This window comes from Rhodopirellula europaea 6C (genome assembly GCF_000338295.1).
Lineage (GTDB): Bacteria > Planctomycetota > Planctomycetia > Pirellulales > Pirellulaceae > Rhodopirellula > Rhodopirellula europaea.
In genome coordinates this window covers 57,672-173,014 of sequence record NZ_ANMO01000011.1, presented here as the reverse complement: position 1 = coordinate 173,014, position 115,343 = coordinate 57,672, and the positions used below count along the sequence as shown (strand labels likewise).

General features: G+C 56.3%; 64 protein-coding genes and 4 pseudogenes (2 of these 68 cut by a window edge). 43 read left to right on the top strand and 25 right to left on the bottom strand.

Annotation, left to right across the window (positions count from 1 at the left end; genetic code table 11):
- The 3 genes from RE6C_RS01145 to RE6C_RS01135 form a co-directional block, all read left to right on the top strand.
- Positions 1 to 12, top strand: partial view of a hypothetical protein gene (locus tag RE6C_RS01145; RefSeq protein ID WP_007329453.1) — the end only. Its footprint begins 579 nt before the window's first position; only the last 12 of its 591 coding nucleotides appear in the window; the start codon falls outside the window, past its left edge; it ends in the stop codon at positions 10 to 12.
- Between the two features lie 278 nt (positions 13 to 290).
- On the top strand, positions 291 to 1,412 hold the full coding sequence (locus RE6C_RS01140) for a hypothetical protein (RefSeq protein ID WP_008653054.1): 1,122 nt from the start codon (positions 291 to 293) through the stop codon (positions 1,410 to 1,412).
- Positions 1,413 to 1,447: 35 nt separating this feature from the next.
- Entirely contained in the window at positions 1,448 to 2,197 is a 750-nt protein-coding gene (locus RE6C_RS01135; RefSeq protein WP_008653052.1) for a polyprenol monophosphomannose synthase, read from the top strand.
- 105 nt (positions 2,198 to 2,302) lie between these two features.
- Here RE6C_RS01135 and RE6C_RS01130 read toward each other — a convergent pair whose 3' ends face one another.
- From RE6C_RS01130 to RE6C_RS01110, 5 genes are all read right to left on the bottom strand, one after another.
- The gene (locus RE6C_RS01130) at positions 2,303 to 3,991 is read right to left on the bottom strand and encodes an FAD-dependent oxidoreductase (RefSeq protein ID WP_008653050.1); all 1,689 of its coding nucleotides are present in this window, start codon (positions 3,989 to 3,991) and stop codon (positions 2,303 to 2,305) included.
- Positions 3,988 to 4,989, bottom strand: coding sequence for a calcium/sodium antiporter (locus tag RE6C_RS01125; RefSeq protein ID WP_008653048.1), 1,002 nt, complete (start codon positions 4,987 to 4,989; stop codon positions 3,988 to 3,990). Before RE6C_RS01125 ends, RE6C_RS01130 begins: the two co-directional genes overlap by 4 nt.
- A 141-nt stretch (positions 4,990 to 5,130) precedes the next feature.
- Entirely contained in the window at positions 5,131 to 5,511 is a 381-nt protein-coding gene (locus RE6C_RS01120; protein ID WP_039960863.1) for a hypothetical protein, read from the bottom strand.
- 293 nt (positions 5,512 to 5,804) lie between these two features.
- Entirely contained in the window at positions 5,805 to 6,080 is a 276-nt protein-coding gene (locus tag RE6C_RS01115) for a membrane or secreted protein (protein ID WP_231846166.1), read from the bottom strand.
- Between the two features lie 267 nt (positions 6,081 to 6,347).
- Positions 6,348 to 7,397 (bottom strand): hypothetical protein, encoded by a 1,050-nt coding sequence (locus RE6C_RS01110; RefSeq protein WP_008653037.1) that lies wholly within the window; start codon positions 7,395 to 7,397, stop codon positions 6,348 to 6,350.
- A gap of 72 nt (positions 7,398 to 7,469) precedes the next feature.
- On the opposite strand from RE6C_RS01110, the gene RE6C_RS01105 reads away from it, so the two are divergent.
- Entirely contained in the window at positions 7,470 to 8,453 is a 984-nt protein-coding gene (locus RE6C_RS01105) for a Fe-S oxidoreductase (protein WP_236617850.1), read from the top strand.
- A complete protein-coding gene (locus RE6C_RS01100; protein WP_008653035.1) occupies positions 8,446 to 9,963 on the top strand; it encodes an NAD(P)/FAD-dependent oxidoreductase in 1,518 nt (505 codons plus the stop codon). The genes RE6C_RS01105 and RE6C_RS01100 overlap by 8 nt, the downstream gene beginning before the upstream one ends.
- Before the next feature lie 34 nt (positions 9,964 to 9,997).
- Here RE6C_RS01100 and RE6C_RS01095 read toward each other — a convergent pair whose 3' ends face one another.
- The 5 genes and pseudogenes from RE6C_RS01095 to RE6C_RS33380 form a co-directional block, all read right to left on the bottom strand.
- Entirely contained in the window at positions 9,998 to 12,622 is a 2,625-nt protein-coding gene (locus tag RE6C_RS01095) for a diguanylate cyclase (protein WP_039960861.1), read from the bottom strand.
- Between the two features lie 253 nt (positions 12,623 to 12,875).
- Positions 12,876 to 20,267 (bottom strand): annotated as a pseudogene (locus RE6C_RS33395) (VCBS domain-containing protein); the annotation flags it as partial.
- A gap of 2,151 nt (positions 20,268 to 22,418) precedes the next feature.
- Positions 22,419 to 22,589: pseudogene (locus tag RE6C_RS33390) on the bottom strand (cadherin repeat domain-containing protein); the annotation flags it as partial.
- Positions 22,586 to 22,933: pseudogene (locus RE6C_RS33705) on the bottom strand (cadherin-like domain-containing protein); the annotation flags it as partial. The pseudogenes RE6C_RS33705 and RE6C_RS33390, both read right to left, overlap by 4 nt.
- Before the next feature lie 959 nt (positions 22,934 to 23,892).
- A pseudogene (locus RE6C_RS33380) lies at positions 23,893 to 39,487 on the bottom strand (LamG-like jellyroll fold domain-containing protein); the annotation flags it as partial.
- 506 nt (positions 39,488 to 39,993) lie between these two features.
- On the opposite strand from RE6C_RS33380, the gene RE6C_RS01080 reads away from it, so the two are divergent.
- The 4 genes from RE6C_RS01080 to RE6C_RS01065 are packed head-to-tail and all read left to right on the top strand — an operon-like array spanning position 39,994 to position 46,598.
- Positions 39,994 to 41,883, top strand: a complete 1,890-nt coding sequence (locus RE6C_RS01080; protein ID WP_008653024.1) for a TolC family protein — start codon at positions 39,994 to 39,996, stop codon at positions 41,881 to 41,883.
- 4 nt (positions 41,884 to 41,887) lie between these two features.
- On the top strand, positions 41,888 to 42,817 hold the full coding sequence (locus RE6C_RS01075; RefSeq protein WP_008653023.1) for an efflux RND transporter periplasmic adaptor subunit: 930 nt from the start codon (positions 41,888 to 41,890) through the stop codon (positions 42,815 to 42,817).
- A complete protein-coding gene (locus tag RE6C_RS01070) occupies positions 42,811 to 44,259 on the top strand; it encodes an efflux RND transporter periplasmic adaptor subunit (protein WP_039960857.1) in 1,449 nt (482 codons plus the stop codon). The genes RE6C_RS01075 and RE6C_RS01070 overlap by 7 nt, the downstream gene beginning before the upstream one ends.
- On the top strand, positions 44,253 to 46,598 hold the full coding sequence (locus RE6C_RS01065) for a site-2 protease family protein (RefSeq protein WP_008653021.1): 2,346 nt from the start codon (positions 44,253 to 44,255) through the stop codon (positions 46,596 to 46,598). Before RE6C_RS01070 ends, RE6C_RS01065 begins: the two co-directional genes overlap by 7 nt.
- A 78-nt stretch (positions 46,599 to 46,676) precedes the next feature.
- Here RE6C_RS01065 and RE6C_RS01060 read toward each other — a convergent pair whose 3' ends face one another.
- From RE6C_RS01060 to RE6C_RS01045, 4 genes are all read right to left on the bottom strand, one after another.
- Positions 46,677 to 49,397, bottom strand: coding sequence for an O-antigen ligase family protein (locus RE6C_RS01060; protein ID WP_008653020.1), 2,721 nt, complete (start codon positions 49,395 to 49,397; stop codon positions 46,677 to 46,679).
- 273 nt (positions 49,398 to 49,670) lie between these two features.
- Positions 49,671 to 51,152 carry a DUF4346 domain-containing protein gene (locus tag RE6C_RS01055; RefSeq protein WP_008653019.1) on the bottom strand — a complete coding sequence of 494 codons (1,482 nt, stop codon included), beginning with the start codon at positions 51,150 to 51,152 and terminating at the stop codon, positions 49,671 to 49,673.
- Positions 51,153 to 51,217: 65 nt separating this feature from the next.
- Entirely contained in the window at positions 51,218 to 52,129 is a 912-nt protein-coding gene (locus RE6C_RS01050; protein WP_039960886.1) for a DUF1573 domain-containing protein, read from the bottom strand.
- 242 nt (positions 52,130 to 52,371) lie between these two features.
- Positions 52,372 to 53,055, bottom strand: a complete 684-nt coding sequence (locus RE6C_RS01045) for a nucleoside triphosphate pyrophosphatase (RefSeq protein ID WP_008653017.1) — start codon at positions 53,053 to 53,055, stop codon at positions 52,372 to 52,374.
- A gap of 496 nt (positions 53,056 to 53,551) precedes the next feature.
- Between RE6C_RS01045 and RE6C_RS01040 the strand changes: the two genes are divergently transcribed.
- Entirely contained in the window at positions 53,552 to 55,288 is a 1,737-nt protein-coding gene (locus RE6C_RS01040) for a DnaA/Hda family protein (protein WP_008653016.1), read from the top strand.
- 103 nt (positions 55,289 to 55,391) lie between these two features.
- On the top strand, positions 55,392 to 56,840 hold the full coding sequence (dnaB, locus tag RE6C_RS01035; RefSeq protein ID WP_008653015.1) for a replicative DNA helicase: 1,449 nt from the start codon (positions 55,392 to 55,394) through the stop codon (positions 56,838 to 56,840).
- Between the two features lie 56 nt (positions 56,841 to 56,896).
- On the opposite strand, the gene RE6C_RS33375 is transcribed toward dnaB, so the two are convergent.
- Positions 56,897 to 57,073 carry a hypothetical protein gene (locus tag RE6C_RS33375; RefSeq protein WP_390175909.1) on the bottom strand — a complete coding sequence of 59 codons (177 nt, stop codon included), beginning with the start codon at positions 57,071 to 57,073 and terminating at the stop codon, positions 56,897 to 56,899.
- A gap of 135 nt (positions 57,074 to 57,208) precedes the next feature.
- Between RE6C_RS33375 and RE6C_RS01030 the strand changes: the two genes are divergently transcribed.
- On the top strand, positions 57,209 to 57,769 hold the full coding sequence (locus RE6C_RS01030) for an REP-associated tyrosine transposase (protein WP_236617847.1): 561 nt from the start codon (positions 57,209 to 57,211) through the stop codon (positions 57,767 to 57,769).
- 274 nt (positions 57,770 to 58,043) lie between these two features.
- On the opposite strand, the gene RE6C_RS01025 is transcribed toward RE6C_RS01030, so the two are convergent.
- Positions 58,044 to 59,687, bottom strand: coding sequence for a DUF4153 domain-containing protein (locus RE6C_RS01025; RefSeq protein WP_236617846.1), 1,644 nt, complete (start codon positions 59,685 to 59,687; stop codon positions 58,044 to 58,046).
- 368 nt (positions 59,688 to 60,055) lie between these two features.
- On the opposite strand from RE6C_RS01025, the gene RE6C_RS01020 reads away from it, so the two are divergent.
- The 5 genes from RE6C_RS01020 to RE6C_RS00990 all read left to right on the top strand — a co-directional run bounded on the left by RE6C_RS01020 (position 60,056) and on the right by RE6C_RS00990 (position 65,603).
- The gene (locus RE6C_RS01020) at positions 60,056 to 61,786 is read left to right on the top strand and encodes a COG1361 family protein (RefSeq protein ID WP_008653010.1); all 1,731 of its coding nucleotides are present in this window, start codon (positions 60,056 to 60,058) and stop codon (positions 61,784 to 61,786) included.
- A 359-nt stretch (positions 61,787 to 62,145) separates the two neighbouring features.
- Positions 62,146 to 63,003, top strand: coding sequence for a DUF1206 domain-containing protein (locus RE6C_RS01010; RefSeq protein WP_008653008.1), 858 nt, complete (start codon positions 62,146 to 62,148; stop codon positions 63,001 to 63,003).
- Between the two features lie 351 nt (positions 63,004 to 63,354).
- The gene (locus tag RE6C_RS01000; protein WP_236617844.1) at positions 63,355 to 64,218 is read left to right on the top strand and encodes a DUF2314 domain-containing protein; all 864 of its coding nucleotides are present in this window, start codon (positions 63,355 to 63,357) and stop codon (positions 64,216 to 64,218) included.
- 180 nt (positions 64,219 to 64,398) lie between these two features.
- Entirely contained in the window at positions 64,399 to 65,187 is a 789-nt protein-coding gene (locus RE6C_RS00995; RefSeq protein WP_008652999.1) for a carbon-nitrogen hydrolase family protein, read from the top strand.
- 86 nt (positions 65,188 to 65,273) lie between these two features.
- Positions 65,274 to 65,603: a hypothetical protein gene (locus RE6C_RS00990; protein WP_008652998.1), complete on the top strand. Its 330-nt coding sequence runs from the start codon at positions 65,274 to 65,276 to the stop codon at positions 65,601 to 65,603.
- A gap of 2 nt (positions 65,604 to 65,605) precedes the next feature.
- Here the strand turns inward: RE6C_RS00990 and RE6C_RS00985 are convergent, their stop codons facing one another.
- Positions 65,606 to 67,486, bottom strand: coding sequence for an arylsulfatase (locus RE6C_RS00985; protein WP_008652997.1), 1,881 nt, complete (start codon positions 67,484 to 67,486; stop codon positions 65,606 to 65,608).
- A gap of 612 nt (positions 67,487 to 68,098) precedes the next feature.
- Between RE6C_RS00985 and ltrA the strand changes: the two genes are divergently transcribed.
- From ltrA to RE6C_RS00965, 3 genes are all read left to right on the top strand, one after another.
- Complete coding sequence (ltrA, locus tag RE6C_RS00975) at positions 68,099 to 69,592, top strand: group II intron reverse transcriptase/maturase (protein WP_039960849.1); 1,494 nt, start codon at positions 68,099 to 68,101, stop codon at positions 69,590 to 69,592.
- Between the two features lie 279 nt (positions 69,593 to 69,871).
- Entirely contained in the window at positions 69,872 to 70,939 is a 1,068-nt protein-coding gene (locus tag RE6C_RS00970; protein ID WP_008652987.1) for a transglutaminase-like domain-containing protein, read from the top strand.
- 81 nt (positions 70,940 to 71,020) lie between these two features.
- The gene (locus tag RE6C_RS00965; protein WP_008652985.1) at positions 71,021 to 71,878 is read left to right on the top strand and encodes a dihydroorotate dehydrogenase electron transfer subunit; all 858 of its coding nucleotides are present in this window, start codon (positions 71,021 to 71,023) and stop codon (positions 71,876 to 71,878) included.
- Positions 71,879 to 71,968: 90 nt separating this feature from the next.
- Here the strand turns inward: RE6C_RS00965 and RE6C_RS00960 are convergent, their stop codons facing one another.
- Both RE6C_RS00960 and RE6C_RS00955 read right to left on the bottom strand, forming a co-directional pair.
- Entirely contained in the window at positions 71,969 to 72,994 is a 1,026-nt protein-coding gene (locus RE6C_RS00960) for a helix-turn-helix transcriptional regulator (protein WP_008652983.1), read from the bottom strand.
- Positions 72,995 to 73,096: 102 nt separating this feature from the next.
- The gene (locus RE6C_RS00955) at positions 73,097 to 73,852 is read right to left on the bottom strand and encodes a hypothetical protein (protein WP_008652982.1); all 756 of its coding nucleotides are present in this window, start codon (positions 73,850 to 73,852) and stop codon (positions 73,097 to 73,099) included.
- A 493-nt stretch (positions 73,853 to 74,345) separates the two neighbouring features.
- Here RE6C_RS00955 and RE6C_RS00950 point away from each other — a divergent pair, with 493 nt between their 5' ends.
- Positions 74,346 to 74,807 carry a ferritin-like domain-containing protein gene (locus RE6C_RS00950; protein WP_008652974.1) on the top strand — a complete coding sequence of 154 codons (462 nt, stop codon included), beginning with the start codon at positions 74,346 to 74,348 and terminating at the stop codon, positions 74,805 to 74,807.
- Positions 74,808 to 74,950: 143 nt separating this feature from the next.
- Here RE6C_RS00950 and RE6C_RS00945 read toward each other — a convergent pair whose 3' ends face one another.
- The 6 genes from RE6C_RS00945 to RE6C_RS00915 form a co-directional block, all read right to left on the bottom strand.
- A complete protein-coding gene (locus RE6C_RS00945) occupies positions 74,951 to 75,961 on the bottom strand; it encodes a HEAT repeat domain-containing protein (protein ID WP_008652968.1) in 1,011 nt (336 codons plus the stop codon).
- The gene (locus RE6C_RS00940) at positions 75,952 to 76,974 is read right to left on the bottom strand and encodes a ribonuclease H family protein (protein WP_008652966.1); all 1,023 of its coding nucleotides are present in this window, start codon (positions 76,972 to 76,974) and stop codon (positions 75,952 to 75,954) included. Before RE6C_RS00940 ends, RE6C_RS00945 begins: the two co-directional genes overlap by 10 nt.
- Before the next feature lie 2 nt (positions 76,975 to 76,976).
- Complete coding sequence (locus RE6C_RS00935; RefSeq protein WP_008652965.1) at positions 76,977 to 78,263, bottom strand: HD-GYP domain-containing protein; 1,287 nt, start codon at positions 78,261 to 78,263, stop codon at positions 76,977 to 76,979.
- Positions 78,264 to 78,362: 99 nt separating this feature from the next.
- Positions 78,363 to 79,550: an AAA family ATPase gene (locus tag RE6C_RS00930; protein WP_008652964.1), complete on the bottom strand. Its 1,188-nt coding sequence runs from the start codon at positions 79,548 to 79,550 to the stop codon at positions 78,363 to 78,365.
- A 40-nt stretch (positions 79,551 to 79,590) separates the two neighbouring features.
- Positions 79,591 to 80,547: an ATP-binding response regulator gene (locus tag RE6C_RS00925; protein ID WP_008652963.1), complete on the bottom strand. Its 957-nt coding sequence runs from the start codon at positions 80,545 to 80,547 to the stop codon at positions 79,591 to 79,593.
- Between the two features lie 128 nt (positions 80,548 to 80,675).
- A complete protein-coding gene (locus tag RE6C_RS00915) occupies positions 80,676 to 83,435 on the bottom strand; it encodes a COG1361 family protein (protein ID WP_008652962.1) in 2,760 nt (919 codons plus the stop codon).
- Between the two features lie 681 nt (positions 83,436 to 84,116).
- On the opposite strand from RE6C_RS00915, the gene RE6C_RS32360 reads away from it, so the two are divergent.
- The 22 genes from RE6C_RS32360 to nqrF form a co-directional block, all read left to right on the top strand.
- On the top strand, positions 84,117 to 84,290 hold the full coding sequence (locus RE6C_RS32360; RefSeq protein ID WP_173401756.1) for a hypothetical protein: 174 nt from the start codon (positions 84,117 to 84,119) through the stop codon (positions 84,288 to 84,290).
- A 121-nt stretch (positions 84,291 to 84,411) separates the two neighbouring features.
- Positions 84,412 to 85,566 carry a DUF1559 domain-containing protein gene (locus RE6C_RS00910; RefSeq protein WP_008652960.1) on the top strand — a complete coding sequence of 385 codons (1,155 nt, stop codon included), beginning with the start codon at positions 84,412 to 84,414 and terminating at the stop codon, positions 85,564 to 85,566.
- A gap of 303 nt (positions 85,567 to 85,869) precedes the next feature.
- The gene (locus tag RE6C_RS00905) at positions 85,870 to 87,972 is read left to right on the top strand and encodes an esterase/lipase family protein (protein ID WP_039960879.1); all 2,103 of its coding nucleotides are present in this window, start codon (positions 85,870 to 85,872) and stop codon (positions 87,970 to 87,972) included.
- Between the two features lie 278 nt (positions 87,973 to 88,250).
- Positions 88,251 to 89,684 (top strand): UDP-glucose 6-dehydrogenase, encoded by a 1,434-nt coding sequence (locus RE6C_RS00895; RefSeq protein WP_008652958.1) that lies wholly within the window; start codon positions 88,251 to 88,253, stop codon positions 89,682 to 89,684.
- Positions 89,685 to 90,042: 358 nt separating this feature from the next.
- Entirely contained in the window at positions 90,043 to 90,774 is a 732-nt protein-coding gene (locus RE6C_RS00890) for an FHA domain-containing protein (RefSeq protein ID WP_008652956.1), read from the top strand.
- A 3-nt stretch (positions 90,775 to 90,777) separates the two neighbouring features.
- Positions 90,778 to 91,350, top strand: a complete 573-nt coding sequence (locus RE6C_RS00885) for an RNA polymerase sigma factor (RefSeq protein ID WP_008652955.1) — start codon at positions 90,778 to 90,780, stop codon at positions 91,348 to 91,350.
- Positions 91,347 to 92,009, top strand: a complete 663-nt coding sequence (locus RE6C_RS00880) for an anti-sigma factor (RefSeq protein ID WP_008652953.1) — start codon at positions 91,347 to 91,349, stop codon at positions 92,007 to 92,009. Before RE6C_RS00885 ends, RE6C_RS00880 begins: the two co-directional genes overlap by 4 nt.
- Positions 92,010 to 92,030: 21 nt before the next feature.
- Positions 92,031 to 94,595 carry a peptidase gene (locus tag RE6C_RS00875; protein ID WP_008652952.1) on the top strand — a complete coding sequence of 855 codons (2,565 nt, stop codon included), beginning with the start codon at positions 92,031 to 92,033 and terminating at the stop codon, positions 94,593 to 94,595.
- 260 nt (positions 94,596 to 94,855) lie between these two features.
- Positions 94,856 to 95,950, top strand: a complete 1,095-nt coding sequence (locus RE6C_RS00870; protein ID WP_008652951.1) for an AAA family ATPase — start codon at positions 94,856 to 94,858, stop codon at positions 95,948 to 95,950.
- Positions 95,940 to 96,821 (top strand): DUF58 domain-containing protein, encoded by an 882-nt coding sequence (locus tag RE6C_RS00865; protein WP_008652949.1) that lies wholly within the window; start codon positions 95,940 to 95,942, stop codon positions 96,819 to 96,821. The genes RE6C_RS00870 and RE6C_RS00865 overlap by 11 nt, the downstream gene beginning before the upstream one ends.
- 134 nt (positions 96,822 to 96,955) lie before the next feature.
- On the top strand, positions 96,956 to 99,544 hold the full coding sequence (locus RE6C_RS00860) for a BatA domain-containing protein (RefSeq protein WP_008652948.1): 2,589 nt from the start codon (positions 96,956 to 96,958) through the stop codon (positions 99,542 to 99,544).
- The gene (locus RE6C_RS00855) at positions 99,541 to 102,396 is read left to right on the top strand and encodes a membrane protein (RefSeq protein WP_008652946.1); all 2,856 of its coding nucleotides are present in this window, start codon (positions 99,541 to 99,543) and stop codon (positions 102,394 to 102,396) included. The genes RE6C_RS00860 and RE6C_RS00855 overlap by 4 nt, the downstream gene beginning before the upstream one ends.
- A gap of 425 nt (positions 102,397 to 102,821) precedes the next feature.
- Positions 102,822 to 103,826, top strand: coding sequence for an NAD-dependent epimerase/dehydratase family protein (locus RE6C_RS00850; RefSeq protein ID WP_008652943.1), 1,005 nt, complete (start codon positions 102,822 to 102,824; stop codon positions 103,824 to 103,826).
- Positions 103,823 to 106,231 (top strand): serine/threonine-protein kinase, encoded by a 2,409-nt coding sequence (locus tag RE6C_RS00845; protein WP_008652940.1) that lies wholly within the window; start codon positions 103,823 to 103,825, stop codon positions 106,229 to 106,231. Before RE6C_RS00850 ends, RE6C_RS00845 begins: the two co-directional genes overlap by 4 nt.
- 146 nt (positions 106,232 to 106,377) lie before the next feature.
- On the top strand, positions 106,378 to 107,385 hold the full coding sequence (locus tag RE6C_RS00840; RefSeq protein WP_039960847.1) for a hypothetical protein: 1,008 nt from the start codon (positions 106,378 to 106,380) through the stop codon (positions 107,383 to 107,385).
- A 31-nt stretch (positions 107,386 to 107,416) separates the two neighbouring features.
- On the top strand, positions 107,417 to 109,252 hold the full coding sequence (locus RE6C_RS00835; protein WP_008652935.1) for a metallophosphoesterase family protein: 1,836 nt from the start codon (positions 107,417 to 107,419) through the stop codon (positions 109,250 to 109,252).
- Between the two features lie 255 nt (positions 109,253 to 109,507).
- Positions 109,508 to 110,878, top strand: coding sequence for a Na(+)-translocating NADH-quinone reductase subunit A (locus tag RE6C_RS00830; protein WP_008664116.1), 1,371 nt, complete (start codon positions 109,508 to 109,510; stop codon positions 110,876 to 110,878).
- 5 nt (positions 110,879 to 110,883) lie between these two features.
- Positions 110,884 to 112,143: an NADH:ubiquinone reductase (Na(+)-transporting) subunit B gene (locus RE6C_RS00825; RefSeq protein WP_008652922.1), complete on the top strand. Its 1,260-nt coding sequence runs from the start codon at positions 110,884 to 110,886 to the stop codon at positions 112,141 to 112,143.
- Complete coding sequence (locus tag RE6C_RS00820; RefSeq protein ID WP_039960845.1) at positions 112,130 to 113,032, top strand: Na(+)-translocating NADH-quinone reductase subunit C; 903 nt, start codon at positions 112,130 to 112,132, stop codon at positions 113,030 to 113,032. The genes RE6C_RS00825 and RE6C_RS00820 overlap by 14 nt, the downstream gene beginning before the upstream one ends.
- Before the next feature lie 3 nt (positions 113,033 to 113,035).
- Positions 113,036 to 113,662, top strand: a complete 627-nt coding sequence (locus tag RE6C_RS00815; protein ID WP_008652920.1) for an NADH:ubiquinone reductase (Na(+)-transporting) subunit D — start codon at positions 113,036 to 113,038, stop codon at positions 113,660 to 113,662.
- A 3-nt stretch (positions 113,663 to 113,665) separates the two neighbouring features.
- Entirely contained in the window at positions 113,666 to 114,307 is a 642-nt protein-coding gene (nqrE, locus tag RE6C_RS00810) for an NADH:ubiquinone reductase (Na(+)-transporting) subunit E (RefSeq protein WP_008652919.1), read from the top strand.
- Positions 114,308 to 114,442: 135 nt separating this feature from the next.
- Positions 114,443 to 115,343, top strand: the 5' portion of a protein-coding gene (nqrF, locus tag RE6C_RS00805) for an NADH:ubiquinone reductase (Na(+)-transporting) subunit F (protein ID WP_008652918.1). The gene runs 359 nt beyond the window's last position; the window shows 901 of its 1,260 coding nt (coding positions 1-901); it begins with the start codon at positions 114,443 to 114,445; the stop codon falls past the right edge of the window.

Here is a 115,343-nt window from a genome sequence, read left to right as displayed (position 1 = left end):
CCGAACTTGTAGGTCCTAGCCTGCTGGGATCGACGTTCCGGATGCAACACTCCGGTTGGCAATCGCACTGAACAAAAGCAACGGTCCGATGAGCATTTGAGCTCACCGGGCCGTTTGTTCGTTCAAGCCCGACATCTTTCCCACACCGCACGGTTTCCCCACGCGATGCGTCTGACTCGTGATGGCGTTGAGAAACCAGAAAAGGACGTCGGGATTCTTCCCGGAAGCATGGTCGGCGGGTTAGCGTATGCGGACTGAAATCACGTCCCGCTCCTCGCGAATCCCTGCACATGAATTCTGACGAAAACCCTTCTTTGACCAGCGACTCGCCACGATTCGACGCCGATGATTTGGGCACGCCCGATTCAGTGGAGTCGAACCCCACCGCCAATTCGGATGTTTACGAAGACGTGCCGGATGACGAGCCCGTCGGCGAAACTTCCGCCGCAACCGAGGCCGCTCCTGAGACGTTGACGGCCGAAATGCTGAACGAAGACGTTTCGGATTTGGCTGACGACGTCGAAGAGCTTTCGGACGAAGTCAACCAATTCGCGGTTTCAGCCGTCGCGGCAACGGACGCTGCCGAAGAATCCGTCGACACGGAGCTGTCGCCCGAGTTGTTGGCGTTGCAGCAACCGTTCGTCGGTCAATGGAACGGGTTGGTCAGCACGACGAACTGGGAAAAAGGCCGCATCATCAGTCAGTGGCGAGCCGCGTTGATCGAAGCCGGTGCTCCGTCGACCGAATATTCCGATGAGGCTTGGGCCTCTCGCGTCGGAGGTGTCACGGCACCCCACGTGGGGCGTTTGCGTCGCGTCTTTGACCGATTCGCGGAAGACCAGCCGAAGTACGAAGGTTTATATTGGTCGCACTTCTTGGCCGCGTTGGATTGGGATGACGCGGCACTTTGGTTGCAAGGAGCCGTCGAAGAGAAGTGGTCGGTTTCGAACATGCGAGACAAGCGTTGGAAAGCCAACGGCGAAGTCGAATCGCAGCGTCCGTCGGCCAGCCAAGTCATGGAGGTTGATTTGGATGAGGACCAGCCTGAAATGAGCGATGCCAATTTGGGCACCGCTCCCGCGCAGGGCGACGACACGACAAAGGATTACGACGGCGATACCGATGGCGTCCAAGGTCCTACCTACGAGGGACCGGACTTTGGCGATGAAGAGGAACTGAACAAGCTCGGTGAGTCGGGCCGCGAAGAAGGGGAAGCGGGATTGGCGACGGAAACGCCGCCGTCACCTTTGCAACCGTTCGCTGGTTTGCCAGAATTGCCAGATGACCTCAGCGACGTCGTGGAACAACTGAAATTGTCGATCTTGCGACACAAGTCCGCTGGTTTCAATGACGTGTCGCCCGACGTGATTCGCCGCTACCTCGAAGCGGTTGCACTTCTGATTGAATCGTAGCCATCGAAACGACTTCCCAAGCCGCCAACGAAACCGTGCCCCATTCCGTTGCCCCTGACTTCGCGTCAGGGCAACGGATTTTAGTTGGAATCTGCACCTACAACGAAGCCGCCAACGTCAAAACGATGTTGACGAAGATTCGTGAGGCTTTGCCAAACGCGGTGTGTTTGGTCGTCGATGACGATTCGCCCGATGGAACCGCGGAAATCGCACGACGGTACGCGGAGGAATCTGGGGCCGGTGATTCGGTTCTGGTGAAAGTCCGCAAGGACGAACGTGGGTTGGGTGGCGCCATTCGTGCCGCGATGCAAACCGCGATCGACGGGAAGTACGATTTGTTCTGCAACATGGACGCGGATCTCAGTCATGACCCAGCGGACTTGCCGCGGCTGGTTTCGACGTGTCTGAATGAGAACGCCGACGTGGTCGTCGGGTCTCGTTACATCGAAGGCGGCGCCATCGTCGGTTGGCCTTGGCGTCGCAAGGTGATGAGCGGTTTGATCAACGCGTTCACGAGAAAGATGTTGCGGTTGCCGGTTCATGACGCCAGCGGTTCGTATCGTTGCTATCGCGTGCGATGTCTGGCTGGATTGGATCCGCCTCGCAATCCGAGTGACGGTTATGCGTTCATCCAAGAAGTCTTGCTGCGGCTCCATCGCGATGGAGCGAAGTGCGTCGAGGTTCCGATCACGTTTACCGAACGAGTTCACGGGACCAGCAAGTTGAATTTTCGCGAAGCAATGCGGAGCAGTTTGACGGTGTTCCGATTGTTGGCGGTTCGGTAGGCCATGTTTCACATGGCGACTGCGAATTGGGGCGTTGTTTGCGGTTTGGGCTGGTTTGAAGTGGTACGTGAATTGGAACGCGGCGATCGCCAGGTGGAACCTGGCCTACGTGGATTTTCGTCCCACTTTGCTTTGTGCAACCGCTTGGGCGGCTCGGCGGCCGTGGTCGAAGGCTTCTTCGAAGAGGGCGACGCCGCTGAGATCTGATGCGGCGAAGTGCAGGTTGCCGATGGGGTCGCTGGCCTTTGCTCGGAGTGGATTGGAGCGACTGCCGATGGTGGGCTGGATCATGGCGTGTCCCCACATCATGACATCCAACGTCTCGATTTGATTTCGAATGTCAGGGTGCATGACCTCGAGATCACTGCAAACGACTTCGGCGGCTTCTTCCCATGTCAGGTTCAATAGCTCAGTGCGGGTGATCGCGACGTTGTCGGTGTTGAGAGCTTGGTACCAGGTCAGCACCGTTCCGCCGTGGTCGCGTCCGGTTTGATGTCCCGCGTTGACATAACCCAGGGAGGCGGACTGATAGCGAACGTTGTCCCAGCACATCGCTGGCTGAGCTTCTTTTGGCCGATCCTTAAGCACAATATTCGCGACCAACCAACTGCCGTACTGAAACGATCGAGCCGTCTCGATTCGCTCTTGTTTGATTTCGCCGAGAGAAGCGGGCAACAGCTGAGACGCAATGAATTGCGGGACGGCGAGAATGACCGAGTCCGCGGTGAAGTTCGTTTGCTTTTGCGTTTGTGTGTCGAAGGAATGCAGCTTGTAGTTGGCTGCTTCGGTTTGGCTGATCGACAGAACCGCCTGGTTTTTTTCGATGCGATCACCGACTCGTTGAGTCAATTGGTCGACCAAGAATCCGTTGCCTTCGGGCCAGGTCAGCACGGGAGCGGACTCGGTCGAGTTGGACGGATCGAGCATCCGCGAAGCGAAGTAGAAGATGCCCGCCCATGCACTGGTTTGGTCGGCGCGCAGTCCATAGTCATCTCGGCAGGAGTGGTCGACCAACCAAAGCAATCGCGGCGAATCAAATTCGCGGGATTGCATCCACTGTGTCATCGAAAGCTGATCGAGTGCGAGACACTCGGGATCATCACTCGCTTGCGAGGTTGGAAGCACGAACCATCGTTTGCCGCTCGCATCGGTTTGCTGTGCGAATTCGGACATCTCTTTTTGGAAGCGTTCGATTTGCGAGACGTCTTGGTCGGTCGCATCGCGCATCGGGAGCAAACCGTATTGCCATTGGCCGTTTGCCCACACTCGTTCTTCCGGATCGCGACAAAGCATCTGCTCGGCGGCTTCACCGTCATCATTTAGAACGCCGCAATCACGCAAGAAGGCTCGCAGTGGTTTGTTGTGAGTGCCGGGAAGCGGCAAGTAGTGGGCTCCCCACGGCGCACGCAATGATCCGAATGAGTCGGAAGTGTACTGAGTGCTTTTTGAGGTTCCGCCGGGAGACGATTCCAGTTCGAGGATGAGGAAGTCATCGACGCCCGATTTTAGAAGTTCGTAACCGGCGGCCAGCCCGGCGACACCGCCGCCGACGATGATGCAACTGGCGTGGCGGCTGATGTCGTCTGTTTGCGAAGCGAATCGTTCTGCAACGGGAACTCGCAAACGATGGCCGATTTCGCGATTCGGCGAGAGCATCGAGCCAGAGAAAGGCAGGGCACCCGACCATTTGGATGTCAGGGAATCGCAGCCGACGCAGGCGAGGGCACCGGCACCGAGCACCGAAGACAGCAAATCTCGCCGGGTGTAGCGAAGTCTTCGGGGCTGAGAATTCATCCGAATGCTCCGTTGGTTTTCAATAAGTACCCGATGTAGCCGCAGTAGATCAAAATCATCGACACGCCTTCCCAGCGTTCGATCGTTCGACCGGTCCGGTACAGAACCCAACTGAGAATCGCGGCGATCACCATCAGTGGCATGTCCAGTTGTAGGATCTCGTCGGCAACGTTCAGCCCGCTCGGTGCGATGACGGAGGTGATCCCGAGGACCGCGACGATGTTCAGCGTCGTGCTACCCACCGCGTTGCCAATCGCGATTCCTCGTTCGCCTTTGATGGTTGCGGCGACGGAGGTGACCAGTTCAGGAAGCGAGGTTCCCGCGGACACGATTGTGAGGCCGATGACCAATTCCGATACGCCAAGAATGCGTGCCATCGAAACGGCACCGTCAACGAACAAGTCGCATCCGAAGACCAAGGCGGCAACACCGGCGGTCAGCATGATCAGTTGCCAAACGATGACGGCAACGCGGCGCCCCAAGGTTTCGGCGGCTTCTTCGACAATTTCTGGCGTCAGCAGGTCGTCGCTGATCGGCTGATTGCCCGACTTTTTTCCCAGTCGGTACGAAATCGCGAAGTAGCCAATCATGATCAGGATCAAGACGATTCCGTCGAAACGCCCGATGATTCCGTTCAAGGATGCGACCAGCATCGCGATGGTCGCGGCAATCATGACCGGAACGTCAAAGCGTGTGATCTGACGATCGACCGGCAGCGGTGCGAACAGAGCGCTGAATCCAACGATCATCAACATGTTGAACAGATTGCTGCCGACGACGTTTCCGATCGTGATGTCCGCTTGACCGCGGAGGGCGGTTGCGAATGAAACTGCCATTTCGGGGGCGCTGGTACCGAGCGATACGACGGTCAGTCCCACGAACAGCGGACTGAGCTTCGCCGCGATCGCCAAACGGGAGGCGCCGCGAACAACCCACTCGCCTCCGACCAAAAGAAGGAGGACGCCGCCGAGAATCTGGAGTGCAAGGATGCCATTCATAGGCCCGAAAATAGACAAGCGTGCCGTCTCGCAACAGGAGACGACACGCTTGAAAGTTGTTTCGGTGATCCAGAACGAGAATCACACATCAGAATGAATTGGCTCGTGCGTCAGTTAATGACACCTCAGGCCAAACGCGAATCAATGGTGACCGCGGTGACCACGACCATGTCGACCGTAGTGCAGGTCGTAGTGACCTGGTTGATAGTGGTAGTGGTTTCCGTGAGGAACCAAGGTTGGCCCGTGGTAATCGTAGTGTGGTCGAGCGTAACCGCGGTAGCCGGACGAATAGCGGCTTGGGTACACAACCGGTCCGAAGGCTCGGTGCCCGTTGTTGTAGTAGCTGCCATAGCGGCTTCCGTAGCGACTGCTGTATCGGCTTGGCCCATAGTTGCCATAGCTGAAACCGCCGGTTCCGATGCTGAGCGAAAAGCCTTGCGCGTTTGCCTCAGGGGCGTCGCCCATGAAGGTTGCGGCGACGGCGAGAACCGGGACGGCGATCCATTTGGTCAATCGAGACATTGTTTTTTTCTCCGTAGAAAACTTGTTCCGCCGCGTGATGCCGCCTTGGCATCGGTTCACAAAGTCGCGTGAAACTCATTTCGAAGGAGAATGAAAGCAAGCCCGGGGCCAAACGGTGCCAATTCGTCACGAAATGCGATTGAAAGCGTAAAACGTTGGGTTTTTGGAGATGATACCCTGGTTTCAATCGCTAAATGACTCGCGAGGCTTCTCCGGAGTGTGTTCGATGTGATGTCACTTCCGGTTGCATGTTGAGACGCCGAACACCCGATTGGGGGTGAGGCGAGCTGGCTTTATCGGCCCAACCAAGGCATCGCGTCGGCGCTTAGGCGATTGCGAACTGGCCCGGGCAGCGGTTGCTGATAGCTGGGCGGACGACTGCCTTGATCGTTCGGTCCGATATCAGTCAGCGGATAGGGATCGTGCACGATCGCGCGGGCTTGTTGTTGGTTCATTGTTCCCGGTGCAGGCAACACACCGCGACCGCGGCAACCAGCGGACAAGCCAGCGAGGAGAACCAGCGAAGACACGCCGGCGAGCGAACATACGCGCAGGGAGGAGTTGCGCATGAGATCGGTCCTGAAAAGTAGGAGAGACACGGATTGGGAGGGCGGCGTTGCCGGGGAGGGTTGGGAAGAGCAAGCTGCCGGCGGGTCACGTCATCAAATGAAATGACCCTACAGGAATTCATCGAACGATCGCGATGCCGCCTGAAAGGCTTCCCGTCCCGCGAAGCGAAAAGGACGGGCGGTAGGTTGGGTTGGTCCGGTCGATTCCGGTTGAAACGTTTATTCGAATGGCGTGTCGATATGGCACTGGTTCCGTCTTGCGGTCGTCTAAAACGAGAAGTAACGCAACCAGTTTCTGAATCCTTGACCGGGAACGTATGCGACCGGTTGGCCCCAGAGTCCTGGTCCGACTTGGACGGCGTTGGTGCCTTGGCCGAAATCAATCAACGCACCAGCGGGACCGGCGGGTAGCGTCGTTGATGCAACCGGTGGAACCGTTGCAACGCCGGGATAAGTGCTGGCGGGAATCGCGGCGGGAGCGGCGATCTGCGCCGGTGGTGCGATGTAGTTGACCGGTGAGACTCCGGCAGGCGCCGCACAACCTTGCCCGTATCCGTAACCGGAATAGGGACTCATCGCGGAGTACTCGCTTGGTGCTGTGATGAGTGCGCAGTTGCTCATTGTTGCAAAGCCACCGTTGCTCAGTTGTGGTGGCGGAACGGGCGCGTAATCCGATGGTGGAGGACCGATGGTGTTGGGTGCAAACGTTGGATTGCCACCTAAGACGTCGTTCGGAACGGGACTGGGCTGCGGTAACGATCGGCCTTGCGAAAAGTCGTCGTTTCGCAGCGAATTGCCGGGAGCAGCGTTTCTCGGGACAGCATTTCTTGGAACGACATTTTGAGGGGCTACCGCATTCCCACCGGGTTGCGTCACACCTGGATTCGGTGACACCGCCGAAGGTGGAGGGTTGTTCAAAGGCGGGGCAGCGAACGAAGGCTGCGTCGGCACCGGTGCGGAATCCGCAGGTGGCGTGAATGTTTGTGGTCCGCCCACATCGCCGGGCAATGAGAATCCGTTTGATTGCATCGCAACCTGTCGCACGTTGGGATCATAACCGCGGGACTGGTTGTTTGCTCCAGTAGTGGACCGGTAGGAGGTCGGCGTGATGTTGGTGCTTTGGTTCGCTCGTTGGCGACGGGCGGTTTCGGTTTGGTCGACCGCGCTGGGTGAACCGATGGGCCGGAACGGCAGTGATTGCTGGGCCCACAACGTTTCGGGCGAAGCAAGTGTTGCTCCACCGGCCAACACAACGATGGCTGCGATGAGCTTGCGAGCGCGTTTGGGTTGCGAATCGTTGGTCAGATTGCGGTTCATGGTATCCCGTTCGTAAAAGCGTGATCTTGTTGGGGGTATCAATCTGTGGCGGACTGCATCAAGATCAATTCCATGACACGCAGGGAATCGAACTCGTTTACCAAACCCTCACCACAAGAAGTGCTGGCATCGCGCGGTGACGCGGTGGTTGTTGATTTGGAACGTCGCAACCGGGATGCCAATCGACCCAATTCCGTCTTCGTGGAACTGGAAGCTGCCAATCGCCATCGAGGCCAGCAACCGGAGATGACTCAGGTGTTGACCTTGTTGCTTGCGTCGTCGGAATGTTCGCTGCGATGCACGATGTGCGATTTATGGCGAAACACGCTAAACGAACCAACGCCGCCAGGGGCTCTGCCCGAACAAATTCGATTGGGTTTGCGGCACTGGCGAGAGCAAACCGGTCGCGAATCGGGCGGAACGATCAAGCTTTACAACAGCGGGAATTTCTTCGACCCGCGAACGACACCGTCGGTGGATGACGAAGAGATTCTCCGTTTGTGTGAACCGTTTGATCGCGTGGTGGTCGAGAACCATCCGCTGATCGGGACACGACGTTTGTTTGAGTTCGGGAAACGTTTGCGCGGGAAACTGGAAATAGCAGTCGGTTTGGAATGCATCGCGCCGCGAATGTTGGAACGATTGAACAAACGACTTCGTCCGGGGCAATTTTTTCAATTCGCAAAACACCTGAAAGAAGCGTCGATTGATCTGCGTGTGTTCTTGATTCATGGTCTGCCGTGGTTGGCTCCGGCGGAATCCTACGCATGGACGATCGCATCGGCACGGTTTGCCGCCGCGGCGGGGGCTCGTCATATCAGTTTGTTGCCGTGTCGAACGGGCAACGGTTTCATGGATCGTTTGGCTCGCGAAGGCATGTTTTGTCCGCCAACGCGAAAACAGATGCGGGTGGTCATGGCTGCTCTCGAAAACGATCCGCGATTTGATCACGGACCGGTGCTGACTTTGGACACTTGGGGATTGGAACCGGAGCCAGTTGAATTGAGTGAGAGCGTTACCGCTGAACCGAAGAACGATGCGACACATGATGTCTGATTCATCGACCCACTATGACGTTGCCATCTTGGGCGGCGGGTTTTCCGGAGGGCTGCTTGCCTGGGTGTTGGCTGCTCGTGGCATGCGAGTGTTGTTGGTTGAGCGAGATCGATTTGGTCGCTTTGTCATCGGGGAATCAAGTACGCCAATAGCTGATTTAGTGATGCGGCAGCTTGCGGAGAAGTATGAGTTGCCGAAGCTGCACGCCTTGTCGACCTATCCGAGTTGGAAACAAACGTTTCCCAATTTGCGATGCGGAAAGAAACGCGGGTTCAGCTACTATCATCACGGCGAAGTGCGAAGTGACGAGATCGCCAGTGATGGGTTTCAGGATCACATGGATGGAACGTCCGGTGCGAAGCGAAACAGTTTGATGGTAACGGCGAGTCCCAATGACACTTGGGCGGACACGCATTGGTTGCGAAGCGATGTCGATGCGTTTTTTGTCGAGCAAGCAACTCTCGCGGGGGCGGATTGCCGGGAGTGCACTCAGGTTGTTTCGGCGGAGATGGGTGAGCCCGTTCGGCTGATACTTCGCGAACGCACGCAGAGAGAAGACAAGCGAACAAGTCAGTCTGTATCGGCGGGGTGGTTGATCAATGCGTCGGGGCGGTTTGGTGTGTTGCCGGAGGACTTGGCCGCGTTCATTGGGCTGCGTCGAGTCGACCAACGATTGCAAACGAACACCCGAAGCGTGTTCGCTCACTTTCGCAACGTGCGATCATGGACGGATGAATTGCGACGAACGAACCAGTTGGGCGAGGACGAACCCTTTGATCCCGATGACGCGGCTCAACATCATTTGACCGCGGACGGTTGGATGTGGATGCTGCGTTTGGATCACGGCGTCACCAGTGTCGGATGGACTGAGCCGAACGGTCGCGATTCCGTGGATTGGCAGCGGTACGCGAGTTTGCAACGACTGATGCGAGATGCGACTTTCGACGAGGCGACTCCTGATTGGATCAGCGTTGACCGAGTTCAGCGAATGCAAACGCCGATCAGATTGCGAAACTACATCGCGATGCCGACCGCGGTGGCAACGATTGATCCATTGCACAGTACCGGGATCGCTCATGGATTGATCGGTGTTGCACGATTGGCGGATGCGCTGCTGAGTGAGCCGGCACGCCAAGCGGATCTGTTGGCGAGCTACGCCGAGACCGTCGAAAGCGAATTGCTTCGGATTGATTCGTTGGTGGCGATGTGTTACCGATGCTTGCGCAGCATGTTGCGGTTTGAGGCTGTTTCCATGTTGTACTTTGCAGCCGCAATCAACTCAGAAGAGTTTTTGGCATCGGGCGGTGAAGTGCACTCGCCGTTGTGGTTCTTGGACAACCCCGAATTCGGGCGTCTGATCGATGCGACCAGACGGCAATTGGATCAGGATGTAACCGACACCGAGTTGTGGGATTGGTTGCGACCTCGATTGCAAGCCTTCCAAACCGCGGGTTTGCTCGATCCAGCCGTTGGTGGACGTTATCGCTACACCGGGGAGGCGAAGGCATGATCACGGTGACAGGGACGTCGTTTGCGCTATTCCTTTACGGTAGGAATAACTCTTCCTCGGTTTGGTCGACTTCAATGAGGTGGGCGTTCTGCGTGGCTCGACACAGGTCCAATAATTTCTGGGTCTGACGTAGCAGAGTGATCCATTCGACGTTTTCACCGTTGGATGCCGCTTCTTCGATTTGCCGTGCGGAGTCGACAATCGGAGTCAGGTAGCTCGCATCCGCGATTTCACATAGATTTCGAGAAAGGTCACGTAGTTCCGTGATGTTTTGCGCGTCCATGGCTTCGGCAATGCGTTCAATCTGCTGTCCGATCTTGAGCGCGGTTGGTTTTGGCACGGCGAACGAAATTCCGGTCGCGGTGGGGACACCCATGGCGCTTTCTTTGACATCGGCTTCAATCTTGGCGAGAAAGTGATTCACCAAATCAGCGTCGAATTGTTTGCCTGCGCATCGCTTCAGTTCCGTCACCGCGGTGGAGTGCGGCCGACCTTGCCGATAGGCATGGTCGGAGACGATGGAGTCATAAGTATCGGCGATCGTGAGGATGCGAGCTTCCATCGGAAGCTCATCCAGTTTGAGGTTCCGTTCTGTGGCTCCGCGTTCCGAAATTGCATGATGGGCTCGGATGATGCGTTCCAGTTCGGGGCAATGGAATGTGCCCGCAACCATATCCAACCCGATCGTGTTGTGACGCCGCATGACTTTCCATTCCTCGTCAGTCAGCGGACCGGGTTTATGCAGCACATCATCCGGCACGCCGATCTTTCCGATGTCGTGCAGCAGAGCGGCGATTTCCAAAACATAAATGTCACGCTGGCAAACCAATCCATCCGCGGCTTGAACGCAGAGGTTCGCAACGCGTCGGCTGTGTTCGGCAGTCGCGGGGTCACGGTAGGCCAATGCGGAAACCAGTGCCGTGACGGCATGGAACGGAAGGCTGACCAAGTTTGGATCGACGACTTCCTCCGGTTGTGATTCTTCTTCACCGAGCACATCGACTCGATCAGGATCGAATGCAACGGATTGGTTTCGTCCGCCGCGTTTGGCAACGTACAGGCAGCTGTCGGCTTGGTTGATCAGTGATTGGACATCCGTGGCGCCGAATTTCAACTCGCTGACACCGAGTGAAGCAGTCAGTCGCAGCGATTCGGGGTCTTCGAGGCGAATGTTCATCACCGCCAATCGAGTTCGCTCGGATTGTTCCATCGCTTCGTCCAGGTCATGACCTGGCAACATCACGCAGAACTCTTCTCCGCCGTAACGACAAACGACTTGGTTCTCTTCGTGTAGGTCTCGCAAAACTTTGCTGACCTTGCGAAGCACCTCGTCACCGGCATGGTGACCATAGGTATCGTTGACGCTTTTGAAGTGGTCGATGTCAACCATGAAGCATGACAGCGGACGTCCGGCGTTGCGGTAGTCCGTCAGCATTTCTTCCATGCGTTCAAAAAATGCACGTCGGTTCAAACAACCGGTCAAGGCATCTCGCGTCGCAAGGATTTCGAGTTCTTGGTTTTTCTTCTGAATCTCGTCTTTGCTCAATCGCAACATCGACAACATGTTCTCGAGTTCGAGACGATGTTTCTCAACGTGCGTGACGTCCTGGAAGGTGACCAGAGCACCTTTTTGTTTTTCGTCTTCGCCGATCGGTCCCGCATTGACGCTGAAGACTCGGTGAACACCGTCTCGCCCGGTCAATCGGAGTATTTCACCGACGACCGATTTGCGTTGGCTGATAGCTTGCGTCCATGGCAGTTCAGCGTCTTTGGACGATTTGTCGCCGTTGCCGAATACCCATGGCAGATCGGCGGCCAAGCGTTCTTGCAGTTCTTCGGGTTCGAATCCATTGGTGGCTAGAAAGTTATCATTGGCAAGAACGATCTTGCCGTCTTTATCAAGTACGAGCAGGCCTTCAGCGAGAGTGTCAAGAGCTTGACGGACGCGTTCCGGAACGACTTGAGTGCGTGAGAAGACGCCGAGGATTCGCATCATCAAGAATGAATACGAACCCATGCCGATCACGGTGAAGAAGATCAGCAGTCGAAGGATTCCTTCGTCGAGCAATCCACCGAATGGTCCGGCAAGAGTGCTTCGGAACGTGAACTCGAGATTCCCCCATGTGCGGTCCTGGACCGTGATTGGGATATCCAATCGAATGATGTCGCCGTCGAGTTCAACGGTGGATTGGTTGGAACTCAGTTCGGTGGGCTCAACCCAAGTTGGGACAGATTCGACGGGTGCGGGATCTTCTGAGAGGAACAAGTCACTATCGCGCGAAGGAACGTCCTGTAAATTCGCGTCGCTTGAGTTGACTGTCTTTGCTTCGTCGGACGATTTGTTTTTGTCCCAGCAAATTCGGTGGTGTTTTGTGCTGGCCTGCAGAATGCCGGAATCGGTTCGCAAGCCTGCGGACAGCAAGGATTCGTTTTGGCGAACCAAAGCTTCCAGGGTGGTGTTTAGCTTGGCCCACCGATGCTGGCGAATGTCGTCGATCGAAGCGATCGCAACGGTTTCGCAGAATTTGCGCCGCGCAGCTTCTTCGGCCAGCCGTGAATCGGGGATAAACCCGAGCCACTGAGCTCCGAGGATGAGACCCAATCCAATGCACACCAGTGCAAAGGCGAGTCGAAGCGATGCGAATACGGCTTGGAACAAGAAAGTCGATCGAAAAAATCGGGATGGTTGACGTCAAATTCCGGGCTGACTCGTCACACGCATGCGGTGACACGCGGCCCGTCGGCCGCGAGAAATCAGTCGAGGAATTCCCTTTGGATAAGTCTTCGCCATGAAACGTGACACACCCGCAATGGGCGGTGTACATCTGAGTTGACGCTAAAAAGTTTTGTCGTTGCTGACGGTTCAGCCGGCTGGTCCGGCTGTTCGTTTCGTAACGATGTGCCCGGTGGTGTTAGTCGAGCATTTCTTCCACTTTGTCCTGGGCTGCGCCGTCGACTCCGCGATAAGCAGAAAGCAAGGATGCCGGATCGAGCATTCGCCAACTTGGGATACCGGCGTACATCGTCGCGATGAACATTCCGCCTCGCAGTGCCCAGAGCACGTAACCGATTGAGGCCAAACCCAAGGTTGTGCCGACGGCACCCACGTGAATTTCTTCGTTGTCGTAGGTCTCGTTGATTTGGACCGAACCATTGTCGGAGAGGTGCCAACTGAGCAGCGTGCTCAGTTCTGAGTCACCCTCCAATCCATTGAGCAGCCCGTTCTCACCATTGAGGATGTCGTACATGAACATCGAATCGCCGAAGCCAAATCGTTGACCGACTCGCCCGGATTGGTTGGATGTGGCCCGAACTCCCTGCCCTCGAGCGTCACTCCCATCGCCGGCACTCTCTTCGCCCGATTCAGAACCATTGCCGTCACCGAGATTGGCGTCCGCCTTGTCTCGGCCGGTTTGAGTGGACTCGTTTTCTGACTGACCAGTGGAACCACCCGGGCCGACTGGGTTGGCGTTGCCATCGATGGTGGTGTCGCCACCTGAGTCGCCGGAGCTATCTCCACTATCGGATCCGCTGTCGCCGTCGGAACCGCCATCGCCGCTTCCCGTTGAACCACCGGAATCGCCGCCACCATCACCACCGGAACTCCCCCCGGTTCCACCGGATGATCCGGGGATCACGTCGATTGTGACCGTGGCTGTGTTGCTGGTTAGCGATCCGTCGTCTGCTTGATAGCTGAACGAATCTGATCCGAAATACCCCGCGTTCGGCGTGTAGGTGACGTCGCCGTTCAGATCGATCTGCAGCGTTCCGTTGGCCGGGTGAGCGATGATGACAACCCGAAGTGGATCGGAGTCGACATCGATGTCATTGGCCAGCAGATGTGGGGAGTCAAGTTCGATGCCTTGCCCGACGATGGCTGTGTAAACGCCGTCACCTAGCGCGACGGGAGCTTCGTTGACATCGAGAATTTGAATTGTGAACGTCTGGTCGATGAACGATCCATCGTCGGATGTGGATCGCACGATGATATCGTGCGAAGTGTGGTCTTCGAAGTTCAGCGAAGATCCGGAAGCGACGGTGACCACACCCGAGTGCAGGTCGACATCGAAACGACCGCCCGCATCGTCGGACATTGTGTACTGAATATTATTGTTGGTGGCATCCGAGTCCGTAGCAAAGACGGTGACCCCGACGACGGTTCCGGCTGCCGAGTTTTCGTTGACTTCGTTGATGCTGCCGTCGACATCTCCGCCTGCAACAACAGCAAATTCGTTGAGGTCGTTAATGAAAATCGTGAAGGTTTGTGATGCCGAAGATGTGTCACTGGATGTGGCGGTGACGGTGATGTCGTAGCGGTCAGACACTTCACGGTCGATCGATCCAGCAACGGTGACTTCGCCGGTGTTGGAATCGATCTGAAATCGTCCGCCTGGGTTGGAACTCAGGCTGTATGTGATCGTGTTGTTGGTGGCATCCAAATCGAATGCGTCAGCAGTGACGCCAACAGTGGTTCCAATCGCCACGTTCTCGTCGACTTCGTTTGTCCCAAGGTCGCTGTCGGTCGGAGTGGAAGCATTGAATTCGTTCAAGTCGTTGATCGTGATGTTGAACGTTTGCGTCGCTGTGGATCCATCGGAACTGGCGGCTTGAACCGTGATCGATCGGATTGCCCCATGCATTTCGCGATCGATTGCGACCGCTGATGTGGTCACCTCGCCAGTATTGGGATCAATCTGGAACAGCCCGTCTGGATTGCTGGTCAAACTGTAGGTGACGGTGCTGTTGGTGGAATCCAAATCAAAGGCATCGGCTGTAATTCCAACAGAAGTTCCGGCGCCGGAGTTTTCATCGACTTCGTTCACCGCCGCGTCGCTGTCAATCGGTGTGCTAACAGGATGCTCGTTGGCATCTGTGACCGTCACGACAAAGGTTTCGTCGTAGCTCGCGCCTGCGGTGTCCGTCACGCGAACAGTGATGCTATGAGTGGTGTCGGTTTCGTGGTCGAGTTGGGACGTGTTTGCAACGGTAACTTCACCCGTATTGAGATCGATCGCGAAGCGTCCGTTTGCGTCGTCTGTCAGTGTGAAGGTCGCCGTATCGCCGGAATCAACGTCGCTATGAGTGATCGTGCCGACTGAGGTGCCATTGTTGGCGGTCTCGATGACGGTCAGGCCGGTGGTCGCCAAGTCATGAGGGTTATCGTTGGCTCCTCGGATGGTGACTGTAATTTCGGCAGTGCTGTTCGCACCGTTTGAATCCTCGATCGTGTAGGTGAAGACGTCCTGAAGTGTGTCGCTCGTGGTTCGAAGTCCTTGGACGGTCGCGTTGTTTTCATCGACAACAAAGGTGTACGATCCGTTGCTAGAGATTTGGATCGTTCCGAAGGTACCAACAACGTCGCTGGCGACGGAACCAGAAGCGGAGCCTTGTGAACCCGCAGCGACCCCGACAACTGTCAGCGAGTCCGTCACGTCTGAATCGGTGTCGTTGGTCAAGACATTTCCGGTCGCATCGTTTCCAGTTGTCGCATTGGCGACCCCGCCCGACTCGTTCGCGGTGCCAGTATCGACCGAAGCAGCCGGTCCATCGTTCGTGCCGGTGATCGTGACGGTGACGGTTTCTGTATCTGAAAGCGATGTGCCGTCATCGTCGGTTGCGCTGACGCTATAAGTCAGAATCAGCGTTTCGCCGTTGGCAAGGAAATCGAACGCTTCGGTGCCGCTGTTGAAGCTCCATGTGAGTGTGTCGGTGGTCTCGGTTCCGTCCAAGATCGCGGTCGGCGAAACTGACAGGAAACTTTGTAAGGTCGCGGTATCGAGCGATCCAGGGACGCTACTAGCACCCGTGCCAGAAACCGCAACGCTATCGACGGCGGCGGTGACGTTGTCGCTTCGGTCCAAATCTTCAATCGTGAACGTACCGGTGTCGGTCAGCTCGCTATCGGTCTCCGTCAGACTGGACGTGTCAGGGCCGCCGGTGATGACCGGTGCGTCACCGGTTCCGTTGACGGTGATGGTGACGTTTTGCGTGTCGGTGGCACCTTGGCTGTCGGTGACTTCGATCGTGTAGGTCAGGGTTAATGTTTCACCGCTGGCCAGGTAATCGAATGACTCGCCGCCGCTGTTGAAGTTCCATGTCAATTGATCAGATGTTTCGGACGCGTCGAGCACACTCGCCGTCGATGACAACATCGCAAGGATTGCCGCGTTGTCGCTGCCCAATCCCGCCGTGGTTCCGCTGCTGGCGACTCCGGTGACAGTCGAGGTGACCGTGTCGCTGAGGTTGACGTCGGTGACCGTCAGTGTGCCGGTTGAAGTCAGTGTCGTGTCGGTTTCAGTAAGTGTCTCGGCTGCACTATCGCCCGTTTCCACGGTGATCACGGGGACATTGTTGTTACCCGTGATGGTGATGACGACGTTCTGCGTGTCCGTCGCCGACTGACTGTCCGCGACCGTGATGGTGTAGGTCAGTGTCAGCGATTCGCCCGCGGCCAGATAGTCAAACGTCTCGCTTCCCGAGTTGAAATCCCAGTTCAGTGTGTCGGTCAGCTTGTTGCTATCGATCACGTTGGCGGTCGACGTCAGCATTGCCAACAGTTCTGCATTGTTGGACGCCAGTCCCGTCGTATCACCGGATGCCGCGACGCCGTTGACAGTGGACGTGACCGAGTCGGTCAGATCCAAATCGTCAACCGTCAGAGTTCCCGAGGTCGTCAATGTCGCCCCAGTCTTGCCGAGCGTTTCAGCGGCACTGTCGCCGGTGTCGACATAGACGTCGGGTGAATCGTTGGTGCCGGTGATGGTGACCGTGACGGTTTCGGTGTCCGACAGTGGCGTGCCATCGTCGTCGGTGGCGCTGACGGCGTAGGTCAGGATCAGCGTTTCGCCGTCGGCCAAGAAGTCGAACGCTTCGGCGCCGCTGTTGAAATCCCATGTCAGCGTGTCGGTTGTCTCGGTGCCGTCCAGGATTGCGGTGGGCGATACGGACAGGAAGCTTTGCAGGGTCGCGTTGTCGAGCGATCCGGGAACGCTGGACGCTCCGGTGCCCGAAACCGCGACGCTGTCAACCGCGGCGGTGACGTTGTCGGTTCGGTCAAGGTCGCTGATCGTCAGTGTTCCGGTGTCGGTCAGTCCGCTATCGGTCTCAGTCAGGCTGGACGTGTCAGGACCGCCGGTGATGACCGGTGCGTCACCGGTTCCGTTGACGGTGATGGTGATATTTTGCGTGTCCGTGGCACCTTGGCTGTCGGTGACTTCGATCGTGTAAGTCAGCGTTAAAGATTCACCACTGGCCAAGTAGTCAAATGACTCGCCGCCACTGTTGAAATTCCAGGTCAACTGATCGGATAACTCGGTCGCATCCAGCACGCCCGCCGTCGAGGACATCATCGCCAGCAACGCCGCGTTGTCGGATCCAAGGCCTGTCGTGGTTCCGGAGGTAACGACTCCCGTCACGCTGCTGGTCACGCTATCCGTCAAATCCAAATCGCTCACCGTCAGCGTTCCGCTGCTGGTCAGCGTGGTGTCCGTCTCGGTCAGTGTCTCTGCGGCACTATCGCCCGTATCGACAAACACGTCGGGCGTGTCGTTGGTTCCGGTGATCGTGACGGTGACGGTTTCGGTATCCGACAGGGTGGAGGCGGAATCGTCGGTGGCGCTGATGGTGTAGGTTAGAATCAGTGTTTCGCCATTGGCTAGGAAGTCGAACGGTTCGGATCCGCTGTTGAAATTCCACGTCAGCGTGTCGGTCGTTTCGGTTCCGTCCAGAATCGCGGTCGGGGAAACGGACAGGAAGCTTTGCAGGGTCGCGTTGTCGAGCGATCCGGGAATGCTTGACGCGCCGGTGCCTGAAACGGCAACGCTATCGACGGCGGCGGTGACGTTGTCGGCGATGTCGGAATCGCTGACGGTGAACGTGCCGGCATCGGTCAGGCCGCTGTCGGTTTCGGTCAGAGACGATGTGGCGGGACCACCCGTGACGACCGGTGCGTCTTCGATCGAGTTGACGGTGACGTTGAAGGTCACATCGGTGAATTCGCCGCGTGCATCGGTGGCTCGGACGGTGATCGTGGTCGTGCCGTGTTGCTCGGCGGCGTAGTCCAGCGTTAACGTGCCGGCACCGTTGTCGATGTTCGCGGAGTCCAGGAACGCGGGATTGCTGTAGCCGATCAGGCTGTAGGTCAACTCGTTGTCGGCGTGTTCGAGATCGCTGAACGCGGCGTCGAGATCGATCACCGTGTCGGGGGCGTCTTCATTGACGCTGACGTCGCTGACGCTGCCGGTCGGATTGCTGTTCAAGAAAATGTCAACGGCACCGGTCGGCGAGTTGTATTCGTCGTAGACGGTGAAGCCGACGGAGTCATTGAGCAACGTGATGGCGTCGAACGTTCCCGCCAAAGTTGTGGATGTGAGGATGTCTTGCAGGTAACCGCCCGCCGTCATGCCGGTCAGGTCGAGTTCCAATTGCGCGCCGAGCCCCAGCGTCAGTGTGCCACCAATCGCGATCGATTCGTAAACACTGGTCGAAGATGCGGACAGGCGAACAATCGCGTCGTTGTCTAGCGTCAGACCGTTCGTGATCGCGCCCGTGCCGATCAACAGCGAATCGTCGATCACAACTTCGCCGGTCGCGTTGATCGTGTGACCGTTCAAATCCAACGTGCCCGAAATCACGTTCAGGTCTTGCGAGATTCCGTTGAGCACCAGGTCATCGGCCAGGACCGCAACGCCGGAGGTCTTGTCGATGTTCAGCCTGCCATCGGAAAGATCGTCGCCAGAGATCGTTTGCGTTCCGGTCCCGTTCAGCGTGATTTGCGAGTTGCCGCCGACGCTGGTGTCGGACGACGTGATGTTACCCGCGACACGAATTTCACCAACGTTCAATGCATTGACGCTGGTGATGGTCAAGTCGCCACCGACGTTCAGCACGCCGGAGATGTTCTTGCTGTAATTGGAATCAAAGATGACATCATCAAAGTTAATCGACGACGCGGTGATGGTTCCCGAGTTATTGCCGAACGTGATCGTGTGCGTCAGATCCGCTACGCTGCCGGCGACATGATTCAATGTGCCATTGATGGTCAGGTCGGTGCCGAACGTTAGCGTGCCGGACGCTTTGTTGATCGTCAGGTGTTCGGCTTTCGCGGTGCCGGACGTTGCCGAAACGATTTGATCGCCGGTGCCATCGGCAATGATCATCGTCGTCCCGCTGTAGCTGTCATCGCTGTAGGTGATGTCGCCTGCAACCGTGATTTGTCCATTGTTCAACGTGCCAGCGTTTGCGAACGTGAAGTCTCCGTCGACGTCCAGCGTTCCGACAATCACGCGTGACCCCGCAATGGTGCTGTTGAGGATCACATCTTCGAATGTCAACGAACCTGCATCGATCGTGGTGTTGTGGCCTTGGAATTCGACGGTTTGCCCGTTGGTGTCAAAGCCGCCGGAGGTGTGCGTGAAGTCGCCACCCAGTTCGATATCGTCGACTAGTTGAACCGTGCCGGAGGCTTTGTTGATGACCAGGTTGCCAAGTTCGCCGGCACCGCCACCGGTCGAAATCGTTTGGTCGGCGGTGCCATCAAGCGTCAAAACGCTGGTGCCTGACCAAACACTGTCGATCGTCGTGATATTACCCGCCGCGGTCACGTTGCCGCCGTTAATGGTGACGGCGTTGGTGTAATTCAGGTCACCATCGATATCGAGTCCGCCGACGATGGTGACGGTGTTGCTGTTGTTGAATTCGAAATCGTCAAACGTGAGTCCCGACGCGTCGACGGTTTGGCCGGTCGTTCCGGCGACGCTGACTTCGTGACCGCGAAAGTCGACAGTGCCTTGGCTGTGCGTGAAGTCACCGGCGAAAGACAGATCGCTGAGGAATGTCAATGCGCCGACGTGATCGATCTCAATGTTGTCGATCTCGGCAGACGTTTGCAAACTGCGATCGCCCGAGCCATCGAAGTACAGCGTTGAACCATTGGTGTTTAAAGTCCCACCGGAATGGATGAAGTCATCGGCCAGATTCAGCGTACTGCCGTCGATCGTCAGCGTTCCGCCGGTGACGTTGATGAAGCCTTCCATGTCGATGGCCTGTCCGTTGGTGTCGACGGTTCCGTCGGCGATGATGAAGTCGCCCGTGTTGGTCAGCCCGGTCGCAAAGGTCAGCGTGCCGGTATAGCCCGCGTTGACTTGGATTTCGCTAATCGATCCGGCGAACGCGGCGTCCAGCGTGGAGTCTTTCGAACTTGTCGCGTTGAAGACCACGACGTCGTCCGCTTCCGGAACGCGGTCGTGATTCCAGTTGTCCGCGTCGGTCCAATCGTTGCTTGAGCCGCCACCGTCCCAGACAAAGACCGTTTGACCGGGATTCACGGTGATGCTGACGATGTGCTGATCAGACAGTGAACCGTCTGAGGCGTCGATCGTCAGGGTTGCGACACCGTTGAAACCGGAGTCACTTTGGTAAACCAATCCGTCCAGTGCCGTGTCGATGTCGGCTTGCGAACCCGAGAACGAGAGAGTGCCATCACTTCCGTCGCCATCGACGATGGTCAGGCCGGTGGTTTGTGCCAGTGTGATCGAGGCATCGCTGGCGGTGACGGTAATGCTCAAACCATCACCGTCGTCATCGTAGGTGTCAATCAGTCCGCTGCCGACGGCGTCGAAGGTAATCGATTGTGACTCGCCCACCGTTGCCGATGCCGGACCAGTGATAATAGGGGCTTCGTTCAGATCGTTGACTGAAACAACGACGTCTTCTTCACGGAACATGCCACCGCCGTCCGTCGTTCGGATGCGAACCGTGTAGGAAGATTGCGTTTCATGGTCCAAGACACCATCGGTGAGAACAAGTTGGTCGCCGCTGATGCTGAACACACCCGCGTCTGCTCCACCGACGACGCTGTAGGTTGCCGAGTCCCCCGGATCAACATCGCTGGTCAATAAAGTCGCCACCACGAGTCCGCCACTGGTGTCGGTGTTTTCGTTGACCGTCGCAGAATTGGGATTTAGATCGTGCGGCGCGACGTTGACGTCGAACTCATTTCCGTATTCGGAGGTCACGGTGCCGCCCAGAGTCGCTGTTGCGATGATTTTGTCCGTGTCCACAACGCCACTGACAGTCAGGTCGCCAGAAAACAGACCATTGGCATCCGCGGTTAAAAAGCCGAGGAATTCGGACGATCCCGTTCCGTCGCTGAGGAAAAACTCAACCCGTGCATTGGCAAAGTCGGCGTCACCCAGAGCACTCACGCCGATGAAACCGTCCAGCGATAGTGTGGTCCCATCCAGGTTGGCCGTGGTTACCACTGGTGCATCCATTCCGTCGTTGGCGAGCGTCGGATTCAGAGCCCCATCATTCGTATCGGGGCCGTCGGTGTTCAAGTCGATCGGCAGGAGAGCGTTCCCATAAATAGCATTGCCGAGTATGGCGACCTCTCCATCGCCGTTGACGCTGATGCCCCGTCCACTGTGAGCGGTGATGACGTTGCCCGTGTCGGCCGCTGTGCCGCCAATCGTCGTGCCTACGGTTCCGGCACCGATCAGGACACCGGTCGTCTGCGTCATGCCACTTGAACCGATCGTATTTCCGGAAATGGTCGTGTTGTCACCGAGCAGACGAATGTTGTTGCTGCTGCCTGCGATCAAGTTACCTTCCAACGAATCGTCACTTCCGTCGCCGTCGGTTCCGATCAACGTTCCCGTGCCCGAAACATTGATACCGGCCGTTGTGAAGCCAAGATCCGTGTCGCCGGCTGCGTTGACACCGATGTAGTTATTCTGAATCACCGTGCCGTCGGAGGTGGCATCGATAAAGATCCCGTTTCCGCCGCCACCTGCGAACACGTTGCGATTGGTGACACCGGTGTCCCCGATCAAATTGTTGTCGCTGCCTGAGGCGGAAACGCCCATCGAACCGATGCCGGAAATCGTCTCTCCGTCAGTCTGCAGTCCGAAGTAGTTGCCGACGATGGTGTGTGAATCGCCTCCGGAAAGGAACACGCCACGCAGTGAATTGGTCAACGAGAGACCGGCGATCGTCGAACCGGAGTGGTTCTGCAGGCTAAAGGTATTGAACGAACCGTCACCGGTGATTTCGATGACGGGTGCGTTCGCGTAGCCGCCTTGAGTGCGCGCGTCGATCGTCACTGTGTCAGTGAACGTGTAACCTGTGTTGGCAGTGATCTTCCAGTACTCGTTCCCATTGCCAGGAATTGCATCGGGATCGACGTAGCCAGCATCGCTGGTGCTGATATTGAAGCTGATACTGTCCTCGCCCGCGGTCATGTTGGCGGCAATCATCGCCTCACGCAGCGAGATGTGGCCATCCGCACCACCGCCGACCGCATAAAGTTCTTCGATGGTGTAGGTCGCACCGAGACCACTGTCATCGACGTCGGACGTCGTCGTCACGACCAACGCTGTGCTTTCCATATCCTGAACGTTGATCGTCATGCTTTGTGTGTCGGTATACACACCATCGCTGACCTGAACGGTGACATTGTAAATATTGTCCAGGCCGCTGTCGGTCGGATTCTCAAAGTCCGGCGCGGTGCTGAATGTCAGATTTCCACTGCCGTCGATGCTGAATCGACTCTGGTCCGGCCCGCCAATGAGCGAGTAGGTGAGCGTATCGCCAGGCAAGTCGGCATCGGTCGCGGTAACTTGCGTCACAAAAGTGAGCGTTTCGTTGACATCAATACTGGCCGACGCCCCCCCCCGTCACTGGTGATCGTTGGCGTCTGATCATTGACCGGAGTGATGGTCAAGTTGAATGTGCCTGTTGACGCATTGCCCGCCCCGTCGTCAACACTGAAGCCGAAGCTATCGCTGAAGACTTCAGCACCATCGTGATCGTAGGTCACCAAGCCGGCGTCGATGTCGGCTTGGGTGAATGTGTCTCCGTTGCCGATGAGCGTTCCGTTGCGATACAAACTGCCGGTCGTCGCGTCGCTGGTCAGTGTGTAGATCAACTGTGCCGAAGTGTTGTCGACATCGCTGGTATGCAACATCGCAGTCGTGACCACATTGCCAGTCGAATTTTCCGTGAAAGTTGCCCCGGTGTTCGTCGATACAACTTCTTCGTCATTGGTTGCTGTGATGGTCAAATCTGCGGTTTCGCTCGCCGAGGAGAACGCCGTCGTGCCACCGTTCGTGCTAGCATCTTGCAACGAACCATTACTACCAAGGCTGCGATCCCAGGCTCGGAAGGTGATCGCGTTGCTGATCGTTCCGTTGAAGTCAGCATTGGCTTCGAAGTAGATTCGTGTGTTGCTGTTGGCATTCAAAACGCGAGCCGATGAATCACTGACGCTTCCCAAGGCGTTCCAGTTCGTGCCGCCATCGGTCGTGTACCACCAGGTTCCATTGGCGGTATCGGCAGCCGTGATGGCGACGCCCGTCTGTACGCTGGCATCGACATCGGTGACGTTCCCGCCTAGCGAGACCAAATCGGTGATGACCGTACCGACGGCTCCCGACGGAGCGCCTGCGTCTTCGGTTTGCGCGGTCAAGATCAGATTGGCGCTGTTGTCCAATACTGGTGCGTCATTGACATCGGTGACAGTGATCAACGCCGATTCCGTCGAATTGCTAAACGCTGAAGGTCCACCGGTGGAGCTGATATTGTGGTGGGTGCCGGCCGTGCCGTTGGTTTGGTCCCAACCGCGGAAGCCGAAGTTGGCCAGCGTGCCGTTTTCACCGTCGGGATTGAATCGAACGAGATCCGTGGAACGCAACAACAATGCGTTGGAGTTGCTGACACTGCCGATATCAGTCCAAATGGTGCCGCCGTCTAACGAGTATTCCCAAGTTCCGTTGCCTGGGTTGGAAACGATAATTGCGATGCCTTCGGGATCGCCATCGACATCGGTCAGGATGTCTTGGCCCGAAGAAGACAAGATTGACGCGACGGTTTGCCCTGCATTGTCGACAGCGTCTTCATTGATCGTGTTCAGCGACGTTGAGAAACTGAAATCCAACTGCGGCGCGTCGTTGACCGGTGTGATCGTCTGGTCTGCCCGTTCAACCGCACTCGAAAAGGCGGTGGTCCCACCAACGAGCGTCGCATCTTCCAGCGATCCGTTGGTGCCCACGGTACGATCCCAGGCACGAAAACGAATGGCATCGGTGATCGTGCCGTTGAAGTCAGCATCGGATTGGAAATAGATGCGCGTGCTGGTATTCGCCTCTAAAACCCGCGCCGATGAATCACTAACGGTTCCCAGTGCGTTCCAGTTGGTTCCCCCATCGGTTGTGAACCACCAAGTTCCGTTGGTTGTGTCGGCGCTGATCAGTGCGATCCCGGTTTGGGCGTTGTTGTCGACATCGCCCACATTGCCACCAAGAGAAACCAGGTCGGTGACGAGCGTCCCAACCGCTCCCACCGGTACGCCAGCGTCTTCCGTTTGAGTCGTCAGTGTCAACGCGGGTGAATTGTCCAGGGTGGGAGCGTCATTGACATGGGTGACCGTGATCGAAGCCGATTCGATCGCTGTGCTGAACGCGGTTGTTCCCCCGTTGGTGGTCGTGTCGACCTTCGTACCTTCGGTTCCGGATGTCTGATCCCAAGCACGGAATTCGAACGTTTGCGTGACTCCGTTGTCTCCATCGGGTTGGAATCGGACTAGGTCGGTACTGCGCAGGAGCAACGCCGAGTTTTCGGAGACCGTGCCAACGGCCGACCAGTTCGTTCCACCATCGGTCGAATATTGCCACTGTCCATTGCCGTTGATACGAGCCGTGATTGCGATGCCCTCCGGATCGCTATCAGCGTCGCTGATTGGGTCGCCGCCCGCACCCGTTGCCAAAAGGTCGGCGACGGTCATGCCGGCATTGTTGATTTGATCTTCGGTGATCGAAGTGACGGTCGGCGTGCCGCTGTTGTCCAGTTCCGGTGCGTCGTTCGTACCGGAGATGTTCACGACGGTGTATGCCGTGCCTGTCAGCTCGCCACTGGTGCCTTGTTGGGTGCCGAAGTTGTCGTCGTCAAACTCCCAGTTCAACTGCAAGCTTACCGGCGGTGCGTCGCTGGTGTTTTCGTAGGTGATCGACTGCAGGACTTCGTTCAGTTTGGCCGCGTCCAAATTCGTGTTGAAACGCAACGTCAATTGGCCGCCGGAGTTTTGGTCGACGGTACCGATCGTTTCGCCGTTCAGGACAAGACTGCCGGTTTCGGTCAGTGAGGCAAGGTTGCCACTGGCGCCGAACACGTCGTCCCCGCTGGCTCCACCGTTGCGTGAAATCCGCAGAATTGTGTTGTTGTAGTTGTCCAGTCCGGCGGCAATTTCGTCATCGAACAGCGTCAGGTCGCCGTCGAGCACCACGGCGGATCCGCCTTCGGTGAAGCTTGCCGATCCGACGTGACCATTGATTTGCTGGACCGATACGTTGTCAATGCGACCGTCGACGTTGTTGGTATCATCGGACAATCCGGCGGTGTCCGACGTGTCGTTGAAGGTGATCGTGGACGCAGACGAATCGGCGGTAAACGTGTACTCGTATCGTACGAAAGTGTTGCCATCAATGTCGGTGACGATGTGCGAAGTCGTCAGCAGATTGCTGTCGCCGTCCACGGTGACTTGCAGCGATTGATTTTTCAGATCCGATCCGTCGCGATAATCGAACGTCAATCGATAAGTTTGGCCAGCCTCGGTAGCGATCGTTTGCGAGGCCGTGTGTGGTCCCACTGCGTTGCCGCCGCCGAAGTTCATCTCGCCACTGGTGTAGGCAGTTGAACCGACGGTTGACCAACCGCTCAAGTCGGTATCGAAGGTGCCGTTGCTGATCAATTCCGGTCCGACGAACTCGGGGGCATCGTTCACACCGGCGATCGTGATGACCGATTGCGTGCCGACAACTGTCGTGTCGTTGACTCCGTCTTGCTCGAATTCGGTGACCGTTTCCAGCGTCACTGTGCGGGTGGTGCCCGTGGGGGCGTCACTGGTGTTTTGATAGGCGCTGTTGTTGATCAAGGCCGCGGCAGTGCCCGGCCCGATTCCAAAATCACGTGAGAGCGTCACGGTTGCGACACCGGCGTTGACGCTGACGCTGTAGCTGAACCCAGACGAATCGGTGAGACCTTCGTTGCCATCGACTAGCTCGATGTATTCGCTGTTGATGCGATACTGCTCGTGCGCTCCGTCAGCGACTCCGTCGATCGAGATCGAGAAAGATCCGATCGTGTCGCCCAGTTCCACGGCATCAATGGTGGTGCCCGAAAACACTGAAACGGCCGCGCCGCCTTCGGTAAACGTCGGATTGTCGGCGGTGGTTGAAACGACTGGGGCATCATCAACGGCGTGGACTTTGATGACCAAGTTCTCTGCTGCCGAATCAACGTCTCCATCGTTGACGACGAAGGTCATCGTGCGATCAGTTGTGTCAGGATCGTCGCTGTTGTTGTCGAACGTGATTTCGTTGAGCGCAGCCTGGTAGTCCGCAAACGTCACGGTGTCTGGGGTGTCGCTGGTCAGTGTCAACGTGATCGATCCATCGGCAGTCAGGTTGCCGCTTGGGATACCGATGACCGAGATCCCGAGTGCTTTGATCGCGCTTTCATCGACATTCAAAATGTCGCCCAACTTCCCGTTGGTCAAAGTGATCGTCATGGACTCGGCAAAGGTGTCGTCCGCATCGGTGATCGCAAAGTCGTTGTCGATGATTGCGATCGGGCCGGCGTCCTCGGTGAACACCGTGGTGCCTTGCTGAGTGGCGACGGTAAAATCGCTGATGTTCAACTCGTTGCTGGTTCCGGTGTAGTTGGCCAAAACCAAAGGCGCAATGTAGGCGGTGCCATGACGGAACTGCGTTTGGCTGGTGGCACCGGTATCGTTGGCACCTCCAATCACGATGGAATAATCGCCGCCGGTTTCGTCGATCGGTCCGTTGGACAACAACGGGTATTGGTACGTTCCGCCCGTCGGTGACATGTTGCGAACGGCTTCACCCGCCAAGATGGTCGGTCCGGACCAAGCTTCTCGCAGCGTGATGACACCGGTCACGTGATCGATCGCACCGGCATCCCATAAGTTCGTTTCAACGTTACGGGTGTAGGTGTAGTCGGCGTAGGTTTCCCCCAGGCTATTGGTGTAGCCGTACCAAGCGAACGAGCGATTGTTTTGGGTGCCGCCCTCGTACCAACCGGTTGCGTCGGTTAGCACGATTTCGGTCGCCCCCGCGACAAGGTCGATGGCAAGAGTCGTATCAGCTGCCCCCGCGTAGTGGCCGGTATGTTGAGAAGTGATTTGATTGCCGTCGATGTCGTAGCTGTAAAAACCGAGGTAGTGGGATTCGCCCGCGTCGTAGTTGCCGCCCACGCCATCGCCCGACCAAGCGGTCACGGACAGTTCGTACGTCTGGTCCGAATCGACCGCGATTCGGTTGGTCGATTCGAGAGTCGCTTTTCCGATGATCGACGTCGTTGTGTTACCGCCGAACTCCCCGACCATGGTGTCAAAACCAGTCGAGATCGTTGGTGCGTCGTTGACGGCGGTGATGTCGACCGAGACATTTCCAAAGACCTGATCCGTGCCGCCGCCTGTGCCGGTGTTGCCGTTGTCATTCGCGGCGACCTGAATCGAATCCGCAGCGACACCATTCACGTTTGGCGTGGCGTGCTGATAAGTGATCGATGTGGCGATGTCTAGAAACGCGTTCAAGTCTCCGCGAGCTCCGGTCAACGTCAGTGTCGACGTTCCACTGCCAACGACGGTCACGTCTGCTGTCGTTGTGGCGTACAGGTTGCCGCCGGTGGAGGTCGACAATTTGATGCTCAGGTCTTGTCCGCCACTACCATCCACATCGCGCAGATCGATGGATGACAGGTCCACGTTGGACGCAACGTCTTCGGTAACCGTGATGCTGGCTGGAAGTGATCCGTTGTTATAGGGATCATCATTGACCGACTCGACGGTGACATCGCGTGACAAAACGTTGGAATCGCCGTCCCCGTCGTTGACGACTACCTCGATGGTCCGTGTGGCAGTGCTCGGACTGTTATCGGTGTTTTCGTAGGTGACGGACGCTAGAACCGTTTCGTACTGTTCCACCGTTGCGGTACCGGTCAGTGTCAGTTCCCCAGTTCCAGAGTTCCAGGTGGAGACAATCCCGAATTGATCGACCGCCGCCAAGACATCTTCCGATAAAACAAAGTTGGCGCTGATGCGAACGACGGCGGACTCCAGCTGCGTGTCATCGACATCTGCCAGGTTCACATCTGGAAATACGACGGTCGCGGAATCGTTTTCGGTGTAGTCCAGATCAGCCCAGGCGGGGGCGGATGCTTCTCGCACTTCAACGTCATCGAGATAACCGCGGACACCAGAATGGTCGGCCGAGGTGTCGGTGAACGTCAGCGTTGTGCTGGTGGAATCAGCGACAAAGCTGTAGGTGTAGGGTTGCAGCAACATACTCGCCACATCGCTGGCGATCGCTTCGTCCAAAAGAAACGCACTGCCATTGACGTCGAGCTGAATCGACTGCGACTGAGTTGCGCTACCGTCGCCATACCGGAAGGTGAGAAAGTACTCTTTGCCGATTTCAGTCGTCAGAGTCTGCGATAGAACTCCGGGAGCACCTCCAATTTGGCCGAATCGCATTTGGCTGCCGTCATGATCCAGATTCCCGCTGACATTCCAACCACTGGCGTCGGAGGTAAATTGGCCGTTGGTGACGAGATCGCTACCGAGGATGTGCGGCGTATCGTTGACCGCGAACTGCTGTGAAAACTCCGACGTTTCCTTCGTCGTTAAATCAGTCGCGGTTGCGGTAACAAGTGTTCCTGATGGCAGGGCAGCAACAAAGTTGGTGTCGAAGGTTGCGTTTCCGGAACCGTCGGTGGTGACGTCGATTGATCCCAGATAGGTTTCGCCTTGCCCGTGACCGCTGGCGTATTCGTCGGTCAGAAAGAACTCAATCCGATACGTGCGAGCGGCCAAACTATTGAATGAGCCAGAAACCGCCAACTGAGTTCCGTCGGTGCTGGCAGAGTCGATGACCGGGAAGTTCTGCAGCGAATTTCCACCTGTATCGGCGTCGCCCGCATCATTGGGCGTGTAGTACGGAGCGGTTCCAAAAGCAGCGTCTTCGCCAGTTGTCTGCAAATCGATCGCGACGATGTCACTGGCTGCAGCACCCTGGCGAGACAGAATCGTGCCGTTGCCGTACATCGAGTTCTGCGTGATCTCGATGCCGTACGCACCGTCGTTGACCGTGATTCCAGCGCCGTAGTTGTCAGCGATTATGTTGTGGCGAAGCGTGATGTCATTCGTGCCGCTGCGGAACGCGATCGCATCAAACTGGACTTCTGATCCAGAACTCGGTCCGACCCCATTGCCGACGATCGTGTTGTCAGTGATCGTGACGCCGCTGGTTGAACCCGACAGCAGAATCGCTTGCGTTGAACTGCCGGCAATATAGTTTCCGTCGATGGTGCCGCCGGTGGAGCCGTTCATCGCGATGGCATCACCGTTGCTGTAGTTGAACCCGCTGTTGACAAATTGGTTGCCGGTGATGCTCCAGCCGTCGGAGGCGTTGCTGGCGTGGATTGCCGCTGCCTTGGAGTAGGCCAGGATGTTGTTCGATAGAATTCCGTTGTCTGCGCCAACCGATTGAACATGTATCTGGTTATTCAGGGCGGCACCTGGATCCGAAATTCCCGTGGCAGACACGCCGAAGACGTTGGAGTCGATCACGGTATTGATAACAGCATCACTAATGTAGATCGCGGCATCAGATGAGAAGCCAAACATCGCGAAGCCTTGCACCGTGACGTTGTCGGCGCCTACAACCAAGCCATCGAATCCTGACGCACCGATGATTGCGATTTCTGGTCGCTCAACGCTGCTGATCGCTTGGTCGTTGGTGCCGGCTTCGTTACTGACGCCCAAGCTTCCTGGATTGACGTCTCCGCCAAAGACGGTTTGGCTGGTTCCGTCCAAAATGACGGATTCGGTGATGGTCGGCAGCGCGGCGGTCAGCGAAATTTGCCAGTACGCATCAACACCAGGCGTTCCGGTGTAGCCAGCGTCGGTGTTCAGAATGGCAAAGTTGATCGTATCTTGGCCGAGCGTTCCATTGGCCGCGGTGATTGCTTCGCGAAGCGAAACCTCGCCGTCGGTGCCACCACCGACCGCGTACAGCTCTTCGATCGTGTAGGTTGCACCCAGCCCCGTGTCGTCGACATCCGAAGTTGTGGTGACGGTTAGCGACGAATTTTGCACGTCCTGGACGGTGACAGTAATTGATTGACTATCGGTGTGCACACCATCGCTGACCTGAACCGTTACGGTGTAGACATTGTCCAGGTCATCATCAGCTGGACTTTCGTAATCCGGCGGGTTGACGAAAGTCAGGTTTCCACCGCTGTCGATTGTAAAGTCGTTTTGGTCCGCTCCGCCGGTGATCGAATACGTCATCGTATCACCCGGCATGTCGGCATCGCTGACGGTGACCTGGGTCACGAAGGACACGGTTTCATTCACGTTGATGCTGGCCGTTGCTCCACCACCATCGCTGGTGATCGCGACAGCGTTGTCGTTGATCGGGTTCAGCGTGATACTGAACGAACCGGTCGACGCCGAGCCAGCGCCATCATCCACGCTGAACGAAAAACTGTCTGCCAGGTTTTCGCTGTCATCGTGATCGTAAGTGATGCGTCCGGCGTCGATTTCCGATTGCGTGAACGAGGTGGTGACGAGTCCGTCCAATTTCAATTGGCCGTGACCGGGGTTGGCCGTCACGGTGTAAGTCAATTCGCCAGCGGTGTTGTCAACATCGGTGGTCTCCAGCATCGAGGAAGTGATAGTGTTTCCCGCTGAGCCTTCGGTGAACGTTGCTCCGTTGTTGGTGCTGATGACTTGTTCGTCGTTGACATCCGCGACGGTCACCGTGACGGTGTTGTCTGCTGTACTGAATGCGGTCGAACCGCCGCGTGTCGTTACATCCGCTGTTCCACCGGCGGTACCGGACGTTTGGTCCCAGGCGTGGTAGTCCAACGTCAGGGTGCCGCCATTCTCTGTGTCCGGTGTGAAGCGAATCAGGTCATTCGCTCTCAAAAGCAACGCGGAAGTCGCATCGACCGATGGAATCAATGTCCAACTGGATCCACCGTTGATGCTGTATTCCAAAGTTCCACCAGAGCCCGCGGATCCATAGATCGCGGCACCTTCCACTGCACCGGCGTCGGCATCGGTGACGGTACTGCCCAAGAACGCTGAGACTGAAGCGGCGAAAGGAGCTCCATCTTCGGTGGCGGGATAGGTGGGCGATGAAGCCGTCATCACCGGCGCATCGTTAACAGCCGTCACGGTGATGGCGACGGTTTCGGAGGCGTATCCCTGATCGCCCATCATGGCGACGATTTCTGTTTCGCTCAGGGCTGCGTTGTAAACTCGGACGTCATCCAGGCTTCCTACCATCGGGGCGGTGGAATCCACTCGATCGCCTATGACGATGTCCTGGCTTGAGTAGCTGGCCCAGTCAGGAACTTGAGTCAGCCCGGTGAATGTGCGTTCCAAATTTCCATCGATGTACAGGCGTAGTTCGTCGTTTGCATCGCTGAACGTCGCGGCGACATGTCGCCAACCGGTTCCCGCGACGTCAATTTCACCGGCGCCTGCCGTGTAGGTCCCGGAGCCAAACGCGGCCGCGCCAACGCCCCATCCCGAACTGTTGTTATCGAGTTCGATGAAGAATCTGTCCCCCAGCGAAATTGCGACTGCGTCGCCCTGGCCAGCATCCAAGTTCACCCAGGCCGCGATGGTGACTTCTCCGCCAAGTCCCAGGGTCCCATTGGTGACGACAACTTTGTCATCGCCATCGAACGTCATCACATCGCCACGCTCGGCGTCAGTCGTCAAACTCGGATTGCCGCTCGCGGAGCCGTCGTATCCGTTACCGCTGTCATCCGTCGTCGATCCACCTGCGAACTCGTATCTCGCATACAAGTTCGCCTCCACGCCCGCGTTCGATCCGGTCGTGACCGTCAGCGTATCGCTGCCGTTGTAGTCCTGGTTGCCAAGGTACTGCAGCCCATCGAGGGCCGTATTGAGATCCGACTCCGCGCCGGAAATGACAATGCTAGCGTCGCCATCATTTGTACCATCTAGGAATGTGATGCCTGATGTCGTAGCGAGTGTCAGCGAACCGTTGGCGACCGAGAGACTGACCGAGAGGATTGGATCATCCAAACCACCGCCTGCAACAACGATCGCGTTCCCGCCGACGGTGGAAAATGTCAAGCTGGTGTCTTCGTTGATTGACTGAGCAATAGGCACCACTACCGAAGTCGATTCAGCCAAGTCGTCTAACGCAATCGCCATCACTTCGCTATATGAATTGCCCGACGCATCGGTTGCCTGCACGGTGATGTTGTGCGACACCGCTACTTCGTAATCCAGTTGCGATCCATCGGCGACGGTGATTTCGCCGGTGTTTGAATCGATCGCGAACCGCCCGCCCGCATCGTCGTTCAGGCTGAACGTGAAGTTAGATAAAACTTCGCTGGCGTTCCATTCAATGATGCAGCCGCGGTTGTCTGCACCGGAGAGGTCAAGCCACTCGCCGGTCGATCCGTAGATAGCTAGGTAGTCTTCGTTCCCTCCAAAGTCATTGGGCTCAATCGAATTAAAATTGGCGTAAACGCCGGCAGGTGCTGCACCCAATTCATCACCAACCCAGAAGTTGTCTGCCTCCACTCCGTCTTCGATCCAATTCCAGTTACCTTCGCTCGTCGCGTCGGTGCCTCCAATGTAGAACTCCGATCCCGCTCTGGAAACGATGTCCTGAACCAGTTCGTTCTCGTAGGACGAACGGATCGTTACCAATTGACCGCCGACTCCGTTAATCAAGTCGCTGGACGCGCTCGACATGGCGGTGGTCACGTCCACTGCGTTTGTGACAAGTTTGTAAAACTTGCCCGTCGCCGCGTCGTAGGACAACGTCGGGTCATCGTTCAAAATCGTCGTCACAGCAGCGGGAATTTCGATGACTTGAACGTCGGCGATGTATGGACCATAGGTGCTGGTCGGACCTTCGAGCGATCGGAACTGGAGCACCGAAGTCGTGTCGTCGGCTGTGAAGGTGAAGCTACGCTGCTCAAACGCCCCGATTTCACCCCATGACCAATTGCTCTCCTGAGTCGCTTGGTAATCGACACTCGTACCACTCGCACTCACGCGAAGGTTCTTGACGGCGTCTCCGCCGCTAAAGTCGCCTGTGAGCGCAAAGACGACTTGGTACTGCCGCCCCGCAACCGTCGTCAGATTTTGCTCAATCGCTCCCGGCGCAGAACCGTCCAGGTTGACAACGCGACCGCCCAACGGAGACTCCCAATCGGTGGTCGCAAACAGGTCGATGGAGGCTTCCGTGACCGTCCAGTCACCAAACGTCCCGGTCACACCATACTGGGTGGTGGACGGAGTCGCTTCGTTGAATAAACCATCGCCGGCAATGTCTTCAGCAACGTCCGGGGCGCTCGGTAAGACGAAGCCGACCGTCGATCCGTTGGTGGTGTTCTCAGCGACGTGAAGATCTTCAACCGGAGTGCTGGCTGTAAAACCAGTTCCAACTGCATGTCCAATGCTCAGGTTGTTTTCGGACCCAGTGCCCGCAGTGACGATGTCGACCACTTCGTTGGAACCATTGAAAACATCGAATTGCCAGTTCGCCATCAATCCTTCGGCTGTCGCTTCCGCTGGTGTAAAGTCCAGTTTCTGCTGATAGTTCAGTGCAATCTCTTCGGCGCCGCGGGCGTGGTCCCACACTCGGAAATCATGAAAGGTCCCTTTGAAGGCTTCATCGGAATCAAAGGATCCGGTCGAATAGTCCACGTGCTGTCCGAGCACAAACGTGTCACCGCCAGTACTGCCCGCTTGCGATGCGACCGAAGTGGATTCGACATACTCTCCGTCAACATAGAACGCGATATGGCCTGCCGACGCATCCCAGGTGATCGCTAGGGAGTGGACATCGCCGTCAAGTAGTTGAGTGTACTGCCCTGAGGACGTGAGTCCCGCCCAATCGAGCGTTCCATCGTCGTGAATCGCAAGATAGGACTGCGCCGAGCCAAAGTCTCTTTGCGTGTAAAACGTGGCCATACCACCTGGGGCGATATCGGTCAGACCTGAAAACCGAACTTCGTAAGTGTGCCCATCCGCCCCAAGCAGAAAGTCGGCATCCGCAGCAGCAAGATACGCATCGTTCCCGCCATCAGTGTTCAGCTCGATACCGCTGGACACGTCGCTTGGCGCGTTATTGGATTCGGCCAAGTCGTTGAGTGAAACCGTAAAGACTTCGTCGTAAGTGTTGCTGTCCTCGTCCGTCACGCGAACGGTCAACGAATGAGATGCCTGACTCTCGTAGTTCAACAATGATCCATCGGCGACCGTGATCGTGCCCGTGCTGGTATCGATCGCGAAGGCACCGGCGACGGTTTGTGATTGGATCGTGTAAGTCACCGCATCGGTGGCGTCGAGAACCGCATCGGCGTTCCATTCCACAATGGATCGCACCATCGCTCCACTGCCCTCGTCATCCCACGTCCCGTTGACATAAAGTTTTGCGAAGTCCTGGCCGCCGTCGTCATTGGGTTCTCCCGCTGCCCAATTGGAATAGGCGTCGTCGACACGGTAGCCGGATGCGGCCCCACGCCAGACAACTTTTCCTGCAGTCGTGCCGGTGTACTCTTGGAATTCGCCTTCGACGACTTGGTCCGAGTAGCCTAGCCAGACGTCTCCTCCAAGTTCGTTGGCAAACAACGTGGCAAGCTCATTCTCAGCCGCGGATCCAATCGTCAACAATTGGCCCGAGACGCCTCCAAGCATGTTTGAATTCGCCGATGACTGAGCGGTAGTCCAAACGGCCGACACATTGATGAGTTCATAAAACTTGCCCGTCTCTGCCGAATATCGCAAGTTTGCGTCAGCCGCCAATAACGATGCGATTCTTGCTGCACGTTCAGCGTCTTGACCAGAGACGCTGCCCACAACGCTCCCGCTGATCGTGTTCTCGTCGATTGCAAGCGTGAGTGCTGCTTTGCTGGCAGTGAATCCAGATTCGCTGGTGTGTTTGATCGTTAGGTTGTTGCCGCTGACTGATTCGGTGACGATTCCGTCAGGCGACAAACCGTCAAATTTCCAGTTTGCAAGTAAGTTGGCTTCATCGTAGGGCAATTCGCTGCGGTAGCTGGCCCCGATTTCCCCGGCAGTCCGGACGTCATCGAAAACACGCACATCGTGAAGCGTGCCACGAAAAATTTGGCTCGCGACATAGCCTCCATCGACAGAGTCTTGTTCTTGGCCAAATACCAGTGTTCCACCGACAGCAATCGAGTGTCCAACTGCAACGCTAGATATTGTGGACTTGACTACCCCGTCGACATGCAGTTCCGCCTCACCCGTCACGCTATCCCACGTCATTGCGATGCCATGAAGCTCGCCATCACCGAGCGACGTGAAGTCAAAACCGGAGAAGCTGTAACTCGCTCCATCGGTATACAGCAGAAGAGTTGTTCCGCTGACGATACTCAGTAAAGCATTCGAATCCGCGGCAGTCGCGTAAGAAAAAAGTGTTGTTTGATTGGTGATCGAAGTCGATGAAAACTGCATCTCGATCGTGAATTCGGTCAACCCACCGAGGACACTGTCGCCGTCATCGGCGATGAAATACGCATCGTTTCCGCCATCTTCATTGATGCTGATGCCTCCTTGTGTCGTGTCGGTGATGGCAAGATCGTTAGGAGATGCGGAGCGGTAAGCATAAAGATCGGACATGTCCGAATCAGTGACCGCGTAATTGTAGATCCGCACATCATCGACCAAACCGTCAAACTCACCGCCGACACCGCCCGAATTATAGGCGCCCAATGAGATGGTCGTCGCACCAGTGATATCGTCGAAGAACGCTGTTGTATCCGTCGAACTTGAATACGTGACCGCGCCCCCCGACAGTTCCAATCCATCAATGTAAACCGAGGTTCCTGTGCCATCGGTGGTGACGGCGATGTGGTGCCAATTGCCATCGTTGATCGTTGCGGTCGACGTAGCGCGAACAAGCGATGAACCGCCAACATTGACGCTCCAGATCAATTGCCCATTGTCGATCCACAGGGAAGCAAAGTTCGATGTCGTTCCATCGTTGATATCCAGGATCGTATTGAAACCGGTGTCGGTTGTGTTGACCCAAGCCGATATGGTTCCTTCGGAGAGGTCGTCAAACCTTGAGATTGACGACGTCAAGTCCACGTAGTCGCCTGTTCCATCTAGTGTCAGTTTTCCGTTGCCAACTTGGTTCGTTCCGCTTGTCGTGTCAATCGATGCATTACCGACAAACGTTCCGTCAAGACTGTTTTCGCTGCTGTCGGTGGCTCCGGTTTGCGGATCGAATTTGTAGTGTGCCAACAGTCCGATCGGAGCGACGAATTCGTAGGCACCAATATCAACAGAGCTATCGCGAGCGACTCCACGTTGGTCGGCAGGGGGTGCGTCTGTGTTGCTGCCCGCATCAATGGCGGTGCTGGCTCCCAAAAGGGCGTGTGTCCATGTTGCACCGCCATTGTCCGCTAAAGCTTCCAACATCGGATCGAGTGGGCTGCCGCTGGTGCCGACTTGATTCCCGTTGACGCCGTCGACTAGAACGGATTGACCGGTCCCGTCGCCGATTAGGTTGTAACCCAGATCGTTGATCGTGCCGACGGACGAAAGATCGTCGGCCCCACCACCGGTGTTTCCAGCGATGATGGTGTTGCGGATGTCCAGTGTGCCGGTGCTAGTCACTCGGACCGCGCCGCCGTCTCCATGGGTGTTGCCGGTAGCTGTGACGTTTTGCAGCGTTGTCGTTCCGTTGGTAACGAATATTGCTGAACCGTGGTGACTGGCCCCTGCGCTATTGCCACTGAAGGTTGTGTTGGTGATTGTCAAAACCCCCGCACCGTAGATTGCACCACCTGAATTTAGCGTGCTGGAATTGCCGACAAAAAGAGAATCGGTGATCGTGGCCGTTCCGGTTCCAGCTTGATAAAGAGCACCCCCGAGACTGTTGCTTGACCAGTTGTCGGTGAATGTGGTTCGCTCAATCGTCAAGTCACCTGAGTTGCGAATTGCCCCGCCCTCGGCACCCGTTGCGTTGTTAGATTCAAATTCGGAATCGAGGATCGTCAGCGTGCCGGCGTTCAATACCGCTCCGCCTCCGGCATTGTTGGACTCGTTGTTGAACATACGAACGGTGTCGAGCGTGACATCCGCTCCGACGTTGACATCGATGCCTGATCCAACGACGGTCCCTTGCCCACCCTGAATCGTCATGTCTTGGAAAACCACCGATCCGGAAAAGACTTCAAAGACTCGGTCGTTTTGATTGGCATCAATGATTGTGCTGCCGATGCCAGCACCGACAATTTGTACGCTGTTGCGAATGTCGAAATCGCCTGCGGTATCGCCGGCACCTGCTGCAAACGTGTAGGTGCCCGAGCCAACATCGATCCGCCAGTTCGTTACCGAATCGTTGTTGACCGCAATGATGGCTTCGCGGAGCGAGATAAATCCATCGGCGCCTCGGTCGGCTAATAGCGATGCCACGTCGGTGACAGTGCCGTCGATCACATCGCTGGTGGTGTCGACTACCAGAGGGCTGAGGCTGTTGGTTGAAAAACGCTGCGTGAACACACCTTGCGCATCTCCAGGTCCGTTTCCACTCCATGCAACCACGGCTTTGTCGCCACTCAGTGCGACAGTGGTATTCCCCTGTTCGTTGGAGGTGGTTGTGTTGACCAGCACTTCTTCACTGACTCGAACACCGTCGCTATTGAATTGCTGGGCGTACACACCGCCGCCGTTTCCATCTTGGGACGCGCTGTTCCAGGTGATCATGAAATCGCCAGTGGCATTCATGTCGACATGCGAGCGAGCCTGGTTCCCCTGCGTGTAGGTATTGACCTGGAATTCATCGTCCAAAGCCGACCCCGACGAATCGAAACGTCTCGCCCAGGTGCCGTCTTGGTTTCCGTCCGAACTCGTCCAGGTAACGACGAAGTTGCCCTCCGCATCGGAATCCACATTCGCGTATTGCTGATTCCCTGCGATCGTCTGGTTCACCAGAAAGTTGGAACCTTGCGCTACGCCTGATGCGTCGTAGCGTTGGGCATAGATGCCATAGGAGATGCCATCGTCTTGGTTTTCGCTTTCCCAGGTGACGACAAAACTGCCATCGTCAGCGACCGCGACAACCGCGTTTTGTTGAGTGCCGCTGGTCGTCGTGTTGATGAGCGTATTGGTTCCCTGAGCGACACCGCTGGCGTTGTATCGCTGAAGATACACATTTGGTTCTGTCAAACTTTCAAAGACGACGACGAAAGAACCATCGGCTGCAAAGTCCGCTGAAGTGTTGGCTTGTCCGCCTGAAAGCCCGCTGACCTGAGTCTCGGCCGTTAAGGCGTTCCCGTTGACATCAAACAACCGCATGTATGTCTCATAGGTACCCGAACGCGCATCGTCCCACGTCACGAGGAAGTTCCCATTCTCAGCCATTGTGACACTGCCCCAATCCTGGGCGCTGGTACTGGCAGAATGCACGCGAAAGTCAGCGGTAAGAACGGTACCGTCCGCATCGTAAACCTTGGCGTAAACATCGGAGTCGCCGTTCTGATAATCGTCCCAAACGACGACGTAACGCCCCGACTCATCCATGTCGACATTGCCACTCAACGGCCGCGTCTCTTGGTTTGCCGTCGCAGTTGCATTGACCAGCGTTTCACCTCCCGACGCAGTTAGGTCCAGTGTTTGGTGCCAACTCGCTTGGGCCACGAAACCAAACGCGACGTCCGTTTCAACATCGCCGACGCTGTATTCCAAAATCCAGTCACCACCCAAGTCCGCATGCCCGGTCGCGTCGTCACTCGCTGCAACGTCGCAATCGCAGACCAGGGCTAGGATGTCGATTAGGTCCTGACCCTCGGTGGTACTGGCCAAATCGCACCCGTAGATCAGCAAGTCAGCCTGCGCGTCGAGCGAGTGGCCCCATGATGCGATGTCACCAGCGAATGAGGGAGCGGAGTCGATGCTTAGACGATCGCTACCCAACTGGATCGCTTCCCCGTCGCCGTGTGAAACCAGATGGATCGCATCGACACCCTGCAACATCGATAACGCGAGACTAATTTGGTTGACGCCGCTTTCGTCACTCGATAGGCGTACGATGACCCACTGAGTGTCTTCATTTTGATCGCGAAGGTTCTGGACAAGGGTATCGCTGTCTTGCACCCCGTCATCGATGAAGATGACCTCGATCGGCCGAGCCGGATCCATCGTGAGCGGGCCATCGGCCGGATCGTAAAACTCGGGATCGTCTTTCGGTCGACGCGCTTCGCCGTCAGGTGTCACGTCGGACGCGTTGATATCGTTCAGCGCAGCATCGATCGAATCCAGTTCGGCGTTGAGCGATTCGAGCAATTCGGCATCGGGTGCGACGACATCAATCGCTTCCAAACCTTCACCGGAGAGAAGGACTCGATCTTCCAGTTGAAAGAAGTGAAAGTCGCGTTTGGACATCGCTGTATCTTCAGGAACGTGATTTTGCATGGTGGTTTGCCTCATCGTCCTAAACGACACAAATTCGCGCACGCATGAGACGTGCGGGGGTTCACGTAGGATCCGCTGACTTTGCGGGTTCCGCTGACTTGACGCGTTTTTCCGATTGATACCGGTCAGATCGTTGCGACGCTCAATTTGCTTGCGGTCGTTGCAATCCTCGCGACCGTCTCATCCGAAGAGTTATGTACACGTCGTGGATCAAGGCGCTAGATCTCACGATTCGTGATCACCAGCGGTTGAGAGGGCACGCTTGCAGACCTTCGGATGAAGGAGCGGGCGACAGCCGAAGGTGATTGTTTGCGTTTGCAAATCTGGTCTAGGTAGGAATGAAGCCCACGTATCAGCATCACCGCAGCATCCGATGGAGGAGGCCCCCGCAGGTCTCCTCGTCGACATGCGAAAAACGACGATCGTCGCCGAAGGCAATCTGGCCTTTCCGGCGGTCGACGGTCGCTGCTTGGATGCTAGCAACTGGTGGTTTGGTCTTACTCGGTATGCAATCACCAATCCTCAGAGCGGAAGAAACGTCGTTTCAACAGTTTCTCGAGAACGCTGCACGCAACATGGCGGAGGCCAATCGCCGGGATTCGTTGCAACCAGAGACACCGTTGGCAACCGAATCAAAGCCGCCTTCGTCTTCGACCACCGACACGTTGGCGTTGCCGCCGGAACCGACGGAAGTCACCACGGCGGTTGACACCGTCGCTCCCTGGTGGGAATCCATTGCCTTCTCGGGGCTGTTGCAGACGCCCGAGCAAGTGTCATTTGATTTGCCAACCGTCCTGACGGACACGCTCGAGACCAGTCCTCGGATCTCATCAGTTTCACGGCGGACTTCGATTGCGTACGAAAAGATTGTGCAGCAAAACGCTGTTTTCGACCCGACGTTGTTGTTGGAAGGTGGCTACGGCCGTGTCAATGATCCGGTCGGCAGCACATTGACAACGGGTGGCCCCGATCGATTGATCCAAAACTCGGTGATCGCCAGCGGTGGCTTTCGTAAACTGACGCGACGTGGTGCGGTCGTCGACTTGACGCAAGAATTGGGAACTCTGGATAGCAATAGTCTTTTCTTCGAACCAAATCCCCAAGGCAACTCAAGAGTCAGCCTTAGCATCACACAACCGTTGTTGGCAACCAGCGGCGAGGTCTACAACACGCGGCTCGTCACGCAGGCATCCATTGAAAGCCGGATTGCTTGGCAAGAGATGCGTTCGGAAATTGAATCTCATCTTGTCGACACCTTCCAAGCGTTTTGGCGATTGTACGAACGCCGTTGCCACTTGGTCCAACAGCGAAGCCTGATCGAACGAGGCGAACAAATCGCTCGCATCGTTGATGGACGTGCAGATCTGGACTCTGGACCGCTTCAACGCATCAAGGTCCAGCGTCGATTGGCAAACGACCGTGATCGCCAAATCGAAATCGAAGCGGAGTTGCAACGACTTCAGGTTCGACTAAGAACACTCGTTGGTAGTCCGGAAATTGCGGCGATGAAACAATCGGTTGAATTGATCCCTTTGGCCAATCCCGATATTCCCAAGGAAGACATCGAGCTGAAGGACGCCATCGTGCGCGGGTTGGAGTATCGACCCGACATCCAAGCCGCGACGCAAGAACTGGCGTCTGCGGGGTTGGGCATCAACGTGACTCGTAATGAACTGAAACCACAATTGGACGCGGTTTTTGATGCGTATTTGTCCGGGCTTCGCGGAGACAATCGATTCTTACAAGCGTTTGGTGACCAATTCACTGAAGGTCCCGGCCTGACGGCGACCTTGCAGTACAGCTTGCCGTATGGTCGCCGCGCCGCACGCAGTCGTGTTCGCGAAGCAAGGTATCGATACCAACAACGAAGTGAGGAGTTGCGTCAGAGTTTGTTGGTTGCGCGACGCGAAATTGAAACCGCGTTGATACAGGCGGACGCAAACTTTCGGTTGCGTGAAAGCAAGGCGATCACACTGCAAGCCGCAATTCGCGAAGAAGAAATCGCAATGCGGCGTTGGGAATTGCTCGCCGGTGATGGTGGACCGACAGCGCTTGTGTTGGAAGATTTACTGGAAACTCAGAAGCGTCGTACCGAAAGCGAACAGCTATTCGTCACCGCACAAGTCTCGTCGATCATCTCTTTGATCGAGTTGCAAAAGGCGATGGGGACGTTGTTGATGACCGAGGGCGTCCAGCCATATCGCCCCGGAAACACTAGCCAGATTGACCTGTCACGAATTGACCCAGTTGAGATCAATCACATGCACGCTCCGACGCAAGTCACCCAGTGGAGCCAGCAGGTGGTCGGTGAATCGTTGATTGGAGAGGTTGGGCTGATTGAATTCGAAGATTCATCTTCCGGCGACGCAGCGTCCACATTGGAACGGATGGAATAGGAAAATGACAAAGCAAACATCATGGACGATTGTCGGTTTGAGCGTCTTCATCGCGTTTCATCTAACGGCGGATTTCGCACTCGCGCAAGGTACGACTGCGACGCAGCGCGGCATCGCATTGTATGGTGATTCTGCCTACGAAGGTTTCTCGCAAGCCATCGAAGACGTCTGCCTTGGAAGTGAAGATCTCGGGCGAATCATCGAATTGCCAGTGAAAGTCGGCCAGCGGGTCAAGGCCAACGATGTCATTGCTCGATTGGACGACGAAATTGAAAAGGCGTCGATGGAGATCGCTCAAACGCAAGCCGCCATGTTGGGTGAAGTCAACGCGGCGCAAGCGTCGTTGGATATGCAAACGATTCGGGTCGAACACCTTCGCCGTTTGTTGCGAGACGAGATGGCGGGTTCCGATGAACTTCGTCGAGCTGAACTGGAATTGAAGATTGCCGCGGCGCGGTTGTTGACCGCGACCGAACAACGAACGCTTCGATCGGCGGAAGCCAACCGACTCGAATTGCAATGGAAGCGACGAACGATTCGAGCTCCGTTCGATGGAGTCATCGCGGAAAAACGAGCCAGTTTGGGAGCCACAATCACACCTTCTTCACCGGAGATCGTTCGCTTGGTGCGGACGGACATTCTTCACGCTGTTTTCAATGTGATGGCCGATCGGGCGTTACAGATGAAGCCGGGCATGGATACACAGGTCTATTTCCGCGCCGCTCGCAAGACTGTCGATGGAAAGATCGATACGGTCGGTCCATCAATCAATAGCGAAAGCGGCACAATTGAAATTCGGGTACGGATCGACAATCCAACGGGCGAACTTCGGCCAGGTGACCGCTGCACCATGCGAGTCGTTGCACCGAACCTGACTGACGAAGGATCCGAGTCGGTTTCCAAACTACAACAGTCAGGAATCAATCGATGGTAAGTGCTGCCACATCGACCACATTCCGAGACAAGAACAATCCCCAACAAGTGGCCGCGTCGAATGATGCGTCTGCGCGACCGATGCAATCTGCTGAGTTGTCGGATGTTCCCCAGTCAAAGCATTTTCAATCGATGTGGCACACTTGGTTGACCGAGATGGCGTCCACCAAGGACCGTGTGTCGGCCGCGGAATTGTTGGTCCAGCGGTTGTGCACCGTGCTGCCAGAACACACCATTCGATTGGGTTGGGGCGGTCGGACGATGCATCGGTTGCACGATGGACGGCTGGGTTGGTTGGGAGCAGACAACTCCATTCGTCAGCGCTATGACGCACAGTGGTTGGCATCGACCGCAGAAGACAGTCCGCCGCCGACCGAAAGCACGTCGCGATGGGACAACGGAACTCTGGTGATTGATCTAGTTCCGGATGTCGAGAACGCGTCCCAACCAAGCGAGAACGCATCCAGCGGTTCAACGACGCCGCGTTGTCAGCTGTGGATTCGGCCGCCCGAGTCAGATGACTTTGACGCCCGAACGTTTCAAAGAATGCTGACTCCCGACGTGATGGGATTGTTCGCTGCGATTTTCTTGAGTCGCCCGGCAAAGGATCATTGGGGACGTCTGGCGAACAAGCTGAGCAAGTGGTGGTCACGGCGAGGGCTGATCGGAATCGCTTTCTTGGTGACTTTGATTTTGACATGCATTCCCATGTCGTATCGCACTCATGCGATCGCGACGGTCGCCCCGATGAACGGACGCCTGATCGCATCGCCAATCGATGCGACGCTGCTGACGACGTTGGTTCGTCCCGGCGATCGTGTCACAGCCGGGCAAACGCTGTTGCAGTTGGACGGTCGGCCGTTGCGGATCGAGTTGGAATCTCTGCTGGCAGAAATCGATGAAGCCCAAAAGGACGAGGACATTGCACTGGCAAGCAATCAAATTGCTTCGGCTCAGTTGGCTGGGTTGCGCCGGAAGACGTTGCTTCGGAAAGCGGAATTGTTGCAAGACAAACTGAGCAAACTTGATGTCGTGTCGCCGATCGATGGGATCATCATCCAAGGTGACCTGACTCGATCCCTCGGGACACCGTTAGAAATCGGGCAAACGTTGATGGAAGTCGCTCCCGAAGGAAACGTTGAGATTGAATTGGAGTTGCCCGAGTCTGAAATTGGATTCGTGGAAATGAACGCTCCTGTCGAATTGTGGTTTCCCGCTTTGGACGGGGAAGCGTTTGAGAGCAGTGTGCAGTCGGTTTGGCCTGCCGCCACCATTCGTGATGATGCCAATGTCTTCGTCGCGATCGCGGAACTGCCCAACGAAAACGCGGCACTACGAGTGGGAATGCGTGGCGAGGCCATCGTGATGGGGCCCACTTACCCGTGGATTTGGAAGTGGATCCGAACTCCCGTGAGACGAATGGGGTGGATGATCGGATGGTGAATCCAAACGAAGCTGTCACAAACCAGAGCCCGATCGATGAGAGCGTTCTCACTGAACTGAATGGCCTGAGTGGGCCACCGTTGCAAGCACCCAAGGTGCGTCTGGATCCGGAGCTTGAATTCACCGTATGCGAAGTGGCCGGAGTCACTGTCATCCGTGCCGCGCATGGTGGAACGGGGCAACATTTCCAATTGGGAACATCGGAACACTATGTCGCTACGCTCCTGGACGGTCATCGCTCGACAACTGAGATTGTTCACCAAGCACAACGGGATGGCTTGGATTGGTCGCCAGAAGACGTCGCTGATTTTATCGCGGTGTTAGTGGCTCAGAAAATCGCAATCGCAGAAGCCGTTCCGACCGCGACGCCGCCTGCAATGCCAGCTGAAGTCGTAACTGATTCCGCGACCAAGGCCGACTTGCTGAATACTGATGAGGTGTCGACGGAGGACTCAGTTGAGGCTGCAGTTAAACAGCCAGCGCGGGCCAAGCGACCCGGTCTTTTCGCGGTTCTAAATCGGTTGTTTTCCGTTTGCATTGGTCCGTTGATCAAGGCGTGTTCGTGGTTGATCAGCTTGCGGTTTCCGCTGGTCAATGCCAATGGACCCGCGAACGCGCTGCTTCCACTCTCGCGACCACTGTTCACGGCTCACGGTGTTGTGGTTGCGGGATCGTTCATTGCAATCACGATGACTTTCGCTTTGTTCCAACGTAGCCAACTAACCGCGGAGTTGATGCGGATCTTTGATTCTGAGCTTTGGATCGGAATGCTGGCCATCTGGGCCGTGATGAAATTGATTCACGAGATGGGCCACGCCGTCGCGGCTCGTTGGCATGGAGTCCAGGTTGGTAAAGCCGGCGTGATGTTCTTTCTGATGGCACCACTTGCCTACGTGGACGTGACCAACGCTTGGCGTCTTCCCAACCGCCAATCTCGCGCTTCGATCGCGATGGCGGGTGTGTACTGGGAATTGTTGATCGCATCGGTTGCATATTGGATTTGGTGCTGGCACCCATCCGACTTCGCGGCACACTTGGCAGCACAAATCTTCTTCATCGCCGGTCCTGCGACGTTGCTGGTCAATGCCAACCCGTTGTTGCGTTTGGACGGCTACTACGTTCTCTCCGACTGGACGGACATTCCCAACTTGCGAGAACAAGGTCGCAAACTGTTCGGTGGTTGGTTGCAGTTCAAGTTGTTTGCGATGCGAGGTGACAGTTGCAAGCTATCGGGTTGGCGGCGTGGATTCGCTGCTTGTCACGCCGCCGCATCCATCGTCTTCCAAATTGTCTGGATGGGCGGATTGATTGTCGTCGTATCCATGTGGGCGGGGCCGGTTGGATTGCTGATGGCAGTGGCTGCGATCCTATTGTGGGTCATGCTTCCAACGATGAAATTCGCGGGCAAGGTTTGGAACTACGAGGGGGAGGCGGAATCGTTTTCAAAGTGGTCGCACCGTCGCCGTGCAATCTGGACCTGCGTGACGTTTTGCTTTCTTGCCCAGTTTTTGGTGACGTTGCCGTCACCTCTCAGCCGTCCGGTGCCCGTCGTTGTGCGGTTCGCGGACGATCAGATTCTCCGCTCGCCGGTCAATGGTTTTGTCGACCAGATCATCATGCGTTCCGGTGATCCAGTGATGGCTGGACAAGTGATCCTTCAGTTGAGTGATCATGAATTGGTCGCTGAACGCGATGCGACTCAGTTGGAATTGGAGGCGGAGGAGATCAAGTGGCAACGCCATGAAGGGTTGGGCGAACTTGGCTTGGCAGAAGCTGCCAAACAGAAGTCCGAGAGTTTACGCCGCAGTTTGGAAGAGTTGAACGCGCAAGTGGATTCGCTTCGGGTGGTTGCTCAACGCGACGGAGAGATTTTGACAACGGATTTAGAAGACCTTCGCGGGGCCTATGTGCGTGCTGGAGAAGAACTTGTCCATATCGGCGTTCGTCAGCGAATGGAACTCTTGGTCTCGGTCGGTGATTCCGACTTGGACGCCTATCGTTCGGCACTGCAAAAAGACGAACCCATGCAAGTGCTTTTCCGTGGCGGAGAATTGATCGAGGTCCATCCCAAGAAATTGCAACCTCGTGCTAGTCGCCAAATTCCGCATCCCGCTCTCGCGGCGATCGCGGATGGACCGCTGCCGGTATCTCCTGCAAAGGAACAGTCGCAGTCAGCGGATCCCTACGAATTGTTGACACCACGCTTTCAAGCGATTGTCCCTCTTTCGCCCGTTGTCAGCGATCGCGTGCGAGCTGGCGAGACCGGACAAATGGCTCTTCGCGATCAACGAAGCCTGGGAAGACGGTTTTGGGAATGGTTGGCCGAAGGCACATCTTGAGACGACCCGGAATTTGCGATGCAGGTTTTGCCGACTGCTTTTTCTGTAAACGGCCGCCCTCGATAACAAGGGCCGCTGCTAATTCAAAATTGACTCGACGCTGGGCAGCGTGTCGTCCTTGGGGAGGTTTGGTTCGAGCATTTCCTTTCGATCGGCTTCTGCAATGCGATCAACAAATTGTTGGAACCGTTTGTCTTTCGGAAATGCTTCGCGGCCCATTCGTGAATGTCGCAGGGCATCTTTCCGATTGCCGGTGATCAGCATTTGCTCAATCAATTGAACTCGGTATCGCGGCTCATCGGGCATCAAGCGGATGGCTTCTTCGCCCGACTTGGTCGCTTTCTCGGTGTCAGCCAGTGTGAAGTGAATCCGTGAAAGAAGGGCTTGGCATTTAGCACGACCAGCCAAATTGGATGCGCGACTGCAATCGATCGAACTTGCAGCGTACTGAAGGAACGGTTGATCGGGTTCATCCCACAACATCACATCGGCCGCCGCTAATTCGATCGCTTGCGATTGTTCCGGAATGACTCTGCTGAGCGGAAGCTTGTCTTGGTTGACTCGGAACAGAGGCATCAACTGAGACGCCAGGCCAGGACGCAAAGCCAGCGAATCTCGAAACGTCGATACGGCTGAATCGTAGTCGCCGATCATGAAAGCGCGTCGCCCCAATCGCATCAAACGAATGGGTTCGGTCGAGTAGAACTTCGCAAGATGTTTGACCGCGACGTTTGTTTCGGGTTGGGGTTCCAGAACAGATTGCAATTGCACCAACGATGCTCGCGAGGCTTGTCCGAGCGGGCAAGTCACCACGCCAGCCAAGGACGTGTTCCAAGCGTCTTCGTAATGCAGAATGCTCTTGAGTGGATCTCGCGTCATCGCAGCCAATGGCGGCGGGTAATTCAGTTCACGCTCATTCAGATTCGTTTTCGCGTAAATCTCACCTGCCTGTTCAATCGTGGTCGGCCGCCATTCCAACGTCTCCGCCAAGCGTCCGCGATCACGCTGAGTCGCAGCGAGCAAAGTGCGGGTCTCGGGGAACGGGTTATAGTCCAGGTTCTCGGCTAGCAACGATTCGACTTGTTCCAAAACCTCAGGTTGAAACTTCATTCCCGCGTATTCGCTTTGGATGCGGCGGACCAGCGATTCTGATTCGGCGTCGTTTTTCAAACCAGGAATTGCTAGCAAGGACAGCAAGATGATCCCAACCGCGATGGCACCGACACTGACGGATGATGTCAGGCGGCCCCACTTGGAAGTGGATTTCAATTTGATCTTCGCACCGCCCGAAGCGGACTTCGTGTTGTCGGTTGTGGATTCTGGTTCGAGGTCTGCGGCAGCGGCTTCTTCTTCCCGTTCCGCCGCAGCCATCGCCATGGCGTATTCGGGATCCGCCATCGCCATCGCGTGATAAGGATCGTCTTCTTCCTCGGGCATTGGAGCTTGCAGTCCACCGCCAGCAACCTGTCGCGAAACCACAGCGGTCGCCAGCACCACGGCAACGAATAGGTTGGCGGGCATGATCAAACCGAAGTCAAAGAATTGCGACGCGGCAACCGCGGCGATCGCATACCACGCCGCGACCCGAACGCCTTGATCAACGGGGTCAGCTGATGTCGACAACCGCCGCAGTGACCGAAGCAAGATCACAAACAGCAGCACCGTAATCACTACGCCAGGCAATCCGGTCTCGACCAGCATTTCCAACCACAAGTTGTCGGCGTGTTCAAACCATGGTCCCGGACTTTGCGATTGGTACGGCAAGTAGGAATATCCGTAGGTGCTGATGCCGGATCCCATCGGGAGGTAAGCCATCGCGGCATTCCATCCATCTTGCCAGTGCAGCAACCGGCCGTCTTTTTGCAAAGTGTCCGCGTTTGCGGAAATCATCTCGAGCCGAGTGATGGATTCGAGATTGAGCTGCATCGGAACTGTCAAAATCGCGACCGAGATTGCGATCACAACTGCCAACACAGGCAAACCGATCAACCCGCGTCTTGGGCGAACGTATCCGAAAGCGAAAACCAATCCAAACAACGCCGCGACCACACCGCCTCGCGAACCATTCAGAAGCAAACCGGCAACACAGGTAATTGATGAAAGCAAACCGATCAGTGACTCTCGGTCCGAGATCAGTGCCAAAAGATCGTTGAATTCGAAATCGGGATCATCCAATTCGATGTTGTGCAAAGCCATCATCCGCCAAGACAACAACCCGAGGCTGGCGGCCAAACCGAAATTCAACATCAACGCAGCGTTGTTGCGATTGACGAATCCGGCGAACCCGCTGGACCTCGTTTGAAAGAACCAGATGTCCGCCGTCGGGTCCAGTTTGCGGTAGAAGCCGATGATCGCAACGGACGCACCCGTGATTGCGATCGCGCTGAGCAACATCGTCAATCGGTTGCGAGCGTGGAAGACGATCGATGCCGCGAAGGAAAGTGGCAGCAACAACGTCAATAACATTGCGACGTGATGGGTATCAAACGGCGACACCGACATCGCGTGGATCGAAGGTTGTTCCTCCGCGGGCACCAAACCGTCCAGCCAAGTCGAATAGGCATCTTGGGACCCAGGGCTGAGCAATCCAACGAGGCTGGACGGCAGCGGCATGGTCTGGATCCATGCGAGCAGCACCAACAATCCCAGCGGGATCAGCAACTTGTGTTGGCGCAGACCGCTGGACGCGGTCGTGTCCGTCAAACCGACCAGCGATAACAGCATCGCGACCAAGATACCGGTGGCCGCAACGTATTGACTCCAGTGCAAGATCCCGCCGAAATCCGCTGCCAAACACAACGGTATTAGGACCAGAATCGAGGCGGAGATCCATAGCAACGTGGTGCGTAGAACTGACACGTGGGCAACCGAACCAAAAGAACCAAGAAGGACATCTCTGGTTAGGTTTTACCCGATTGCTACGAAGGACAAGACCGTCTTGACGAAATGTTAAAACGTTTGGAGTGTCCGGTCGCCGTTCAACCGTGCGTGCTGCAGCGATTGAATCCTTTACGACGACGTCAAACCGAACACAGGTGCGGCGGCCGGCGGAATCGATTGACCGAGGCCAGGTCAGGAATTGGACGGATCGTCTGGTTTTTGCGGACTGCGTGCATGCCGACTGGTTCGCTCGATCCGGTGCGAATCTTCCTCCACCGTGAGGTGCCCCCAGTGCAACGCTTGGTCTTGTTCGTATTGTTTGCTCAGCGTCAGTGCGATGTTGGCTTTCGCCATTTCATAACCCAAATAAAACGCGTGCGATGCGTCGACGTTGTCCGATTGCGGTTGCCGCATCAATTCAGCGAACAACTCAAACGGGTCTTTGCCGACCAGGTGCAAACCGGCACTGATCAAATGGATTGTGTCATTCTGAGCGATCAAACGGTAATTGTTGTCTTTAACGCCGTCGGCGAGCGCCGCGAGTGCCGCGTCCGAATGTGGTCGCAGTTTCGGATCGCGAAGAGTGACGAGTTGATCGGACAGCCGTTTGGGCGGCACGCCTCGCGAAACCGCGTGGTAGACCAATCGTCGAGCGATTTCGCATTCCGCGACCGACGATTTCGCCCAGTTGATGACTTGCGTGGTCAAGACACTTCGGACGGACAGCTCTTGGCAGATTCCGAGCAGCAAAAAATTAACGCCCGCCGAATCGACATCGGTCAATTCAGTCAGGTTGCCGATTCCCATCATCATTTCAATGTCGGGATACCGCCGCCGAACCTCAGCGTAGCGGAGCAGGCTGTTGGTGAAGCCCGATCCGATGGGCTCAAGAATCGGATCGACTCGAAAGGGAACATTGTGTTGTGAGAGAAAGTCGATCGTTTCATCGAGGCTGGACAAATCGTCTGGCACATCGGGAATCGCGACCACTTCGCATCCCCAGTGACGCGCCGCCTCGCGGTTGGATGAGTTGACGGACAGCACCAACGTGGCACCCGCGCGAATTGCATCGCCAGCTTCTTCGCCATCAAACGTGTCGATGCTGACGGTGTGGCCGGAGTCGACGAGAGCCGAAACGTAGTTTCCGATCGTTTGGCAACGACGCGAAGGATCACATCCCACGTCGATTCGATCTGCTCCCTGTTCACGCAATTGATTCGCGATTCGCACGACCTCTTCGATCGACAATCGCGGGGCGTGATTGATCTCAGCAATGATCTCGATCGAGTGAGCCGACAAGTCGACGGCTTCTTGACGACCGGTCGTCCACGCATGCAGGTCTCGGCAATCTTTCGGACCACACAACACTTCAGCAGAAGTCTGCTGGATCAGCCTGAGCAATGGAGCTGCCAAATCGCCGGCCGCTTCCAGGTTGTCCTCCAGAAATCCAGGCAGGATCACGTGGGTGGCGCAATCGGGGATTTCCCAGTGACGCGACAGCCACTTGGGCGTGATCAATGCTGCCACGGTGATCGGAACCACGCCGACGCTGTGCTCGCAACCAAACGTCTTTGCGATGCGATTTGCCTCTTCGCTCACGGCAGCTTCCGCCAATCGCCCGGTCAAGAAATGAACGTGCGAGTCGGCGGTCAGCTTGGGAGGCGAAGAAGGCATGCGGTAGCGATGTGGGCGAAGGGCGTTCGCCCCAAATCAACAGAATCGATCCCGTCGGTGCGAGATCAGCGAGCGGGCTGCTTTACCGTACCCGTCGCGACGCATTCAGCGGTCTTGTTGCCCGGCAGATCCGTCACGATTTCGATTCGTTGAGCGACGCGGGCAGGTTCATCGCCACCGGTGAATTTCATTTCCACGAAGTGCAGCTTTTTTTTGCCTTCGGGAATTTCAAACTGGAAGCGATCGTCCGGGCATCGTACTTCTTTGATTTCAAATGCCTCTTCACCACGCACCAACAACCGTTTGCTGACCGTTTTGCCCGACTCGGTTGTGCCCAGGCTGACGGCGGCGGGAGAAACGCTGATCGTTGGACGGATCATTCCCGCGATCGACATTTCAATGGTTGGGAATTTGGCGTCGTTGCTGACCAACGTCAATCGTTCGCGAATTTCGCCTTCTTCCATGGTGTCTTTCATGCGAACACGCATTTTGTACTGAACCATGTTCGGCTGAATGATTGGTTGTTCCAACTTGACCGCAAAGTCGTCGCAGTGGCTGCGGACGTCGGTCAAACGCCAGCTCGAATTGCCGCGGTGCGTGATCGTGATGTCTTTCTCTTTGACTTCGCCATTCTTGCACTGACCAAAATCGACTTCGGGTGGATCAAACGTGACGTCGGTGCGAATGAAGCCGCTGACTTTCAGTTGAACTTCGGCGTAGTACGGTTGGTCAAACACGACCGTCACCGTCGCGGCCTTTTGACCGATGAAGGTACTCGTGTTCAGTGTCGCAACGATGGAACTGGTTTCGTGCGTTTCCAGGGTGTCGTCGGAAACGGTCGGCGTGGTGCAACCACAACTGCTTCGGACGCCTTGGACGTGGACAGTCTCTTCGTAAAGATTGCGAAACTCGAATTTGTATTCCGCCTTGGTTCCGCGACCGACGACTCGAAAATCGTGGTTGGTCTCAGTGAACATTTTCTCCGCCCAGTTTTGAGCGTTGGCTGAAGAAGCCAGCGACATCAAAGAGAGCAGAGCGATGCAACCGGTCAGGCTGGAACGGACGAGTGATCCAATCATCAAACAAATCCATCAGGCTAGGGCGAATTCTGGCACAGCAGCAACGCTGGGGCGTTCGCACGAGGATATCGGGTGGGCAATGGGACATTCAATTCGTCGACGCCGTCCTTCGCCGCCTCTGCTCGCTGAGGTCGTCCGACCTAGGAACAGCTTGAATCGGATGATTCAATCGAATCGATCGTCGGGGTGGTTATCTTTTCGGCATTTTGCTCAAAGTTTTCCAACAATTCCGCCAGTCGTTCCATCGACAATCCGACAACGTTGCTTTCACTATCGTTCCCAATGACGTTTAACCAGTCGTTTCCGTCTTGATATCCGAAAGCACCGGCCTTGCCCTCCCAACGCAAACTGTCCAGGTGTTCGTTCAGTTGCTCCTCCGTCAGTTCCGACATCTGCAATCGGGTTCGAACGACATCCACAACAAACTTCTCGTGCCGACGTGACCAAAGACAGATACCGGTAAAGACATCGTGATTGCGTCCGCTGAGCAAACGCAGCATTTCTTCGGCGTGATCTCGGTTGTGGGGTTTGCCCAGGATGTTTCCCACGCAAGAAGCAACTGTGTCGGCGGCCAGCACCAAACCATCGTCGATACGTGCGACCACATCGGCGGCTTTTCGGTACGCCAGACGTGCCACCATTTCGGGGGCGGTCTCTCGGCTACAGATTCCACACTCGGCGGAGTCGGCGGCCGGTTGAACCGAGAATTCGTATCCGGCCGCGGAGAGCAGTTGTGCCCGTCGCGGGGAGCCGCTAGCCAGGATCAAAGATTCCGGATTTGGCGATGCCGAGCCAGGCAATTCCGCTCGCGGAAGGTCGGTCATTAAGGGAAGGTCTTTCGTCATGACAACCAGTTTATCGGATGCTGGCGAGGCGTCTTCCCGGGGAGTGCCGAAACGGCGATTTCGGCACCAAAATTCTTATCAACACGGTTTGTGGTTCGTAAGTGACTGACACGCAGTCGTTTACGCGGATGACATTTTGAAGAAGGTTTTGTGTGGAAAAGGTTACCGACAGATTTTCCACGAGTCACCAAACTCGCCTTGCCGACACTGAAGAGACTCCGTCATGATCTCGGACCGCGAACGAGTCGGGATTTCCCGACCCCGCCGGATGACCTCTCGCCATGTCGGCCTCCACGCTCCAAAACTTCACTCAATCTATTTGACTTGTTTGCTAGCAAACCTAGAATCTGCCCCAACGTCGTGAGGGAGCACATCACTCGGCGACACTCATCGCTTCGAAGAATCGCAGCCACGCTGGCCGCCCGATTCGTCGCCCGTGTTAACAAAATCCATGAGGGAGGTCTGCGCAACCGGTATGTCGTCGACGCAAGGTAGCATCGAGACGCAGGAAGCCATTGAGCGGTTCGCCGAGGCTTTGCATCAACGCATCGGCGCTGACCGATACCGGTTGTGGTTCACCCATGGGGTTGGCTTCGACTTGGAGGTCGGCGATTCACCCGATGATGGCAAGCCAACCGTGGTGGTGGTCATCCGCACCAGCGGTCCATTCGCGGCACAGCGGATGGGCAACAGCTTTGCGACCGAACTGCGCGCCGCGGCAATGATCGCTTGCGGTGAACGAGCTCGCTATCGCATCGACGTGGAAGAAGCGGAACAACCCGCACCAAAGAAACGAACTCGCGCCGCAAAGGTTGCTGCTGAAAAGAAAGCGACAACGAAGAGCGGTGGCCGTCGATCAACGGCACGTCAAACCAGCGCTCGTGCGACAGCAGGCCGGCAATCCGGTGGACGCTCATCGACTGGCCGTCGCGGATCAGCAAACAGTCTCGCCAGTCTTCTGGCTCAATCGACCGCAACGGGCAGCGAAAAACCCGGTGGCTCTAGCGGTGGGAAAGGTCGCTCGCGCGGTCGCGTTGAACACGACCCAATCGCGGCGTCGGAATTGCCAGCCGAGGAACGCTTCGATGACGAAGAGTTGGAAGACGAAGAAGTCGCCGTCTCAACGCCTCGGTCGTCGAAGTCCAAACTTCCACCGCTTCCCGAATCACAACCGACCGGCGGCCGAACGCTCGACAGTTTCATCACCGGTCCCTGCAACGAGTTCGCGTTCTCCGCGGCGATGATGGCGGTCGCGACACCCTCCGTTGCCACACCGCTTTTCTTGCACGGTCCAACTGGAACGGGCAAGTCTCACTTGCTGGCCGCGCTTGCGAACGAATTTCGCACTCGCCGCCGAATGCGTCGCGTTGTTTTGCTGACCGCGGAACAATTCACCAATGACTTTGTCGTGTCGGTGGGCTCGACCGGATTGCCCGCCTTCCGGCGTCGATATCGTGACGTGGATGCGTTGTTGATTGATGACGTCCATTTCTTGGCCGCCAAAACGGCGACCTTGCGAGAAGCTTTGTACACCGTCGAAACCTTGGCATCGGCGGGCAAGCCCCTGGTTTTCTCCGCCAACCTGCCGCCCAGCGACATTCGCGGATTGACCGGCGAAGTGGCCGGGCGAATGGCATCGGGGCTGGTTTGCCCCCTGGCGGCGCTCGACCAAGAAACACGTTTCAAGTTGTTGCAGCGGATGGTGGCGACCCGCTGTGTGCTGGGATGTGACAACACATTGCTGGAAGAAGTCAGCGAATTGATTGGCGGCGACGCTCGCGCGGCCGGCGGAATCGCGAACCTGATCGGCATGCTCCAGCGAATGTTCCGCCGCGAACCCACGATCGACGAAATTCGTCGCTACGGGGGCGATTTGCTGCGAAGTACCCAGGTGGCACCGACGCTGCGGAGCATTGAAAAAGCTGTCTGCGAAACATTCGGACTTGAAGGCGACGGTCTTCGCGGCAAAGCTCAAACAAGACGGGTCAGCGAACCTCGCACCCTCGCGATGTACTTGGCTCGACAACACACCGGCAGTGCGTTCACGGAAATTGCCAAGCATTTTGGTCGACGCAGCCACTCCAACGCGATCTCCGCAATCAGTAAAGTGGAGACTTGGTTGTCCAGCGGCAAACCCATCGGCGCCGGCGACGGTGCCATGTCGGCGCAAGACGCCATCGCTCGCGTGGAATCACGTTTGCGAGTTGGCTGAGTCGCCGGATGACTCAACGCCTTGCATTCTCATCGCCATCCATTCTGATTGAATGGAATCGTTTCTTTGAACCATCCATCCGACCCCAACGGCAGCTTCACGGATGATCGCAGACAACAAATTCGACGGACCTCATCGCGGCAAGAAGAAGAAAGAAGCTTCGACCAGCGAGATCCTTGCTCGGCAGCAACCGTTCGATCGCGAAGCTGAGATGGGCGTGATCGGTTCCGTTTTGCTGATGCCCGATATCTGCGACGAGATCGCGTCGTTGAAAGCGGATGACTTCTACGACGAAGCCAACCAGATCATCTATCGCCACCTTCGAGACATGTTTGACTCGGGGGAAAAGATCGACATTACGTTGCTGGTGTCTCGGATGCGTACCGCGGGCGACTTTGAAAAAGTCGGCGGGGCTGCATATCTGGCTCAGCTTGGTGGCAGCGTTGCCAATGCGGCGCACGCGGCTTTCTATGGCGAGATCGTTCGTGAAAAGGCGATGTTCCGTCGCTTGATCGAATCCGGCACCGAGATCCTGCGTGACGCCTACGAGCAAACCGGTACCGCGAAGGAACTGTGTGCCCAAGCGGAACAAAAAGTTTTCGCGATCATGGAAGGCCGGTCGGGTAACTCGGTTTGGGCGATCAGCGACGTGCTGCACCAAGCGATGGATCGCATGGAAGCACGGATGCGTGATGATTACGTCGAAGGCGGTGCGGAAACCGGTCTGACGGACTTTGACCAAATGACTGGCGGTTTGCACCACGGTGAGCTGATCATTTTGGCCGCTCGTCCTTCGATGGGCAAAACGGCACTGGCCATGAACATCGCCGAACATTGTGCGATCGTTCAACGTGAACCGGTCTTGTTCGTCAGTTTGGAAATGTCGGCGATCGAATTGGCTGACCGGATGCTTTGTAGTTTGGCTCGCGTGAACGGTCACCGTTTGCGAAACGGGACGATCAGTTCCGACGACCGCGACCGCTTGGTTTCCAAAGCCAACGACATCAGCCAAGCTCCGCTTTTCGTGGATGATTCGCCCAGTCGAACGGTCAGCGAAATCGCCGCAGCGGCTCGTCGGATCAAGCGGAAAGAAGACGGTCTTGGGCTGATTGTGATTGACTATTTGCAGCTCATTGAACCGGACAACTCACGTGACCCTCGGCAGGAGCAGGTTGCAAAGATCGCTCGTCGTTTGAAAGGGATGGCACGGGAATTGGAAGTCCCACTGCTGTGTTTGTCTCAGCTCAACCGGCAAGCGGAAGATGGCAAGGATCACCGTCCGAAGCTGTCTCACCTTCGTGAGTCGGGTGCTATCGAGCAGGATGCCGACGTTGTGATGTTTGTTCACCGTGAGGAGTATTATCACCGCGGCGAAGACAAGGCTCAGTTCGCTGGACAAGCCGAAATCATCATCGCCAAACAACGGAACGGTCCGGTCGGCGATGTCGAGCTGACCTGGGAAGGCGACTTCACTCGATTCAGCAATCGCGCCGCGGAACATCACAGCGAATTCGACGACTACCGCGAATTCACCAGCCCCGGCGGCTTCTAAATCCTGCTTCTCCCGTAGGCCAGGTTCCACCTGGCGATGGTGGTATGCCGGACTGTTCACCACACCGATGGGATGTTCGGTCGCGAGCACTCCTCGCTTTGTTCCAAAGCATCGGCATGGATGCCATGTGGAACATGGCCTACGGCGTTGCTCAAGCGTAGGCCAGGTTGTACCTGGCGATGGTCGCTGGCCGGGGTTTTTACCATGCCGTTGGCATGTTCCGTCGCGATCACGCCTCGCTTTGTTCCAAAGCATCGGCGTGGATGCCATGTGGAACATGGCCTACGGCGTGAACGACCACTGGTGTCGGGCGGGGTGGTTCAAATTTGCAAATGGAATCGCCTCTGCAAACCTGCTATGAATTTGGGATGTCAAACTTTCGTCGCAAGCATCTTCCGGGCGGAACCTTTTTCTTCACTTTGGTGACCTACCGACGTCGTCCTTTGTTTCGATCTGGTCTCGCAAGGAATTGTTTGAGACAAGCCATGGAAGAGCAGATCCGGACGCATCCGTTCAACCTGTTTGCGATTTGCCTGTTGCCCGATCATTTGCATTGCGTCTGGATTCTGCCGCGTGGGGATTCGGACTACTCGGCTCGGTGGCAAGTGATTAAGAAGTGCTTCACGCAGCGTTACCTAGATGGTGGCGGAGTGGACTTGCCCGTTACGGATGGCGAGCGACGCCAGAACAGGAAAGGGATCTGGCAATCTCGGTTTTGGGAACACACCGTTCGAGACGAACAAGATTTAGAACGATGCGTGGACTACCTTCACTGGAACCCTCGCAAGCACGGGTTGGTCAGTCGAGTGGGCGACTATCCTTTTTCGAGGTTTCATCGATTTGTGGAAGAAGGCCAGTATGAATTGGATTGGGGCGGAACGGATCCGGAGTTTGGGCGAGCCAACAAAACCAATTGGGGCGAACCGTGAGGTTCGCCACGAAGACACACGTAGGCCAGGCCCAGCCTGGCGGTGGTTGCTGGCCGGATCACTCACCACACCGATGGGATGTTCGGTCGCGATCACGCCTCGCTTTGTTCCAAAGCATCGGCTCGGATGCCATGTGGAACATGGCCTACGGCGTTGCTCTAGCGTAGGCCAGGTTGTACCTGGCGATGGTCGCTGGCCGGAAACTTTGCACCATCAAAAGCCTTCCAAAACACGACCAAAGCTCGGTTTGAACGAATGATTCAGTTTCCAAACCTCAATACCACTGCATGGCGTAGTCTTTGAAACGTTGCAGGGTGGACCGGCGTTCGGCGGGATTGGCGAATCGCGTGGAGAGCTCCGGGTGATCGGCCAATCGAGACGCGAGCATTCGGGTGGCTCCTTGTTGTTCACTCCATTGAGTCGTCAACTTTGCGGACAGCTCTGCTTCGCGAATTGCCAGGCGAGCTTGAACGCCTTCTCGAATAATCGGATCGGGGTGTTCGAGCAGATGGAACGTCGACAGCAAACCTTCGTCGCTGATCGGTTTGACAGCCAGCATCACTGATGGTGCTGAGTACCCGGCATTGACTCGCAAAACGTTGTATCGATGGGCGAGATAGTCGACGGGCGTGACGCTGTAGGCGATCACGACGATGGTCAAAGCCAGCATCTGAGATCGGAGCAGCCACCAAAAGTTCTTGGTCTTGGCGATCTTGTAGACAACCAAAGCGAATCCGATCACGACGGCAGTGATTCCGAACAACCCGACCATCCGCAGTTGAGTCATTCCGTTGTAGCCGATGTAAATCATCAACCGGTTGTAAACCGCCAAGGCGAGCAACAGGTTTTCTGCCGACCAGATCCATGCCCATCGTCGAACTTGCGGCATGCGAGGGTCGGCCAAGAGACTGCGTCCGAAAATGATCGACAACGAAACGGTCGCCAGGCCCAAAGCGATGGTCAACCACGCTGCGCCTTGATGAGCGTATCCCGCGTAGTAGAACCCTTCGGGGAAATCTCGCCGCCAAAGCGTCCAGAATTCGAAGCAGAGGTAGGCGGCGAAAAGACTGGTCACCGCAATCAGCGTGTTGCGATAGGCGGAGTACAGTCCCGATTCCGCAGTCGTGGAAATCGATTCGTCTTCGGTGGTGCTACCGAATCGAAGGAAAGGACGAAGGGGGCGAATCAATCCAACACCGATGGTCAACGCCAAGACGCAGAACGGGATTTCCCAAACCGAGAAATTGCTCAGCCAGTTGAAGGTGAACTTCCAAGCGGAGCGAACGTGGGTCCCAACCCAAGAAACCAAATCGGGGTTGGCCATCACGAAAATCCCGCCAAACGCCAAGACCGCGGCGGCCGGCAGCAGGATCGACGCCAGACGGTGGTGGTTGCGGACTTGGTCGATCGCTTGATGAGTCATCCGGTAGCGGGAAATGCGGTTGGCTCCGTCGCCCAAACTGCGTCCGAACCAAAGAAACCCTTCTAGCACGAAAGGGACGACGCCGCTGGCGGCCATCGACATCGCCACGATCAACAAGATCGCCGAACCGATCGCAAGCGGTGAGCCTTGCCAAAGCAAACGCAAAGCAACGAGAGCGGACAACATACCACAGACCGCGAGCGACCGACTATGAGGTCGGCTGGTCGCCGCGTACCGGAAGAGAATAGGCGTCAGAACCAAGAAGATCGCCACGGAGAGGTAGGTAGCGAGGCGAAAAATCAGCACGTCCGCGGCAAAGGTCCAGACCAGGGCCGCTGTGATTTCGCGGGTTGCCAGCCCAATGGGGATCCCGTGGTCTTTGGCAGCGATCGTTGCGGTCGCATCGGGAGATGGATCGATCGGGGGATTCAAGTTGCCGGACATCGCGATTCGCCTTTGTTGAGAAAAGAACGGCCAAAGCATTGAACTCATCATGCTCGTGACCATCAGGCTGCAGACCACGTTCAATCCATCTTGCCGTGGCCAATTCCAGTATAGACCGGAGCGATCGCCCGATGCCAATCGACGCGGTCCAGCGTGCTCGGCCGGCGTTTGAGAGAAGGTCGATCGGCTTGGTCGATCACAGACAACCGATGGATGAGATGGCACGGCCAGAAAGACCAATCCGTTTGTTCAATTCACGAACACGGTGCGTCGTGAACGTTCAAATTTTTGATCTGACGAACCAGCATGCCGTGTATCAACCACGGGATGCACCCAAGAGTTTGCATTCTTGGAATCTTCATTGGAGAAAGCGAGCCGCTGGCATAGCCCTTGCACGAAGCCGCCTCCGTCATCTCTCAATGACGCACGTTGTTTCCAATCCGATTTCCAACCTAGACAAGAGGTATGTCATGACTTCATTTGGAAGAAGTCTCTTCTTCGCAGCAGCCGCCGTATGTTCCGCGTCGTTGCTCTCGTCCGCCCAAGCCCAAACGTCTTTGTCGACAGGCGACGGACTATTGAAGGTAACCAGCCAGATGCCGGAGGAGGTTCGGCTCGGCGAAAGCTTCAACTACACGGTTGAAGTTTCAAATATCTCTGACCAAGTCACTTTGCACCGAGTGAAGTTGGCCCAGAAGAAGGCAGAGGGATTGTCCATCGAGTCAGTTTCTCAGCAGGGTGAGAAGGCAAACAAGCAGCAATCTCAATCCGAAGCCGAAGAAAAGAAGAACAGCAACAAGAATCAAATGTTGATTCAGATGCTGAAGCCCGGTGAATCGCGAACGTTTGATGTTCAAGCGGTTGCTGATCAGGAAGGTGAGATTCGCAGTTGCCTGGAAGTGGTCAGCTACAAACCCGCAATCTGCCTGACCAGCGAGGCGGTCAAGCCTCAGCTCGAGCTGACCAAAGTTGCGCCCAAGAAAGCCAATCGATGCAACGTCATCAAGATGGAGTACACGCTGAAAAACGGCGGGAGTGGCGATGTCGGGCCAATCACGATCAAGGATTCTCTTGGTGACGGTCTGGCCACGATCGAAGGAAACAACGAATTGAAGTTCGATATCGACGGACTCGAAGCAGGCGAAACCCGCAAGTTCATCGCTCGTGTGTACGCATCGAAGAGCGGCGAATTTGGTAGCCGTGCGGAAGCCAAAGCGACCGAGAGTGATTTGAGTTCACGAAGCAAGGAAACTCAAACGAAAGTCGTTTCCGCTGACTTGGTCGCAAAGGTCGAGGGCCCCAATCGTTTGTATGGCAATGACTTGGCGCAATTCACTGCGACCATCACGAACCAGGGCAACGCACCGGCCGAAGACGTGCGAGTGAATTTAATGTGGCCGGAAGCAGCCAACTTGGCTGATATGAGCGAGCCGCAAATGAAATCGAGTCAGTCGCAAAAGAACGATTCGAAGAACCAGTCGGATGGTCAGCCTACACCAGCGGACTCGGAACAGAAGTCGGCGTCGAATCAATCAGAAGGCAGCAATGACAACGAGCAGTCCAAGCAAAAGGATATGCCCAAGATGGCAGAGAAAACGCTGACGATTGATGCGTTGAAGCCTGGTCAGAGTGCCACGATTGACTATGCCATTCGTACTGGTGAGTTGGAAGAGATTCCAACCAAAGTGCAGGCAACGAGCGTTTGCACCGTCGATGTCGCCGAAGACGAAGAGAAGGCGACGACTCGCGCCATCGCGACCGCGATGACTCGTGCGAAAGTGGTTCGTCTACCCGCATTGCAGCTCACTGTTGTGGACGACGAAGATCCAGTGAACAACGGTAGCGAAGTGACCTACACAATCAAGGTTTGGAATGAAGGGGATGCGCTTGATAACAATGTTCGTCTGACCGCTGAACTGCCAGACGGTTTGAAGTTCGTCTCCGCTGATGGGCCAACGGAATTGAAGGAAGAAGGCCAGTCAATCCAGTTTGCTCCCATTAAAAAGATGCAGCCTGGTGACGAAGTGACCTACACCGTGAAAGCCGAGGGTGACGGGGAAGGTTCGGTACGATTGACGACTCAATTGGCCAGCCAATCGCTTTCGTCGAAAATTACCGCGGAAGAGCCTACGCGAATTTTCAAACGCTGAGTGAATAAACGCCAGTTTGACTGGTGAATCACGATTGATTTCAAGACAGGTTCGCGGCCTTCGGGTCGCGGACCTGTTTGATGTAGGGGCGAGCTGTTTCGCGTGGTTGTGTGGCACGATCAACGGCCAGTGCGATTGCTGGCATTGTTATCCTGCGTGGAACCTGCTCGACGACCGACCACGAGCGTCGACCTTGAAACAGCTCAATCGCGGGGCGGGGATGCGCAATGGTGTCGGAATGATGGCTAATCGGCATGGGGTTTGCGAACCATCTGCAAGCAGTCGATCTCATGGAACTTTGCCACTGTGGGATCCAATCTGCTCATTTGCTTCCACTGTGTACCATCGAGGTCCGATCCATGTCCGCTGACGCCACTTCCCGTTTCTCTTGGCGCGGTTTTCAAGAAGCTCGTTTACCACAAGTTCCCTCTTGGGTGGAGACGCTTGGTCGTGCGGGACACATCGCCAAGGGCGTGGTGTATTTCATCGTCGGCTTCCTCGCCTTTCGCGTTACCATCGGCGCCGGTGGTGAGGTCGGTGGGTCTCGCAACGCAATTCGCGAAATTGGCGAGCAACCCTACGGCAAATTCTTGTTGGGATTGGTGGCGATTGGTTTGCTTGGCTACACCGCTTGGCGTTGGGTCCAGGCGATCAAGGACACCGAGGGTGCGGGAACAGAAGCGAAGGGCTTGGTGAAGCGAACCGGATACGCGATCAGTGGCCTCGCCTACTTGGTGCTCGGTTGCTATGCGGGATCGCTGGCACTTGGTTTTGTCGGTGGGTCATCTGGCGGCAATTCGTCCGGTGCATCTTTCTTGCTCGATAGTACGCCGGGACGGATCATCCTTGGTGTCGCGGGCGCTGTCACGATCGGTGTTGGAATCTACTTCATGGTGAAGGGCTACTACGCCAAGTTCATGACGAAGTATCAGTTGGCCGAAATGGGTGACACGTTTCGAACGACGGCACTTCATGCGGGTCGAATTGGTTTGATCACGCGTGGAATTGCCTTTGCGATCATCGGGTTCTTTTTGGCCCAGTCGGCTTGGCAGGGGACTGCCAACGGTGAGATTGCGGGCATGGGTGACGCTCTTTCTGCGATCGCCGGCCAGATATACGGTCGAATTCTATTGGGCATCGTCGGGTTTGGTTTGATGGCCTATGCGGTGCATATGTTCTTGCTCGGTTGCTACCGAAGATTCAACGTCGCCAGTTGAAATTGCGACACCGATCGAACTTCTCACTCACAAATCGCGGACTGGTAAGAGTCGCTGATCGTGCGATTCAGACGAAGGTCTTACGGGGCGTGGTGTCGCTGTACGCCAGTCCGGCGGGGCGGATTCCGCTGTAGCGGCCCATTGCGGGCGCCATCTGGGGTATGCTAAGGCGTTCCAAGCAACTTCGCCCTGGCACTGATCGATGCCAACTTTGCAAACCGCGTGGTGTGTTGGTGAGAGAGCTTCGAAGCTTGGACGAGTATCCACGTTGGCGATCGGTTTGTCCGTCAATTCGCCTTCGTGCGTTGTCGTGTGCAAGTTTCTTTCGATCAGCAAGGTTGGGGTTGAGCAATGTCATCACAAGCATCTCCTGTTTTCCATACACCTGGAAATGATTCCGAGATGAAGGAAGCGGCGGCCAAGGCTCGCAAGACGTTTCGCTACTTTTGGCGTGAGATGTCCTGGGAACGCCGTCGGATTATCCCAGGATTGGAGTTGTCGGCGGTGAAGGCTACCTTCACCGATCCGCCGGAAATTCGGTCAGAGGATCCTGATGCGTTGGAATGCGAACACATGTGGCTGATGGATGTTGATTTTGATGGCCGCAAAATCGAAGGCACGTTGATCAACGCGCCGAGTTCGTTGCAGTCGGTTCATGAAGGCGATCGCGTTAGGATCCCAGGACGCCAACTGTGCGACTGGATGTATGTGACGTTGGGCGAAGTGTATGGCGGATTCACCGTTGATCTGATGCGGTCGCGGATGAGCAACGTGGAGCGCAAACAACACGATCAGGCATGGGGATTCGACTTTGGTGAAGTCGGGATGGTGAATTTGGTTCCACCCGACTACATCGGTGAGACCACGGCGAAAAAGAAAGGGCTGTTTGCTCGGTTCAGCCATCCCGAAGTGAAACCTCAGGACTATGCGAAGGTTGCTGAGAACGAGCACCCCATGTCAATTAACATGCGTGAGTCACTCGACGAGACGTTGACGGAAAATTCAGACCTTTTGAATGAGGCCGATGACAACGGCTATACGTTTCTGCATCAACTCGCGTTGGCAGGGTCGCTCGATGGGGTGGATGTCTGTTTGAATCACGGTGCGGATCCGAACGGCGTCGCTGAAAACGGCATGACGCCGTATACTTTGGCAAAGTGCTTAGGTTGGAAACGCGTGATGGCACGGTTGCAAGAGGCGGGTGCAACTGGCTGACCTGATTGAGGAATGCCCAGATGGTCTGAGTTATCACGCAATGTCTGCGCTCGAGCAAACTGCGGGCGGACTTCCCGCCCGTTTTCGAAGTATCTCACTCAGATGGATTGTTCCGCGATGAACTCTGCTCGGTATTCGGTACGCGCAATTGCCTTGTTTCTCTGCGTCGGTATAAGCTCATTGGCTTATGCGACGGACGCGGCAGAATCCGAGAAAGTTTGCCGAGTGGCGATGGCCCAGATCTACTGCATCGATGGCGATCGCGAAGGCAACTTGCGACGCATTGAAAACGCCGTCGAGGAAGCCTCGGCCAAGGGAGCCGAGATCGTCTGTCTGCCGGAAACTTGCTTGTACGGATGGGCGAACGCGAAAGCACATGAGCTGGCCCATCCGATTCCCGGGAAAGACACTGATGCATTGGCGAAGATCGCTCGGAAGAACCGCGTGTTTCTGTCGGTTGGATTGTCTGAAAAGGAAGGCGATCAGTTGTTCGACTCAGTCGTATTGATCGACGATGAAGGCGAGTTGATTCTCAAACACCGCAAGATGAATGTGCTGACTCATTTGATGAGTCCTCCGTACACGCGAGGTGAAACAGTTGATGTCGTCGAGACGAAGTTTGGGCGAATCGGCATGTTGATTTGCGCGGACACTTTTCATGACGAGACGGTGCAGCGGATGGCTGGCAAACAACCCGATTTATTGCTGGTTCCTTATGGATGGGCTGCGAACGCGGGTGATTGGCCACAGCATGGTACCTCTCTTCGAGACACCATCGCCCGCGCGGCCAAAACGATAGGATGTCCGATTGTTGGGACGAATGTGGTCGGCAGTATCAGCGGCGGGCCGTGGCGGGGAATGATCTACGGTGGTCAGAGCTACGCTGTCACTCCGGAAGCCAGAGTTCTGGCGCAGGGAGCTGACCGGGATCGCGAAGTTTGCGTGGTGAACCTGCCGGTTGGGGAGTGAAGAAAGTGACGCAGGGCCACAGGGTGTCGTTGGTTTGTGGATGATCTATTGATGATTCGTTTTGCACCTCTTAGAAAAGTTCATTGATGTCGCCCGAATTCAATCCTTATTCTGTCGGTGACGGTGCGGACAACCATTCGGTCGCCGAGGAACCCAGGACGTTCTGGCATAGCCTTTTGGTGTTTGTGCGAGTTGGTTTGGTTTCGATCGTTTGGATGGTCGTCTACTTTTTTGTCTCGGCAATGGTACTTGGTTTTTTGACGGGCATTTACTTTTCGGTTCGCTATTCCGCGGGCAGCCCCCCGGCGAATCCAAGTGCCTGGTTCAGCATCGTTTGGATGCTCGCACCCCAGGTGATTGGTGTGATCGGGCTTGTGCTTGGTTTGCTGGGGAAATTGCCTGGGACCCGGCGGTGACGTCAATCTTCGACGCGTTGAACGTCGACGTAGTAAGCACCGCAGATGGAATCTTGGTTGCCGTCGAGCATCCAGGTTTGCATCTCGATTGGGCCGGCGCTGAGTTGCGTTCGGAACGTGATCGATTCGCCAGATGAATCCGCCAGGCTGGTTTGATCGAAGTCGCCGATCTTGAGTCGGCCGGCCTTGATTGGCAGGGCGGCACCAGCGGGAAATGTTCCGTCAGTGACTTGCTTCATCGGAATAGCTTGGTCAAGTTTCAAGCCTGATTCTTTGGGCCAACGACGCAGCGCGAATTCATAGGTTCCGGGTTGATCGGCGATCAGATGCCACACTCCGTTCTTAAGCACACCCCGGCGGATTTGGACTTGTTGATCAACGAAGATATCCAGCCATTCGCAAGCGGTCAGCAAGCTTGGGTTCTCTTGTTCGCTGCCGATCACAACGCGTTCGGGAGTCATCACATCATCTTTCACGCCGTCCCACCATGTCGCCAAGTGCTCTCGCATTTTCGCGACGATTTCGGGGTGATCTTGCGCGACGTTGTGGTCTTGGTGAGGATCTTGTTCCACGTCGTAAAGACGTCGGTTCTCTAGCAATCGCCACTTCTTCCACATCACCGCGGCGCCGTTGCGACGAGGAATGGCGGGGTTGCCTTTGGTGTAGGTGACTTTGAACTGTGGCATGCGGCTGTAGTTGATCACCAGCATCCGATCGGCCAAAGAATCGGTAGTGCCGAGAAGCCTTGACGCGAGGCTGGTTCCATCCAGTGAGCCGGGCAGGTGTTCCTCGCAATCGGCCAGATCAGCGAGCGTCGGCAGAAGGTCTTGCACATGTGTCAGGTCGTCGATCTTTTGAGCGGCGAGTTGGTTGGGCCAGCGGATCAAGCAAGGAACACGGTGACCGCCTTCCCATAGTTTGGTTTTGTTGCCTCGCATGCCCGCGTTGAAGTAGTGGTGTCCGAACGTGCTGCCGTTGTCGGTCAAAAAAACAAGGATTGTGTTTTCGGCGAGTCCGGATTCATTCAGGAACTGAGTCAGCTTGCCGACGTTGTCGTCGATGTTCAAACCCATCGCCAGAAAGCTGATCAGGTCTTCGAGATTGCTGGGCGTGGTGTCGAGTTTCTGCTGGAGTTCTTCTTGCAGAGCTTTGTCACGGCTGAGTATCTGTCGGACTCGGTCGCGATATTGATCAGGAACGAACCAAGGCCAGTGTGCGGAGTTCAACGGGATGAATGCGAAGAAGGGTGAGCCATTCGAACTGGATTGCTTTGACCACTTGATCGCTTCGTCAAAGAACACGTCGGTGCAGTAGCCGGAATACGCGACACGTTTTCCGTTGTGAATGTAAGTGTCATCGAAGTAGTCATTGTCCCAGTGATCGGGAACGCTGTTGATATGCGACGAAGGGAACCACAAGGCTTCGTCAAATCCTCGGTCTTCGGGGCGGAAGGGATAGTTGTCGCCGAGGTGCCATTTTCCAAAGATCCCGGTCCGGTAACCAGCGTCTTGGAAGACATTGGCCATCGTTTTCAAATCATGTCGCAACAGTGTTCGCCCACTGCTGACGTTGATCGCGGCGTTGCGAAACGCGTCTAGGCCAGACATCAATTGCCCGCGAGTTGGCGTGCACATCGGAGCGACATGGAAATCCGTGAGCTGAACGCTTTCAGATGCCAGTTGATCGATCGCTGGCGTTTGCGTGTAAGGGTTGCCGTTGAAGGAGAAGTCGCCGTATCCCTGGTCGTCGGTCATGACGACGATCACGTTGGGCGAAGTCGCATTGATCGGTTGTGGGGACGCAATGAGAAGAGCAGTGATCGCGACCGCGATTGAGGTGGTCCGAAGGAATGTGTCGCCGAGGTCGGAGTGGATCCAAGACATGGTGGGATGTGGAGCAGGTAGGGCGAGGATGGGGCGCCAGCATTGGCGGGGGGCGAACAGTTTAGCAGGAAGGCCGAGCCAAGTTGGTTCCTGGTCCGGCTGTGACGATCGTGCCCAATCTGGAGGTCGTGCAGTTTTCTAATACCGCTTTTCGGCAGATTTTTACACGGCGTACCTCTCCCGAAACGAAGTTTGGGGAGAGGTCGAGTGACGCCGTTCAGGCGTACGCGAGGGTGAGGGGAGTGCCGGGATAAACCGGATTGAGATAGGGAATGAAAGTGTCCTACGTAGAAAGTTTAGCCAACTGCTATGGCCTCCACCGGAGGTGCGGAGAGGGTAACCGATCCGCGCTGAGCGTCCGGCAAGGGGGAAACGCAGGCCAGCTATTGAGCTCCGAAATCTGAACTTCCGTGTGCCGACCTGGTCCCTCTACGGGGAAGGCGAAATCGCGACGCTCGCGTATGGCGAGAGCGGCGCGGACACGGCGGAGTCTGGGGAACCTGTGCATGCGTGGAAATCTCAATCGCGAGAACCGGGAGATCCGATCAGTTGCGGCGGCGAGCTTGCTCGCTGGCTGCACGGGCAGCGAACCGTCCAGCGGGAAAGGCTGCCATGAACGCTGATCGGAAGTCGGATGAGTCCATAGTACCGCCGACGCGGGCGAACAACGCCGGAACTGAACCGGTCGCGGAGTCCGTCGAGGAAAGGGACTCAGCCAAGATGAACACCTTGCAGCACGATCGACCCCGAACTTCGAGTCGGACCAAGCGTCGTTCACGCGGGCTGTCGGGTGTGCGCGAAACAGCGAGGGATCGTCCCACGCTGAAGTTCGAGAACCTGTTGCATCACATCAACGTTCCGCTGCTGCACGAGGCCTTCGATGCTTTGAAGAAGTCTGCCGCGGTTGGCATCGACGAAGTGACTTGGCAACTGTACGAGCAAGACCGGGAAGCCTCGATCGAGGCTCTCCACGGTCGCATTCACCGGGGCGCCTACCGAGCGAAACCCTCCAAGAGAATCTACATTTCCAAAGCCGATGGACGGCAACGTCCGATCGGCATCGCGGCCCTGGAGGATAAGATTGTCCAAAAGGCCACTGCGTGGGTGATGCAGTGCATCTACGAGCAGGATTTTCTCGGATTCAGTTATGGCGGCCGTCCTGGTCGCGGCGCTTACGACGCACTCGATGCGTTGTGTGTTGGCGTGAGCAGGAAAAGAGTGAACTGGATTCTGGACGCCGATGTGAAAGGCTTCTTTGACAACGTGGACCACAAGTGGCTCATGAAGTTCATCGAGCATCGCATTAGCGACAAGCGGATTCTCCGTCTGATTGGCAAATGGCTTCGAGCCGGTGTCAGCGAAGACGGGGAATGGTCCAAGACGACGGTGGGGACTCCGCAAGGAGCGGTGATCTCGCCGCTGCTAGCGAACATCTATCTTCACTATGTGTTGGACTTGTGGATCGACCACTGGCGAAAGCAACGCGGCCGCAAGGACGTCGTTGTGGTTCGGTACGTCGATGATTTCGTGATCGGGTTTGAGAGCAAGGCTGAGGCTGAAATGTGCCTGGAAGCACTCCGGGAGCGTTTTGGGAAGTTTGGCCTGGAGCTTCATCCCGAGAAGACACGCTTGATCGAGTTCGGTCGTTACGCGATCGAACGACGGTCCGAGCGTGGAGAAGGTCGACCGGAAACGTTCGACTTTCTCGGCTTCACACATCGCTGTGATACCAGCGCGAAGAAGGGTTGGTTCATGATTCGCCGCGAGACGATCGCGAGCCGGATGGCTCATACCCTCTCGGCAATCAAAGCGAAACTTCATCGTCGGCGCCACCAGGGGATCGGCCAGCAAGGCCGTTGGCTTGGCAGGGTGGTTCGTGGTTGGATGGCCTATTATGCCGTCCCGGGCAACGTGAGCCGACTGCGTCGATTTCGTGACGAGGTCAGCCGTCTGTGGTTGCGTGCGCTGCGGCGTCGGAGCCAGCGTCATCGCTGGCCGTGGTCGCGGATGAAGCGTCTGCTGCGGATCTACTTGCCTCCAGCCAAAGTCAGCCACCCGTATCCAGATCAAAGATTTCGCGCCCGAATCAAGGCAGGAGCCGTATGAGACAACACTCACGTACGGATCTGTGCGGGGGGCGACCGGAAACGGTCGTCCCTACCGCGACCCGAGCATGGGAAACGTCGCGCACTACCCTCCCCGGAATTCTCGCTGAACGCTCGCATTCCGACCCTCCCCAACTGCGTTCAGGAGGGTGAATTCAACCTTGCGAGCACGGCACTTCAAAACTGCACAACCTCTCTGGATGGAAGGTTGGAGGGTTTGAGCGGCACGAGGCGGCGGAAAATCTTTGGGATCGAGACCCGCGGGAGTTAGAATGTGGGTATGACTGAATCAAAGAAACAAATGACTCGTCGCGCGTGTTTGCGATCTCTTGTTGGCTCGGGAACAGGCGCTTTTGTCGTTGCCGGATCGGTTCTGCCTATTGGCAGCGTGTTTGGGCAAGAAGGCTTGTCGAACGCTGCTGGCGAAAACGCGGCGCAGTCGCAGTTGGATGCATCTCCCGTTGCAGCGACGCAGCTCGATTTGACTGTTCCTCAGACCACGCGTTGGCGTTTGGGCGTGAACATCGACACGCCGGTGACGTTTACTTCGGGGCTGGCGACTTTCCCCGTGTTCATGGATTGGCCGGAGCAAACGGTTTCGATCAAGGATCGCATGGTGGATGGACGTGTTGGCAATGTCGCCGTCCGCGAATTGGATGGGGCACGGCAAGTTGTCGTTGCAATTCCGCGTTTGACATCGGGAGGTTCGATTCAAGTCGAATTGGAAATGGAGGTCGTTCGGCAACCGATTGTGGCTCCCACGGAAACGGACAATTTGATTGTTCCAGCGAGGTTGCCTCGCGAGATGCGGGCTTACATGGGCAACAGCCCGATGATCGATTCTTCGCATCCTTCCATCCGAGCTTTGTCTCGTGAGTTGGCTGGCGATGCGCCGGAGAGTGATTGGGAAAAAGTGCGTCAGATCTATGACGTGGTCCGGGACAAGGTGCGTTATCAAGAAGGCCCGATTCGCGACGCGTCGGATGCTCTCAAAGCCGGCGTGGGTGATTGTGAAGACATGACCAGTTTGTTTGTCGCGTTGTGTCGCAACGCCGGCATTCCGGCGCGGATGGTTTGGATTCCGGGGCACTGCTATCCGGAGTTCTATTTGGAGCCGAAGGATGCCAAGCCTGAGCGCGGCGAATTGGCGGGGACTTGGTACCCATGTCAGGCCGCTGGGACCGAACAATTTGGCGGGATGTTGGAAGCACGCCCGGTTTTGCAGAAGGGGGATCGATTCCGCGTGCCCGAGCAGCGGACCCCGGTCCGATACGTCGCGGAGTTTTTCAGGTGCGACCGACAGGGATCGAAGGCGCCGCGGGTGGAGTTTATTCGCAAGCCCGTTTGAGGGCGTCCTAGAGGTGCAAACGAAGTGGCGGTACACTTCTCGGGCCGAATGAATCGTTTCGAGTCTTGACCCCTTGAGCACATGTCCAACTTGCACGCTGCCCACTACGCCGACGCGATGGTGCGTGTCGATGCACCGCTGATCCGCAACGAAGCCATCGCGGAGAACACGTATTTGCTTCGCGTGGCGGCACCGGAGATCGCACGGTCTTTCCGCCCCGGGCAGTTTGTCATGATTCGAATGACGGGCGTCAACGCACCGTTGATCGGGCGAGCTTTCGCGATTTATGACGTGCACGCGGGCGTTGATGGCCAGCCCGAGTCGATCGATCTGATCTATCTGCGCAAAGGGGCGCTCACGCTTCCGTTGTCGGAAGCTCCCGTCGGAACGATGGTCACGGTATGGGGACCGCTCGGAAATGGTTTTGATGATCGGCCGTGTGATCGGTTGATCATGGCGGTTGGTGGAATCGGCCAAACCCCAATGCTCGCCGCGGGACGCGATGCGAGGCAGCGTGGTTGGGCCAAGGATGTCGAGTTGATTTACGGAGCTCGTCGTGCTTCTTTGTTAGCGGGCGTCGACGATTTTCGATCGGCTGAATTTGAGGTGACGACCTGCACGGACGATGGATCCGAAGGTCGCGCCGCACGCGTGCCCGATGTGTTGGCCGACCGTTTGCAGTCGCTTCAAAGCGAAAGTCCCGAGACTCGTATCCGCGTCATCACCTGCGGGCCGGAGATCATGATGGAAAAGTCGGCTGAGGTCTGCGAGCGGCTGGGTGTTGATTGCCAAGTGTCGATGGAAACACCGATGGCGTGCGGGATCGGGATTTGTTTCTCGTGTGTCGCCAAAGTCAAGCAAGACGATGGCGAGTGGGATTACAAACGCACTTGCGTGGAAGGCCCAATCTTCGACGCCTGCAAGATCGTTTGGGACTGAGGTGTTGGCCCGACGGACTTGGAAGTCCATCGTACGGTCGTTTCATGCGTGAGACTTGCTTGCCGCGTCTACTCGGGCGAGCTTATGTGACTAGCCGTTGTAGGTTTGGGCGAGCTTTTCAATGACGTCCGCGACGGCTTGTCTGTATTCCGCCGGTTCCAAAACTTCCGCGTCGCTTCCCAGAGCGAGCACCTTCGGAAGTAGTTCGCGAGGATGTGACGCGGGAACGGTTAGGATCGTGTCGGATGCCGGATCGTCGGCGTCGACCGGTTCCAATTTTTGTTCCGGGTGCCAAGGGTCTTCGCGAAGGTACGACGCGGATCGGTTGCCCAGCCGAATCTTGACCGGTGTGCTGCTGTCGCCCGAGAAGATGCCGATGCTCTTTCCCAGGAACTCATTCAGGTTGATCTTCGGGTCGGGTTTGAAGTAGTCGTCCAGTACGGTGGCCTGTGTGAATCGATCGAGCTTCCAGTTGCGAAGTCGTTCGGACTCGTCGGTGACCTCGGGGGCTGCGGCGACCACGTAGATGCTGTTTTGATGAACGGCCAAACCATAGGGTTCGATCTGACGCACGGATGCTTCGCGGCCGATCGGTTTGTATTTGATCTCGACGACGCGGTGTTCCAGGATTGCTCGGTTAATCGTCTTCAGCATTCCCGATTGAGCTTCGTACGTTTTGCTGGGGGTTCCGGAAACGTACAGGACTTTTCGGTATCGCTGGTAGTGTTCGTAGACGCCTTCGGGAATCGCTTCTTGGACTTTGTTCCAGAACGTCTCGATGCCTTGCCAGTACTGGGTGCCCATCAGCGGGTAAAGCAGTTCACGGCCGATCGACAGCGCGATCAGCTCGGTCGCCGAAAACGCGATTTCGTGGACCGCGGTGTGGTTGCGACCAAGGCGGTAGATGCGGCCGCGTTCCAGGACCTCGTTTTGAATATCGTAGCCTGCGCCTTGCAGAGCCTCGACGTCGCGGCGGACCGTGCGGGTGTGCAGCGTCGACAGTCCCAGGTCCAGGATCAGGTCGCCGCGCAGTTCATCCAGGGTTCGGCCAAAGCGTGAATCTTCGAGGAGCTGCAGGAGTTTGTGTTGGCGAATCAGTTGTTCGTTGCGTGCCACTTCGAAGATGCCTGGGGTCAGGTGGTCGGGAGCAAGATGCGGTTGCGCGAGATGGATCGGTTGCGCTCCGGAAGGACGTCGTGATCCGGATCAGGTTCGCGACTACTTCTGGGATTTCCGGCCAGACTTGGGAGTCGATTTGGTCGACTTCGATGGTACGCGAATACGCTGCATGGAGATCTCGCCGGTGGCGGTTTTTTCGACTTGGATTTGAGGTCCGGGGCGACGTCCGCGGCGGGGGCCAGCTTCTAGCGGGGTGAAGCGTTTGTTAATCGGTTGAAGCAGTTTGGTCAGGCAGTAGCTGTTGATGCTCAGGCCCAGTTCGGAGGCTTCCTTGACCGCGGTCGAGTGCATCGAGCGTGGCAGGCGAACGGTGATCATTCGTTCGGGTTCGTGCAAGCTGGTCTTCGAATTGTCCTGGCTGCGGATCGAGGTCATGATCTCGAGCAGTTCCGCGAACTCGGGGCTGGACTCGAAGTGGCGGCGTTGGGGGGCTTCGGGGAACAGTTTCCAAACGACGCCGTCGCAGCCCATGATCTCGCGATAGAAGACGACCCAGCTTCCGGTTTGAGCGAAGGCTTCGGCGGCCAGTTTGAGGACCATCTCCGGGCGATCTTCGTAGGGCATGTCTGGGTCGAACGGCGACAGCTTGATGGGGCTCGTTGCTGCGGCAACCGATGGAGCTTTGGTCTTGGTGGAAGAGCTGGTCGAACCGGTGGGCCGAGCCAAGTCACTAGCGTAGACGGCTGGGGCATCATCGCTCGCGGCGGTTTGCTCCACTGAATTTTCGTTCATCCGTGACGAAGAGACTTGTCGGGAGTCAGTGGATTCGGTTCGGTGCGAAGGCGATGACGTCATGTCAGGAGTGAGTTGGGCTGAGGGTGCACGGGTCGTTTGGGACGTGGTGCTATCCTCGAGGCCGATCAAACGTGCCTTCGGAACCTTTGCTAGCAATGGGACTTACGTCGCCGCTTGGAGGCTGCGTGTTTTTTGAGCAAGCCCTGATGTGGCGGGGGTCGGCGAGGCTGCCTGTTTTTTGTGCGTGTGAAAAGTGGTTGAATTGGAAGTGTCCATCTCGATTGCGTGTCCAGAATTTGCCAAACAATTTTTTTCCTAAATCAATTGGCGGTGTTCTGTGTCGGCCTGGTTGCCGGATGGTTCCGCGAGTCATCCGGTGGTGGTTGATGGCCGCGGTGGCGCTGTCCGCGGGTGAGGAATTCGACGAGTGTTTGAGGTCGGCTGGGCGTCTCGGGGTGTGCGGTGTGAAAGAATTTTGGGAAGCTTTGGTTGAGATACCGAATTGGATTTTTCGGTCCACCTAATCCCACACCGACCACTCAAAGGAAATGCGATGGCCAGCGAAGCACTGATCAATCAGCTCAACGAAATTCTCAAGCACGAATGGACCGGGGTCGCTCAGTACTCCCAGGCTTCGTTCATCATCGAAGGCGTTTGGCGAGAAGTTTACGCCGACAAATTTTTGGGCGACGCGAAGGAATCCTTCGGTCACGCTCAGCTCGTCGGAGAGAAGATCTCGGCTCTCGGCGGGGTTCCTGTCGCGACTCGCAATGAGATCAAGCAGAGCAAGAACCTGGTTGAAGTTCTCGAGTTCAGCCGTGACTTCGAAGCCAAGGCTGTCGAGATGTACACCCAGGCGATCGAATTGGCCGAGCCGCAACGCAGCTTGGTCGTCTTCCTGGAAGACATCCTGAAGGAAGAGCAGGAAGGCGTCGACGAGTATACAAAGTTGCTGCGTGACACGCCGGCTTCGCACTCATCGATGAGCGGTGAACCCGTTCGCAAGTCGGGCTGAGATCACTCCGCTCACATCGGCCGAATTTGAATTTCGCCGAACTTGAAAACACGCCACGGCAATCCATTTTGGGTTGCCGTTTTTTCTGCGCATTGGGTGCCGGATGGATGGCATCGGCCCGATGCTCGCAATCGCCGTGTCGGTCAATGTTCGTGGCTGGCGTCTGGTGGGGCGAGCCGTCCGCCGTCGCTGCGCAAATACACGACCAGTTCCGCGACCTGGGTCGGCGTCAATGAATTCAACAGGCCGACCGGCATCGGTGAGACGGGCGATGGCTGGCGTTGTTCGATGTCACTGAGTTTGATGGATTGAATCGCATCGGGGTTGGAGAGGTCCGTTTGGATTTGAACGCTCGATCGATCGGTCGTTGTGGATTGATTGGTGACCGTGCGGCCGGTGATGATTCGGCCATCGGTCAGAAGGAATTTCTCGAATCGTCCGGTGTCGTGAAGATCGAGCGACGGTTGAAGAATGTGTCGAATGAGCTCCGTGTTGGAGTAGCACATTCCAATGCCTCGAAGATCGGGGCCGGCGGCTCGGCCGTATCCAGCGACTTGATGACACGCGTCGCATCGCGCGATCATGAATGCTTCGCGACCGGATGCGATCACGCCGGCGGACGGTTCGGGGATTTCGATTGCAGACAAGGAAGCCATTGTGTGTTGCCGCGTCGCCTTCTGCTGCAGGTCTTTGACGATGTCGCCAACACGGAACGGATCGGAGGTTCTCCAAAATCGCCGAAGCGACGGAACATCGATCGCGTCCAGAATTCTTCCTGCTTCCGATGAGGTGTGATCGCCTCGCAGCGCATCGACGACCGCACCGAATGACTCAAGGTTGCCGATCGTTGCCGCAGCCTCGATGGATGCCATGGCAACATCAAATTCCGAATCGTTGGCACATCTCCGAAGCAGCTGCATCGCACCGGGGACCAAGTCCGGATGTTTGGCGTGGTACTGACCGAGGTCGAGCACTGCTTGGCGACGTTCGGATGCGTCGGGTGACTCAAGCGATTGAAGAATCAGATCCGGCCGAAGAAGTTTGGGAGGATTGGAGTCGGTCGTTTCTGTTCGTCGTGGTTCATCGCACCACGACAAGTTGAGCCCGCCAAGAACGGTGAGAAGCAATGCGGCGGTGAATCGAATCAACGGCATCGAATCAAATCGGACGTCGCAATGGACTGCGAGTTCAGTGTCGCGGTGGCCGCGGCAAGAAAGCGGTCGGCGTCGACGGGGTAGCCCGCGGTGGGTTGGTATGGTTCTGGTCCGAGCCATCGGTCTTCGAAGTGATGATTGAAAAACGCCATCGCAATTTCGCGAAGGCATTTGGCGTGAAGCGATGACATGGCGACGGGAACGAACGAATCACCTTTGACAGCGAAATGCATTCTCAGTTGATGGGTCGCTGTTTCAACATCGTAAACACTGCAGCGACTGGTTTCATCCACCACGCGAACAATCGCGTCTGGGAAGGTCGCCGCGATGACTCCGGCGTAGTAGCGTCGTCCGCCGTGACGGTCAAAGAAGATCTGCCCGTGCTTGTGGGACTCTAGTCGTTGCGAATTCAGCATCGAGGCGACCAGTCCAAGGCTGGTTTCGCCGAGCAGGTCGCTCTTGTTGGCAGAAGTTCCCGAAGCGTTTGGTTCGCAGAACGCGTTGAAAGCTTTCGCCGTAACCATGCGGGCTCGCGCGTCGGTGATTTTCCAATCGGGAACAGCCCAAGCCTGAGTGGCTCGCGCAATGGATTCCTCAGACAGCCACTGATCAGGAAGCTCGCGCAGCCAGCGTCCCGGCTTCAGCATGTCGGCCAACCACGGGATCGATGCCACGCAATCAAGGTCATCCGGAATCAGTGTCGAAAGGCGATCTTGCCAGTTTGATTCCGGGCGGCCCATCGAGCGATGGGCAAACGAGATCGCTCGATGCAGGTTGCCAAGCGGTGATGTGTCACCGCGTCGCTGAGTGCGACTTTGAAAAACGCGTTTGGAGTCATCGACTCGAATGCGTTGGCCATCGATGGAGACGGGCGTCTTCATCACATCCCACATCTCGGCAATCGTGTCATTCCACTGAGACGATTCGGTGGGGCCTTCCCAAAGTGTTGCGGCGATTACCAGCGGTCCGAGTTTCGGGCCATAGCCGGCTTCATCAACCGCGATCAAGAACATGCTTAAGGATCAATTTCCGGTGGAGCTTGATAGTTTTCAGCGAATCGAATCATCAATTCTTCGTTGCTGAGCAGGGCGTCGACGACATCGGATGCCCACTGCTTCCCGCGACCTTCGCGGAAAATCTTGCGGACTTTATCAAGTGGCATGCCTCGGCGATACGGGCGGTCACTCACCATGGCGTCGAATGAATCCGCGACGGCCAAGATTTGTGCGGCACGTGGGATGTTGTCGCCAGACAATCCGTCCGGGTACCCGCGGCCGTCCCACGATTCGTGGTGATGGCGAACGGCGGGCAAGATGTGTCGGAACGGACGGATGCCTTTCAGGATTTCATATCCCAGCACCGGGTGTCGTTTGATTTGGTCAAACTCTTCGTCCGTCAGTGCGCCGGGTTTTTTCAGTACCGAGTCATCGATGCCGATCTTGCCGATGTCGTGAAGGATACCGGCCAGTTGCAGCGAGTCGGAATCTTGTTGCGTCATTCCAAGTCGACGCGAAAGTGCGACGGCGAGATCTGCAACGCGAGAACTGTGACCGCACGTGTAAGCATCTTTCGCGTCCAGAGCCGACGCGAGAGAACGCACCATGCCTTCCAGCATCGACTGCATTTCGATGTACTGACGTTGGTTGACCAAGTGCATGGACAACATCATCAGAACTGATCGCACCAGATCGATATCGACAGTGGTGAATTCAGGTTGATCGAGCGTGCGGATGGATATCATCCGCCCAAGATGGGTTCCGCCACGGTGGATTGGCAGGATCATCAACCGATGGTTGTCGAGTCTTGGTTCGTCGCTTTGGTTGACGATCGTGATATCGCGAACGATGCCATCGGTCTTCGCCGCGTGTCGCCAAGAGGCGGCGATCATCGAGTCCAATGCTTGTGTGCTGATTGGCTCGCCGACGATCAAGCGATCGGGTTCGTCGACGACGCATTCGGCATCGGCCGGGCACAGTTCGACGATGGCTGTCTTCCAAGGAACACAGACAGAAAGCTGATTCAGCATGTCGATGCAAATGTCATCTGCATCGCTTTCCAGTTCCAGGTTAGCCGTCAGGTCGTGAATCAGCCGGATCTCTTCGAACTTGTCCGAGAGAGAAATTGAAAGCTGCTCAATATCATTGACGAGCGTTTGATTGACGCGTTCCATCGCATCTTCCGTCGCGGTGCCAACACGAGCCGCTTCGGCTGCGGCACGTTCGGCGACACACACGCCAGCCAATACGCTGGCGTGCAGCGGATCGATGTCGGTGTTCGATGTGTTGGTTGATGTAACGGTCATGCAAAACCGTACCACTTCGATGACACTTGGTCGTCATTCAAACGATTTAGGAGGCGGTGGATGCGTGCTCCCCCCGTGCGATTGCTCCGCCTTTAACAATTAGCCGTTGGAGTCGATGTCACGTGCGATGTTCTGACGCTCATTCTTAAGCGCTTCGCTGACTCTTTGAAGCAGCTCTCGCTCTTCTTGCGACAGCGACTCGGCCCCATCCTGGTGCAAACGCTGCAAGATTTCATCGACCCGCGACGCGTCGTCGGCTTCGCGATGTTCACGCTCCATCGTTTCGCGAAGCTTTTGTTGCTTGGCGACATCTTCTCGGCGGGCTTTGTATCGACGCCATGTGGCGACGGGGCCGAACCGTCCACGAAAACGGCCGATCGGATTTTGCTCACCGACCTCGATGTATTCCGCTCTGCGAACAATCGATTCGTAGATCGCGGTCAAATCGGGCGAGCCAGCTGAAGTGAACAGCCAAAGCGACAAAGCAATCACGCCTGCAACGGCCGGCCAAGCCAATCCGCCCGCTTGCGAAGTCACTCCACTGGTACTGAGCAGCAAGTTGCCGGTCACCAAAGTCAGCAAGGCCATCGCGATGATCCAAGCTCGCAATGTCCGGAGGCAAACACGAGGATCATGGTTTGGCCCGCCACCAAATAATGCGAACACGAGTGCCCAGCCGACTCGTCCAAGCGATTGTGGCAAAGGCAGCAGATTCCAAATGCCTTGCAGGCACCACAACCAAGCGACGGCCGCCCACGGATCATCCAGCCAAACGATCGGGCCGCCTTTCATGGGGGCGTCGATGGTGAACAAGGATACGCCGATCAACGAGAGTGATCCGAGTCCAAGTGCAAGCATGCAGAGCGACCAAATCATCAGGACGCCGGCAACCGAGATTCCGTGCGGACGCTGAGTCGGGGCGGTCCAAACGCCTCCGATTGAAACGATGCAACCGCCGCGATGCACACCGGCGTTTCGTTGATGCCAAATCGCGATGGACGTTTGAATCAGCAGACCCAGCAACCAGAAGCCGATCAGCCAAGCCATCCAGTGGGCGTGCGATTGCCAATTGGCCGAAGCGGTGGTGTCGGTCAAGTAAGCCGAGACACCAAATGCGATGGCAGCGAACAGACCGAGCGGCAATGACATCGCGACGGAGACTTCGACGCCGGCGATTCGAAGAACGGGCCACCGGATGGATCGACCAAAGCACATCGATTGTTCGATGGCTTCTTGCTTGCGCAGCATTGCCGCGGAAGATCGATCGCCGGGGTGGACCGGAGTCATGGCAGATACAAAGCGAGATGGGAAGTTGAACGACGGATGATCACGACGCGGAACTGTCGGATCGCTTGCGTTTGATCATCGTCAGTTCGTTGCCAATCTCATTGTGATGGATTTCGTCCATGAATGCACTGATCAACAGGAGCCCTCGTCCACCGATCGATTCCAAGTTGGCCGGGTCGGTTGGATCGGGAAGTGCCGAGACATCGTAGCCGGGGCCTTGGTCACGAATGACAAAGACGGCTTGGCTGCGGGTGGCGGTCAGCGTCACGTAGGTACGACGTTCGGCATAGGGCGACAGTTCGCGATGTCGGCGAATCTTTTCTTGGTAGGCTTCGCCCTCGTCGACCTCACGCAGAGCCGATTCGACTTCCAGGTTGCCGTGGATCATCGCGTTGAGGATGGCTTCGTCGAGCGCCATCGCGATTTGCGTCCACGTCATTTCGTCGAACAGATGCAGTTGTTCCAGCTCTTGTTCCAGTCGGGCGATCACGGCGGGAACAAGTTGTTCGTGGCTGGGCAGGACCAACTCCAGCTTGATTCGCGAAACGCACTGATCGATGTCGGTGGCCTGCGATGCCGAGCGGCTGACCTTGAGAACTTGCTCAACCGTTTCGACCAAGCCTTCTTGGGCTAAATGCAACGGAATGTAGGTCGCGGCTCCTCGCATCAGGGCTTCGCCGGCGACTGGTTCGGCCCCCTCTCGTGTGATCAAGATGATGGGAACTCGCGGGGCCGCGGCTCGCAATTTTTCGACCCAGCGAATCGCGGCGGTGCCTGCGTCGCTGGACGGGGAGCTGGCATCACCGGAATCCGCGGAAAGTGTTTTGCACTTCGGCAGCTCGGTAATGATCAAGTCGAAGGAGGCGACTTCCAGTTCCTTCAGTGACTGATCGCAGCTTTTCACCGCGAAGACTTCGCGAGAATCGTCATCCAGGATGCGCACCAATTCATCGCGTGCATCAGCATCGGATTCGACAATTAGGACGCGATCACTCACGGGCGATCCTCCGCGGCAAACAAACAGTCAGTGGACGGATGCCAATCACCCGTCGATAGATACTGTAGGTCGCCGTCTCGGGTGATGAAACCACCCGAGATAGGAGGCGTGTGGTTGACCCGCGGATCTTAGCGGTCCGCGTAAACCATCGTTGACTCTTCTTTGGTCACCGGTTTGGGCGACTGATCGCTCGTCACGATGGCTTTTACCAAGTGCGTGTCGGCGGCGTCACCGCGAACACGAATGCGGTAGGTCAGTTCCGATCCGGCGGGAAGTTCGTTTTCAGGTGCGAAGATCATTCCGCCTTGGCCGTCCGGACGGACTTCCGCGTCGGCTCCCAGGACTTCCATGCCGCGTGGCACCATCAAACGAACTTGGACGTTGGAGTCGTTTCGCGAGCCGGTGTTTTGGACACGGATTTCATAGGTCGTCTCGGCACCCTGTTCGATTGGGTCGGCCAAGTCCGAAATGCTGAAGCTGAGTTCCGCTTGCGATTCCACTCGAACCGTGCTTTCGCTGGTTGCTCGAGTGTTGAGATCGGCGGCGGCTTCCAACTGGATCGCTTGTTCGCCTTCTTCGACTGGCAGCAACGTCAACGGCACCTTGGCGGGTTTGCCCGGTGGCAAGGACGCAACCGACCAAAGGACGGCGTGACGGTTGGGATCGTAGTAGCCAGCGTTCTCGGTTCCGACGAAAGTGAATCCGCGGTCGAGGCGAGCGATGATTTCAACATTGGTCGCTGGTGCGGTGCCGCGGTTGATCAGTTCAACTTCGTAGGTCGCTTGTCGTTCCAAGAAACGCAGGCCTGGTCCGGTCAAGCGAACATCGATCGCCGGAGCAACGACTTCGACTTCGACTGTGTGGCTGGTCGGTTCGGCGTCGTCGGACACCAGTTCAACGGTGTTGCGAATCACGCCTGGTTCAACCGCTCGCATCCGCAGCACTTCGCGACGGACTTCGCCGGGACGGAGTGTGTTCAAGAACGAATCGAGTTCGCGGCCACCGGGGTGGTCCATGCCTTCAGGAACATCTTCACGAAGGACGACGTTTGTTGCGGCACCCGAGCCAACGTTGGACACTTCGAGTTCGATTTCGAGTTGTTGACCGATCAAGACCTTTGCCGGTGCGTGCTGGGTGACTTTGAGTTCGGGGCGTGTGCTGCGAGTTCGCACCGAGGCAGCGGCCTCGAACGTCACGCGAGCGATGCTTCCGAGTTCGCCTTCTTCGACAGGTGTCAGGTTCATCGTGATGATGCGTTGTTCGCCAGCGGGCAAGGCACCCAGTTCCCACATCAATGCGTCGCCTTGCATGACAGGGTTGCCGGACGCATCGTTGAAACGCATTCCAGCAGGAATAGTGTCGTGAACTCGAACGCCCAAGGCTTCCGCGGTTCCGACATTTTGGACGTTGAGTTTGAACGTGGCGGGTTGGCCGACTTTGACTTCCGCTGGTGCTTCTTTGTGAATGACGATGCTTGGTGTTTGCATTCCTTCCAAGCGACGTTCACCCGGCATCGCATAAGCGGCTGCTTGCGCCGCCGTCGGTGCGTTGCTGGCGTAATTGTTGCCGGCTCCCGGAGCAGCGTAGCCTGGCGCGGGAAGCCCACGCTGGCTGGCGAAACGAGTCGAAGCTGCGGGAGCAGGTTCTTCGTATCCAGGGTTTTCGTATCCAGGGTTACTGTTGGCGAAGTTGTTGTTGGGGGCGTTGCCGCCATAGGCCGATGGTTCAGGCGAACCGAATTGGTTGCCTCCGCCAAACTGATCGGAACCGGTGGTTGGGTCGGCATTGGCAAACTGGTCGGGAGCACCATAGGGAGCAGCGGCCGGTGCGGAACGAAGGTCGTTGTTGAAATTTGCATCGCCGCCGGAACGCATGCTGTTCGCATTCGCTGGTTCGGGTTGGCCGTAGGGTGACGATTGATTGTTTTGGCTTGGTTGCTCGTATGCCATGTCGTTTGGCATCGCGCCGAACGATGCGTCGGCAGGTTGTGCGACCGAAGCGCCCGGTTGCTGTGGAGCCGGTAGGTTTGGCAATGAGTCGTTCGCCATTTGTGCAGGCTCAGGCATCCGCGCCGGACCGTCATTCATTCGCATGTCATTGACAGGAATGTCCGAGGGACCTTCGCTGGCCATGGTTTGATCAGGTGCGGGCATGCCACCGAATGACATAGCCGACATGTCCATTGCTGGGCCGGCGTCTTGTTGCGGTTCGGTTGGTGCGGTGGCCTCAGGTTGAGGTGGCATCGTCATCGACATGCTCATGTCGGGCATATCAAAACCGCCCGGCATCGAAAGGTCGGCTTCCGGCATCGCGTTAACGGGCGCATCGGCTGGAGGCATGTCCATCGCGGGCATGTCCATTGCCATCGCTGGCAGTGCCATGTTCGGACCGGCGTTGCTTGGTCCAGCGTTGCTTGGTCCAGCGTTGCTTGGTCCAGCGTTGCTAGGTCCAGCGTCTTGTGCGGATGTTTGTGGTACCGCTTGAGGAGCGGGTTCTGGAATCGTCATCGGCGTAGGACCGTCAAACGATTCATTGTGGCTCGCCATTTCGACAGGCTGAGACACGTATGTCTCATCTGAGTAAGCCGCTTGTTGAATCGCACCTGGATCAGACGAATCATCGAAGGCCGCGAGGAAGTTTTGAGGCCCGGTCTCTTCGGTGCCCGGCATCGAGATCGGTGCTGGCATTTCGGATTGCCAACGAGGAGCGTCCAGGGCCGGCACGTTTTGATCGGCCAGTTCTGTGTCGCTGGGAAGCTCGCTGCGTTGAGCTTGCGCGGCAGCAAAAGCTCCGAGAAGAATCGTCGCGACTCCACCGGTTAGCCGGTAGCCAATTCGTTTGCCAAAAATTTCCATCGTTCGCATTCCTTTGCGTGTCTTTCGCTTCATCCTGGCGAAAGTCTGGTTCCAGGCATGTCGGGGTATCAAATCACGCAGCTATGAAACAAGCCCAGAAAATAGTCGGAGCAGTGAATTCATGGTCCAGGCATTCACATGCCTTGGTTCTCCGGCCGGAGGTCCGTCCTTAGCGGGCTGTTGATTTAATGAGCCGCACCGCGTTAGCGGCGGTTAGTCAGACGCCAACCGGGGCTAACGCCCATCGGCTTATTGTTGTCACTCGGTATACGACTAAATCAACAGGCTGTTAGCCATGGCTCTGGAAGCGGTCGAATTCATCGCAACGGATTCCCGTTCATTTTAGTGGCGGCAATGCGGCGCGCGAGCGGTCGTTTGATCCTTCACTTTCTTGGCGAGATTCCAGTCAGTTGCGTCGGAGTGAATCTCCTTGAGAAGCTTTGCCGAGGCGGGGTGTGGCGATTCTTCCCTGCGGGTGCACGCATGTTCATTTGTCGCAATCTATTGCTAAATGCGAGTGTTTTGCGTCGGGCCGTAGAAATATTCTGGCGTGAAAAATGGAATGAATATTGTCAAAAGCCGATTCGGTATCAAATTACTGGCTTTTCTTGTTGTCGGCCTCGCGCCCGTAGATTTAGTTTGGCGGGGCATGCTCGCGCATTGTCGGGCATGCAATTCGCAATTTTCTTGCTTTTGATTTGAGGAGTGTTTTTGATGTTGAATAAATTTGTTGCCGTTGGTGCTTTGATATTTTGTCTCGGCGGATTTGTCGGATGTGGACCCAACAACGACGTGACCGTCTCGGAAGTTGACGACAGCGTTGTTCACACCGAAGAGCAAATGGCGGAAATGGAAGCCTCCAATGCCGCTGACATGATGAGCAAGTAGTTCGTCGCGATTGGCCGAAGACCGGCCTTTCCAATCATTTGTCTCCAGTTTTGGAGCATTTCTTTCGAGCACTCGCGTTGAGTGCTCCTGTCGTTCCCTTCTTTTTAAAAGGGCGTTTTCAATGAAACGCAATTCCTCTCAGGGCTTCACGCTCGTCGAACTATTGGTCGTGATCGCGATCATCGGCGTGCTGGTGGGGCTGTTGTTGCCCGCCGTCCAGGCAGCACGCGAAGCCGCACGGCGTATGCAGTGCAGCAATAATTTCAAGCAAATTGGCTTGGGTCTTCACAACTATCATTCGGCTTACAATCGCCTGCCGACACAAAGTGGTGGGACGTACGAGAACCCAGGCAACCGTCACCTTTTGAGCTTTCTGGTTGGTCTCACCCCATTCATTGAACAGCAAGGTTTGTGGGAACAAATTGCCAATCCTCGTGCGACCAATCACAACGGTTCGACCCGCGGGACTCCGTTTCCACCGATGGGGCCGGTGCCTTGGGATCGAAACTACACGCCCTGGTTGACTCAAGTGGGCACGTTCCGCTGCCCGAGTGATCCCAATGTTCCTCCAGGAAACTTCGAAGCGTTCACGAACTATGCGGCGTGTATCGGCGACGGTATTGCCAGCAACAATCACTCTTGCGTGAACCAAGATGGATCCGAAGCGGGATGGTGTACGCCACGACGTGGCGGGATGGATCGAGGGTTCTTTGTCACGCGGCGTGAGACTCGTTTCAGAGATATCCTGGATGGTTTGAGCAACACGATCGCGTGCGGTGAGATTGTCACGGACAACAACACCCTTGAGATCAACACGGTTGTGATCAACCGCGGCAGCAATGCAGCATTCTTCAGCGACCCGGCTGTTTGTGAGGACACAATTGATCCGGCTCGACCTCAATTTCACGTCGCAGGAACCAATGCCAATAACTGGGGTGCCTCACAGCGGCATGGGATGCGTTGGGCCGACGGACGTCCGGTCATGTCGAGCGTGACAACGATCATGCCTCCCAATGGCGTCAGTTGTTCTTGGTCTGGTGACGGTTCGGACTGCATGGTGGCTATGGGCAGCCGGCACCAAGGTGGAGCTCACGTGTTGATGGGTGACGGAGCGGTTCGCTTCATCACCGACTCGATCGATGCTGGCAACAAGAACGCGAACGCACCGAACTGGCCCGTTGGATCGTCGACAACACTACCGGGGATGCAAAGTCCGTACGGTTTGTGGGGCGCTCTCGGTACCAAGGCCATGAAGGAAACGGCCGGACTCGAATAGTCGTCGCTTGAATTCTGATAACCGCACGCAAAACGCTCGTGGCGATTCAATTTCGCTACGGGCGTTTTCTTTTGCGCTCGTGGATAGACCGCACTGCCAAGTTGCCTTGAATTGAGCTGATCGGACCATCGGTATTTGCAGAGCCCGCAAGCGGCCCAGCTTGCCATGTTCGCGTTGACACGGTTCGACGGGGTTTCCTAGTGTCCGCCCATGGTCTGTTCCAATCGTTCGTCTGCACGACCGATTCTTCGTTCTCAATCGCCTCCTTGGGCGAGCGTTCGTTGCTGCGCCATTTGGATCGTTTTGCTGTGTTGCACCTCGTCCGGTTGTATCACCTCTCGGTATCTCGAAAACCGATCGATTCGCGAAAACGCGCTGACCAATTCGCTGCATTTGTTGCGGTGGCGCGGTCCTGAGATCAGCGAGCGCACGCAGAACACGCTGAGTCGCTACGGGTTGATTGAAACCTACCAAGACGACAGTCAGATCTGTCTTCACCGTCTGCAAACACTCAATGCCCAAAACCCGGATACTGAGCTCGCCTACGCTCTGTCAGAGTTGTCCTACGTCGAAGGAAAAATTGCGGACCGAGACGGTCGGTCCAGCGATGCAATGAATCACTACGGCGTGGCTCTGACAACGAGCTACCGCTATCTATTCGGTGATCAACTCGGCGAAGTCCGCAACCAATACGATCCCCAGTTTCGAGCCGTCTGTGACTTGTACAACGAGTCGCTGGAGGATTTGCTGCGTCTGTTGTGCGCCGAAAACCGTTTGCGGCCGGGTCAGACATACACGATTCAAACCGCGAATCAGAAGTTCGTGATTCGGGCGGAGATGCGTGGTGCTTGGAAAGAAGACGAATTCGATCACTACGAATTTGTGAGCGACTACGACATCAAAACTCTGAACAATCGTCACACAACTTACGGGCTCGGCGTGCCGTTGATCGCGGTTCGCAAGCCACGTGGCGAAGGGCATCCTGAGGAGGAGTACTATCCGGAAGGCTTGAGCTATGCGGTGACGGCGTTGCTGCGATGTTCAACCGAGCCTTCACGTGGCGGTCGTGGAACGGGAATCCACAGCGGAATGGCGCGATCGGGCAACTCGCATTCGATCCAACAAGTTTCCCACACCAACGAGTTTGGGGCGGCGGACGAGACCGCTGTTTGCGTGCTGGAGTTCTTTGATCCGTTGCGAGCCAATCAGATTCAATTGGCCAACGACTGGGTGCCGTTGGAAACCGACCTGACAACTCCGCTCGCATACTTTTTGGACAGCGACGAATATCGCAAGCGTGATCGAGCAACAGAAGGCTTGCTCGATCCCGACGACGCGCAGCAAAAGCGTGGGCTGTACATGCTGGAGCCTTACGACCCCAACCGGATTCCGGTGTTGATGGTGCATGGCCTATGGTCAAGTCCGCTGACCTGGATGGACATGTTCAACGACTTGCGTAGCTTTCCCGAGATTCGGGAACGTTACCAATTCTGGTTTTATCTGTATCCATCCGGGCAACCGTTTTGGATCAGCGCGACTCAATTGCGAAGTGACCTCTTTGCGATGCGGCAGACATTCGATCCCGCCGGGCAAGATCGGGCTGTGGATCACACCGTTCTGGTCGGGCACAGCATGGGCGGATTGGTCAGTCGGATGCAGACCATCGACAGCGGCGATGATTTTTGGAACTTGGTCAGCGACAAGCCCAAAGAGAAACTTCGTGGTCCGCCGCAAGATATCAACAAACTCGTCAGTGCACTTGAGTTCCGCCCGAACCGATCCGTCGGTCGTGTGATTACGATCGGCACGCCGCATCGTGGCAGCAACCTCGCCAACACAACCACGCGATGGTTGGCTGGCAAGGTAATCAAGCTTCCTCGAATGGCCGTCTCCACCAGCACACGTTTGACTCGCGCGAACCCAGGGTTCTTCCGTGACACGCGTTTGTTGACCGAAGCCAATGCGGTGGATTCGCTTGCGCCTGACTCACCGATTTTTCCCGTGATGTTGCGAGCCAAGCGATCTGCGAATGTGAAGTACCACAACATCGTCGGTGTCTTAGAAGACCCGCCTATTTTGGCTGGGCGGCATCATCGTGGTGACGGTGTGGTCGAATACAACAGTGCGACGATGGAGGACACAGAAAGCGAATTGATTGTTGACGCGACACACACAAAACTGCACATGACCGGAAAGGCAATCTTTGAAGTTCGACGGATCTTGCTGGAACATCTGGAGGAAGTCGACTCGGAAGATCGATTGGCCTGGGCACCGCATTCCGCGACGCCTTTGATGAGCGACGGAGCTTCCGGGATGATCACCGATGTGGCTCCGAATCTGCCTGGGGGACGTCCATCGGTGTACCAATTGATGAGCAGCCCGCCGGGTGCGACGAGCCGGCGGTAACGTCGTGTTTCGGATGCAAATGCTGGTTGAGCGGATGGCTCAGCAGGTGTTCTCGCTAGTTTTTGAGGCGTTATCCACGTCCCGGACGGTGCTGCAATTCGCCATCCTTCGTGCCAGGAGGGAAGTCCTGCGACCAGCACAAACCACACAGGCCGAATTTCTGGTCGTGCAAACAATCCGCGGGCTGAGGTTTCCAGAGGACGAAAATGCTCGGCCGGATTAAAGTGCCGGTCCTGCTAATCGTTTCTCTGTCTCCTGCTCTTCGTTGATTTGCCTCTATGACTGCTACCGCATCGGAGCGTCCCGCGATCGGACCTGTCAAAAAAATCTGCTGCATCGGTGCCGGCTACGTCGGTGGTCCGACCATGGCAATGATCGCTCACCAGTGCCATGACATCGAAGTCAAAGTGGTGGACATCAACGCGGAACGGATCGCACAATGGAACAGTGACGAGCTGCCGATTTACGAACCGGGCCTGGATGACATTGTCAAAGGCCGGCGTGGCCAGAATTTGATCTTCACGACCGAGGTCGACGAAGCGATTCGTGAAGCCGACATGATCTTCATTTCGGTAAACACGCCGACCAAGACGTTCGGCGTCGGTGCCGGGCGAGCAGCCAACTTGGAGTTCATCGAGAAGTGTGCTCGCAAGATTGCGGAGGTCTCGGTTGGGCACAAGATTGTCGTTGAAAAGTCGACGCTGCCCGTCCGAACGGCCGAAGCGGTCAAGGCAATTCTGGCTGAAGCAACCAGTGGTGCGACATTTGACGTGCTCTCGAATCCAGAGTTCTTGGCCGAGGGAACTGCAATCGACGATTTGTTGGCACCCGATCGAGTTTTGATCGGTGGCGAGAGCGAAGCTGCCATCCAGGCACTCGTGGACGTCTACGCTCAATGGGTTCCGGCCGAGCGTCTGCTGACGACGAACTTGTGGAGCAGCGAGCTTTCGAAGTTGACCGCGAATGCGTTTTTGGCTCAGCGGGTTTCGTCCATCAATTCGATCTCCGCATTGTGCGAAGCCACCGAAGCGGACGTCGATGAAGTGGCGATGGCGATCGGAATGGACTCGCGGATTGGGCCGAAGTTTTTGAAGTCATCGGTCGGGTTCGGAGGATCTTGCTTTCAGAAGGATATTCTGAACCTCGTTTATCTCTGCGAATACTTTGGGTTGCCCGAAGTCGCCGACTATTGGCAGCAAGTCGTCACGATGAACGACTACCAGAAGCGACGCTTCGTACACCGAATGGTCCGAACAATGTTCAATACGGTGTCAGACAAGAAGATCGCGATCTGGGGGTTTGCATTCAAAAAGGACACCAACGACACCCGCGAATCCGCCGCGATTTATGTTTGTCGGGACCTGCTGCTCGAAAAGGCTCGTTTGTCGATTTACGACCCGCAGGTCACCAAGGCTCAAATCGTCGCCAATCTCGAGGCGGTCTTTCAGAATGGTGATCAAGAGCTCAGTGCTGTGTCGCGGCAATTGATCGAGAACAACGTCGAAGTGGTTTCGGATGCTGAAACGGCGGCCGATTCGGCTCACGCGATTGCCGTTTTGACGGAATGGGACGAATTCGCGAATGCAGATTTTGCGAAGATTCTGCAGCGAATGAAGAAGCCAGCCTTCGTGTTTGACGGACGCAATACGCTGAAAGGCCTGAATCTCGAAGACATCGGGTTTGACTACCAAGGCATCGGATTCAGTCGCTGATCCTAGGCTGTGCTCCCGAACCTACCCTTCGTCCCCATCTGAACCTTCGCCGGCGGGGGTGTGCTTGCCAGTGTGTGATGTTATTTTTGAGGGGGTGGCGCTATGCTCCAGAGGGGTAGTGGTGGGTAATCTCACGATATCGCCAGTGAAAGGTCGATTAATACTCTCCCGCTATTCGGCCAATTACAATAAGATCGGCGGCGAACATGGCTGCAAGGTTGCTTGCAATTCGCTTTTCATGAAGCAGAAAGGCCGGTGTTGGCCCTTCTTTTGCAATAGCACGCACCAGGTTCGACCATCTAAGTTACGCACGACCGACGTTGAATCGTGCGTTTGGTTTTCGCAACGAAGGGTACCGATGCAAGTTAGACTGCGAGTCCAATCGGGCAGCCATGAAGGCAAAGAGATCGAGGTCTCGGACAAGAGATTCTTGATTGGACGTAGCGAATCCTGCCAGCTTCGCCCAAAGAGCGAGTCGGTCAGCCGCCGGCATTGCATTCTGGCGATCAAAGATGGGCGAGTTTTGGTTCAGGACCTGAAGAGTCGCAACGGCACCTTCGTCAATGACAAGCGTTTGCCTGCTGATAAAGCCAAAGTCCTTAAGGACGGCGATCTTCTGCGAGTTGGTAAGCTGATGTTTTCGCTTGTGATCGAGCACGGGTTGCAGGCATCGAAAAAACCCGAAGTCAAAGACGTCGCCGACGCCGCGGCACGAACCAAGAAGAGTGCCGGCGAAGACAGTCGTTTCGAAGAAGTCGATGTGGATTCCTGGTTGGATGAAGCCGACGCGATCGATCGTGTTCGTAAGCAGACTGATCCGGACACGCGACAGTTTCGTTTGGACCAAAAGGAAGGCGAGAACAGCGACGATCTTTCGGTCGATGGCACCGTCATGATCGAAGACGTTCCCGCCAAGAAGCAAAACAACGACACAAAAATGTCGTCCGATGATGACACCAGCACCGGATCGCGGGTCATTCCGCCGAAGAGCAAACCGGGGAAACTTCCCGAGGGTGCGAAGAAGGCGTTGAAAGAAAATTCTCGAGATGCGGCGGATGATGCACTGAAGCGTTTCTTCAGCGGCCGCTAGGTAATGAAGACCATTTCGCTCGCGATGCTGTCCAATGAAGCTTTGGCGGACGCCTATCTAGGGCGTGACGCTCGCATGGACTCCGCGTTCACGGAACTGTTTCGTCGACATCGCGATTTGGTTTATCGAGTTTGTGTTCGCTGGTTGGGACACCATCAAGACGCGGAAGACCTGACCCAAGAAACTTTCCGCCGGGTCGCAGCTTCCATTCAATCTTGGGACCGTTCACGTCCAATCGAGCCTTGGCTGACAACCATCGCTGGCAATCGCTGCCGATCTTTTTTGGCCAAGCAGCGTTCCAAGCCCAGGCTGGCTGGGATCGAGGAAACCGACGCGATTGTCGCTGACGTTGATTCACCAGCGAGTGGAGTGCAGGTTGATCAAACGCTGCGAGAAGCGATGGCTTCATTGCCGGCTTCCTCACGTCGGGCGTTTGAATTGGTTCATTTTGACGGGATGTCGTACGAGCAAGCATCGACATTGATGGGGCATCCAGCGGGCACGATCAAGACATGGGTCCACCGAGCGCGACTGCAAGTGATCCGTCGGGTTCGAGAAACCGGAGGTGCGGCATGAGCCACGAATCATCTGTCACTGCTGCGAAAAAGATTGCTGCTTGTGATGCGTTCGAAGCTCGTATGAACGAGTGGATCGATACGGGAGCTGAGTTGCCGATTGATGACGATCGGCATTTGGTTGATTGCCATCACTGCCAACAGACACTGGCGATCTGGCGTCAGCTGGAAGCCGGAATGCGAACTCCCGCCGGTGTCGACAAGGCATCGCGAGCGAAGGCATCGATCGTTCGAATCGCCGCGAGTTTTTCTGTTGCGGTCGCAGCTTGTGTGATTGCGATGATCTTTTTGCGGGTTCCGACGGACGAATTGTCCGTTGCAGACGTGAATTCTCCGGTGAAGCTGTCTGGCGGTGAGGTACAATTAGAAGAGGTTGTTTCCTCGCCAAAGCAGGTTGGTGCGACGGGCGAATCCGCGAAGCAAACGGTTCCGATCTCAAGCGATTCCATTCGCGTACCCATGATGGCCGAATCGAGCAAACCGGTTCCGGGCGTTTCGGATGGTTTGGTGAATGAAGGCGACGACGCTGACCAGACCACCGGCCAGAATATGTTGCTGGCACAGTTCATCGCTCAGTCTCGTCCAACGGTCGCACAACTGAGTGTCGGGGTGGCGCCGCTCGGCCGGACGCTGCAACGCACGGCATATCTTTTCTACTGATTGCTTCTACATCGAGTCCCCATGAGATTCACCTTTCGCAACTCGGCTGGCAAGCGAATGTCCAATCGGGCGAGAAAAGTGACGACGGCGATCTTGGTCGTTGTTCTGGCGACATTGAATATCGGCCAGGCCAGCCTCGCTCGCGCCGAGCAATTGATTTCACTGCGCAACGGAATGGTGCTGCGAGGCATCTATCTAGAAGTTGCCAGCATGAATCAAAATGCGTTCTCAGCTGGCAACGAAGGCGGCATTCAGAACCGACCGATTTGGGTGGTCGATGATGGTCTGCGGCGAACCTATGTGCATCGTCGAGGGATGGTCGCTGCGGAGCCTCGTGATGTTCCCGATTTGCACGAGCGGATCGAATTCTTTCAACCGGTGCCCGATGGTGGCGAACAGGTTGCCTCCATTGGGCAAACGCTTGGCGTGACACCGTTCAATCAGTTCGGTCGTCGGCGATTGACTGTTCGAGGTCCAACGGGTTCGCCGTTTCCTATTCTGCAAGGGATCACCGAGCTGACCGCGAAATATGCGAAGGTCGAGGCTCTCAAAACTGACGACTCGATCAATCTGGATATGCGGATCGCGACGTCCAGTATCAGTAGCGATCAGCTGCGGGATATCTTTCGTCGCAACACGGATCCGAAAGATGTTGACGCTCGTTTGAACGTTGTCCGGTTCTTTGCCGAATCGGAACGCTACGCCGACGCACGTCGTGAATTGGTTCGTGTGCTCGATGAGTTTCCGGAAAGTGCGGATCTCAGGCCGATCGTGGGACAGTATGTCGAGAACGAAGCGAGTCAATTGCTCGAGCAAGCTGAGTTGCGGCGAGAGTCGGGCCAGCCCAAATTGGCACGAGCGATCTTGGATCAATTTCCGACCCAAGTCGTCAGCCGAGTCACGCAGGTCAAAGTTGCCGACATGATCGGCTCGATGGACGAGACACAAAAGCAGATTGATACCGTTCACCAACGACTGACGGAGTTGGTTGGCGAACTTCAGGAGCCCGTGCAAAACTCGTTGGGCGGGGTGGTCGCTGAGATCAAATCGGAGCTTACTCCTGCAACGCTTCCGCGAATGAGTGACTTCATTCGGATGGGCGGCAACTCAACCATGGATTCCGAAACACGCGTGTCACTCGCGATCGCCGGTTGGTTGCTCGGCAACGGTTCGGGGGAAACCAACCTGAAGATCGTGTTGTCGTTGATTGACGTGCGAGTTTTGGTTCGCGAATACTTGGCTGAGCAGGATCCTGGCAAGCGACAAGAAATCCTCGAACGTTTGTCTTCATTGGAAGGTGCTCGAGCGGACTACATCGCGAAGATGTTGCCTTTGATGAAGCCACCTTTGATCGAGGCGATTGAAGTGGACGAGTCGATTGTGGAGGATCCGTCGGTGGCGGGAATGCTGCATGTGGGATTGGACCAAGCCGGTTTCCATGCTGCTCAAGCGGAGGAGCCTCGTTCGCTTCCGCCGGTATCTTATGTGGTGCAATTGCCGCCGGAGTACGACCCGAACCGAACCTATCCGTGCGTTGTGGCAATGCACGCGGCGGGTGCGATCGCGGAGACACAGCTCAATTGGTGGTCGGGCGTCCCGCAAAAATCCTTCTTGCAGCAGAGCTCTAGCGAGCCGTCCTCGACCAGCGAATCGCAGCCAGAGGAAGGCTCAGGCGATGACGCCGCCGATGTGGCAGCCCAAGTGGTTTCTCCGACAATGCGGCTGGGCCATTCGATCCGGCATGGTTTCATCGTGGTCGCACCACGTTGGACTCGCGGTGGTCAGAACGATTACGAATACACCATGCGAGAGCATGACGCGGTGCTGAGTTCGTTGCGTCACGCGATGCGGCATTTTGCGATCGACGCTGATCGTGTTTTCATCGCCGGTCACGGATCTGGAGGAACAGCGGCGTGGGATATTTCGGTTTCGCACCCTGATATTTGGGCTGGCATGATCAGCATCAGCAGTCGCCCGGGCAAAACGTTGTTGCACTATAACGAGAACTCAAAGTACATGCCCGTTTACATCGTCAAGGGAGACAAAGACGGTGTGCCACTGCGTGACTTCGGTGCCATCTACGATCGCTATGTCACCTACGATCACGACACCATGATCGTGTTGTATCGTGGGCGCGGTTTGGATTTCTTTTACGAAGAAGCGGACCGAATTTTTGAATGGATGAAGACGCCGGGGCATCGACGTGCCGCGCCGCCGGAAGATTTGGAAGTGGTCTCGATGCGAGATGGCGATCGGTTCTTTTGGTGGATGGAGTGGGATGAGATGCTTCCTGGATTGTCTGTCAATCCATTTCTGTGGGATGAGGTGGAGCGATTGAAAGCGGCCCCGGTGAAGGCTCGTGTGATGGCCAACAACGAAGTCATCATCACCCAAGCTCCCGCGAATGCTTTCAAAATATGGTTGTATCCGCAGATGCCGTTGGATTTTAAAGAGCCCATCTCGGTCCGCTACCGTTCTCGACGCAAGGATTTCACGTTTGATCAATCCGTTGGCGTGATGTTGGAAGACGTCCGAGTTCGAGCGGATCGAGAACGCCCCTTTTGGGGAGTCGTTCAGATTCCCTGAGGCCACGTTTCTCAAGGTGTCCGGTGCGAACGAGCGAAGCAGCAGCACAATGGCGGGCCGTCCGCCAAAGCTTCGCTCATGGGGGGAGTCGCTGGGCCATCCGCCCGTATCGTGTTGTCCAAACCAGACGCCTGGACGTGATCGAGTCTCGTAACAACTGATCCAGGCACGATTGACCGGTCTACTCTGGCACTGTCCGGTGGGCTACCTTGGTAGGACATACTGGTACGATTGGCCGCATGATCGTCGCCGCGTGATCTTTGGACAAAGAGAACTTGACTGAGACATCCTGGATGAATGCACCTGAATCGAATTCTGCTGCCATTGGCGAAGCGGACCTCAACCTGCTTCATGACGCTCGCCGGCGAGTGATGGAAGAGTTGGGCAAGATCATTGTCGGCCAAGAAGAAGTCATCGACGAGATCCTGATTTGTCTGTTCAGCCGCGGTCACGTGTTGTTGGAAGGCGTGCCAGGTTTGGCCAAGACGCTGATGATCAGCACGCTGGCCAAGACGCTTGATCTTTCTTTCAGTCGAATCCAATTCACACCTGACTTGATGCCTGCCGACGTGACCGGCACCGAGATCATGGAAGAGGATCGTGCAACGGGGCATCGCGAATTGCGATTCATGCCTGGGCCGTTGTTTGCCAATGTGGTGTTGGCCGATGAAATCAACCGGACGCCGCCAAAGACGCAGGCGTCACTGCTCGAAGCGATGCAGGAACGACAAGTCACGGCGGGCCGCGAACGCCACCAACTCGATGACCCGTTCTTTGTGTTGGCAACGCAGAACCCGATTGAGCAAGAAGGCACGTACCCGCTGCCCGAAGCTCAGCAAGACCGGTTCATGTTCAAGATCTACGTCGACTACCCATCGTTCGACGAAGAGTTCGAGGTTGCGCGGCGGACCACCGGAAGTGCAACCGCGGAAGCGGAACCCGTTCTTCGCGGCGAAGAGATTCTTCGATTGCAGCAACTGGTTCGCCAAGTTCCCGTCAGCGATCACATCGTGCGATACGCATTGTCGCTGGTTCGGCAAACCCGCGTTGGCGGCGAAGGTGTGCCGGACTTTGTTGAAGATCTGGTTGGCTGGGGCGCTGGGCCGCGAGCGGTTCAGTTTCTGATCCTCGGCGGCAAGGCTCGTGCGTTGCTGCAAGGACGCCACCATGTGCAAGTCGAAGACATTCAAGCTCTCGCACCGCCCGTTTTGCGTCACCGGATGGTGGTGAACTTTGCCGCCGAAAGCGAAGGCATCACCAGCGACGAAGTGGTCGCCCGAATCATTGATGCCACCCCGACGACCGAGGACGAATTGTCTCGCGATGCCCGATTCCAAAAGATATTTGCGTCCTGAGGTCACCGCTCGCATTCGCCGATTGGAATTGACCGCTCGGCGAGTGGTGGAGGGGTTTCTTTCAGGGATGCACCGAAGTCCCTACTTCGGTCAATCGATCGAATTTCTGCAACACCGCCAGTATGTTGCTGGCGATGAGTTGCGGCACATCGATTGGAAGGTGTACGCGCGTCAGGATCGGCTGCACATCAAACAGTACGAAGAAGAAACCAACTTGCGATTGCAGTTGTTGGTCGACTGCAGCGGCAGCATGTCGTACGGCGAAGGCGACGAGAACAAGTTCGAATACGCCGCGTCTCTCGCGGCATCGCTGGCCTACCTCGCTCTTCGTCAAAAAGATGCTTGTGGGTTGTACACGTTCGACACGCAACTTCGCGACAGTGTTCCGGCCAAGTCGAGCCAGCACCAACTCAATCGCATGCTGACTTGCTTGGCGTCCGCCGATCACGAAGGCGAGACCAAACTCGATCACGTCGCGAAGCAACTTGCATCGGCCATTCCTCGAGCGGGCGTCGTGTGCGTGATCTCAGATTTGCTGGGTGTGGAAGAGTTGCAAGAAGGCTTGCGAGTCTTGCGGGCTCGCGGTCATGACGTGGCGTTGATTCACGTGTTGCACGATGACGAAATGGATTTCGACTTCACCGGAGCAACTCGGTTCGAAGGATTGGAAGTCGAGTCCGCGCTGAATTGCAATCCAGCCGCGCTTCGGGAAGGCTACCTCGAGGCACTCGATGACTTCTTGGAAAAGACACGACGAGCCTGCGGCCGGTTGAAGATCGATTATTTGCAAGTCCGAACAAGCGAACCGCTGGATGCCGTGCTCGCCCGTTTCCTCTCGGCGCGACAGGCTCTTCCAAAACTTCGCAATTGAGCTGCTTTCATCCATGGAAAACAATGCAATCAGTGGCATAGGCATCCAGCCTGTGGAATCGAAAACACAGGTTGCCACCCGATGCCCTACTCTTTTTTTATTCCTCTGAGTCCAACCTTTAAAGCACCAACGTCTTGTTCCTTTATCCCGCCCTATCGATTGGTTTCGCGTTCGTCGCGGTGCCGCTCTTGGTCCACCTGATCAATTTGCTTCGGCATCGCCGAACCAAGTGGGCGGCGATGGAATTTTTGCTCGCGAGTTATCGCAAGCAACGTCGTTGGATCGTTCTGCGGCAACTGTTGCTGTTGCTTTCACGTTTGGCTGTTGCGGCATTGCTGATCGCGTTGCTGGCCGGATTGGTTGGCGGACGCGAATGGATCGGGGCTTTGGGAGGCCAGACGTCTCACCACGTGATCATTCTTGATGACAGTTACTCGATGCAACAAATTGTTTCGCGTCGAGGAACCGAAGAAAGCGGCACGGAAGCCGATGCAGCCGGCGTTGTCGGAAACACCGCTTACGACCGAGCCTTGGCGTCGGTGTCCGGATTGGTCAAACGTCTGGCGGCCGATGGCGACAATCACACGTTGACGGTGATGCGTGCTAGCCGAGCTGCGATGGTATCCTCCGGCGAGAATGCATCGGCGGACGTGGCGGCTGACCTTTCCGCTCAGACGATTTCACCCGATGGAAGGCAAGTCGACCGGTTGATGGCGACGCGAGCCTCTTCGCTGCGAACCGATTTGGTTCCCGCGATTGATTTGGCTTCGGACTTGATCGCCGCCACGACCGCGGACACGCAAACGCTGTATGTCGTTAGTGATTTTTCCCAACGCGATTGGGCGGCACCGCGGCGAATGGCCGAGGCCTTGGAATCCGTCGATCAAGCCGGCGCAAAGATCCGGATGATTGACTGCGTTGAAAATCGAACCGGCAACAACACTCGCAACTTGGCGATCACGGATCTGAGCCCGACGCCGGATGTTTGGGTCGCGGGCGTTCCCGTGGTGGTCAATGTAACGGTCAAGAACTATTCACCACGTGAAGCAACCAACGTGGCGCTGTCTGCCAGCGTTATCACCTACGGTGATCAAGTCAAAACGGCGGACCCGACAGTTACCGTCAGCGGCGAAGTTCAAAATTTGCCAGTGATTCTGATCGACTCGATTCCGGGTGGACAGCAACTGACCAAGTCGTTTCAGATTTTTATCAATCAAGTTGGAACGCATGTTGTCAAAGTCGACTTGCCAACCGATGCGTTGGAGATTGATAACTCACGAGTTTGCACAATTCCGTTGGTCGATGCTCAGCGAGTTTTGCTGATTGACGGTGGTGACTCGGACGAAATTGGTGCCTACCACGTCGCGTCAGTTTTGGATCCCGGTAGCCAAGTTCGGATCGGTGCGATTCCGGAAGTTCAGCCTGTCACGATGTTGCGCGATGTGACAACGGAGCAATTGTCACGTTATCGAGCGGTTTATTTGATCGATGTTCCTGAGCTTTCGAAACGCGCCGTCGATGCACTGACGCAATACGTGAGCGATGGTGGTGGATTGGCGTGGTTCCTTGGCGACGACGTCGATGCGGACAACTACAACAACCTGGTCGGCGGCAAAGCCGGCGGGCTTTTGCCGTTCGATATCGCCCCAGCAGTGAGTCTCGGTGGTGAGTCTGAAGAGTCGCCAAAGTTGGTGCTTGGTAAGAACGCTGATTTGTTGGGCCCGATCGCTTCGGCCGGCAACGGCATCTTTGGATTGGTCAGCATTCGTCGGCAATGGGTGCCCGCGGTTTCGCCCGCCGAAGAACTTCGCGAAGAATTGACTGGCGACGAAGCGGAAGTCGAGCTCGCTCAATCAAACGTTCAAACGTTGTTGGCGCGAGCCGACGAAACCCCTGTTGCAACACTGCATGGGATGGGCCGGGGGCGAGTGGTGACGGTCACGACGGGATTGGATGGCAATTGGAACAACTGGCCGGGCGACCCGACGTTTGTGGTGTTCTTGCTGCAAAGCAACGCGATGTTGTTCAGCGGCTCGGCTCCACCGACCAGTCGAATGGTTGGTTCGGTAGCTGAGATTGATGTGCCGAGTGAAAACTATCTGCCGACTGTGGTCTTGCTGCCACCTGCGAACGAACCGCCACGGTTGGAAATCGAGTTGGAAGCCGAATCCAGCGAATCGACGATCGCGGTGTCACCTCGCGAATTAATCGTCGCGGACCAAGCTGGGTTGGATGAGTTGTTGATGCCCGGCACGATTGAGTGGCTGCGGACCGGGACGGACGGACAAACCAGCGTGATGCCCGTGGCGTCTGTTCTAAACGTCGGCGAGTCGGATCTGGCTCGGGTGACCAGCGCCGAAGTGATTCGAGACTTGCTGCCTTTGGAGGTTGAGTTTCTGTCGCCGGGCGATTGGGGTGCTTCGGGTGTTGGTGGCGGGATGTCAACATTCCTATTGATATTGCTGATGCTGTTGGTCTTGATGTTGGCAATCGAGCAAGCTCTGGCGGCGTGGGCTTCGTATCACGTTCGGCCGACGAGTGATGGAGCCATCGGAAGTCGAAGGAGTCGCGGAAGGCGAACCAGTTCCGCGTCGGAGTTGCCTCGTCCGGCACCGCGGGGACGTTCGCGAAAGCGGACGGTTGGAGCTTCCACTCATGACGAAATTGGATCGGGCGACGCAGCGTCCAGTGCGAATTCATCCACGGCGGGAGCATCGCGATGAACCCTTCAGAACAAGTTGTCTACGAATTCGCAAGAGCGACCAGCCTGGACGGATGGTGGGTTTGGGCCGCCGTGGTTTTGGGTTTGGCCGTCGCTTACTCGGCATGCATTTTTTACTACAAGCGAGATGTTGGTGAACTTCGACGTCCGGTTCGATGGACGCTGATCGGGTTGCGTTTGGTTGCGGTCACGGCACTCGTGTTTTTGTTCTTTGATTTGGTTCGGCGTACCGAGCGGCGGGTGACGCGGCCGAGCGAAGTCATCGTGATGGTCGACACCAGTCAAAGTATGTCGCTGCCGTCCGGTGATTCGATTGAGGCTCCTTCGCGAGTCGAGCGGGCCCGAGAGTTGGTGGCTGATTCGGAGCTGGTGGAATCCTTCGCGAAAGAACATCGGACGAGTGTTTATCTGTTCGATCAGGCGACCGAGCCTCGGTTGGTGCAAACCAAATTCGATCAAGAGGACACATCGGCTAGGGAACAGTCGTTGAACGAAGAAGCCTTTGCCGAACCAATGAGCCCGTTTGTTTTGTTCGGCGGGTTTTGTTTGGTCGTCTTCGCGATTGCGTCTTTGGTTGCTTTCGCACTTGGAGTCTTTGGAGTCGGACAAGCCAAAAAATCGGGCAGACGATTGACCAAGGCAGCCAGTGCCGAGACGCCTGGATCGGCTTCCGCGATCGGTTGGTCTTTGTTGGCCGCCGCGATCACGCTGGTTATCGGCATCGTTTCGATTGGCGGTGTTTATGCCGTGCATACGGACCGTTCACTCGCTCAGCTTTTTGGTTGGGAAGTCGCCACTGAATCAGAGTCGGAAGAGACGGAATCGAATTCAAACGAAGGTGACACTGAAGAAGATGACGAATCGGATTCGCCGACGATGAAGGCGGTTGATTGGGACGAAGTCATCGTTGCAGGTGGTGCTCAGAGCCGGATTGGTGATGCGTTGCGATCGGTTTTGGTCGACCACGATCCGACGACACTGGCGGGCGTGATCGTGATCACTGATGGCCAGAACAATGGTGGTGCGACGCTGTCGTCTGCATTGGCGTTGGCTCGCCGCGGTGAAGTGGCGGTTTATCCGGTTGGTTTGGGTAGCAGCCAGCCACCGACCAACATCCGTGTGGTTGATTTGGAAGTCCCACGCCGCGTTTATCCGGGCGACAAATTTGTGGTTGCTTCCGTGTTGCAGGCGACCGGCACGTCGCCATTGGAAGTGGATGTCGAATTGGTCGATGCCTTGGACACTGGCGATGATGGATCGGCGACCGAAGTAGATGGCAATTCGTCGGAAGCGGCGACCAGTTTGCCGGGCGGCGTGGTTTTGGACACTCAACGAGTGAAGTTGGAACCTGATGCGACGCTCACCGACATTCGGTTTGAAGTCGAGCCGCAGACGGTCGGGCGCCGACGCTTGGCCGTTCGCGTGGTGGCTCCCGTGGAAGATCGCAATGCGACTGACAACATGCAAACGGCTCGCTACGAAGTGGTTGCTCGAAAGCTGCGAGTCTTGGCGATCGCCGGTGGACCGACCCGTGAGTATCGGTTTGTCCGAAACTTGTTTTACCGTGACGAATCGGTGCAGCTTGACGTGTGGCTGCAAACCGGCATGCAGGGAATGAGCCAAGACGCGGACGAGCTGCTGGCTCGGTTCCCAGAAACTGCGGAAGAGTTGTTTGAATACGACGCGGTGGTGATGTTCGATCCTGATTGGTCGGCGATCGATTCCGCGTCGCTTGACTTGATGGATCGCTTCATGACTCAGCAAGCCGGTGGTTTGGTGTTGGTGGCTGGTCCGGTTTTCCATCCGAAGATCTCGGGAGATCGTGCCGATCCGCGATCCAGTCAGATCGCTGCGTTCTTTCCAGTGAATCTGGCGACGAGAGGTCCTTTGCTTGGCGGTGGACGCCAGGGTGGATCGGAAGCATGGCCGTTGAAGTTCACGCCGGAAGCCTCGCAAGCAGAGTTTCTTTGGGTGGGTGATTCACCCGAAGAGAGCTTTGAAGTCTGGCAAGAATTTGGTGGCTTCTACGATTATGTCGGAGTCAAAAGTGCGAAGCCCGGTGCGAAGGTCTACGCATACTTCTCTGACCCGACGACGGAAGTCAGCGGCAGTCTGCCAATCTTCATGGCCAGTCAGTTCTACGGCGCCGGACGAGTCTTCTTTCAAGGCAGTGGCGAAGTGTGGCGATTGCGTGCTGGTGGCGATCGATACTTCGACAGTTATTACACCAAATTGATTCGTTGGGTCAGCGAAGGGCGGCTTTTGCGAGACAGCAACCGAGGTGTGCTGTTGGTCGATTCGGACCGAGCCATGGTGGGACAGAACATTGCGCTGCGGGCTGTCTTGGTCGACGACCAATTTCAACCGCTGACGGAGCCATCGGTGACCGCAAAGTTGTTGGCGCCCGATGGGAAGATTAAAGATCTCAAACTCACCCCCGCGGCCGACTCGCCACGCGGTGGAACTTACACAGGCAACTTTGTTGTCACCAAAAGCGGTGGCTATGAAATTCAACTCGCCGTGGGAGACGCACTCGATGAACAGTTGCTTCGCCAAAGTGCGCAAGTTCGATTGCCCACCAGCGAGCTCGAACGGCCTCGTCGAGCCGACGATGAATTGTCGAACTTGGCTTCGACGACTCGCGGTGAATACGTTCCCGTTGACGAGTCGACTTCGATGAGCGAGGTGAAAGCGACATTGGCCGAAGCAATCGTTCCGCAGTCTCAGGTCACATTGCTGGCCGGCACTCCGGATTCAGCGTTCACGCTGCGGCGGAATGCGGTGCTGATGTGGCTGATCGCATCCGTTCTGACTTTCGAATGGGTGACGCGAAGATTGCATCGTTTGGCATAAGGTTGCTTCGGTCAGTCAGAGTAGAACAGTTGTCCCCAGCTGTTTGCGTGGCGAGGTGAAATCGTCGAGCAGCCTGACGCGATCGCGAGTGAAGTTGGCGAAGGGTATGGCTTGGAGTTGGAGACTGGCCCGGCGGAACAATTGAGGCAATTGTTCTACTCTGGTGGGTCGACGGACTTGGAAGTCCATCGTACGGGGCGTGAGATCTGGGGTGACGGTTCCGCCTGTGTGAGCCGATCGGCGTTGGCCGCGGTTTCTGCTCGCAACGCTTCTGGCTACCGAGCAGCCTGACGCGATCGCGAGTGAAGTTGGCGAAGGGGATGGCTTTGTGTTGGAAACTGGCCTAACGGAACAATTGAGACAATTGTTCTACTCTGAGGCTCCCGTTGGTCACGCGTCGCGAGCGGGGCATCGAAAAGCTATGATTGTCGGGTGAGTTTCTCTTCTCTTTGATCAGCAACATGACGCAGTCGCAACGAAAAATCTTGATCACCGGCGGTGCCGGCAACGTGGGCGGATCGCTGGCGTGTCGTTTGGCCGAGTCGCCTGACAACGAAGTCGTCGTGGTGGACAACCTAGTCACGGGCGATCGATCAAAATTGCCACCCGCGTCGGCCAAGAACGTTCGGTTCATCAAAGCCGACGTGAACCGGATGGATGATTTGTCGCCGATCATGACGGCGACTCGGTTTGATGCGGTGTTTCACTACGCGGCGCTGGTCGGCGTCCAGCGAACGTTGGCAAACCCCGTTGCGGTGTTGGAAGACATCGACGGAATCCGGAACGTGTTGTCGCTTTCGAAGAACACCGGCGTCGGTCGTGTTTTTTATGCCAGCAGCAGCGAGGTGTATGGCGAACCGGTGGAAATGCCTCAGCATGAACAAACCACGCCACTGAATTCGCGATTACCTTATGCAATAATTAAGAACTTGGGCGAGTCTTACTTTCGGTCGTATCACCAAGAGTTTGGATTGCAGTTCAACGTTTTCCGTTTCTTCAATACGTACGGGCCAAAGCAGACCACCGACTTCGTTGTGCCAAAGTTCATCGCCGCGGCGCTGGCGGGAGAAGACATTCCGGTCTATGGCGACGGAATGCAGACGCGAACGTTTTGCTTTGTCGACGATAATCTCGACACGACGACTCGAGTGTTGGACGACCCGAGTTGGGCCTGCGAAACGATCAACATTGGCAGCGACATTGAAATGACAATCAAGTCGCTGGCGGAAACCGTGATTGAAATGACGGGCAGTTCGTCCAAGGTGGTGCATTTGCCACCACTGCCCGAAGGCGACATGACACGACGTTGTCCCGATATCACTAAGATGAAAAAGATTCTGGGCCGCGAACTCACGCCGCTGCGAGACGGTCTAGAAAAGCTGATCGACGCCGCGAAAAATCGTACTTCTTCTCAGGCTACAAACGGGTGAACATGCCGCCACCGTCTCCCGATTCGGAACCGCCTCGTCAGCCCGAAGCTTCGAGGGAGCCGATGACCGAGTCGCAAACGATCGGTGGTCAAGCGGCCGCGCGTCGTTTGTCGTTGGGGGCGACGATGCCGCCCGCGGAAGTTCCCGGTGTTCGGCTGCAACGTTTTCTCGGATCAGGTGCGTTTGGGCAGGTTTGGGTTGGCCGTGATATCAACACCGGTCGCGGCGTGGCGGTGAAGTTCTATTTGCACCGTGGTGGTGTGAACTGGTCTTTGCTGTCTCGCGAAGTCAAGAACTTGGTTCAGTTGTCAGCTGACCGTCACGTGGTGCAAGTGCTCGAGGTTGGCTGGGACGCCGATCCGCCTTACTACGTGATGGAACTGATCGAAGGTGGTTCGCTGGAGGACATGCTGGTCCGCCGTGGACGGTTGCCGGTAGCCGAAGCGGTCGACTTGTTCCGCAAGATCTTGATTGGCTTGAACCATTGTCACGGCAAAGGTGTGCTGCACTGCGACATCAAGCCCGCCAATATTCTTTTGGCCGCGGACAACGAACCACGCTTGGCTGACTTTGGCCAAAGCCGAATGTCGCACGATCAGACGCCCGCGATGGGAACGCTGTTTTACATGGCTCCCGAGCAAGCCGATTTCCAATCGTCGCCTGATGCGCGTTGGGACGTTTACGCGGCGGGAGCGATTTTGTTTCGAATGTTGGCGGGGTCGGCACCGCATCGCGATCAAGCGTTATTGTCGCAATTGGATACGGCGGGATCATTGCCCGGCCGGTTGGCTCGGTATCGCGAGGCGATCGCTTTGGCGCCGCCGGCAGCCGAGCAATTGTCGCGGCGTGACGTTGATCGATCGCTGCGAAAGATCATGCAGCGTTGTTTGGAAGTTGATCCCGAATCTCGCTACAGCAACGTTCAACAGATCTTGGATGATCTGACCGTCCGCGACAAAGCGCGATCGCGACGACCGTTGATGTTGCTGGGAATCGTCGGCCCGTTGTTGCTGTTGTTGGCCACCTGTTTCTTTGGTGCGCGTAGCATTGATTTGGCGACGCGGACGGCAACGCGAGAGTTGCGAACCGAAGCGTTTGGAAGCAACCAATTCGCGGCACGTTTGGCCGCGCAAACTTTGGAAACTGAAATCCAACGCTACTTTGACTTGGTTCACGAGGAGGCTCAGCGGGAAACATTTGAAACGTTGCTGGCCGATTTGATCCAAGGGGAAACGTCCAAGCCGGTGTTGGATCGCATCGCGTCTTCTGCAACGCCGGTCGATGCGCTCGTTCGCGAAGACGCACTCGCGGCTCGGGACATTCTGTTGGAGCATCCGGCGCAGTTGCGGCTGGATGAATACTTGTCCGAGCGGTTGGCGCAGTACCGGCAGCCTTCCGAACCGGGCAAGCCTCGCCAGCGACTGGCGACGATGTTTGTGACCGATGGGGCGGGAACGATCATGACGATCGTTTACGGGAAATCAGTCCCGCGAGCACAAAACAGCGTCGGCCGAAACTTTGCTTACCGGACTTATTTCACCGGACGCAAGGACGACTACCCCTCAACGATTCCGATGGATTCGGTGTCGCCGCTTCGCCACACTCACTTGAGTTCGGCGTTTCAAAGTACGGCGACAAAGATGTGGAAGGTCGCGATCAGCACTCCGCTTTGGTTGGAAGAAAGCGGCGTCATTGTCAGCGGTCGTCGCGAGACACCTGACCGCGATCCTGATGCGGTGTTTGTGGCGACGATCAACCTTGGCGATTTCCAATTGTTGCAGCGTTCGCGTTCTGGAGATGAGTCGGACACGGCCAATCCCAGTCAGGTGGCGGTGTTGGTGGAGGCACGCGAAGGCGATCTTCGTGGAACCGTGTTGCAGCATCCGCTGATGGATCAATTGCGAGAAGAAGGGCAAACGGTTTCGGACAAGAGCTATCAGGTCGATGGTGCGACGATGGACCGTTTGCTCGAAGGCGGCGATGTGGGCTATCGCGACCCAATGGCAGTCGCTTCGGAGGGCAACGGTTTCGGCGGCGAGTGGATCGCAGCGATGGAGCCGGTCACCTTGCCAAGGCCAACCACCGCGGCCGGGGCTGCGGACGTTGCTGAAGATCATGGTGAAGAAGTTGTGTCTGGTGGGCAGTTGCCCATTCCTTCGGTCGAGCAGACCGATTTGCTCGTGTTGGTTCAGTATCGATTGTCGGAAGTGCTTGGGCCGGTGGCGGAGCTTCGTCGTTCGCTGCTGTTCGAAGGAGCGTTTGCAATCGTTTCCATTCTGGCGATGACACTGTTCCTTTGGTGGGTCGTGCGACGGGTGACAACCCAAGATGAACGACGCGCGGCCGAGGAACCTCAGGCTTCATCGCCGCCGCAAGAACGCATCGAGACGATGACGTTGGGATAGCTGCTTGCGTTTGCAATTCCCAGGCTCATTTGAGTCACGGTTTTGGCAGGCTGCGGAGGACGGGTTACACTGTGGGTCCCTCCTCGTTGATGTCGCGAAGCGATTCAGCAACGCCCGCCTGTACAGCCTTTCTTGGCAACTCGCCGATGAAAAACAGCCCACCTAAAATTGCAGCTGAAGAAAAACGCCATTCCGCTCAGCGCGGGGCAAGCGAAGACGCCGCCGAGGGGGCCGCGAATGACTTTGGGTTGGTGATGATCCTTCGCTTGGCGGCGTGCCTGTGTTTCGCTGGTTGGACCTGGGTGCACTACTACTGGGAAGCTCCTTACGGAGTGCTGCTTTGGCAGGACGCAACGTATGACTTCGCCGAATCGTTGGGTGTGAGCTGGGACGAGTTTGTGGGGACCGGAGCCGACGATGGTTGGCTGCAAACGTGGTTGTCGCGAATCACATGGTTGTATGTTGGCTGCACCATTTTGACCCTGACCGTTCGGCGGCAATCCAAGTTTCAAATGATTGCCTTGGTCGGCAGTTGCGGTTTGTTGACCGTTTTGAGTTATGCGAAATACGTCGGTGCCCAGCGGCAGTTGCCGATGTTTGTGGAGCACGGCGGTCAAATACTCGCACCGCTATTGTTGGTGTTGGCATTGAGGTTTGGTGCTCGTCATCGAGTGACCATGATCGCGGCGATGGTTGCGATGATCATGACATTTGCTGGTCATGGTTGTTATGCGATCGGATGGTGGCCAACCCCGTCGATCTTCTACGGCATGATTTCGGTTTCGCTGGGCGTCGAATATGAAACCGCGAACACTTTGTTGCGAGCCGCCGGCGTACTGGATTTCGCGGTTTGTTTGGCGATCTTTGTTCCGGCGATCAGGATTTGGGCGGCCGGATACGCGACACTGTGGGGATTCTTCACCGCCGCGGCTCGGCCCGTCGCTGGCATGTCGATGAGTCTAAACTACTGGGGCGCGGACCAATTCCTCCACGAGGCGGTGTTGCGTGCGCCGCACTTTCTGATTCCTCTGTATCTGTTCGTTCTGTGGTGTCGGCAAAAATCCGCCGTGCCGTCTGAAGCGACAAAGCCAGCGAAACAACCCGCCACGACATCCGCTGATCATTCGGCGTTGGCGATCGAATTCACCTCATGAAAAACAACTTGTTGCCCCTTTAGGAACCGTCATGAAGTTATTGAAACGTTTGGCGTTGTGCTGTTTGGCACTGCTCGTCACTGCCGAATCTGTGTCCGCTCAACCCGGAAGGCGTCGGCGAGCGGATTTGAGCATTCCCAACGTCGCGAAAAAGGACGTCATTTGCTTTGCTCTGTACACGGTTCATGACAAAACGTTGAAGCTGACCGCGCAGCTTTATCCGCTTTCAGGCGGTGATCCCAAGGTAGCTCGACTGGAAATCGAAAAGAATGGTCAGTGGACCGAGGTCGCCAAGGCGAACGTGATCGAAGCGGGATGGACAGCACCATTCCGAGTCGAAAACTGGGACGATTCCAAGACCGTCAAGTATCGTGTCGCGCACGGTACCGAAGCGTTCTACGAAGGCACGATTCGAAAGAATCCAATCGACAAAGACGAGATTGTCGTCGCTGGATTCACCGGCAACTCGATCCAGCCCGCTCACGGCGGCGACATTTCGCGTCAGGACTTGATCGACAACGTGAACAAGGTCGACGCAGATGTGTTGTTCTTTTCGGGGGACCAAGTCTACGACCACAACCGTCACTATGCCGCTTGGTTGAAATTTGGCCGTGACTTCGGCGACATCATCAAGGATCGGCCGACGGTTTGTCTGCCCGACGATCATGATGTCGGCCAACCCAACCTGTGGGGCGAAAGCGGAAAGATCTCGACGCTCAGCGGCGCGGCTGATGGCGGGTATTCGCAACCCGGCGTCTACGTTCAAGAAGTCGAGCGAGCCCAAACCAGCCATCTGCCTGATCCGGTGGATCCGCACAAAATCGGACAAGGCATCGGTGTCTACTTCACCAATCTCAATTGGGGAAACATCGACTTCGCAATTCTAGAAGACCGCAAGTTCAAGACCGGGCCGGCCGGTCGCGTGCCAAAGCAGGGGCCTCGTCCTGATCACATTCGCAACCCGGAATACGATCCCGCCAGTGTCGATGTTGAAGGTGCGATTCTGTTGGGTGAGCGTCAATTGGACTTCATCGAAGACTGGGCGAAGGATTGGAGCGATGCCGACATGAAGGTCGCTTTGTCGCAAACGATCTTTTGTGGTGGTGCCCACATTCACGGGGCGGCAAACGGTCGTTTGCACGCGGACATGGATTCCAACGGCTGGCCTCAAACTGGACGCAACCGTGCTCTTGCAGCACTTCGAAAGGCCTTCGCGTTTCACTACGCCGGTGACCAACACTTGGCGACCATCTTTCATCACGGGATCGATGAATACCGCGATTCGATTTGGTCGTTCTGCGTGCCTTCGATCGCCAACTTGTATCTGCGTTGGTGGGAACCAGTTGAGCCAGGTGAAAATCGTGAGCCGGGGGCTCCTGAGTACACCGGCGACTCGCTGGATGGCTTCGCCAACAAAGTCACCAACTACGCCGCGGCCAATCCAGAGAAGAAACCTGCGGGCAATTTGTTGAACACGCGAGCCGCTGGATTTGGCATCGTTCGGCTCAACACCAGGACCCGCGATATCACGATGGAGTGTTGGCCGCGAAATGTGGATGTGACCGATCCTTCGGCCAAGCAATATCCCGGTTGGCCGCTGACGATTTCGCAGTTCGACAACTACAGCCCACCTTCGTGGGGAACGCTCGGCGAGATGACCTTCGACGTGGAAGATCCCGTCGTCCAATTGGTCGACGCGACGACCGATGAGGTTCTCTATACAGTCCGTGTAGCGGGAACGAAGTTCACGCCAGGGGCTCCGAAGGGAAAAACGTTCGTCGTGAAAGCTGGGAAGGACGCACCTGAGACGGTCGTCGCTGAAGCTGCGAAAGTGGGTGGCGAACCTGTCGAAGTGAAGCTCGACTGAGTCGTTTCTTTCGACCGATTTTGCGCCCAGCCGTGCCCTTAAAGTCTGCCCCGATTACTGGGGCGGACGCGGCCGAACCAGGTGGCAGATTTCCGTCCGCGAACGTCGATGATCTGCCGTTGTCAATCTTCTGACGCTATGCAATAGTGTCCACTTGCTTGGCCCGCGACATTTTTTCCGGTCTTTTCTTTCGGAAAAACGCTGCGGGCTTTGGCTCGAACCGACTTTGTTACAAATTTCACAAAGTGCCCATTCATGGCAACGACTCAAAGCGTGACCCGCATCAAAAAGGGTCTCGATCTGCCCATCACGGGATGCCCCGAACAGCACATGGAAGCTGGCCCGGCGATTCGCCAAGTGGCTCTGTTGGGCGACGACTACATTGGGATGAAGCCTACGATGTTGGTCTCTCCCGGCGACCGAGTCGTCTTGGGACAACCAGTTTTCGAAGACAAGAAAACACCCGGCGTGATCTACACGGCTCCCGCATCCGGCACGGTCGCCGATGTCGTTCGCGGTGCCAAACGCAAGTTCGAAGCGATTGTGATCGACGTCGACAATGATTCGACCGAGACAACCACGATCGATGGTATCGCTGGATCCGATCCAATATCGATCGCTCGCGAAAAGCTGGTCGACGGATTGGTTCAAATTGGGCTTTGGTCCGCGTTTCGGACTCGACCGTACGGCAAGGTGCCGACGATTGAATCGGCCCCTCATTCGATCTTTGTCACCGCGATTGATACCAATCCTTTGGCGGCCGATCCCGCGGTGGTTTTGGCGGATCGCAAAGATCAGTTTGTGATCGGTCTTCAAGCGTTGACGCGTTTGACCGACGGTGCCGTTCATCTTTGCCAAGCCGAAAAGGCATCGATTCCTGGCGGCGACGTCGCGGGTGTTCAGTCGGCATCTTTCGCCGGGCCTCACCCTGCCGGATTGCCTGGAACGCACATCCACCACTTGGATCCCGTCAGTCTCAACAAAACAGTTTGGTACATCGGTTACCAAGACGTGATCGCCATCGGTTCATTCTTGCAGACCGGTCAACTCGACACTCGACGAGTGATCTCGTTGGCTGGGCCAAAGGTCAACCAGCCTCGTCTGATCGAAACTCGTCTCGGTGCATGCATTGATGAGTTGGTTGACGGCGAAGTCGATACCTCGGTCAAGTTGCGTGTGATCTCCGGTTCGGTTCTCAACGGACACATCGCGACGGCCCCACATCAGTTCCTGGGACGCTACGACAATCAAGTGTCGGTCATCGAAGAAGGCGACCACCGCGAATTCTTGGGTTGGCAAAAACCGGGCTTCGACAAGTTCTCCGTCAGCCGCATTTTTGCATCGGCGATGACACCGGATCGCAAGTTCGATTTCACTTCGTCGACCGGCGGCAGTGAACGTGCGATGGTTCCACTGGGCACCTACGAAAAGGTGATGCCCATGGACATTTTGGCAACACAATTGTTGCGAGCTTTGATTGTTCGCGACACCGATTCGGCTCAGCAGCTCGGCGTGCTGGAGCTGGAAGAAGAAGACTTAGCCCTGTGCACGTTCGTGTGCCCCGGTAAATACGAATATGGATCCTTGATCCGAGAAAACCTGACAACCATTGAGCGTGAAGGTTAAGGAATATGAAAGCATTACGTGACGCATTTGACAGCGTCCACCCGTTCTTTGCCAAAGGCGGACTGCTCGAGAAAGCGTACCCAATGTACGAAGCTCTCGACACGTTCCTGTTCACGCCAGGCGAGACGGCTCACGGACGCACGCACGTGCGCGACAACATTGACCTGAAGCGCATGATGATCACGGTCGTCTTCGCGTTGATTCCGGTCACGTTGTTCGGCATGTGGAACACGGGGTACCAAGCCAATTCGGCCATCCAAAAGATGACCGAAGCCAACGTCGACGTCGATTACGATTGGCACCACACCGTTCATACCGCCATTGGTTTCGGGCACGACCCAGCCAACCACGTTGACAACTTCATGTATGGGGCGATCTTTTTTATCCCCATCTACGTCGTTTGTATGTTCGTCGGGGGGCACATCGAATTGGTCTTCAGTGTCCTGCGAGGGCACGAGATCAACGAAGGGTTCCTGGTCACCGGATTGCTCTTCCCGCTCACCTTGCCCGCCTCCATTCCGCTCTGGCAGGTCGCCGTGGGCATCGCGTTCGGGGTGATCGTCGCCAAGGAAGTCTTTGGTGGTACGGGGCGTAACTTCCTCAACGTCGCTTTGACATCGCGAGCGTTCCTGTACTTCGCATACGCTGGTCAAATTAGCGGTGACAAAGTCTGGACCGCTGTCGATGGTTTCTCCGGTGCAACCGCACTGGGGCAAATGGCCAACGCCAGCGAAGACGCCGTCGGATCGCTCGGTGCGGTTCAGTATGTCTGGGGTGCGGAAGAACCAATCACCTGGATGAGTGCCTTCATCGGAACGATTCAAGGTTGCGTTGGCGAAACCAGTGCATTGCTATGTTTGGTTGGTGCTTTGATCCTGATCGCCACCGGCATCGGATCCTGGAAGATCATGGCTGGCGTGGTTGCGGGTGTAACCGCGACGGCACTGTTGCTCAACGTTGCCGGTAGTGAAACCAATGCGATGTTTGCTGTGCCGTTTTATTGGCATCTGGTCATCGGCGGGCTCGCCTTTGGTCTGGTGTTCATGGCAACCGACCCGGTCAGTGCCTCGATGACCGAAATGGGCAAATGGGTGTATGGAATCTTAATCGGTTTCATGACTGTCCTTATCCGTGTCATTAACCCTGCTTTCCCAGAAGGCATCATGCTGGCGATCTTGTTCGGCAACGTGTTCGCACCGTTGATCGATTGGGGCGTCGTCCAACTCAATATCCGCCGGAGGGCCGCACGTTATGTCACAGCCTGATTCGACTATGAAAACGATCGTGACCGCGACAATTCTGTGCGTGGTCTGCTCGTTCGCCGTTAGTGCCGCCGCGGTGGCACTGCGACCGATGCAAGAAGAAAACAAAGTTCTCGACCGCCAACGCAACATTTTGGATGCTGCTGGTTTGTCGCTGGGCGAATTTGGGAAGCCAGCGGCTGAGCTGGACAAGGAACAGATCGAAGCGTTGTGGGCCTGGGTCAGTCCCGAGCTCGTCGACTTGGAAACCGGAGAGGTGAATGCTGATCTGGATCCAGAAAAATATGAGCCTCGTGAAGCAGCCAAGAAGGACGAAGACAGTATCGAGATCACCGATCCTCAATTCGACATCGGTGTGCCTCGTCGTGAAAAGGTCGCTCGCGTTTACTACGTGAAGAAACCAGGTAGCGAGAAGATCGAGATGGTCGTATTGCCAGTTTATGGCAAGGGCCTTTGGTCAACGCTGTATGGCTACATGGCATTGAAGAACGATCTTGAAACGATTGCTGGTCTAACATTTTACGAGCACGCTGAAACACCCGGACTGGGTGGCGAAGTGGACAACACGAAGTGGAAGGCCCAGTGGGTCGGCAACAAACTGTACGACACCGACGGCAACCCAGCCGCTCGTGTCGCGAAAGGACCTGCTCCCGATGGCGACGAGTTCGCTGTTGATGGTTTGTCCGGTGCCACGATCACCTGTCGTGGCGTGACCAACTTGGTTCGTTACTGGGCCGGTCCCAATGGATATGGTCCGTTTCTGGACAAAGTGAAGAAACGACTTACCGGTGACGCATCCGCGGAAGCCGATCAACCTGAATCCTCCGTCGAAAGCGGTGTCGAGCAATACGACATCGACAACGTCGGTCCCAAAGAACCGGTGGGAGAGTAAACCATGGCTGCCCCCAAAGTCGGCAAGGTCCTGTTTGGACCTGTCATCGACAACAACCCAATTGCGTTGCAGATCCTAGGCATTTGTAGTGCTCTGGCTGTGACGACCAGTATCCAGGTCTCGATCGTTATGTCGCTCGCGGTGATCGCGGTGACGGGATGTTCGAATGCCGCGGTCTCGTCCATTCGTCACTACATTCCCGGCAGCATCCGGATCATCGTTCAGATGACCGTGATCGCGTCGCTGGTGATCGTCGTTGACCAAGTGCTGAAGGCGTACATGTACGACATCAGCAAACAACTCTCGGTCTTTGTTGGTCTGATCATTACCAACTGCATCGTCATGGGACGTGCGGAAGGTTTCGCCATGAAGAACGGCGTGTGGATCAGTTTCCTCGACGGAATCGGAAACGGAATGGGATACGGATTGGTCCTGATCGTTGTCGCGTTCTTTCGCGAATTGTTCGGCAGCGGTTCGCTGTTGGGCTTCGAGCTCTTTCAACTGGACCGCAACGACGGCTGGTACAACCCGAACAACTTGATGCTGTTGCCGCCCAGTGCGTTCTTCATCATCGGGTTCATGATTTGGGTCATTCGTTTGAACAAACCCGAACAAATCGAAGAGGCCTAAGTCATGGTCGAACAATACCTCAGCGTCTTTTTGAAGGCGGTTTTCGTCGAGAACCTTGCACTCGCATTCTTCCTGGGAATGTGCACGTTCTTGGCCGTCAGTAAAAACGTCAAAACGGCAATCGGTTTGGGCATCGCGGTCATCGCGATTGAAACCATCACCGTGCCCGCCAACCAACTGATCTACAGCCTGCTGCTGAAGAAGGGTGCGTTGACCTGGGTCAATGATCTCTTGATTAGCACGGACACTTACAACTTCGCGGAGGTCGACCTGACCTTCCTCGGGTTCATCAGTTACATCGGTGTAATCGCCGCCATGGTTCAGATCTTGGAAATGTTCCTCGATCGATTCATGCCCAGCCTTTACAACGCCCTGGGGATCTTCCTTCCCCTGATCACTGTGAACTGTGCCATCCTTGGTGCGTCGCTGTTCATGGAACAACGTGAGTATCCGTTTGGCGAATCGGTCGTTTTCGGATTCGGATGCGGTGTCGGTTGGGCTCTGGCGATCATGGCTTTGGCTGGTATTCGCGAAAAATTGAAGTACAGCGACGTTCCTCCGCCACTTCGCGGTTTGGGAATCACGTTTATCACGGTTGGTTTGATGTCATTGGCATTCATGTCGTTCAGTGGCATCCAGCTGTAACGGATCCTATCCGTCGCAAAAACGTGCGTCAGCCGCTTGGCTGGCAGCAGTGAGTTTGTCAGCCCCCACGGCTGACGTGAGTTTTGACTGTCAGGCTGAATCGCCTCGCGTGCACCCCTCAACTTTTGATTTAAAATGCTTTCCCTTCCACTGATGATTGCGGCCTCGGCCAGCACGGTCGTCATTCTTGGCGTCGTCATGTTCACCGTCGTGGTGATCGCGTTGGTGTTGCTGATTTTGGCTGCCAAGAGCCAATTGGTTGCGTCCGGCCCGGTCAAAATCATGATCAACGGCCAAAAAGAGATTTCCGTCCCCGCTGGCGGAAAGCTGCTCGGTGCTCTCGCCGATGCGGGCATCTTCGTCAGCAGTGCTTGCGGCGGCGGTGGTACCTGTGCCCAGTGCAAGGTCAAGGTTGCTGAAGGTGGTGGAGATTTGTTGGCGACCGAAGCTGGTCACATCAACAAAAAGGAAGCTGCCGAAGGTGAACGATTGTCATGCCAAGTCGCGGTGAAAACCGACATGGTCGTGGAAGTTCCACCGGAAGCGTTCGACACCCAGAAATGGGAATGCACGGTCAAAAGCAACGACAACGTTGCCACGTTCATCAAAGAATTCGTCCTTCAGTTGCCTGAAGGTGCAGAAGTCGATTTCCGTGCGGGTGGCTACATTCAAATCGAATGCCCGCCTCACGAAATTCACTACAAAGATTTCGACATCGCCGAAGAGTATCACCCCGATTGGGACCAGTACAACATTTGGCGTTACGTGTCGAAGGTGGAAGAGCCCGTTGTGCGTGCGTATTCGATGGCCAACTACCCCGGTGAGAAGGGCATCATCATGCTCAACATCCGGGTCGCGTCGCCACCGCCACGTGCTCCCGAAGGAACTCCTCCGGGGAAGATGAGCAGTTACATCTTCTCGCTCAAACCTGGTGACAAAGCCACGATCAGCGGTCCTTACGGTGAATTCTTCATCAAGGACAGCGACGCTGAAATGGTGTACATCGGTGGTGGTGCCGGGATGGCACCTCTGCGAA

What these genes read in the sequence shown, in the direction of transcription:
- RE6C_RS01020 (WP_008653010.1), top strand. Translation starts at nt 60,056, where the DNA reads ATGACGCACGTTGTTTCCAATCCGATTTCCAACCTAGACAAGAGGTAT.
- RE6C_RS00885 (WP_008652955.1), top strand. Translation starts at nt 90,778, where the DNA reads ATGAAGACCATTTCGCTCGCGATGCTGTCCAATGAAGCTTTGGCGGAC.
- RE6C_RS00820 (WP_039960845.1), top strand. Translation starts at nt 112,130, where the DNA reads ATGTCACAGCCTGATTCGACTATGAAAACGATCGTGACCGCGACAATT.
- RE6C_RS01110 (WP_008653037.1), bottom strand. Translation starts at nt 7,397, where the DNA reads ATGAACCGCAATCTGACCAACGATTCGCAACCCAAACGCGCTCGCAAG.
- RE6C_RS00950 (WP_008652974.1), top strand. Translation starts at nt 74,346, where the DNA reads ATGGCCAGCGAAGCACTGATCAATCAGCTCAACGAAATTCTCAAGCAC.
- RE6C_RS00910 (WP_008652960.1), top strand. Translation starts at nt 84,412, where the DNA reads ATGAAACGCAATTCCTCTCAGGGCTTCACGCTCGTCGAACTATTGGTC.
- RE6C_RS01065 (WP_008653021.1), top strand. Translation starts at nt 44,253, where the DNA reads ATGGTGAATCCAAACGAAGCTGTCACAAACCAGAGCCCGATCGATGAG.
- nqrE (WP_008652919.1), top strand. Translation starts at nt 113,666, where the DNA reads ATGGTCGAACAATACCTCAGCGTCTTTTTGAAGGCGGTTTTCGTCGAG.
- RE6C_RS01045 (WP_008653017.1), bottom strand. Translation starts at nt 53,055, where the DNA reads ATGACCGACCTTCCGCGAGCGGAATTGCCTGGCTCGGCATCGCCAAAT.
- RE6C_RS01100 (WP_008653035.1), top strand. Translation starts at nt 8,446, where the DNA reads ATGTCTGATTCATCGACCCACTATGACGTTGCCATCTTGGGCGGCGGG.
- RE6C_RS00875 (WP_008652952.1), top strand. Translation starts at nt 92,031, where the DNA reads ATGAGATTCACCTTTCGCAACTCGGCTGGCAAGCGAATGTCCAATCGG.
- RE6C_RS01125 (WP_008653048.1), bottom strand. Translation starts at nt 4,989, where the DNA reads ATGAATGGCATCCTTGCACTCCAGATTCTCGGCGGCGTCCTCCTTCTT.
- RE6C_RS00965 (WP_008652985.1), top strand. Translation starts at nt 71,021, where the DNA reads ATGTCCAACTTGCACGCTGCCCACTACGCCGACGCGATGGTGCGTGTC.
- RE6C_RS00815 (WP_008652920.1), top strand. Translation starts at nt 113,036, where the DNA reads ATGGCTGCCCCCAAAGTCGGCAAGGTCCTGTTTGGACCTGTCATCGAC.
- RE6C_RS00895 (WP_008652958.1), top strand. Translation starts at nt 88,251, where the DNA reads ATGACTGCTACCGCATCGGAGCGTCCCGCGATCGGACCTGTCAAAAAA.
- RE6C_RS00985 (WP_008652997.1), bottom strand. Translation starts at nt 67,486, where the DNA reads ATGTCTTGGATCCACTCCGACCTCGGCGACACATTCCTTCGGACCACC.
- RE6C_RS01115 (WP_231846166.1), bottom strand. Translation starts at nt 6,080, where the DNA reads ATGCGCAACTCCTCCCTGCGCGTATGTTCGCTCGCCGGCGTGTCTTCG.
- RE6C_RS00930 (WP_008652964.1), bottom strand. Translation starts at nt 79,550, where the DNA reads ATGACTCCGGTCCACCCCGGCGATCGATCTTCCGCGGCAATGCTGCGC.
- RE6C_RS00855 (WP_008652946.1), top strand. Translation starts at nt 99,541, where the DNA reads ATGAACCCTTCAGAACAAGTTGTCTACGAATTCGCAAGAGCGACCAGC.
- RE6C_RS01120 (WP_039960863.1), bottom strand. Translation starts at nt 5,511, where the DNA reads ATGTCTCGATTGACCAAATGGATCGCCGTCCCGGTTCTCGCCGTCGCC.
- RE6C_RS00830 (WP_008664116.1), top strand. Translation starts at nt 109,508, where the DNA reads ATGGCAACGACTCAAAGCGTGACCCGCATCAAAAAGGGTCTCGATCTG.
- RE6C_RS00840 (WP_039960847.1), top strand. Translation starts at nt 106,378, where the DNA reads ATGAAAAACAGCCCACCTAAAATTGCAGCTGAAGAAAAACGCCATTCC.
- RE6C_RS01010 (WP_008653008.1), top strand. Translation starts at nt 62,146, where the DNA reads ATGTCCGCTGACGCCACTTCCCGTTTCTCTTGGCGCGGTTTTCAAGAA.
- RE6C_RS00935 (WP_008652965.1), bottom strand. Translation starts at nt 78,263, where the DNA reads ATGACCGTTACATCAACCAACACATCGAACACCGACATCGATCCGCTG.
- RE6C_RS00955 (WP_008652982.1), bottom strand. Translation starts at nt 73,852, where the DNA reads ATGACGTCATCGCCTTCGCACCGAACCGAATCCACTGACTCCCGACAA.
- RE6C_RS01075 (WP_008653023.1), top strand. Translation starts at nt 41,888, where the DNA reads ATGACAAAGCAAACATCATGGACGATTGTCGGTTTGAGCGTCTTCATC.
- RE6C_RS01030 (WP_236617847.1), top strand. Translation starts at nt 57,209, where the DNA reads ATGTCAAACTTTCGTCGCAAGCATCTTCCGGGCGGAACCTTTTTCTTC.
- RE6C_RS01040 (WP_008653016.1), top strand. Translation starts at nt 53,552, where the DNA reads ATGTCGTCGACGCAAGGTAGCATCGAGACGCAGGAAGCCATTGAGCGG.
- RE6C_RS00915 (WP_008652962.1), bottom strand. Translation starts at nt 83,435, where the DNA reads ATGAAGCGAAAGACACGCAAAGGAATGCGAACGATGGAAATTTTTGGC.
- RE6C_RS00990 (WP_008652998.1), top strand. Translation starts at nt 65,274, where the DNA reads ATGTCGCCCGAATTCAATCCTTATTCTGTCGGTGACGGTGCGGACAAC.
- dnaB (WP_008653015.1), top strand. Translation starts at nt 55,392, where the DNA reads ATGATCGCAGACAACAAATTCGACGGACCTCATCGCGGCAAGAAGAAG.
- RE6C_RS01130 (WP_008653050.1), bottom strand. Translation starts at nt 3,991, where the DNA reads ATGAATTCTCAGCCCCGAAGACTTCGCTACACCCGGCGAGATTTGCTG.
- RE6C_RS01050 (WP_039960886.1), bottom strand. Translation starts at nt 52,129, where the DNA reads ATGTTCACTGAGACCAACCACGATTTTCGAGTCGTCGGTCGCGGAACC.
- RE6C_RS00890 (WP_008652956.1), top strand. Translation starts at nt 90,043, where the DNA reads ATGCAAGTTAGACTGCGAGTCCAATCGGGCAGCCATGAAGGCAAAGAG.
- RE6C_RS01080 (WP_008653024.1), top strand. Translation starts at nt 39,994, where the DNA reads ATGCAATCACCAATCCTCAGAGCGGAAGAAACGTCGTTTCAACAGTTT.
- RE6C_RS01070 (WP_039960857.1), top strand. Translation starts at nt 42,811, where the DNA reads ATGGTAAGTGCTGCCACATCGACCACATTCCGAGACAAGAACAATCCC.
- ltrA (WP_039960849.1), top strand. Translation starts at nt 68,099, where the DNA reads ATGAACGCTGATCGGAAGTCGGATGAGTCCATAGTACCGCCGACGCGG.
- RE6C_RS01105 (WP_236617850.1), top strand. Translation starts at nt 7,470, where the DNA reads ATGACACGCAGGGAATCGAACTCGTTTACCAAACCCTCACCACAAGAA.
- RE6C_RS00835 (WP_008652935.1), top strand. Translation starts at nt 107,417, where the DNA reads ATGAAGTTATTGAAACGTTTGGCGTTGTGCTGTTTGGCACTGCTCGTC.
- RE6C_RS00880 (WP_008652953.1), top strand. Translation starts at nt 91,347, where the DNA reads ATGAGCCACGAATCATCTGTCACTGCTGCGAAAAAGATTGCTGCTTGT.
- RE6C_RS00940 (WP_008652966.1), bottom strand. Translation starts at nt 76,974, where the DNA reads ATGTTCTTGATCGCGGTTGATGAAGCCGGCTATGGCCCGAAACTCGGA.
- RE6C_RS01055 (WP_008653019.1), bottom strand. Translation starts at nt 51,152, where the DNA reads ATGCCTTCTTCGCCTCCCAAGCTGACCGCCGACTCGCACGTTCATTTC.
- RE6C_RS00945 (WP_008652968.1), bottom strand. Translation starts at nt 75,961, where the DNA reads ATGCCGTTGATTCGATTCACCGCCGCATTGCTTCTCACCGTTCTTGGC.
- RE6C_RS01140 (WP_008653054.1), top strand. Translation starts at nt 291, where the DNA reads ATGAATTCTGACGAAAACCCTTCTTTGACCAGCGACTCGCCACGATTC.
- RE6C_RS00825 (WP_008652922.1), top strand. Translation starts at nt 110,884, where the DNA reads ATGAAAGCATTACGTGACGCATTTGACAGCGTCCACCCGTTCTTTGCC.
- RE6C_RS01000 (WP_236617844.1), top strand. Translation starts at nt 63,355, where the DNA reads ATGTCATCACAAGCATCTCCTGTTTTCCATACACCTGGAAATGATTCC.
- RE6C_RS32360 (WP_173401756.1), top strand. Translation starts at nt 84,117, where the DNA reads ATGTTGAATAAATTTGTTGCCGTTGGTGCTTTGATATTTTGTCTCGGC.
- RE6C_RS00970 (WP_008652987.1), top strand. Translation starts at nt 69,872, where the DNA reads ATGACTGAATCAAAGAAACAAATGACTCGTCGCGCGTGTTTGCGATCT.
- RE6C_RS01025 (WP_236617846.1), bottom strand. Translation starts at nt 59,687, where the DNA reads ATGATGAGTTCAATGCTTTGGCCGTTCTTTTCTCAACAAAGGCGAATC.